Origin of the sequence: Streptomyces violaceusniger Tu 4113, from assembly GCF_000147815.2 — a bacterium.
GTDB lineage: Bacteria > Actinomycetota > Actinomycetes > Streptomycetales > Streptomycetaceae > Streptomyces > Streptomyces violaceusniger_A.
Genome location: NC_015957.1, coordinates 5386557 through 5497669, shown reverse-complemented (window position 1 = coordinate 5497669; position 111113 = coordinate 5386557). Strand labels below are relative to the sequence as shown.

Below are 111113 nucleotides of genomic sequence, written 5' to 3'. Positions count from 1 at the left end.
TCGACGAACGAGGGCATCCAGAAGGTCAGGGCGTACTGGCCCATCACGAAGCAGAAGTAGATGAAGCACATCAGCCACACCCTGGGCTCGCGGAAGGCCTCCCAGACCCGGCCGTCCACCGTCCGGTGCGTGGTGTCGTCGGCGACCGCCCGCTCGACGACGGACTTCTCCTCATCGGTCAGCCACTTCGCGGCGCGCACGTCGTCGTCCAGGTAGAAGAGGGTGACGACACCGACGAGGAGCGCGGGGACGGCCTCCAGCAGGAACATCCACTGCCAGCCCTGCCAGCCGTTCACGCCCTGGAAGTGGTCCATGATCCAGCCGGAGAGCGGATTGCCGAAGATGCCCGCCACCGGGATCGCCGACATGAACATCGCGATCACCCGGGCCCGGCGGTACGAGGGGAACCAGTAGGTGCAGTAGAGGATCACTCCCGGATAGAACCCCGCCTCCGCGGCACCGAGCAGAAACCTGAGCACGTAGAACGTCGCCTCGTTGGTGACGAATATGAACGCCGCCGAGACCAGGCCCCAGCTGATCATGATGCGGGCGATCCAGGTGCGGGCCCCGACGCGTTGCAGCATCAGGTTGGAGGGGACCTCCAGGATGAAGTAGCCGATGAAGAACAGGCCCGCCCCCAGGCCGTACGCCGCCTCGCTGAACCCGAGGTCGTCGGACATCTGCAGCTTCGCGAAGCCGACGTTGACCCGGTCCAGATAGGAGGCCACGTAGCAGAGGATGAGGAAGGGGACGATGCGGCGTACGACCTTGCGGTAGACCGTGTTCTCGCGGGCGAGCGCGGGGGTCTCGGTCGCCACTGCGGGCATGGGCATGACGAATCCTTTGTGCGGCTCAGGGGATTCTGCGAACGGGGAGGGGAGAGACGGGTCACCAAGCGGCGCCGAACGTGGCCCTCAGTTCGTCGATGGCGTCGGTGGTGAGCGGCTCCGGTCGACGGTCGGTCAGGAGCCAGAGACGTGCCGTCTCCTCGAGTTCTTCGAGGACGGCGAGGGCGGCGGCCGCGTCCGGGCCCCAGACCACGGGGCCGAGCCGGTCGAGCAGGACGGCCCTGATCGGTGTGTGGCTCGCCTGGTGGTCGGCGATCCGGGCGGTCACCAGGTCGGCCACGCGCGGGTCGCCGGGCCGGTGGTAGGGGATGAGCGGGACGTGCCCGACCTTCATCACGAAGTAGGGCGTGATCGGCGGGAGCACGTCGTCCTGGCTCCACACACCGGCCAAGGTGAGCGCGACCAGGTGGGTGGAGTGGGTGTGGATGACGTATCGGGCCGTGGGGTCGGCCGCGTAGATGCGTCGATGGAGCGTCAAGGTCTTGCTCGCGCGGTCGCCCGCGATCTGCTCACCCTGGGCGTCGACCAGCGCGAGGCGGTCGCGCTGGAGAAAACCCAGGGCGGCGTCGGTGGGTGTGATCAGGTGGCCGTCGCCGACCCTGGCGCTGATGTTCCCGGCGCTGGCGTGCACATAGCCCCTGTTGAACAGGCTCGTGCCCACCCGGACGATCTCGTCGCGCGCCTCGTCCACGGTGGCGTCGAGGAGCTCGGTCATGAGACCTCCCGGTCGAGCAGGGCGAACGAGTCGGTGAAGAACGCGGGGCCACCGAAGTTGCCGGACTTCAGCGTGATGTGGAGCGTGTCCCCGCCGGGAAGCGGCGCCGCGCACCATGGCACCCCGGGATCGATCTGCGGCCCGATCCGCAGCCCGGTGATGCCGAGCGCCCGGACGACCGCTCCCGAGGTCTCACCGCCCGCGACGACGAGTTGACGGACCCCCCGTTCCACGAGGCCCTGGGCCACGCGGGCCAGGGTCCGCTCCACCAGTTCACCGGCCTCGACGGCGCCGAGCTTGCTCTGGACGGTGCGGACCGCCTCGGGCGCCTCGGTGGAGTAGAAGAGGACAGGACCGTCGGCCAGATGGGATTCGGCCAAGGCGAGGGCCTGGCCGGAGACGTCCTCACCGGCCGCGATACGCAGCGGATCCACGCTGAACGCGGGCCGGCCGGCGCGCAGGAACTCCAGGACCTGGCGGTTGGTGGCGGTGGAGACCGATCCGGAGATGACCGCCCGGTGGCCGCCGGGTGGTGGTAGCTGTGCGGCGGCGTGGGACGGCGTTACCCCCCAGTTCGCGGGCAGCCCGATGGCCAGGCCCGACCCGGCGGTCACCAGCGGCATCCCCTGGACCGCCGCGCCGAGGCGCACCAGGTCGTCGTTGGAGACGGCGTCGGCGATGGCGAGCCCGGCGCCCTGTTCGCGCAGGTCGTCGATCCGGGCCCGGACCGCCTCGGCACCACGGCCGACGACCGTGTGGTCGATCAGGCCGACCGCTCGCGTGGTCTGCGCACCCAGGACCGAAACGAGATTGGGGTCGGTCATCGGGGTGAGCGGATGATGGCGCATACCGCTCTCGCTGAGCAGCACGTCACCGACGAAGAGATGGCCCTTGAAGACCGTGCGCCCGTTGTCGGGGAACGCGGGCGTCGCGATCGTGAAGTCGGTGCCGAGCGCGTCCATCAGGGCCTCGGTGACCGGCCCGATGTTGCCGGCCGGCGTCGAGTCGAAGGTGGAGCAGTACTTGAAGTAGATCTGCTCGGCGCCCGCGGACCGCAGCCAGGCGAGGGCCCGCAGCGATGCCTCGACGGCGTCGGCGGCCGGAACCGTCCGCGACTTGAGCGCGATGACCACGGCGTCCGCGTCCACCGGCTCCTCTGCGCCGCCAGGCGGCACATCGATCAGCTGGACCACGCGCATGCCCGCGCGCACCAGGTTGTTGGCCAGGTCCGTGGCGCCGGTGAAGTCGTCGGCGATGCAGCCGAGTCGGATTCCCATCTCAGGCCCCCTTCGGCCGCGGCAGGTCGATCCCGGGGAAGATCTTGATGACCGCGCTGTCGTCCTCGGCACCCAGGCCCGACGCCGACGCCTGCAGGAACATCTGGTGAGCCGTGGCGGCCAGGGGAAGCGGGAACCGCTCCGGCCGTGCGGAATCGAGGACGAGCCCCAGGTCCTTGACGAAGATGTCGACCGCGGAGAGGGCCGTGTAGTCACCGGCGAGCACATGCGCCATCCGGTTCTCGAACATCCACGAGTTGCCGGCGCTGTGTGTGATGACCTCGTAGAGCGCCTCGGCCGGCACACCGGCCTTCAGGCCGAGCGCCATCGCCTCGGCCGCCGCGGCGATGTGCACACCCGCGAGCAACTGGTTCACGATCTTGATCTTGGAGCCGAGACCGGCCTGCTCACCCAGGCGGTAGACCGTGGCGCTCATGGCCTCGAGCACCGGGTCGGCGATCGCGTACGCCGCGGCGGAGCCCGACGTCATCATGGTCAGCTCTCCGGCCGCGGCGCGCGCGGCACCACCGGAGACGGGGGCGTCCAGGTAGAGCACCTCCCGCTCGGCCAGCCGTTCCCCGAGCTCCGCGGACCAGCCGGGGTCGACCGTGGAGCACATCACGAAGACGGCCCCCGGGCGGAGCCGGGCGGCGGCCCCGTCGGCACCGAACAGCACCGACTCGACCTGCGCCGCGTTGACCACGACACCGACCACGACGTCCACCGCGGCCGCCAGGTCGCCGGGGGAGGCGAACGCCGTCCCGCCATCGCGGGCGAAGCCCTCGGCCACCTCCGGTCGCAGATCGTGGACCCCGACCTCGTAGCCCGCCTTCCGCAGGCTGCGAGCCATGCCGAGTCCCATGGCCCCGAGCCCCACCACGCCCACGCGCGGCCGTGCCGGCCTGTCCTGATCGCTCATGCCCCTCCTCGTCCTTGCCGTGTTCTATGGGGGAGCGCCGCCGCCCTGCTGTGCTGGCCGAAGGCGCAATCGGCCTCCGGCCTTGGCGGCGATCGGGTCATATGATGACCTGAAGACGAGGTTCCCGCATACCGTGACGTCCGTCACATGGCGTGGGGTGGAGTCGGATGGGACGTGGCGAGGCGGGCATGGCGGGCCCTCGCGGCAACCATCAGGTGCACGGCCGGAACGGCGGCCGCGGCCAGTAGGAAGCCGGCATCCTCCTACTGACCGCGGCCGCACGGCATGGTGCTCAGGCGTGCTTCACCGTGACCCCGTAGAGGGCGACCTCGCCGTAGTTCGAGTTGTCGCACGGCGAGGAGTTGTTGCAGTTCGCCTGCGTGTAGTCGCCCGCCTTGAAGTAACCACTGCCGAACTTGGCGGTGACGGTGGCCTGGAGCGTGCCGTTGTAGTAGACGTCGACCTTTCCGTCGTGGGCCACGAACTTGCCCTCGAAGCGGTCGCCCAGCTTGTAGCTGGAGGTCACCAGCTTGTAGTGGGTGGTGTTGTAGGAGGTGACGTAGAGGCTGGTCCCTTCGAGACGGAACGAGGTGACGTCGCTCGACTCGTCGTGGATCTGCCCGGCCATCACGTGCGGCTTGCCCGCGGGGAGATGCGTGATGGCCTCGTCGACGACCATGGTGTGGGTGCCCGTCGTGGACGACCAGCTGGACGTCGCCGACCCATCAGCGGTCATCTCGCGCAACTCCGACCGCGGGTATCCGGTATTGCTGGTGGTGGCGCCGTTGACGGCGGCCCGCAGCAGGATCGCGTCGCAGCCCGAAGTGGCCGTGAACCACGGTGCCTTGTTGTATGTCGACAGGGCCGGCTGCTTGATCTCCTGGGGAGAGCCGGAGCTGTCGGGGGTGGGCAGTTGGAGCTTCCAGCCGGTGCTCAGGCCGATGGCCGCAGCCGGTGCGGGGCAGGCGGCGGCGTCCGCCGGAGCGGCCGACGCACTCTGCACCGAGGCCAGGGCGCCGGCGGCGAGTGCCGGTGCGGCGATGAACACGAGAGCGCGGCGCGGAGTCCTGCGCGCGCCAGGGTTCTTCTGCATGTGCGGCTCCTTCATGTGTGGGGGCATGACAGACCCGTCAAGGGACGGATCCGGAGGAAACCGCCGACCGCTGGGGTCGGCGGAGCGATGAGGCCGTAGGGGCAGCGAACGGCAGCGAAGAGGCACAGCGAGGCGGCGAGGCCGATGTCGGACCTCGCTCAGGCGCTGACCTCCTCAGCGCACGGCGGGCAGGCTGTCAGCCGATGCCGTTCAGAACCATTGCGACTTGTCCACTACGTTGATCAACGGCTGCCCGGCGGCGAACCGCCGCGCGTTGTCCGCGAGCACCTCGAACCGGCGTGCCGCGGCATGCGGTCCGGCCCCCGCGACATGGGGGGTGACCAGTGCTTTGGGGTGACGCCACAGAGGGTGGTCCGGCGGCAGCGGCTCCTGCTCCATGACGTCGAGGGCGGCGCCCCGCAGACGTCCCGTGTCCAAGGCCGTGACCAGGTCGTCGAGCCGGACGGTGGGACCGCGGCCGACGTTGATGAGGCAGGCTCCCTGTTTCATCAACGCGATACGGGCGGCGTCCATCAGCCCTTCCGTCTGCGGAGTGTGCGGCACGGTGAGGATCACGATGTCCGCCTGAGAAAGGACGCGATCCAGGAGGTCGGCGGGCAGAACCCGGTCGAAACCCGGCGGCGCCTCGGTGATCCGGGCATCGACGCCCTCCACGCGGGTTCCGAACGCGGCGAGCAGCCGCCCCGTCTCGGCACCGATCGCACCCGTACCGACGACGAGCGCACGCGCCTCACTGAGCGGAAGGACCCCGCCGTCCGACCAGTCCGGTGCCCAGTTGGCGGCGGCCTGCTCGCGCACATAGTGGGGGAGTTGCCGGGCCAGAGCCAGGACCAACGCCAGGGTGTGCGTGGCCACATGGTCGGTGTACGTGTCCCGCATATTCGTCACCCGCACCGGATGACGCACGAGCGCGGGGTGGTAGAAGCCGGGAGGAGGCCCCGCCTGAGGAGCCTGCAACCATCGCAAGTTCCCTGCCCTGTCGAGGAGTTCGGGAGTGAGCGTGCCGTACGCGGCGTCGGCGCGGCCCAGCGCGGCGCCGACGTCCTCGGGGCTTTCGGGGCAGAGGACCTCGATTCCGGGAACGGCCTCCACGAGCTTGTCGGGCCAGGACCGTGTCTCGTCCGGCAGCGGGGGGACCATGACGAGGGTGAAGGTGGCTGTGGTCATGCTGCTCCCTCTGCTGTCTGTGCCGTGGTTCCCGTCATGGCTATCACCTCTCCCTGCGCGTCGGCCGCGCGCAGCGCCTGGAGCCGGGCAGGCGAGGCCAGGCCCGCGTGGTAGTAGCGAATCCGCTGAGCACCGGCGGCTCGCAGCCGCGCCACCCGTCCGGCGAGGTGGGCGGGGTGCTCCTCCAGCACGGAGACATTGGCGATGACCGGCCGTGCGCTGCTGCGCACCGCCTCCTCGATGCGGGCCACCGCCCGGGCTTCGTCGTCCCAGCATTTGAGGACGAAGGCGGTGGCCCGGCCGTCGAAGTGGCCCAGGTCGAGCCCGCTGTCGGGGCCGGTGGCCTGCGGGTCGCCGTCCGCCATCAGAAGGATCTCCCGGCCGGGCGCCGCCGCCGCGATCCGTAGCGTCAACTCCTCGATGACGGACTGGCGGTGGCGCAGCAGGGCTCGTGCCGCCTGCTCACCCAGCGACTCGGCGAACGCGCTCGGAGCCCGGACACCGTCGCGCATCTCCGCGTCGACGGTGCGGCGCACCGCCCGTGCGACACCGGCGGGGTCCGCCCCGGCGGCCTCGATCCCTGTGCGGCACGCGGCGCACAGGCATATCGACAGCAGATCCCGGCAGCCCGCGCTCAGATCGGCGCCCGCTGTCTTCTCATGCCGGCTGCCGTGCTCGAAGCCCAGCCATCCGCACGCCTCCAGCATGAGCGACGGCACCTCGGCGGCGTCGTAGCGTGCGCAGAAAGCCCGGACCAACTGCACCGCGTACGCCGTCACTTCGGGCTGTGCCGGGCACAGGGCGTACCCGTATCGTTCATCGAACGCGTTGCGCACGGTCAGATCGGGTGCGTGCGCTCCCACCGCCGTGCTGTGCGTGAGCACCAGCCAGGCTTCCACCCGCAGTCCCTGGCTCCGGAGGGCCGAGGCCGCCGTGCCGAACCGGTCCGGGGCGTCGACGGCCCAGCCGGGCGCGGAGGGCCTCAGACGGGTGTCGCGCCACTGGTGTGGGTCGAGCGGGAAGTACGCGGCGGCGTGCGTGGCATGCACGATGCGGTGGGCGGGGTGGTAGGGCGTCATGGCGCGCACTGAGTGGTACGCGGCTTGCAGGACCACTGCGCCCACGCCGAGTGAGGCTAAGCGGTCGGCCGCCGCAGGGTCGCCCACCAGGTCCCAGGTGTAGGCGAAGGTGCCGTTGAGCTCGCAGGAGCCGAGGGGTTCGGTTGTCACGTGGTTCAACTCCTTGGTGGCGCCGGACTGCCCTGTGGCGAACCGCTGCCGAGCGAAGTTGTGGTCGTTGGTCCCGGCCCTGGTGGCCCTCGGGACTGAAGTGCGCATGACGTTAGGGCCATCAACAGTGCTGAGCAAGCGTTTTCACACGCACTTTCTCCGGGTGTCTCGGTGTGATGCCTGAAAAGCGCTCATGACCTGCTGCTTTGTTTGGGTCGTCGATCTTCGGCGGATGTTCGGGATAAGCTGAGGGCGCGCTTTCATAACCGGTCAGAGCGGGAGTGCGGCCCGGGATCGCGGGTGGGACTCGCGGCCGGTGCGCTGGACGACGAACTACCCTGACGGGATACAAGGACAACTCTGGGGGCTGGGTTTGGCTACTCCGAAAGTGCCGGAGATGAGGGAAAGTCCGGGATCATCCGAAGAGCCGGAACCACCCCCTGCGGCCGGGCTGCCCGAAACGTCTGAGAGGCCCGGTGTGGTGAGCGGGTCCGCGGCGAAGAGGGGGGCGCGCCAGCGGCGCGTGACGATCAACGATGTCGGCACGGCGGCAGGAGTGTCCACCTCCACCGTCTCCCGTGTCCTCAATGGCACGGCCCGGGTCGATCCCGAGCTGGCGCGCCGGGTGCAGAGCGCGGTCGCCGAACTGGGCTATCGCCCCAATGCCGCTGCCCAGGGCCTGGCGCGCGGTGAGGCCGGCGCTATCGGCGTGCTCGTGCCCGACCTGTCCAACCCGTACTTTCCGGATGTGCTGAAATCAGTCTCCGCTGTCGCCCGCCGGCACGGGCGTCGGGTGATGGTGATGGAGTCGGACGAGGACGCGGCGAGCGAGTACGAGCTCGCCGAGGATCTGATGCGCTGTTGCGACGGCGTACTGCTGTGTTCTCCCCGCATGGACCGCACCGCGCTCGTCGATCTGGCTCTCCGTGGCCACCCTGTGGTGCTGGTCAACCGGATCGTCCCCGGGCTGAGCATCCCCTCGGTCTCGGCCGATTTCTACGGAGGGATGACCCTCGTCTGCGGTCACCTCACCCAGCTCGGCCATCGCCGGGTGGCCTACCTGAGCGGGCCCGAAGCGTCCTGGGCCAATGCGGAACGCATCCGGGCCTTCGAGGCCGCGGCAGCCTTCGGTATCGACGTCACGGTCATCCCGTGCGGCCACACGGCGCGGCATGGCTACGACGCGGCCGACGCGGTGCGGGATCGCGGTGTCAGCGCTGTGGTCGCGTACAACGACCTGGTGGCATTCGGTGCGATGGCGGCGTTGGAGGAGGCGGGACTGCGGATCCCCGAAGACCTCTCGGTGATCGGCTGCGATGACATCTCCGTTGACGACCTGCCCAGTTCGCGCCGCCTCACCACGGCCTCGATGGCCCGGGACGAACTGGGCAGGCAGGCCGCCCAGCGACTGGAATCGTTGATGGCCGCCGACGGCGACACCGAACCTCGCTCCCTTCCGATGGAGCTTCGCGTACGGCTCACCAGCGCGCCGCCCGCGGCGTCGCCGGGCTGAGGCCGGGGATCTCGCCGTCAGCCGATGTCGATGGAGGTGCCTGCGGGCACCCGGTGGTAGCGGGCCCCGACGCCGGGGCCGTTGTCGCCCAGGAACCCGCCGACCATGGCGGACTCGTCCGTGCGGTGCGGGCCGCCGACACCATGCCCTCCGGTGAAGCCGCTGAAGCCGCCATCCTCGGCCACCTCGACCGCGGCGGCCCGCAGACCACGGCCGACCTCGCGCACCGGCGCGGCGTGACCCACCAGTCGGCCGCCAAGTCCGTCAAAGAGCTGCTCGGCGCCGGCCTGGTGCGCACCGAACCTCATCCCAGCGACGGCCGCAAGCTCCTGCTGGACATCACCGACACCGGCCGCGCTCGACTCCAGCAAGAGCGCGCGCAGCGCGCCACTTGGCTGGGCGCCGCCATCAGCGACGCGCTCAGCCCCGATGAACAGCGGCGGCTGCGCGACTGTGTGCCCCTGCTGACCCGCCTGACCACCCGCATCACTGGAAGGTGATCGTGGCTGGATGAGGATTCAGGACGCGCGTATCCGGACGCGCCTATCCGGACGCGCGTGTCAGGACGCGCGTGTCAGAACGAGCTTGGCCTTGTGGCCGCTGACCGACTGCACCCGGATGCTCAGGCTGTTGAGCCTGACGGTGCCGCCCGGACTGGTGCTGCCGCTCAGGCGCGCGCCACCCGTAGTGGTGGCCGACATCTTCACGGACCGGGAGCTGATGTGGGTGATCCGCAGCTTCCCGAAGCCGAACCGGTGGCTGTCGACCGTGATGTTCGTGGGCCTCGACACGGTGGTCGTGCACCGCCCGTCGTAGCAGGGCCCGTGGGCGGCGGCCTGCGCCACCGGTGTCATCAGGCCGAGTCCCAGCGTGCCCGCGAGAGTCATGGTCGTGGCGGCCGTCGCGGTCGTCCAGCGCATACCGATACCCATCAGTTGGACCTCCTGTGTCGGGGATTCCTGCGCGGCATTTCTAACCCGCGGGCCCTGGGACCGCTCCCGAGGAGGCGCCCGGCTGCCGTCACTCCCTCGGCTGCCACAGCTCGACGGGCGGCTTCAACCCAGCGCGATCCGGGCGGCGATCGGCAGGTGGTCGCTTCCGGTGGCGGGCAGGGTCCGGATGTGGCCGACAGCCGCCGAACGGGCCATGACCTGGTCGATCCGGGCCAGCGGGAAGCTCGCGGGGAAGCTGAAGGCGAAGCCCCGCTCCGCGACGTTCATCCGTGAGGTCAGCGGAGCCAGCCCACGGTCGTCGACCGTGCCATTGAGGTCGCCCAGAAGGATCAGCCGATCCCGCTTCTCGGCGGCGATGGCCTTGCCCAACAGGCCGGCGCTCTCATCACGCCAGGAGGACGCGAGGCCACTCGCCCGTATGCGGACCGACGGCAGATGCGCGACGTACGCCGCGATCTCGCCCCGCGGCGTGTGGACCACGGTCCGCAGTCCGCGACTCCATGCCTCCGTGATCCCCTGGGGTTTGATGTCCAACGGCCGGGCGTCGGTGAGCGGATGCCTCGACCAGAGTCCGACGGTGCCCCGGACGGCGTGGTACGGGTAGTCCGGGGCGAGGGTCTTCTCGTGAACCGGCAGCGCCGCGGGCACCAGCTCCTCCAGCGCGATGAGATCGGGCCCGGCGTCGGCCAGGGCGCGAGCCGTACCCGCCGGGTCGGTGTTCTCGTCGCTGACGTTGTGCTGCACCACGACCAGGTCATGCGGGCCGGGCTTCGCCCCGGGCAGGAGCAATCCGCCGAAGAGGTACGTCCAGGCCGCAACCGGCAGGAGCAGGGCCACCAGCGCGATGGCCGAACGGCGCAGCAGCGCCAGGCCGAGCATCACCACGACCACCAGGCCGAGCCACGGCAGAAACGCTTCCAGCAAACTGCCCAAGTGCCCAACGGAGTTGGGCACCGCCCGGTGGAACGCCAGCAGCCCGGCCGTCAGCACCGCCAATACGGCGAGCACCCGCCCCCGCGTCCAGGGCGACCCGCCCCGAGCCCACCGCGCCACCCAGCGTCCCGCCCGCCGGGGCGCAGCCGCCCGCACCGGCGACGCCGCGCCGCTGTCCACCTGCTCCATCATGGCTTTCCATCCGTTCGATTCCGCACCCCAAGATGGACCGCCAGGCACATCGGTTTCTGGTGCGGGGCGTGAAATTCCGGTGACGTTGGCGCGCACGCTTCCTAGGATCGGATCTTGCGCTCTCCCGTCTCTCCTTCATCAGTGACGAAGCCATCGCGCATGCCGTCGCCGTGCCCACCGGGACCAATGGGTGCCCACCCACGGCGAGCCGCCACGCCGAATTGCGGCAGGTCACCGCGCCAGGGCCGCCCGGGCCACCGTGAGTGCCTGCCCGGCGTAGCCCCGGCCGAACAGCACCGTGTGCACCAGCAGGGGGAAGAGCTGGTGCAGTCCGATCCGGTCGGGCCAGCCCTCGGCGAGCGGCGCCACGTCCTGGTAGCCGTCCAGCACCTGATCGAGATGGGGGCAGCCGAACAGGTGGAGCATCGCCAGATCGGTCTCCCGGTGGCCGCCGTGCGCTGCCGGGTCGATCAGCCACGCCTGCCCGTCGGCGCCCCACAGGACGTTGCCGTTCCATAGGTCGCCGTGCAGCCGGGCGGGTGGCTCGGCGGGTCCGGCCAGCTCGGGCAGCCGCTCGCATGCGCGCTCGATGACCTCGGCCTCGCCGCGGCGCACCGTGCCGTCGTCGACGGCGCGGCGAAGATAAGGCAGCACCCGGTGTTCGGCGTACCAGCGCGGCCACTCGGAGCCCGGGACGTTGCGCATCGGGGCCAGCCCGATGTACGCGTCCGTGGGGCCGTCCGGCGGTGGGGCGCCGAACGCGGGCGCGCCGACCGAGTGCAGGGCGGCCAGGTCGCGGCCGAACCGGGCCGCTGCCCGGACGCTCGGCCGGCCTACCGGCACCTGGTCGGTGACCAGCCAGTCCCGGTCGTGGCCGTGCACCACCGGGACGCGGACCGTGCCCGCGTCGGCCAGCCAGCGCAGCCCCGCCGCTTCGGCCGGTGCCGCGCCGGGACCGTCGCCCCGTTTGACCATCACCGTCTGCCCGCCGTCGAGGGTGACTTCGGTGAGCGTTGCGGACAGTGGCCGCCGACCGGTCACCGGGCGGCCGGTGAGGCGGGCCGCCGCGGCACCGGGGCCCTCGCCCGTCCCCGCCGCCGGACGGGCACTCATGAGCCGAGGCGCTCGCGCACCCAGGCCAGCAGGCCGGGCATCGCGGCTTCGATCATGGCCAGCACCTCGTCGAACCCCTCCGGGCCCCCGTAGTACGGGTCGGGCACGTCCAGATCACCGGTCGCGTCCGGGTCGAAGGATCGCAGCATCCTGACTCGGGACGGATCGTCGACCAGCCGGCGCAACGCCTTCTCGTGGCCGTGGTCCATCGCCAGGAACAGGTCGGCGTCCCTGTGCTCGGCGCCGATCTGGGCCGCGACATGCTCGACCGGGTAGCCGTGCCGTGCCAGCAGTTCGCCGGCGCGTTCATCGATGGGCTCACCGGCGTGCCAGGGGCCGATGCCGGCGCTGCTGACCCGTACCGCGCCGTCGAGTCCGGCCCGGCGCAGATGCTCGGCGAAGACCAGCGCGGCGGACGGCGACCGGCAGATGTTCCCGCTGCAGACAAAGCAGATGTGCACGGCCACCAGCGTAGGGCCTGGCTCCCTGCTGGCGCAGGGGGCGGGCCGGCCGTCCAGAGCGGCCGGACCTGCCCGTTGCACCGGCCGGAGCCCGGCGTCGTACCGGTCCGAGCCCGGCGTCAGGCGCTGTGGTCCGCGAACGGGCCGTCGGCGGCGAAGGCCAGCGCGCCGAAGCGTTCCCCGATACGGCGGTGGGTGGCGGCGTCCGGGTGGAGCTCGTCGGGCAGCGGCAGCTCTTCGGCGTCGGCCTCGCCGTAGAGGTCGAGGCCGTCGAGGTAGTGGAGGTGGGGGTCGTCGGCCGCCCGCTGCTTCACGATCCGGGACAGTTCCTCCCGGATGACGCGCAGCGTCAGCTTCCCCGCGGCGCGTTCGGCGGGGTCGCCGGTGGCCTGGAACCGCAGCTTTCCGGCGCTGAGCGCGCTGACATCGAAGGCCGCGGGGCCGGGCGTGTCCTCGTGGATGGGGCACAGGATGGGCGAGACGACCAGCAGTGGCGTGGTGGGATGCCCCTCGCGGATCGTGTCGAGGAAGCCGTGCACCGCCGGGGTGAAGGCGCGCAGCCGCATCAGATCGGCGTTGACCACGTTGATGCCGATCTTGATGCTGATCAGGTCGGCGGGGGTGTCCCGCATCGCGCGGGCGGTGAACGGGTCGAGCAGGGCGCTGCCGCCCAGGCCCAGGTTGATCAGTTCCACGCCGCCGAGGGAGGCGGCGAGCGCGGGCCAGATGGCGGTGGGGCTCGCGGCGTCGGAGCCGTGGCTGATCGAACTGCCGTGGTGCAGCCACACCTTGCGGCCCTGGTCCGGTACGGGCTCGATGGGCGCGTCGGTGCGCAGCGTGACGAGTTCGGTGGTCTCGTTGTGCGGCAGCCAGATCTCGACGGTCTTGACGCCGTCGGGCAGATCGGTGAAGCGGAGGGTGCCGGCCGGGCCGGGGTGACTCTCGGCGCTCCCGGTGGCCAGGTCGATGGCCAGGGTGTTGCCGCCGGTCACCGCGGACTGCTCGGCCAGGCGGCCGTCGACGAGCAGGTCGTACACGCCGTCCGGGCGGGGCGGGGCGCCCGCGTAGACCCGCTTGGTGGGCAGCGTGTCCAGTTCGACGGCGGTGGCCCGGGTCCGGAAGACCAGCCGTACGCCCGAGGGCTGGGCCTCCGCCATGGCGAGTTGCCCGTCGGTGTTCTGGGCGCGGGCCCAGGCGGGCAGCCGGTGCGGCAGCACTCCGTGCGCGGTGTGCTCCAGGTCGAGGGCGCCCCGCAGGATGTCCGCGGTGATGGGCGTGGTGATCCAGTCGTGCTCGGTGGTGTGCATGGCCCCAGCCTCTTGATCACAAATGTGTGGATGGATGGATGCGGGGGCGGACGGACGGATCGGATGCGCCGATGTGCCGCGAGGCTGATCGCATCCGGCACGCTGCCGCGCCCCTGAGTCAGCGCGCGGGCCAGTTCCGCAGCAGGGCGTCGAGGGCGTCCAGGGTCCGCGACCAGCTTTCCTCGCTGTCGGGGGCGCTGTGGCTGAATCCACCTGCCATCTCGAGGCTGACGTAGCCGTGGAAGACGCTGCCCAGCAGCCGGACCGCATGTGTCTGGTCCGGCTCGGCCAGGTCGTAACCGCGCAGGATCGCCCGCGTCATCTGTGCGTGCCGGCCACCGGCGCTGGCGGCCGCCGCCTCCGGGTCGAGCCTGAGCTGGGCCGCGGCGTAGCGGCCGGGATGCTCGCGGGCGTAGTCGCGGTAGATGTTGGCGAAGGCGGTCAGGGCGTCCTTTCCGGCCCGCCCGGCCAGGGCCTCGGCGGCCCGGTCGGCGAGCTCCTCCAAGGCGAGCAGGGCGATCCTGGTCTTGAGGTCCTGGCCGTTCTTCAGGTGCGAGTAGAGACTCGCGACCTTGACGTCGAACCGTCTGGCCAGCTCCGAGACGGTCACCTGGTCGAAGCCGAGCTCGTCGGCCAGCTCCGCTCCCGCCTGGGTCAGCCGTTCCGTGGTCAGTCCTACTCGTCCCATGCCCTTCCTCTCCGTCGGCAGAACCGATTATGCATTTGCCTAACACCTTTAGGCAAATTAGCCTGCGTTATATGAAGCCGCTGACTGAGCAAGAGATCCGTGCCGCGTTCGTGAACTGCACCAAGGGCGAGGCGAAGCGTCTGTCCATCCCGCGCGACCTGGCCGACCGACCCTGGGATGACCTGGACTACCTCGGCTGGCGAGATCCCCAGGCACCCGACCGCGCCTACCTGGTCACCGAACTGGACGCCCACCCGACCGCCATCGCGCTGCGCTGCCCCGGCCCCGCCTCCTGGCAGGCGCGGCGCAGCATGTGCTCGATGTGCCTGACCGCCCACACGGGCGGCGTCTCCCTGATGGTCGCGCCGAAGGCGGGGAAGGCCAGGCAGCGAGGCAACTCGGTCGGCGCCTACATATGCAGCGACCTCGCCTGCTCGCTGTATGTGCGGGGCAAGAAGGACGCGGGCGCCGGCTCACGGCCTCAGGAGTCGCTCACCCTGGAGGAGAAGATCCAGCGGACCGCGGCGAACGTCGCGGCGTTCCTCGCCAAGGTGACCGCATAGCCCATACCGCCCGGTCGCAGAGCGGTGCCCCGCACGCCATGGCGTGCGGGGCACGGTCGGTGGGTGTGAGTCGCAGGGTGTCAGCCGCAGTTGGTCTCGGCCTTCTCGAAACGCACACCGTCGATCCAGCCCCACCAGTCCACGCAGGTGCCTCGTGCGCTCACGTAGATCGGTCCCGCGTAGGAGCGGTAGTTGCCGCTGTCGTAGATGTCGTGGATCTCCGTGTCGCTCCGCGAGAGGTAGATCGACATCGGAACCGGCTCGCCGGCCACGTTCCGGATCGCGACCAGGCAGTTCTTGCCCGTGGCGGAGCTGTAGGTGAGATACGCCGTGCCCTTGTCCCCGACCTCGGTGGAGTTGACGACCGTATAGCCGGAGCCGCAGGCGCCGTTGTACGCAACGCGCGAGGCGGTCGCGGAGGCCCCGGGCGCGGCTGCCATGAGGGCGGCCGTGCCGGCGCCGGTCACTGCCGCGATGGCCAGGACGCGCTTGAGGTGAGTCATCGGTTCCCCGTGCGTGTGGTGTCGGTGCTGTCGGTGAAGTGCCGCGGGTTGATTTCCCGGTCACTACGACCCGCCACCCGGCGCATGAGTTGTCCCCCGCACCGTTACGGGTCTGTCCGCACTGTCACCAATGCGTAACGGCGGCAGGGTCCCGCGCCGGTGCCAATCCGGGGACGGGAGTGGACTGCTCGTGCAAGAAACGTGAGCCGAAAAGGGGCTGACGGTCACCGAGCGCTCAGTGGAAGGGATTTCGAACTCTTTGGAACCTGTGTCCGTGAAGCGGCGTACCGCGCATACCGCCCGTTCACCTCCCCGCAACTCCTTCTGCCGCTGACGCGAGTAGATCGGGCATGTGGTGTGGTGTTTTGGTGGAGGGGATGGGGGTGTTTTCTGGTGCTTCTTCGGCGCTTTTGCCGGGCGGGCCGTTGTTGCCGGGCGGGGGCGTCCCCGGCGGTTCTGGCGATGGTGCGTCTCTCTTAGACTGTGCCGGTCCCCAAGTTGATCGGAGCACTCCTATGCGTCGCCTTGCCGCCGCCCTTTTGGTAATGACCGCTTTTGCCTCGCTCGCCGGCTGCGCGCAGGATTTCGACCGGGGCCCTGACGGGACGGTCTCCGACAAGGTCAAGGACGGAAAGAAGTTCTACTTGGTCGTCGATCCGGCCAAGGGTGGCGACGAGAAGAAGTTCCGCGTCAGTAAGTACGACTATCACGACTGCAACCGAGGTTCGAAGTACCCCAAGTGTGTTGACGATTAATCAGCTCGTCTTCGCCTCGATCGCAGGGTCGGCCGTGCCTTTCGGCCGACCCGCCATCTCCCCGGCCCGGAACTCGCCGGCCTGAAACTCCCCGGCCCGGAAGGGCCCCCAGCCTCCGCACTCCACCGTGTTCGCGGCGTTCGCGACAGGAGTGATTGAGCGTGCGATGAAGTGTGCGTTGCGGAGAGCGATGAGGATCGCCCAGCACGATCTGCCGGCACCCGCGGAGCGCAAGAGGCTGCGCGAGGCCGCGGGGCTGAGTCAGGCCGGGATCGCCAAGGCGCTGGACATCCGCCGGGAAGCGGTGGGCAACTGGGAATCCGGCAAGACCGAGCCGCGGCAGCCGAAGCGTGCCGCCTACGGCTTCTGAAGGGCCTGGCCGCTCGCTTCCCCGCCCCCGCCGAGGGGACTCCGGAGACAGCGGGCCCGCCCCCGAGCTGTCATCTCCCGCCCAGCCCGCGCCGACGCAGACCCCGCCCCGGGCCAGGGCCATTCCTCCGAGTGGAGTCCTCAGCGGCCCGGGGCGACCGTCGCGCAGAACACGACCCAGCGACTCGCCACGGCCCCGGCGCAGCGGGCCCGCCCGCCCCGGCCGTCCACTTCGCGGCGCCCGGACGCGACGGAGTCGGCCGGCACCACCACCGCCGCCACCTCTGCCGTGGACCCGCGCTTCGCCAACGGCCCGCTGGCGGTCGTGGAGGTCGTGGACGGCCAGGTCTGGGCGTACTGCCCCGGCGGCCTGGTCCTGGACATCCCGGCCAAGTCCCTCCCGTCTCTGGTGGAGTGGACTCTGACCGAGGCGCGGCTGGGCGCGCCCCGGCTGAACCGCAACGGCAGGGACGCCACCACCGGTCGCATCGTCCTCGACACCCGCGCCGGCTTCGGCTACACCGCCGCCCCCGGCACCACCGACGACGCCCGGCTGCGCCACAGCACCCAGGCGCTGCCGCCGCAGTACGCCGCCCGCCACTTCGACGCCCAGGAACAGGGCCGCCGAACAGCAACTCCTCGACATCGCCGCCGAGGGCCTGCAGGAGATCTATTTCAAGGACCGTGGCCGCCGCGCCCAGGGCCTGCTCGTGGAGTTCACCGACATCGACTACATCGAGGTCGACTTGTAAGGAGCGGAATGATGTGCCCGGGCCGGATCGACGTGCTCAGCGGCCGGCGACGATATCCAAGGTGATCTTCAGGCGACGAGCCGCCATACCTTTGGCCTTGCTGACACCGAAGGCGTACCGGTCGATGGTGGTTGTGCCGTTGGCGGTGACGCGCTTACCCTCGCCGACCATGCTGCCGATCGCGACGACTACCGGCTGGGTCACTCCGCAGACGGTCAACTCCCCTCGCAGTGAGACCCCTTGGGCGGATTGATCCAGGCTGTGGCCCCGGAACTGGATCGAGGGGTGTCGCTCCACGTCCAGGAAGTCGGACGACCGGACGTGGTCGTCGCGACGCTGAATGCCGGACGCGAAGCTGGCCGCGTCCATCTCGACGTCCACCGACGACGCTTCCGGCGTCTCGGCAATGGTGATCCGGCCCTCCCTGATGCCGAACGTCCCATGGACCGGGAGCAGCCCCAAGGCCCGCGTGGCGAAGCGCACGGTCGAGGCGGCCGGATCGATTTCGTAGGTGCCCGCTGCTGGTAAGGACAGCTCCGCAGCGCTGGATATCGCCATGTTCGTAGCCTCCGTTTGCTGAAGTCCCTCTCGAGTGGATGAGGATCTCGCACACACGGAGGCTGCACCAGACCCCCTTCAACTACCGCTGCGGCCCAGCAGCTCGGCGACGCGGATGAACCCGTCCGTACCATGGCCCAGCCCGATGGCGCGGCGGGCCATGCCCTCGGCCGCGCGCATCACGCCCGCGTCGATGCCGTGGCCCTCGGAGGTGTGGACGATATGGGACATGGACGAGACCGCCGAGGTGATCGGGTTGCCTTCACCGGAGAAGGTGCCGCGGTCCACTTCCTCGGCGGTCTCTTCGAAGAGCGGCGGGAGGATCGCGCCGATGCCCTTGGCGAAGGGCGCCAGCTCCCGGGCGCTGACCCCCTCCGCTCGGGCCACGGCCAGGGCGTGCGCGTAGCCCGCCATCGCCGTCCAGAAGATGTCGAGCAGCGCGATGTCGTAGGCCGCCGCCCGGCCGATCTCCTCGCCGAGGTGGGTATGGGTACCGCCCAGCGTGTCCAGTACGGGCCGGTGCTCCTCGTAGAGCTTGGCCGGGCCGCTGTGGATGAACACCGCGGCAGGCGTTCCGATGGTGGTGGTCGGCGTCATGATCGCACCGTCGAGGTATCGGATGCCGTGCCCGGCCGCCCAGTCCGAGGTGTCCCGGGCCCGGTCCGGAGTGTCCGCGGTCAGGTTCACGACGGTGTGTCCCTTGAGCGCATCGGTGACCCCGTCGCGCCGCAGGATCGCGTCCGACGCGTCGTAGTCCACCACGCAGACCACGGTCAACTCGCTTGCGGCAATGGCCTCTTCCGCCGATCGCGCGCCGACCGCCCCGCGCTCGATCAGCTCCCGATCCTTGCCCGGCGTCCGGTTCCAGACCGTGGTCGGCAGCCCGGCGTCCAGGAACGCACCGGCCAGGGCGCGGCCCATCGGCCCCAGACCGAGCACGGTGACGGCAGACTGTTCGGAGTGTGTAGACATGAAACTTCAACTCCCATAGGGATATACGCGTAGTAATAACTCAAAGGAAATCGAGCGAAGATGACACGCAGTCGTGCTCAGGACACGAATGTCTGCGGTGTGACCGCCGCGATCGCCGTGATCGACGGCAAGTGGAAGACCGCCCTGCTCTGGGCACTGGAGTCCGGACCGCATCGCCCCGGCGAACTGCGCCGGCGGCTGCCGGGCCTCAGCGAGAAGGTTCTGACTCAGGCGCTCCGTGAGATGGAGACGGACGGGCTGGTGCACCGGGACGTGCACGATGTGCTGCCGCTGAGGACCGTGTACTCCCTGACCGCGTTCGGCCGCGACCTCTCCGAGGCGTTGGCTCCCCTGTCCGATTGGGGCCACCGCCGCCTGGAGAAGCTGGCCGAGGCCCAGTCGGGCCCCTGACGCAACGCCCCCTCCGTCTCATCCGATCCGGCGGCCCTCCGACCGCCCGCAACAAGATTCGCTCCGTCGTCCGTCGCTGCCAAGTACCCACAAAAAAGTGGGTACAGCGGACGGACGGCACCCAGCTGGATGATCGCGTGGCTCCGTCGCTCCGCATATCGGTGGGAGAGGAAATCAGACCTTCAGTCTATGGAGCCGGGTTGTTTCACTGAGGGCATGAGTGTCGAAGCAACTCTGTTGTCGCAGCTCACAGCGCTGGAAGCGGCCGCCGTGTCCGACGCGCTGGACGCGATGTTCCTCTGACCTCGACCGGGCCGACCGGCCGCTACGTGCGGCCCGTTTTCCCTCACATGACCGGCTGGCCGACGCCCAGCAAATTCCCCTCGCTGTCACGGAACCAGGCCCCGCGCTCACCCCGTGCACCCTTGCTGGGGTAATTCCCCTCGACCTCCGCGATCCCCTCCCTCGTCCGGAACCCCGCCACATCGACCTCCTCGAACACCACGCCGCGCCGCCTGAGTTCCCTCACCGCTGTCTCGATGTCGTCGACTTCCCACGCCATCTGAGTGAACGTGCCGGGGGAGGATCCAGTCGACCGGAAGAGCACGAACTCCGCGCCTCCGCAGCGATACAGCAACCCGCCGGGCCGTTCGTCGACCGGCTCCATACCGAGCTGCTCTGAATAGAAACGCCGCGCCCGATCGAGGTCCTGGGCCGGAAGTCTGGTCGCCACGCGTCCGCGGGCCAAAGCGCTTCTGTCGTCTGCGTTCATGCCCCCACTGTGCCGTGAGCGGGGGCCGGAGCAGCGGAGGCTGTGCCGGTCCATGCCGGTCCATGCCGGTCTCGGCCGGAGCGAGACACTCGGCCGAGCAGCAACCACCTGGTGCGACCCGCGGTGAAATTGCGACACGTAGCGTCAGGCATGCTGGTGCGGCGTGCCGAGGGAGCATCCGTTGACGGTGCCGGCAACGATGCTCCGCAGCGTGCGGCAACCGCGGGCGCGTCGCCCCGCCACTACCGGCGTCACCACACAGGTCCACAGAGCTGAGGGATGGATGCGCACGATGCGGAGTAAGAAGGTCGAGTTCGGCGGATCGCAAGGCGCGGCGCTCGCCGCGAGGCTGGAGCTGCCCGAGGGTGAGCCGCGGGCGTACGCCCTCTTCGCGCACTGCTTCACCTGTGGCAAGGACCAGGTCGCGGCCACCCGGATCTCACGGGCGCTGACCGAGTTCGGCATCGCGGTGATGCGCTTCGACTTCACCGGCCTCGGCGGCTCCGGAGGAGACTTCGGCAACACCCACTTCAGCTCCAACGTCGACGATCTGGTGTTCGCCGATGAGTACCTGCGAGCACACTTCGAGGCCCCCACCCTCCTCATCGGACATTCGCTCGGCGGTGCGGCGGTACTCGCCGCACGGCACCGCATTCCCCGGATACGAGCGGTGGCCACGATCGCCGCACCCTTCAGCCCCGATCACGTGCTGCACCTGCTCGGGAGCGACCGGGCGGAGATAGAGCGGCAGGGCGAGGCCGAGGTCTCCCTGGCGGGCCGCAGGTTTCGCATCCAGCGGCAGTTCCTCGACGACATCGGCGCCCAGCCGCAGGCCGACCGCATCGCGCACCTCGACGCCGCGCTGCTGGTGTTCCACTCGCCGTCGGACGAGCTGGTGGGCGTCGACAACGCGCGGCGCATCTTCGACACCGCCCGCCACCCCAAGTCCTTCGTCGCCCTCGACGGAGCCAACCACCTGCTCACCAACCCGGCCGACACGCAGTACGCAGCCACCGTGCTCGCCGCCTGGGCAGGCCGCTACGTGCTCCGCCCGACCCCACTTGGCGAAGGGGCAAATCGGGATTAGCTTGGTTGATGTCAAGCAACCAACTCCCGACGGGAGTGATGCTCGGTGGGTTGGACGACCGAGCGGCGCGGGGCCGGAGCTGAGGGGGCCCCGCCGTCCTACGGCGATGGCGGCCCGGGGCCGCGGTACAAGTGGATCGCCCTGTCCAACACCACGCTGGGCGTCCTCATCGCGACGATCAACATCTCGATCATGCTGATCGCGCTCCCGGACATCTTCCGTGGCATCGGCGTGGATCCGCTGCGCCCCGGGAACACCAGCCTGCTGCTGTGGCTGATCATGAGCTACATGGTGGTCACCGCCGTGCTCGTGGTGAGCTTCGGGCGGCTGGGGGACATGTACGGCCGGGTGCGGATGTACAACCTGGGGTTCGCGGTCTTCACCGTGTTCTCCGTGCTGCTCTCCGTGACCTGGCTGCACGGCACCTCCGGCGCTCTGTGGCTGATCGGGATGCGGGTGCTGCAGGGCGTGGGCGGCGCCATGCTGATGGCCAACTCCAACGCCATCCTCACCGACGCCTTCCCCGCCGATCAGCGCGGTCTCGCCCTGGGGCTGAACCAGGTGGCCGGGATCGCCGGGTCCTTCATCGGACTGATCCTGGGCGGGCTGCTCGGCCCGCTCGACTGGCATCTGGTGTTCCTGGTCTCGGTCCCCATCGGGCTGTTCGGCACGGTCTGGGCGTATCTGAAGCTGCGGGACACCGGTGTGCGCACCCCGGCCCGGCTGGACTGGTGGGGCAATATCACCTTCGCCATCGGCCTGATCGCCGTACTGTCCGGCATCACCTACGGCATCCAGCCCTACGCCGGTCACACCATGGGCTGGGGCAACCCCTGGGTGATCGCCGCGATCACCGGGGGAGTGGCGGTGCTGGGCCTGTTCTGCGTGATCGAGAACCGGGTCGCGCAGCCCATGTTCCACCTGGGTCTGTTCCGTATCCGCGCGTTCACCGCCGGGAACGTGGCCAGTCTGCTGGCGGCGCTGGGACGCGGTGGCCTGATGTTCATCCTGATCATCTGGTTGCAGGGCATCTGGCTGCCCCGCCACGGCTACGGCTTCGAGGAGACCCCGCTGTGGGCGGGCATCTACATGCTGCCGCTGACCATCGGGTTCCTGATCGCGGGACCCTTCTCCGGCTGGGCCTCCGACCGGTTCGGCGCCCGTACCTTCACCACCGGCGGGATGCTGCTGGCCGCCGCCACCTTCGTGGCCCTGGAGGAGCTGCCGGTGGACTTCGGCTATCCGGTGTTCGCCGCGATTCTGCTGGTCAACGGGATCGCCATGGGCCTGTTCAGCTCGCCGAACCGGGCGGCCATCATGAACAGCCTGCCGCCCGACCAGCGTGGGGTGGGCGCCGGGATCAGCACCACCTTCCAGAACTCGGCCACCGTCCTGTCCATCGGCATCTTCTTCTCCTTGATGATCGCCGGGCTCGCCGGTTCGCTTCCCGGCGCCCTCACCCACGGCCTGACCGCGGAAGGAGTCCCGGCCTCCGACGCGGCCCGGGTCGCCGCCCTGCCACCGGTCGGGGTGCTGTTCGCCTCGCTGCTCGGCTACAACCCGGTCAGAACCCTGCTCGGACCGCAGGTGCTCGACCATCTGCCGGCCCACCACGCGGCCTATCTCACCGGGCGCGGCTTCTTCCCGGCGCTGATCTCCCCGCCGTTCTCCCAGGGCCTGTCCGCCGCGTTCGACTTCGCCATCGCGGCCTGTCTGGTGGCCGCCGTGGCATCGCTGATGCGCGGCGGGAGGTATGTGCACAAGCGCGGGCCGAAGTCGGCTGTCCCGGCAGGGGTGGCCGCTGCCCAGGGCAGCACCGAGGACACCGCAGGCGCCGCAGTCACCGCGGGCACCGACGACGTCGCGGATACTTCCCGCCACCCGGCGCCCGCGCCCCGGCAGTCGCCCCCGCCGGAATCCGGGCCACTGCCCCCGCCTCCGTCGTCACCCGGCGGAGGACCGGGCCGACCACCACCCGAGGAGCCGAGATGACCGCGCTCGACCCCACCGCCTCCGACCCCACCGCCTCAGGCCCCACCGCCCCGGGCCCTGCCAGTCCAGGCGCCAACACCCCGGGCACCGCCACACCGGGTGCCGTGGCTGAGGGCTCCGTAGCCCCGAGTCCCGCCGTTCCGGAATCGGGGGAGCTGGCCGAACGGCTCCGTACCGCCCTCCAGCATCTGCTCCCCGGCCTGCGGGGCACCCGGGGCGAACACGGTGATCTCACCCCCAGCCGCCAGGCGGCCCTGGGAGCGCTCGACACCCACGGCCCGATGCGCATCAGCGCCCTCGCGACCCGGCTGGGCATCGCCCTGCCGACCACGTCCCGCATGGTCGATCTGCTCGACGCCGCCGGCTGGATCGAGCGCACCCCCGACCCCGAGGACCGCCGCGCCAGCCTGATCGCCCTCACCGACCCCGGTCGTCAGCTCCTCCACACCGTGCGCCACGAGACCGCCGCCCGGCTCGCCGCGCGGATCGAGACGCTGAGCCCCGAGGAACAGCGGGCGCTGTACACCGCGCTGCCCGCCCTGGAGTCCCTGGCCGACTCCACGAACCCGTCCAGGAACCCATCCACGAACCCGTCCCCGAGCTCGTAGCACCGGACGACGCGGCGAGGCGTCTTGGGCCGCCTCAGCAGTCGGCCTGGGGGGCCAGCGCTTCGCGCTGAGCGGTTTTGGCGACGCGCGTCAGAAGAAGGCGCAGTTGCCGAGCGTCGTGCTCATCGAGATCGGCGAGCAGGCGCGCCTCGGCGATGGACAGGTGGTGCTGGGCTCGCTCGAGGTGGTCGCGCCCCTCTTCGGTGATCAGCACTTGGCGCGCCCGCCGGTCGCGGGGGTCGGGCCTGCGGGTGATCAGCCGACGCGCCTCGAGATCGTCAAGCAGGTACGTCATGACGGTGCGGTCGAGGTTCACCTGCTGGGCGAGAGCGAGCTGGGACGGCGGTTCGCCGGACGCCACGGCGACCAGGACCAGATAGCCCCGTGGCCCACCGGGCAGGTCCGCCACGGAACTGGTGGCCACTCGGCGGAAGGCCGAGGAGACCATGCGGATGGCCCACCCAAGATCCGATTCGAGCCCGGTTTCGCGGGTGGTGCCGCGCGTGGCGGCGTCGGCGCCGCCGTTGGCAGCGGAAGGTGAAGCGCTCACGCCGTCAATGTACCCCATTCGGCGGCGTGGCAGATGTTCTTGTGAACAGAACATCTGTCGCGCATAGTTTCTGTCGAGGGATGCGAACCGCCGCCAGCAGGCCCGTCCTGCCGCGTGCGCACCCTCCTACCTACGTGGACAGTTGGACAGGAAGTGAGATCGTGATGAGTGTCAGCACCCCGCTGCAGGGCAGCACCGCCCTGGTGACCGGAGCCACCTCGGGCATCGGCCGTGCCGTGGCCCAGCGTCTTGCCGGACAGGGCGCGGAGGTCGTCCTCCACGGAAGGGACCGCGCCCGTGGCGAGGCCCTGGTCAAGGAGATCGCGGAGTCGGGCGGATCCGCCCGGTTCATCGCCGCGGACCTGACCAGCGCCGAGGACACGTTGCAGCTCGCCTCGGACGCGGGTGAGGTGGACATCCTGGTGAACAACGCGGGTCTCTACGCCTTCGCACCGACCGCGCAGACCGACGCCGCCGGCTTCGACCGGCATATCGCGGTCAATACCCGAGCCCCGTTCCTCCTGGTCGGCGCACTCGCCCCGGCCATGGCCGGGCGGGGACACGGCGCGGTCATCACGATCGGATCCAGTGCTGCCAGGACCCCCGCGCCGATTGGCGCCGCCTACGGGGCCTCCAAGGCCGGCGTCGAGATCCTCACCCGCTACTGGGCCACGGAGTTCGGTGGCAGCGGGGTGCGGGTCAACACCGTCTCACCCGGCCCGGTGAAGACCGACGGGACCTCCGCCATCTTCGGAGACCAGATCGCCGCGCTGGACCAGGTCAACGCCCGAGGCCGGGTGGGTGAGCCGCATGAGATCGCCGAGATCGTCGCCTTCCTCGCCAGTCCTGCAAGCAGCTACATCAACGGCGCGATCCTCTTCGCCGACGGCGGCGAGATCAGCACACTGCCGGGCTGAGGGGAACCGTCATGGAGATCTTCGTCATCGGCGCCACCGGCTTCGTCGGCGGAGCCGTCACCCGCCACCTGGCGGGCGCGGGGCATCACGTCACCGGCCTGGCCCGCACCGAGGCCGCGGCCGTTGCTCTCAAGGCCCAAGGCATCACCCCGGTTGCGGGCGACCTGGAGACGCGGCGGCCCGAGACGATCAGCGCGGCACGCCTCGCCGACACCGTCATCTACGCGGCCCAGGCAGACCCGGCCCAAGAAACCGCGACCCTCGACGAGCTGATCCAGACCCTGGCCGGCAGCGGAAGGACACTGGTGTTCCTCTCCGGCAGCGGTGTGTTTCTCCAGCGCACCGCGGGCGCCTGGAGCCAGGACAGTTTCGCCGAAGACGATTCCTTCACCGTCGAACCCCTGGCCACCGCGCGCAAAGCCGTCGAGGACAAGGTGCTGGCCGCTGCCTCGCACGGCATGCGGGCGATGGTCATCCGCCCCGGTCTGATCTGGGGGTCCGGGGACCACGGGCATCTGCCGATGGTCTACCGGTCGGTGGCCGCGACGGGCGCGGCGTGCTACGTCGGCGAGGGCCTGAACACCTACAGCCACGTCCATGTCGACGACGTGACCCGCCTGTTCGCGCTGGCCTTCGAGAAGGGAACCTCTGGAGCGCTCTACCACGCAGTGGCGGGTGAGACGCCGAATCGGTGGATCGCGGAGTGGGTGGCCGACGACTTGGGATGCGGCACGCGCAGCGTCGACGAAGGAGAGGCGGCCGCCATCTGGGGGCAGTTCGGCGCCCTGATCATGGCGGCGTCCAGCCGCTGCCGCGCGCCACGTACCCGCCGTCAACTGGGCTGGTATCCACGCCACACCGACATGCTGACCATGGTCGGAGAACCCCGCTTGAGAGAGCTGGCCTCCGCTCGCCCATAACTGCCCGACGCGGGAGGTCCTTGACCCATCGCCCCGCACCGCATCAACACGGCAGCCTCCTGTTGTGGACAGGAGGCTGCCGCGCAACAGGGCTTGGGCGGACGGGTGGGCGCCACGCCGGACGAGTGGTCAACCCCGGCTCAGAGGAGCTCGGCGAAAGCGAGGGCGGTCATGCCGACGACCAGCAGGGAGAAGCCGAGCCGCGTACGGCCGCGACGGCTCAGCTGCCATCGCACCGCTGAGCACACTGGCCGCCAGGAGGATGCCGGTGACCATGGCCGGTTGGTGCTGGGCCACCGCCCTGACCATTTGCACGAGCGTGGCGACGATGAAGAACACGCCCACGAAGACGTAACTGCTCCGGGTCGACTGGGGGCTCTTCCTGTCCTCGCGCATCACGAAAAGGGCAGTCGGCCCAAGGGCGACGCTACTCCCGTAACTCCCGTACCGAGAAAGCGATCGGCCCCACCCGTTCCCCATGCTCAGCTCGGCGGGATGCGGTAGACGGAGACATGAGAGCGCGACTCGGCGGTGAATTCGGCGCCGGACCAGTCCGCATGCCTGGTCTCCAACTCGAATCCGGCGAGCTGAGCCATGAGGTCGAGTTCGGCCGGCCAGATGTACCGGTGCGGACTGCGGGTCAGCCGAGCTTCCTTGCTGTCGTCGAACCGGAAGTGGTGTGAGACGACGTGCTGGCGCAGTACGTCGTAGGTGTCCAACCCGATGTAGCCGGGCTCGGCTTGCCAGACGGTGCCCGTCTGGCCCGGCGGGAGCTTGCGCAGCTCGGGCACCCAGAGTTCGATCACGAACCTGCCACCGGGCTCGAGGTGGCGGGCGGCGTTGCCGAAGCACTCCACCTGCTCGGCTTGGGTGAGCAGGTTGGAGATGGTGTTGTAGACGAGATAGACGAGCGTGTACTCCCCGGGAGCCACGGAAGTCGCCATGTCGCCCACGATCACGGGGATCGTCGCTTCGTCGGCCCTGGTACGCAGTTGACGGATCATCGGAAGCGACAGCTCGATCCCGGTGACCGGGACCCCTCGTCCGGCGAGCGGGACGGCCACCCGGCCGGTGCCGATGGCGAACTCGAGCGCCGCTCCGCCGCCTGCGAGCTCAGCCAGGCGGTCCACGGCCGGCTCCAAGATCTCGGACGCGAACATGCCCGTGCCCGGCGTGTCGTAGCGCTGGGCGGCGTCGACGTCCCAGATCTCCTCCTGGTTCATACCGTCACCATTCACCGCTGGGGGACGCGATGTCCACTGCTTTTGCCCCCGGCGCCCGGGGTTCCCCGGTCCGCGGCTCTGTGCTCCTTGTGCTCCTTGAGTGGGCGAGGAGGCGCCTCAGCCAGCGGGTACGGGCCTCGCGTGCGTCTTTACTGATGGCCGCCTGCGGCGCCAAGCCGTCGAAACCGTGATAGGCGCCGGGCCATACGTGCAGTTCGGCCTGGCCGCCGGCCTGCCAGATCGCGTTCGCGTACGCCACGTCTTCGTCGCGGAACATCTCCGCCGAGCCGACGTCGATGAACGCCGGCGGGAGACCGGACAGGTCCGTGGCGCGGGCAGGAGCCGCGTAGGGAGGCAGGTCCGCCGCGCCGTAGCCGTCACCCAGCAGTGCTTTCCAGGCGGTCTCATGGGAGATGAGATCCCACATCCCGAGGCCCGACATCTGGTGGCTGGAGAACGTGTGCCCGCGGTCGTCGAGCATCGGGCACAGCAGCAACTGCCCGAGGATGCCGGGACCGCCGCGGTCACGGACCAGCAGGGCGAGGGCCGCGGCGAGGCCGCCACCGGCGCTCTTCCCGCCGACGATGACGCGGTCCGCGTCGATGCCCAGTTCGCCCGCGTGCCCGGTGGCCCGGAGAAGCCCCGCGTAGCAGTCCTCCAGCGGTCCGGGGTACCGCGTCCGCGGTGCCAGCCGGTACTCGACCGAGATGACGGCCATGTCCAGCGGGAGGACCCACTCGCGAAGGATCCGCGGCAGCACCGACCATGCGTTGCCCATGATCATCGCGCCGCCGTGCATGTAGTACAGCAGCGGCAGCGGTCCTTTCCGCCCGGCGGGCCGCACACTCACCAGTGTGACATCGGGGCCGTCCCGCAGCCCGGGAACGGTCAGCTCCGCCACCTCGAAACGGCCATCGGCCCGCAGGTCCTCGGCCGTCGGCCTGGGCCGGGTCGCGGCGTCCCGCTCTTGCCGGGCGGCGAGATTCCCGGGAGTGACCGGCTCCCTGGGCCCGTTGCCCAAGGGCTCCAGCGCGGCGCTCAGTTCGGGGTCGAAGGGCGGCACAGCCGTCGGCCTCGGGGCAGAAGCGCCCGTACGGGACAGATCCATACCGCGCATCCAAGCATCCGCCGCTGCCCGGCGGTACCGGCGGGACCTCAGGCGCGTCCGGCGACTCGTACTCCCGTCGCGGTTCACCACTCCTGGTGGTCGCAGCCCCAGGAGTCCGGCGGACGGTAGCATTTCGCCCGCGGGCCGCACCAGGGTCGACCGTGGCCGGGGGGAAACGTGGAGAGCGCCGGGCATCACAGTGATTCGCTTGTCGTGCTGACCGCACTGGACGTGGAGTACGAGGCGGTTCGGGCGCACCTGGTCGATCCCCGGCCGCAACTCCACCCGAGCGGCACCCTGTTCGAGGTGGGACGGCTCGACGGTACGCCGTGGCGGGTGGCGCTTGCCGAACTCGGCGACGGCAACCAGGGCGCGGCCGTGCTGACCGAGCGGGCGATCGCCATGTTCCACCCGCGCGCCGTGGCATTCGTCGGGGTGGCCGGGGCGCTCAAGGGCGATATCGAGCTCGGGGACGTCGTCGTGGCCACGCATGTGTACGCCTACCACGGCGGCAAGGACGAGGACGGCGAGTTCCACTCCCGCCCGAGGGTCTGGCCGGTACGTCAGGAACTCGACCAGCTCGCCCGCTACGCCCGCAGGTCCGGTTCCTGGACCGGGCTGCTGCCGGAACGTTCACCTGGCGCCTCCTGTCCGGCCGTCCACCTCAAGCCCGTGGCCGCCGGGGAGGTCGTCCTCAACTCGGCGGACTCGCCGCTGCGACGGCAACTGCGCCGGAACTACCAGGACGCCGCCGCCATCGAGATGGAGGGCGCGGGCGTGGCGCAGGCGGCCCATCTCAACGCCGCCTTGCCCGCCCTGATCGTCCGCGGAATCAGCGACCGGGCCGACGGGGAGAAGTACGACGCCGATGCCGAGGGCTGGCAGTCCCGCGCGGCGCGCAACGCCGCCGCCTTCGCCTTCTCCGTCCTCCGCGAACTGCCGCCCGGTGGCGGCCCGGCCCTGCCCGGGCCGGGGACTCCCACGGGCCCGGCACCGGAACGATTCCCGGAGGGCCCGTCGGCCCCGGCCCCTGCTCAGCCCTCCGCCCCGTTCCCGCATCCGGATGCGGGAACCCCAGCGGACGACACCGGCCCGGCCGCACACCGCCAGCTCCTCCGCTGGGCCCGGAGGTTCTCGGACGACCTGGACCTCGTGGATTCCCCCCGCCCGGACCGCGGCACCGGCTCCCCGCCGCAGCTCAGCGGCGGACTCTACGTACGGCGCGCCGTCCAGGACCGGGCGGTGGAGGCCCTCTACGACGGTGATCCGAAGGCGGTCCTGGTCACCGGGGACGCCGGAAACGGCAAGAGCAGCCTGTTGTGGGCCTCGCCCGGGATCTGACCGCCCTGGAGGACGCCGAGGTGTTCCTGGTGAACGCCGCCTGGCTGCTGCGCCCCCTGAGCGGCGCCCCCGGGAGGCCCATGCTGACCCCCGCGACAGTGGTGTCCGGGGCGACGCACGCCCGGACGCGGGGGCGTACACCGGTCGTGCTCCTCGACACCGCCGATCTGCTGCTGCACGACGACTACCACGAGATGACGCTGCTCGATCTGTGCGAGGATCTCGCCGCCGCCGGTGTCCGCCTGGTGCTGACCTCGCGGCCGGAGGAGGCGAACCGGCTGCGCACCGGGTTCATCCGGATGTCGCTGGGTCCGTACGACGACAGCGAGATTCCGCACGCCATCCGTGGACACGCCGCGCTCTACTGCCCCGACGCCGTTCCCCGGGATGACGAGGCACGGGTACGGAGGCTGATGGAGCCCGTCGCCCGCGGACTGCCGGTGCGCGAGGTGTGCAGAAGCCCCCTCCAGTTGCGGCTGCTGTTCGAACTCGCCCGGGACGACGGGGCGTTCCCCAGCGCCGAGATCGACGCCACAGGCCTCTACCGCCGCTACTGGGACCATCGGGTCGTCACCGACCGCCGCCATCACGGCAATCAGAGCGCCATGGCGCCGGAGGACCTCTCCTCGATCACCGGCGCGATCGCCGTCGTGCTGATGTCGGCGGGCCGGACCGAGCTGTCGCGCGAGGAGCTGGTCGAGCGGCTCACCTCGGCGCACGGCGGCCCACGCCCCTCGCGGCCGTACGAACCGGCCCGCGTCCGGTCGTCCCTGGAGCTGCTGACCGACCGGGGCGTGCTGGCCAGGGGAGCCTCGGACGGTATCCACTTCTTCCACCAGACCATGTTCGAGTACGCGGCCGCGCGTGGCCTGCTGCTCCGCACCGGGGCGGGAGCGCTGCTGTCGCTGTGCGAGTGGGTCGGGTCCCATCCCCGTGACTTCTTCGTCGGGGCGATCCTCGAACAGTTCCTCATGCTGGCCGCCGGGTCAGAAAGGTATCGCGGCCCGGTACGGGACACCCTGATGCGGATGGCGGCGCACGAGGACGCCGTCATCCTGCACACCGTCGCCGTGGCCGTCGCGGCGCGGAATCCGGCCGTGGGCGTGTCCGTCGGGCCGCTGCTCGCGACGGCGCCGCACGGCGTCGCCCGACGGTACGCGGTCCTGGCCCCGACCGTACGCGACACGGACGTCGACGCCCTCCTCCCGCAGCTCCGCGGGCTGTGGGAGAGGAAGGAGCCCAGCCTGCAGGAGGCCGTGCTCGAAGCGCTGGAACGGCTGGCCGCCCAGAACTCGCTCACCGTCCATGCCGCGCTGGCCGACTGGGGCTGCGTACGGGAACTGACGGGGCGCCGTACGGGCGGCGCGGGCATCGAGGTCCTGCCTCGGCTGCTCGTGCTGACGTCACACGTCGATGTGGCATCCGCCCGGCAGGGCCTCATGGAGATGCTCGACTTCGGCCTGTCCCGGGGGCTGGCGGAGCTGGCGTCCGGGGTCATGACCCTGTGGGCCCGGCACTGGGGGACACTGGGCTCGCCGGAGTGGGCCGCCGCCGTCCAGGAGCGTGTCCAGCGTGTGCGCGTCGCGCCGAAGTCGTACGACCTCGAGCTCTTCCAATCGGCCCTGGCCAGGGTGGTGGCCGCCTCGTGGACCCATGACCACGGACTCCCCGGCGACGGCGCTCACGGCGCCGACGGCGATCCGGCCCCCGGAACCCACCCCTGGACACATCGCCTCGACCATGCGGTGGCGCTACTCGAAGCGGACGACCACGACATCGCGGGCAGCGCCGGACTCATCGCCGCCACAGCGATCCTGGCCACGCTGCCGCACGGCCACTGGGCCATCGAGGCCACCCTCGACCGCTGTCTGGACATCATCGGACAAGGAGCGCTCCACGCACTGCAGCACCGGATGGTCTTTCCCCAACTGCTCAGCGCCGACTGCGCCGCCGCGGAAAGCCTCGTACACCGGCTCGCGGTCATGCTGAAGGCCCTGCCCTGCCCCGAGAACCAGCCGGTCCCGCCCCCGCAGCGGCGAGCGCTGGTCGCCCGCCGGATCCTCGCCAACCGCGACGTTCCCCCGCACCGCGTCCGGCAGGTCCTGGAACACTCCGGCTGGGACGCCGACTCCGACCTGTGGCTGTCCCGGGACGGCCTGGCCACGCTCCTTCTGCCGGCCGCGCTCGGCGGCCACCCCACCGCGGTGAGCAGGATCGAGAAGGCGACCACCGCCCCCGCGGCCGCCCGCAACCTCGTCCGCCGCTCACTCCACCGGGCCGTCACGGACTCCGGTCTGCACACCGAGCGCCACATCGGCCTGCTGGTGAACCTGTCGCTCATGGACGCCGACACCGTGCTCCTTGAAGCCCTCACCACCGGCCGGGCCAAGAAGGGCACCGGCCCGCTGCCACCCCTCGCCCACGAGCGGGTGCTGGGCGCGCTACGCGCCTCGGCCTCCGCCCTCACCGGGCTGATCGCGGACGAAATCGCCGAGGGCCACAGCGGAAAGCGGCAGCGCCAGGCACTCACGCTCTGGGAATGCTCCGTGTCGGCCGGCACTCTCCCCGCACCCGAGCTGACCCAACTCCTGCCGCGGTACGGCACCTTCTCCGACCAGAAGACCCGGGCGGCCTTCCTCGGGCTGGTGGGAACCATCGCCGCGGGCGAACCCGCTCAGTACGCCACGGCACACACCTTCCTCTCGGAGCTGGTGTTCGACGCCACGGGAGACATCGCCCGCCTCGACGACGCATCGGCCAGTACCCGGAACGCCGCCCGCAAGGCCCTGCTCCACGCCGCCTGCAAATCCGGCCCCCTCACCCCATCGGCCCTCACCACGGCCCTCGACCTCGCCTTCGCCCCACCGACCGACGCCGGACTGATCAGCGGGCTCGGCCAACTGGTGCGCCGCCTCAGCACCGCGCACGGCGCGGCACCCGCCGCCGAGCTGCTGATCCGCGTCATCGGCGCGGCCGTGGCCTCCCAGCAGGGCCGCGCCGCGGAGAACCACCTCGCGAAGGCGCTCCGCGGCGCGATGGACAGCATCTTCGACCACGGTTCTGCGGCCGTGTACCGGACGCTGTGGGAGCACTTCAAGGAGCGTGGCCCGGAGGACGACGCCGACCATGTGGTCTTTCCCGAGCGGTATGCGCTGGGGCTGGTGAGCTGCGCGGTCCGCCGGTCGTACGCGGCAACCCGTGAGGATCTGGAAGCACTTGTCGCCCATCCGCGGGTGCCACGGCCCACCAAAAGGTGGATCAGCGATCAGCTCAGCGCCCGGTCGCGGGAACACACCGAGCACGACCTCAGCTGGGTGCTGGACGGCGAGATGCCCGGACGGCCAGTGGCAGGATGTTTGCGGTAGTCGTCATCGAGGTCACGGGTGTGAGCGCAGGCCCGTTCGATCGCGGGAGAGCCGAAGGAGCCCGATGAGCCGGAAGAACCACCATGTCGCGGTGCTCGTGCTCGATGGCGCCAAGCCACTCGACGTCGGCATCCCCGCGCAGGTGTTCTCCAACCGGCCGAGCATGCCCTACGAGGTGCGGGTGTGCGGCGCCGCGCCCGGACTGGTGACCGGTGGCGACGGCCTCTCGTATCACGTGGCCGAGGGGCTCGAGGCGTTCGAGCACGCCGACACCGTCTTCATCCCCGGCTATCGGGACCCGGCGGCCACGGAACCGTCTGCAGCGGTCGTCAGCGCGCTCATGGCCGCCCACGAGCGCGGGACCCGGCTCGCGGCCATCTCGACCGGGGCGTTCGCGTTGGCGGCGACGGGCCTGCTCGACGGCAAGCGGGCGACGACCCACTGGCACTACACCAAGGCTCTCGCCGAGAGACATCCGCTCGTGCGGGTGGACGAGAACGTGCTGTTCGTGGACGAGGGCGATGTGCTCACCTCGGCGGGCGCGGCATCCGGCATCGACCTGTGCCTGCACCTGGTGCGGCGCGACCACGGCGTCGGGCTCTCCAACCACGTGGCCAGACGGCTGGTGGCGGCGCCCTACCGCAGCGGGGGACAGGCGCAGTACGTCCCCCGGAGTGTGCCCGAGCCACTTGGCGACCTGTTCGCGGGCACACGGGAGTGGGCCCTGGCGCATCTCGCCGAACCGCTGACCCTCGAAGCGCTCGCCCGCAACGCGCGGGTGTCGGCGCGCACCTTCTCGCGGCGGTTCGTGGAGGACACCGGCTATACGCCGATGCAGTGGGTGCTCAGGGCGCGGGTGGACCTGGCACGCGAGCTGCTCGAACGCACCGATCTGGGCGTGGAGCAGATCGCCGACCGAGTCGGCCTCGGCACCGGCGCGAACCTGCGTCTGCACTTCCACCGCATTCTCGGCACCTCCCCGACGGAGTACCGCCACACCTTCTCGGCCTGAGCTTCCCGAGCGGTGTGCGTGCATATCGAGGGCTGGCGGGATCCTTGCGTACGGTGGCGTTCAGGCCGCTGTCGGCCCGATATCCGGATGCCGACGATGGGGGCGGAACGAAAGGAACCTCCATGACCCGCATCGCCGTCAATGGATTCGGCCGCATCGGACGCAACACCCTCCGCGCCCTGCTCGAGCGCGACAGCGATCTCGAAGTGGTCGCCGTCAACGACCTCACCGCTCCCGAGTCCCTCGCGCATCTGCTCAAGTACGACAGCGCGCTCGGCCCCCTCGGCCGCTCCGTCGAGGTCGACGGGACCGACCTCGTGGTCGACGGCCGCCGCATCAAGGTGCTCGCCGAGCGCGAGCCCGCCAACTTGCCGTGGGCCGAGCTCGGCGTGGGCCTCGTCCTCGAGTCCACCGGCCGCTTCACCTCGGCGGATGCCGCCCGCGCACACCTGCGTGCCGGTGCCCAACGGGTGCTGGTGAGCGCCCCGTCCGCCGGCGCCGATGTCACGCTCGCCTACGGCGTGAACACCGATGCCTACGACCCGGCCGAGCACGTGATCGTCTCGAACGCCTCGTGCACCACGAACGCCCTGGCCCCGCTGGCGTCCGTACTGGACGACCTGGCCGGTATCGAGCACGGCTTCATGACCACGGTGCACGCCTACACCCAGGAGCAGAACCTCCAGGACGGCCCCCACCGCGATCTGCGCCGCGCCCGCGCCGCCGGGGTGAACATCGTGCCCACCACCACCGGGGCCGCCAAGGCCATCGGCCTGGTGCTGCCGAACCTCGACGGCAAGCTGTCGGGCGACTCGATCCGGGTGCCGGTCCCGGTGGGCTCGATCGTGGAGCTGAACACCGCGGTCTCACGGGAAGTCAGCCGCGACGAGGTGCTCGCGGCCTACCGCGCCGCCGCCGACGGCAAGCTCAAGGGCATCCTGGAGTACTCCGACGAGCCGCTCGTCTCCAGCGACATCACGCGCCGCCCGGCATCGTCGATCTTCGACGCCGCCCTGACCCGAGTCGAGGGCAACCACATCAAGGTGGTGGCCTGGTACGACAACGAGTGGGGCTTCTCGAACCGTGTCATCGACACGCTCGAACTGCTCGCGCGCGACTGAACACGCGGACTGAACTACCGTGAGGGGCCGGCACCGACCGGCCCCTCACCCTTGAGGCGTGTGCCCGGCCACGCGTTCAGGTATGGTCCGCACCGCGCGGGGAGGGCCGGGTGCGTGTCGCGTGGATGGAGCCGAGCAGATGCAGGGCTTCCGCGCTGCTGCTGCCGGGCTCCGCGTGGTAGATGACGAGTTGCTGGCCCGGGGCCTCTCGTACGTCGAATGCCTGGTAGCTGAGGGTGAGAGGGCCGACGTCGGGGTGCTGGAACCGCTTGGCCTCGTGGGTCTTGCCGCGCACGGTGTGGCTTCCCCACAGGCGGGCGAAGTCCGCGCTGTTCTCGGTGAGAGTGTCCACGAGCCCGAGCAGGCGCGGGTTGTCCGGCTCGTAGCCCGCCGCCTGGCGCAGATTCGCCACAGTGGCCTGGGCCGCCCGGTCCCAGTCCTGGTAGAAGGTGCGGCCCGCGGGGTCCGCGAAGGCCATGCGGGCCAGGTTGTCCGTCGGACGGAACGGTGAATAGAGGGCGTCGGCCAGCGCGTTGGTGGCGAGGATGTCCAGGGTCCGGTTGAGCACGAGGGCAGGCGTGTGGGGGTAGCCGTCCATCAGTTGCCGCAACCCGGGGCTGACCTGGTCGGGCACGCGGACGGCGGGGTCGTCGGGCACCGTGCCGGCCAGCCGGTACAGATGGCCCCGGGTGTCGCCGTCGAGGCGCAGTGCACGGCTGAGCGCGTCCAGCACCTGCGCTGAGGGATGGCGCTCCCGGCCTTGTTCCAGGCGGGTGTAGTAGTCGGCGTTGATGCCGGCGAGCACCGCGACCTCCTCGCGGCGCAGCCCGGGAACGCGGCGGGTGCCGTAGCTCGCCATCCCCACCTCTTCGGGCCGTAGCCCCGACCTGCTGCTTCGCAGGAAATCTCCCAGGTCGTTATCAGCCATGACCTCAGGCTACGTGGCGCCTGGACCAGGTGCCTGGGTGTGCCGCACCCAGGCAGAAGGCGTCCTGGTTGACCCGTGGGGCACTGCCCAGACTCGGTGGCGCAGGACAACCCCCACCAACGAGAGGTTTGCCATGACCGCGGATTCGGCCAACGCCCCGGACATCGACGTCGTCGGCATGTGGGTCACCGCAGACGGCCACATCCGCCAGGAGCTGCGTGCGGACAGCCGGTACGACGAGGCACGCGGCAGGCGTGCCAGTGCGTACACCGGCCGCTACTCCGTCACGGGCAGCCATATCGACTACGTCGACGACACCGGCTTCACCGCGACGGGTGATGTACGCAACGGCGTGCTCTACCACGAGCACCTGGTGCTGTACCGCGAGCGGCCCGGCTCTTGACGGACCCGAACCACGGACCCCGAACCACCGAGCCCGGCTCGGGCGACCCCATCGAAAGAGAGAGCAAGAGCATGACACAGGAGGCCAGCGGCCCCCTCTCAGCACAGACCTCACCGGCAGGCGAAGGCCTGACCGGTCTCCGGCCCGCCGGGCCCGCCGGTGCGACGCCCGGCGCGCTCGCCCTGCTGACCCTGTGCGCCGCCCACTTCATGGACGCCATCGACCTGTCCGACGTGGGTGTCGCCCTCCCCGCCATCCAGAACGACCTGGGCATGTCACCGGCGTCCCTGCAGTGGGTGATGTCCGCGTACGCCCTCGGCTACGGCGGGTTCCTGCTGCTGGGCGGCAGGGCGGCCGACCTGCTCGGCCGCCGGCGTACCTTCCTGGCGGCCGTCGGCGTGTTCGCGGTGGTCAGCGTGGCGGGGGCGGTCGCTCCCAGCGGCGGGCTGCTCATCGTGGCCCGGCTGGTCAAGGGCGTGGCCGCCGGGTTCCTCGCCCCGGCGGCACTGTCATTGATCACCACCAACTGGCCGGAGGGCCCCGAGCGCGGCAGAGCCCTGGGCTGGTACGCCACCGCGGGCGCCGGTGGATTCGTCGGCGGCCTGGTGCTCGGCGGTGTGCTCACCGAGGTTTCCTGGCGGCTGGTGTTCGCGCTGCCGGTGCCCATCGCCGTGGCCGCGCTCATCGCGGGAGGCCGTCTGCTGCCGCCGGACCCGCCGCGGGCCGGACGGGGCAGGATCGATGTCGCCGGGGCGCTGACCGTCACCGGCGGGCTTCTCCTGTGTGTCTACGCCATCGCACAGGCGCCGGAGCACGGCTGGACCTCGGTGCGCACCATCGCCCTGTTCGCGGCGACAGCCGTCCTGCTCGCCCTGTTCGTGCGCATCGAGGCCAGGGCCGGCACGCCCCTGGTGCCCCTGTCCTTCCTCACCCGCCGCCAGAGCGTGGGCACCAACCTGACGATCTTCGCGATGTGGGGCGCGTACACCTCCTTCGCGTTCCTCGCCACTCTCTATCTGCAGAATGTGCTGGGCTGGACACCCCTGGAGACGGCCGGTGCCTTTGTCCCCCTCGGCCTGGTCAACGGCGCGGTGGCGCCCTTCGCGGGGCGTCTCGCGGCCCGGTTCGGCACCCACCGCATGATCGCGGCCGGAATGCTGCTGCTGGCCGCGTCGTACGCCATGTTCTTCCGGATCGGACCCGACTCCTCCTTCGTCTCCGTGGTCCTGCCCGTCATGGTCCTCAACGGCCTCGGCACCGCCGCCACGTTCCCCGCCCTGAACATGAGCGCCGTCACCGGTGTACCCGACCGGGACCAGGGCCTCGCCGGGGCGCTGCTCAACACCTCCATGCAGATCGGCGGTGCCGTTGTGCTGGCCGTCGTCACCGCGGTGGCCGACGCCGGTCAGCGGGCGAACGCCACGGATCCGCTGGCCGGATACGTCCCGGCCATCGCGGTCATCGTCGGCTGCGTCCTCGCGGGTCTGGCCGCCACCACGCTCATCCGGAACGCCCGAGCGCACACCACCCTCCCCACCACCGCCGCTTCCCACGGTGGCATCGAAGAAGGACAGCACCATGACGACACCCACTCATCCCACTCATCCCGCTGATTCCTGGGAGTTCACGGGCAGGACCGCCCTGGTCACAGGGGCGGCACGCGGTGTCGGCAAGGAGACCGTCCGGCTTCTGCACAGCCGCGGCGCACGGATCGTCGCCGTCGACCAGCGCCACGAGGTGAGGGAACTGGCCGAGGACTTCCCGGGTGTTCACCCCTTGGTCGGGGACATCACGGAAGAGGCGACCGCCCACCGCGCGGTGCGGGCAGCCGTCGATGCCTTCGGCGGCCTGGACATCCTGGTCAACAACGCCGGGCGCACCCTCAACAAGCCGATCACGGAGACGACGGCGGAGGACTGGGACGCCGTGATGGCGGTCAACGCCAGGGGGTCCTTCCTCGTCTCCCGTGAGGCGTTCCGCGCGATGAGGGAAGGCGGTGGTGGAGCCATCGTGAGCACGGGCTCCTACACATGCACCGTCGCACTGCCCCAGGGCGCCGCGTACAGCGCATCCAAAGGTGCCCTGGCGCAGCTGACCAAGGTCCTGGCCGTCGAAGGCGGGCCGCTGGGCATCCGGGCGAACATCGTGGCCGCGGGAGTGATCGAGACGGACTTCCTCGACACGTTCCGGCCCGACAGCCGTGCGTACCTGGCGTCCTTCGCCGACGCCCAGCCGCTCGGCCGGGTGGCCCAGCCCGAGGAGATCGCCGAAGTGCTCTGTTTCCTCATCTCGCCGCGCTCCAGCTTCATCACGGGCGCGGTGGTCGCGGCGGACGGCGGTTTCACCGCGATCTGAGCGGCGGACCCGCACAGTGGGCGCTTACGCAGCGGCAGCGGCGTAAGCGCCCATCCGCCATTGCGGGGACCGTCCGGTCGGCCCCAATTTCTCTATGTAGTGCTATATGAGGCATGACCGGCATGGTGAATGCGCTCCGCGAACACGAATGGAATGAGCAATTCCGTATAACTCCATTGTGCAACTTGTGACTTGCATCACAAGCTCATCCGCAATGGATCACATTTTCGTATCCCTGTGAAACGATGCATCGGTGCTGGCCTCGACGAAGTAGCCCATCGCGAGACAACACCGATCCACGGGACCGCCCGAATCCAATCGGGTGGCAGTACGGCAAATGACTTCTTCAAGTTTTGGCCAGCCGTAACGGGGAGGCGCCAATGCCAACGATGATTGTTATCGGATATAGACACGATCTCGATCAGGCACTGCGGCGCCGAGACGTGGATCCCTTCTACATCGTCCAGGCGCCCGCGAGCCCGCCGAAGGGCCGGAGGTCCGTTCGGGTCGCCGACATGGAGAACGCCCAGGAGATATTCCGAGCGGCGCTCTCCGCGCGCATTGACGATGTGGCAGGCGTGCTGAGCGTCCATGAAATGGGCGTCTTCGGGGCAACCTATCTGCGGCAGCAGCTGAACCTTCCCGGGAACACGGATTCAAAGACGGCCCTCTACTTCCGGGACAAGTATCTCCAGAAGAGCAAGCTGCCGTCTCGGGTGAAGCGAGCGCGCTGCCGGCATGTGTCCATAGGTACGTCGTTCACCGACCTCGCCGATGACCTGGGAGATGGATTCGTGGTCAAGCCGGCGACCGGAGCCGGCGCTCTCCGTACGAACATCATCCGTTCTCCGGAGGAGTACGCACAGGCCCTGACGCTGTTCTCCGGTCAGTCGGATGTCGAGATCGTCGCCGAGTCCTTCGTGGGCGCCCCCGAGGTCTACCTCGACGGCGTCTGGGAAAACGGAGACCTCGAATGGTCGTCCATGAGCAGCTACCACACCTCACCGCTCACGGCCGCACAGGGCGGGATCCTGTCCGCGTACGTACTGGACAGGAGGCGGCACTCGCCTTTGTTCCAGCAGGCGGAGACGCTCGCGACGGAAGCACTCACCAGCCTGAACGCACCTGATTGCGTATTCCATCTGGAAGCGTTCATGGAAGAAGACGGACTGACCTTCGGCGAGTGCGCCATCCGCCTCCCGGGGGCGCTGTCCCCTCAGGTCAATAAGTTGACCTTCGGCGTCGATCTCTTTGACGTCGAAATCAGTCTCGCGCTGGGGGAGGGGGCGACTGGAGCCCTGCGGGCCCACAGTGCGCCGGAGCGCTTCCACGGATACATTCTGCTGCGCCGCCCCGACGGCTGCAATTTGACCCAAAGGGACTTCGAGCGCAACTTCCTTTTCGATGAGATCGATTACGATTCATCGCCCGATGCGCCGATCGGGCCGTATGGCCGCGTGGGACAGGCCATCTTATCCGACCCGGATGAGCTGAAACTACAGAAGACCATCGAGGACATCGTGCGATTCAACGAGGTCGGCTCCATCTGACCTTCGGGCCAGTCCGGACCGAGCCACCGGCCGGGGGATACCCCGGCACCAACGGAATCGCGTCGTCTCGATCACGCGTGCTGCGGGCGCCCAAGCTCCGCCCGCCCCTGGCCGCGTTCAACCGTGCCCCGCCCAGGATCCGCACCCCCGTCGGCGTCAATGTGCGAACCCGACTCCGGTTGCCTTTCTGCGGCGCTACGCGCCAAAAGCTCCGCTCGCCATGGTTTTCCGTCCCTTCTGATCGGAGGACTTCCCCCATGCCGGATCAACGTCATGCCTCGACACTCCCGCAGCTGCTCGAGCGCGCGGCATCCGACACGACTCGAGGCGTTGTATTCATCGGCGGCCCCTTTCTTTCCTACGCGGAGTTGCGGGAGTGCGCCTGCCGGATTGCGCAGGGGCTGCGCGACCGCGGCACCGCCCCGGGCGACCGGGTACTCATCGCGGCCAACGATCCGGAGCCCTTCTTCCGCGCCTTCTGGGGGTGCGTACTCGCCGGCGCCGTGCCGTGCCCGATCGCACCGCCGGCCGACCCCTCCCGGTGGCACGCTCCGCTGGAGCACCTGCGCACCCTCCTGGGCGACCCCTTGGTGGTCATCTCCAAGACGGCCCACGGAGACCTGCCCGACGTGGGGCTGCGGAGTGTGACGGTCGAGGAGCTGAGTCATGCCGTGGCCGGGCCCGATCAGCATCATGTGGCCGCGCCGGACGATCTCGCCCTGCTGATGCTCACCTCCGGGTCCACCGGATCGAGCAAGGCGGTCAGGCTCACCCACGCCAACCTGCTGGCGGCCCAGGCCGGTAAGGCGGGAGCGCTGGAACTCGGGCCCGACGACACCTCGTTGAACTGGATCTCGGTCGATCACATCGCCGCCATCGAGGCGCATCTGCTGCCGATGTTCAACGGTGCCGGCCAGGTCATGACGACGCCGGCCACGGTGCTGGCGGACCCCGTGGAGTTCCTCCGGCTGCTCACGGCTCATCGGGTGCGCGTGACATTCACCCCCAACTTCCTGTTCGGGCAGATCAACCAGGCCCTCGCCGGGCGGCCCGCCTCGCGGCAGGAGGTGGACCTGTCAGACGTGCGGCACATCATCTCCGGTGGTGAGGCCACCGTGACCGCCACCGTACGGGCGTTCCTGGACATGCTCTCCCGCTATGGGCTGCGCGGAGATGTGATCGTGCCCGCGTTCGGGATGACCGAGACATGTGCGGGCAGCGTGTTCAACCGCGACTTCGCCACCCGTGACCTGGAGACGGAGTTCTCCCCGCTCGGCAGCCCGGTGCGGGGCCTGCGGATTCGCATCACCGACGACGACGGCAAGGTGCTGGCCGCCACCGACCAGCCCGGAACGGCCGAGCCGGGGGAGGTGCAGCTACACGGCCCGATGGTCTCCGACGGCTACTTCGGCAACGACCGGGCCACCGCACACGCGTTCACCCCCGACGGCTGGTTCCGCACCGGAGACCTCGGCCACCTCGACCCCGAGGGCCGGTTGATGCTGGTCGGCCGCACCAAGGACTCCATCATCGTCAGCGGCGTCAACTACTACAGTCACGATCTGGAAGCGGTCCTGGACGAGCTGGACGGGGTGCAGCGCGGACAGGTCGCCGCGTTCCCGATACGCCCCGAGGGGGCCGACACCGAACAGCTCGCCATCGCGTTCGTCCCGGCGGGCGGCACCGTGGACGAGACCGCGGTGTACCGGGCCATCGTGGCGATCCGCAGCTCCACCGTGATGCACTGGGGATTCCGGCCACAGCTCATCCTCCCCGTCACCGAGGACGAGATCCCCCGTGGCAACCTCGGCAAGATCCAGCGGTCGCGGCTGCGCGCGGCCGTCGAGGACGGCAGCCTGGACGAGGCGGCCCGTCGGTCGGACGAGGTGAGCACCCGGTTCCTCGGCGGCCATGTGGCCCCGGAGGGCGACGTCGAGACCGCACTGGCCGCCATCTACGCACGCGTCCTGGACATCAGAACGGTGTCGTCGACCGCCAGCTTCTTCGACCTGGGCGGAACCTCGCTGGACGTGTTGCGGCTCAAGCTGGAGATTCAGACCGCGTTCGGCATCGAGGACGTGCCGATGTCCACGCTCCTGCAGGCCCCGGCCGTACGAGCGCTGGCCGGCCGGCTTACCGCCGGACAGGGTGCCACCGGGGACGCCACCTACGATCCGCTGGTGCCACTGCAGGTCACCGGAGACGGGACGCCCCTCTTCTGCGTCCACCCCGGCCTGGGGGAGGTGCTGGTGTTCGTCAACCTCGCGAAGTACTTCACCGGCGAGCGGCCCTTCTACGCCCTGCGGGCCCGTGGCTTCGGGGAGAGCGAGACCCACTTCGAGTCGTTCGCCGACATGGTCTCCACCTACGTCGAGGCCATCCGGCGGGCGCAGCCCAGCGGCCCGTACGCCGTCGCGGGGTACTCCTACGGCGGGGCGGTGGCGTTCGAGATCGCCAAGCGGTTGGAAGCCGACGGCGACACGGTCGACTTCGTGGGTGTCTTCAACCTGCCGCCGCGGATCTCCGACCGCATGAACGAGATCACCTTCACCGACGGCGCGATCAACCTGGCGCTGTTCCTCGAGCTGATCGACGCCTCCGACATCGAGCGGCTGACCGCCACCCTCCGACCGCTGCCCGAGGCCGATCAACTGGCCTATCTGATCGACCACGCGCCCAAGCGGCGCCTGACCGAACTGGACCTCTCCGTCGAACGGTTCACCGCCTGGGTGCACCTCGCGCAGAGCATGGTGCACCTGGGCCGTACCTACGAACCGTCGGGTTCGGTCGGCCAGGTGAAGGTCTTCTACTGCACCCCGCTGCGCGGCACCAAAGAGGAATGGCTGGAGGGCCAGCTCAGCCACTGGGACGAGTTCACTCGTCGCCCCAACACCTACATCGAGGTCGACGGGGAGCACTACACCCTGATGAGCCCGCAGCATGTGCAGACCTTCCAGGCGACCTTGCGGCAGGAACTGGCCCGGGCGCTCGGCTGAGACGGGCAAAGGCAACCGCTGACACCACCAGGAGCCGCCGATCATGCAAGGCAAGAAGATTCTCATCACCGGTGGGACCGGACAGGTCGCCAGGCCCGTCGCCGAAGCGCTCGCCACCGACAACGAGGTGTGGTGCCTGGGCCGGTTCGGCGACCAAAGCGCCCGCAAGGCCCTCCAGGAACGGGGCGCCCACACCGCCGTCTGGGACATGGCCACCGAGGACCTGGAGGGCTTGCCGCGCGACTTCACCCATGTGCTGCACTCGGCAGTGCACCGGGGCGACGGCAAGGACTTCGAGGAGACCGCGCGCATCAACGCCGTCGGCACCGCACGGTTGATGACACACTGCGCCGCGGCCGAGTCGTTCCTGTACGTCTCGTCCGGGGTGGTCTACAACCGAGCCGATCGGACCCACCGGTACCGGGAGAGCGATCCGCTGGGCGGGGCGGCGCCGTGGCTGCCGACCTACCCCATCGCCAAGATCACCGCCGAAGGGGTGGCGCGCGGTCTGGCCGAAGCACTCGCTCTGCCGACGGTGATAGCCCGCCTCAACATCGCCTACGGCCCGTACGGCCACGGTGGTGTGCCCATGATCCTCTTCAACCAGATGCGCAAGGGGCAGCCCTGCGCGGTGCCCCGCGAGGGGCAGAACTACTGCGACCTGCTGCACACCGATGACGTCGTCCGTCAGGTACCGCTGTTGTGGGACGTGGCGCAGGCGCCCGCGCGGGTCGTGAACTGGGGCGGTGACGAGGCGGTCGGCATGACCGATCTGCTGGAGTACATGTCCGCGCTCACCGGAGTGCCGGTCCAACTGGACCGCGGCGACTACAGCCGGGAAACGGCCACCTTCGACCACGGCGTCCGCCGCGACCTGATCGGGGACTGCTCCGTCGGCTGGAAGACCGGTATCGCCCGCACCGTGGCCGACTTCTTCGAGGAGTACCGCGACCGCATCGATGACTACCTCGACGCGCACGCAGCCGAGACATCCCGGTGACGAAGAGGAGTGGAGAACGAGCATGCGCAGGTCCGCAGATATCGACGCGCTTCAGCAGGTGCTGTCCGCTGCCCTCGGGGCCCGCGAGCCGGTGTGCTCCCTGGCCCAACTAGGCGGGGAAGCGGAGGCGTTCGCCGCCCTGGACCCCGCCGTGCTCGAGCGCCCCACCCTGGTGGGCGGCGGGTCCCCGTACCACCCGACCAGCCCCGCCCCAGCCCCCCACACCCTCGATGAGCTGACCCGCCGCGCCGATGAGCTGAACGTGGCCCAGATCCTGGTGCCCAACGTGCGCCGCAGTGACGACACCGGCGCGCTGCGGGCGGCAGGTCTCGTGCCCCTCGCCACCGAGAGCGAGTGTGTCGTCCGGTTGCCCGGCGAGGTGGACGAGGTCCTACGGGCCCGTGTCGGCGCCGGGCGACTCCACGATCTCCGCCGCCACCACCACGCGGTCTCCTGTGACGTCACCTGGGAGCGGATCCCGCTGACCGAGCTCGGTGGGAATGCGTGGGCGAAAGACGCCTTCGTGGAACTCCACCGGCGCCGGGCGGAGCGCCACGGCGGCCACGACAACCTGTACAACGCCGACGCCCTCGACACCCTCGCACACGGCGCGCTGGCGGACCGCACGGAGATGCTCGTGCGCCGTAGCGAGAAGACCGTCGTCCAGGCCGGACTCATCACCACCTCCCACAACGGCCGGGGGCTCTACTACCTCACCCACGCCATTGACCACGACCATCCCGCCGCGCGGCACAACCTCCACGTCGCGACCTTGTACGAGCTGTACCGCCACGCCCGGAGCTCCGGCCTGGAGTGGGTCCACCTCGGCCGGGGGGATGCCCACCGCATGCGCCCGCTCGGAGCCGATCTGTTCGTCCCCCTCGACCACTGGCTGCGGGCCCCGGGCCTCGCGGCCCCGGCAGCCGAGGGAGCGGAGCAGGCGCTGTCGGAGTTCGCGGCTGCTCCCGTCACGGGCGTACCGGTCCCGGGCCCGGCCCGTTTCCGCCATGTGCCGCGGTTCGACACGATCGACCTGTCCAGCAACACCAGTCCGTTCCTGGGCACCGCGGCCGAGTATCCCCACCTCGATACGGCAGAGCTGGCCGACACCTACCTCACCACGATCTCGACGCTGCCCGGCCACGCCGGTGTCGCTGCGCTGAGCGCGGATCACCTGCTCTTCACCAGCGGCGCGGTCGATGGTGTCATGCTGCTCCTGGCGGCGCTGGCGTCACCCGGCGAGCGCGTCTGCGTCACGCCGCCCACCTTTCCGCTCTACGCCCACTTCGCCCACCTCCTGCGCCTGCCCGTGGTCGACGTGCCGCTGTGCGGTGACGACCTGTCCCGGCTCGACACCGAGCGCATCCTCGCGGCCGATCCACGGGTGACCATCCTGTGCGATCCCAACAACCCCGTGGGGACCAGGCTCGATCCGGAGCAGGTACACGACCTGCTGGTCCGGGGCCGCGGGCTGGTGGTGATCGACGAAGCCTATGTCGAGTTCAGCGAGAAGCCCTCGTACGCCGGGCTGGTCGAGGAACACGGCAACCTCATCGTGCTCAGGACACTCTCCAAGGCATGGGGACTCGCCGCCGCGCGGTGCGGAATCGCCCTGGCCCGGCCCGGCATCGTCGAAGCGCTGCGGCGGGTGCAGGTGCCCTTCGGGTTCACCAACGCCTCCCAGCACGCCGTGCGGGATCGGCTGACCAACGCGCGGCCGGTGCTCGACGGCATTCGGCGCATCCGCGCCGAGCGTGACCGGATGGCCTCGGCGCTCGCCGAACACCCCGCGGTGGACCGGGTGTTCCCTTCCGAGACCAACTTCCTGTTCGTCAGACTGCACAAGCACGAGCGCGTCATGGAGCAGCTTCGGGACGCGGGGATAGTCGTCGCCGACACCGGGCGCGCGATCCCGGACACCTGCCGCATCACCATCGGCGATCGGCGTGCGAACGCCGCCCTGCTCGACGCGCTCTCCTCCGCCGTGTGAGCCACATCGTTTCAGCCGAAAGGATCCGATTCGTGAGTAATGAATCTCGCTCCGGTCTCACCCTGTCGAGCACGGTAGTGGCCGAAGCGTTTGCTCGCTGGAGTCCGGAACTGCGGAAGGAATTCGACAACAATGCCCATAACGGCTGGATCGGCCAGTCGCTGGTGAAGGAGACCGATTCGCTGCGTATCTGGGAGACATCCCTTCAGCCAGGAGAGCGGATTCCCGTCCATCGGCATGTGCTGGACTACTTCTGGATAGCGCTCACAAGCGGCCGGGCCCGCCAGCACTCAGGCGATGGCACCACTCAGGAGATCTCCTATGCCCGAGGACAGTCTCGGCATTTCCGTTGTCCCGATGGGCGATACCACCTTCATGACCTGAAAAACATCGGCGATGAGGTTCTGTCGTTCCTGACCATCGAGACAAAGGGCGGACCGAACGAGCCCATTCAGCTCTGAAAGGCGTAAGGGGTGGTCGGCCCGCGGGAGGGAGTTCCCGCGGGCCGGCCCGCTCAGCTCTGCTTCTTGGTGACCACGAACCGGTCGATGACCAGGCAGTCGATTTCGGTGGCGAGGAAGCACTCCAACGCGTCCCGCGGCGAGCAGACGATGGGCTCACCGGCCACGTTGAACGAGGTGTTGAGGAGGCAGGGCACATCCGTCCGCGCCGTGAAGGCGCGCAACAGCCGAGCGAGCGCGGGATTCTGCCGCTCGTTCACCGTCTGGGCCCGCGCCGTGCCGTCCACGTGACAGGCACCGGGGATCCGCTCCTGGTACTCCTTCCGCACCGGGAAGACGAAGGTCATATAGGGGGACGAGGTCTTCTTGCCCATCTCGAAGACGCGCGGGGCCTCGGATTCGAGGATGACCGGCGCGAACGGGCGGAAGGGCTCTCGGTGTTTCACCCGGAGATTGATGATGTCCTTGATGTCGGGGAAGGATGGATTGGCGAGAATGCTGCGGTTGCCCAGGGCGCGCGGTCCGAACTCCGCCCGGCCCTGGAACCAGCCCACGACGTTCTTCCCGGCCAGCAGCTCCGCCGTCCTGTCGGCGACCGAAGCGGCGTCGGGCTCCTCCTGCCACTCGACGCGGTCCGCGTACTCCGCAAGGGTGTTCAGGACCTGCCGCTCGTCGTACGAAGGCCCCAGGTAGGGGGTGGTGACCGCGTCGGCGGGCCGGTTCCTGAGACCGGCGGCGTACACGGCCGCGCCCATGGCGACCCCCGGGTCGCTGGCACCGAAGCTGACCTCCATACCGGTGAACGGCGACCTCTCCAACATCTTCGTATTGGCCACGCAGTTGAGCGCCAGACCGCCCTCGAAGAGCAGGGTGTCCAGGCTGGAGGCCGCGGTCAGCGTCCGCAGCTGATGAGCGGTGATGGCCTCGACCATGTGCTGGGCGAGCCCGGCGACCTTGACGCGGAAGTCGAACTGCTCACGCTTTTCGCTGTCGCCGCCGAACAGGCTGTCGAACAGCGCGTAGTAGGCCCCCATGTCCCGGGGTGTGGAGATGGTGTACGAGCCGTTCTCGTGCAGCCGCACCACGCGTTCGAGCAGCGGGTTGTGGCGCGGCGGCGGGCCGTACGCCGCCAAGCCCATCACCTTGTACTCGTCGTTGTTCGGTACGAACCCCAGGTAGCGAGTGATCCTCCCGAACGCCACCCCGAGCGAGCTGGTCATGGGGACTGCGCTCTCGTCGAACAGGCGGACCACGCCGTTCCGCAGCTCGCCCATGACGGCGGACAGGGTCTCCGCCCGGCCGTCGCTCACCAGGAAGGCGGCATCACCCCCGCCGGCCAGGTAGGCGCCGCACATGAGATGGGCCAGATGATGGGGCACCAGGGTGAGCTTGTTGGGGTCCAGCTCGTACCCGGTGCGCTGGACGAAGTCGTTGTACACCGCGTCGCGGCCGAGCATGTCGGTGTAGAGCTCGCCTGTGCTGCGCAGCGCGTCGAACTTGGCCGTGACCGGCATGTCGGAGTCGCATATCTCCGAAATCATCTGCTCGGCCACGGTCGGAGAAAACCGCCAGGGGAAAGCGAAAACATCCACCTGGTCGATGTCGACGCCGGCCGAGTTCAGACACCACGCGATTGCTTCCGCCGGAAAATCGGAGGTCTTCTTGACCCGGCTCAGCCGCTCCTCCTCGACCGCCGCAACCAACTCGCCGTCGATCACCAGAGCCGCCGCGGCGTCGTGACCCACCAAGAGATTACGGCCGACACCAGTTGCCCCGTAGAGACGCCCGAAAAGTTCCGCACCTCTGCTGAATCCGTTGTAACCGAGTACGATCACTGGCTCTCAGCCTCCCAAGCACGACAGTCGCGTCAGGAACAACAGGCTACTGGGCCCGCATACTTGAGGGATAGGCGTGATACACAAGCAGATTGCGGATTTCTTTTCCCGGGCCCGACACCCGGGGAGAATTCCCCACCGAATGTCCTGCGGCTCGATATCCGCACAGCGCGCTCTTGGATCTGCGGGGCGGGACTGGCCTGGTTTCCACGTGGTTTGTTCCTCGGGCGCGCCCGGGCCGCGGCTGAACGCGGCCACGGTACGTATGCTTTGGGGCATGTTGAGGTTGGAACGGCTCCGGGCGGACCACGCGCCTGCTCTGCTGGCCTTCGAACGCGAGAACCGCGAGTACTTCGCTCGGTCGATCTCCGACCGCGGGGACGCGTACTTTGCGGAGTTCGCTTCCCTTCTCCGCGCGCGGCTCGCCGAGCAGGACGCCGGAGTGTGTCACTTCCATGTCGTCATGGCCGACCAGGGGGAGTTGGCCGGCCGCGTCAATCTCGTGGACGTCGAGGAAGGCGACGCCGAACTCGGCTACCGGATCGGCGAGCGCGCCGCGGGCCGTGGAGTGGCGACTGCCGCGGTGCAAGAAGTGTGCCGCCTGGCCGCCACGGAGTACCGCCTCGCCACCCTCACCGCGGTCACCACCCTCGACAACGTGGCCTCGAAGACTGTGCTCGAACGTAACGGCTTCACCGCCATGGGGGACGTCACCGTGGCCGGGCGCGCCGGTATGCGCTATCGCCGCAAGCTCGTTGCGGCGCGCTGATTCCACCAGCGGCGCCAGGTGGTGTTGACGAGGAGTCAGGTGGTGGCCAGCAACAGGTCCTCGCCGCTGGACGGACGAAGGCCGTCGGCGCGTTCCGCGAAGTAGCGCTCGGCGAGCGAGGCTCCCGGCACGTGCCGGGCGTCCTGGAAACCGGATTCGCGGGCCAGGGCCAGCATGTCCTGTGGGGTATAGAAGCTGATGAACGGCGTTCCGGCCGCTTGCGCGCCTTCCTTGCTCGCCTTGAGGCCAGGGCGATCGGCGTCATCGAGGAGCTCGGCCGGCAGCATGAAGGTCATGGCGAGTGTCGAGCCGGGTGCGAGTCCGGCGATCTGACGCAGGGTGGCCGCGGTGGCGTCTTCGGTGAGGTACATGGTGACGCCGGTGGAGACGATGACCGCCGGTCGGCCGGAGTCGAAGCCGGCAGCGGTCAGCCGCTCCAGCCAGGACTCGCTCGCCTCGAAGTCGACCGGCACCAGGTGCAGCCAGTCGGGGATGCCGTAGCCGAGCTCGACCAGGCGGTGGCGCTTCCACTCCTGGGGGCCGGGCTGATCGACCTCGAAGAGCTGCAGCCGGGAGGCGACCTCCGGCCTGCGCTGGGCGAAGGTGTCCAGACCGGCTCCCAGGGTGACGTACTGGGTGACGCCGCGGTCGGCCTGCTCGGCGACCAGGTCCTCGATGAAACGGGCGCGGGCCACAATGGCCGCCCGGAACCCGCTGGTGGTGTGCGGATCCATGTCGGGGCGGCGGCGCCAGCCGTCGTCGGGGGCCGCCAGCCGCAGGCCGATCTCGTCGTCGAGCACATGCGGCGGCGGGTCGACCTGGACATGCATCGCCCGCCAGAGAGCGACCCGCACGGCGGTGCTGTCCGGCGCGGTGGTCTGCTCGTCTGCCATGGTCTTCCCTCTCATCCGCTGCCGGCCTCGTTGAATCGCACGATCTCCTCGATCGTCCGCTGCAGCTTCAGCTCATCCTCGTCGGATACGATGGCCTGTCCAACGCGGCCATACGGCCCGACCGGGGCATCAGGTGACGAAGAATACTGGATCTCATCGAAGGTGAAGTGGCGTTCGAAATCTCTCTGCGTCAGATTGCCGCTTTTCGGGCGACGGAGAAGGATGTAGCCGTAGAAGCGATCCGGGTCGCTGCCGTGCAGCGGCTGGGTCACCTCTTCCCCGAGCGCGAGGCTGATTTCGACGTCGAAGAGATCGACGCCGAATGTCAGCTTATTGACCTGAGGGGAGAGCGCACCCGGGAGACGGATGGCGCATTCACCGAAAGTCAGTCCCGAGTCTTCTGTGAACGCTTCCAGGTGGAACACGCAATTCGGTGCGTCGAGGCTTGTGAGTGCCTGCCTGGCGAGCGTCTCCGCTTGCTGGAACAGTGGCGAATACCGCTTTCTGTCCAATATGTGGGCGGCCAGGACGCCGCCCTGTACGGCACTCAGTGGTGATATGTGGTTGCGGCTCATGGACGACCATTGAAGGTCGCCGTTCTTCCAGATGCCGTCTATATAGACTTCCGAGGCGTCTATGAACGACTCGGCGACGATCTCGACATCCGACTGCCCGGAGAACGGCTTCACGGCCTGCGCGTACTCGTACGGGGACCGGACGATGCTCGTGCGAAGGGCGCCGGCGCCGGTCGCCGGCTTGACCACGAAGACGTCCCCCAGATCGTTGGCAAGATCCGTGAAGGACGTACCGATGGGCACATATCGGCAGCGTGCTCGCTTGACCTGCGGCGGCAACTTGCTCTTCTGCAGGTGCTTGTCCCGGAAATAGAGAGTTGCCTTCGAGTCTGTGTTACCGGGAAGGCCCAACTGCTGCCGCAAATAAGCTGCCCCGAAGACGCCCATTTCATGGACGGTCAGCACTCCCGCTACATCGTCAAGATGGGCGGAGAGCACTGCGCGCAATATCTCCTGGGCATTCTCGATGTCGGCAACACACCTGAAGCGTCGGCCCTCTGGTGTGTTCGCCGGAGCCTGCACGATATAGAAGGGGTCCAAGCCTCGGTGCCGCAGCGCCCGGTCCAGACCGTCTCTATGTCCGATGACAATCATCGTCGGCATTCTTGTCTCCCCCGGTTACGGCTGGCCAAAACATTGAAGAAGTGATGCGCCATACCGTCATCCGACGCCAATACGGGTGGCATCATTTCACAGGGGTGCGGAGATGTTACCTGTGAGGTAGATCACAAGTAATCTTTGTGGTGGGTGGCATGGATCGCCCATTTCTTTTCTTCTCACCGGCGAATCATGCGTGGTGTCCGGTGTCCGCCTGGTGCCCGGCGTGGTCCGGGTCGAGACCGGCGTCGGCGGACGCGATGACGGCGCGTTCGGCGTCGATGTCGAGCGAGCGGCACAGCATCAGATAGAGCAGGGACGACACGGCGAGTCCGACCAGCATGGTGACGTCGGCCCCCTTGACCCAGTGCGCGAGCGGCCCCTCCATATCGCCGATCACGGCGAACGGCAGCATCGAGACGAAGCCGACGCCATAGGCGGTGAGCCCGCGCCAGTTCCACCGGCCGTAGATGCCACGGGGGTTGAAGATCTCGCGGATCGAGTAGCGGCCACGCCGCACCACATAGAAGTCGATCAGGTTGACCGCGGTCCACGGTGTGAAGAGGTAGCCGAGGACGATCAGGAAGTCCCCGAAGGTGGTCAGGAAGTCATCGTTGGCACTGAAGGCGAGTGCGGTGGAGACCACGCCGAGGACCACCAGTGTGGCGATACGGGTGCCCAGAGTCAGCGGGATCCGCTTCACCGAGTCGATGCTGGAGAGCAGCGTGAGGCTGCCGCCGTAGAAGTTGAGGGTGCCGATGGTGAACAGCGGAATCACCGACAACAGCAACAGCACGACACCGAAACCGGAAAACAGCTGGTCACCGGCGCTGACCACGGCATCCACCAGGCCCAGCTTCGGGAACAGCCCCGCGGCCACCGCCCCCACCAGCATCATCCACGCGCCACCGAAGCCCGCACCCAGATACGTCCACCAGAACGAGGAGCGCACCCCCACCGTCGGCGGAAGATAGCGGGAGTAGTCCGAGACGTAGATGGACCACGAGAGCTGGTAGACGGCGGCGTGAAAGAGCTGGATCAGAAACGGAGCGAGAGTGAAGGCGCTCAGATCGAGCTGGTCCGCGCTGAAGGGGGCGACCACCACGATGCCCACGGAGAAGACGGCCAGGCCCGCGCCCGTCAGGTAGGTCAGCCACCGGGACGCCTTGTGGATGAAGTCATATCCCACGACGGCGAGCACGATGCCGATCACGGCGTAGGCGATATAGCTGACCGACGGGGGAGTGTCCGCCAAGTGGTCCATCGTCGAGCCGACCAGCACCTGGTTGAAGGCCGTGTAGCCGATGTATGTCACCAATGCCACGATCCACACCAGCAGCGCGCCGACGAACCCGAACTGCGGCCGGGACTGCACCATTTGCGGCAGCCCGAGCTGCGGGCCCTGGGTGGAGTGGAAGGCCATGAAGAAGGTGCCCAGAGCGTTGCCGAGCACGATGGCGATGGCCGTCCAGATCAGGTTGCCGCCGAGCGCCACACCGATCGCGCCGGTGGCGATGGTGGCGAGATGCGCGTCCCCGGCGAACCAGACGGGGAAGAGGTGCCAGACCTTGCCGTGGCGTTCGGCGAGGGGCACGTAGTCGATCGACCGGCTCTCGATGACCGGGCGGTGCCGGGCGCCGCCCGGCACCTCCGGTGCCTCGGTCTCCTTGGTGGTGCTGACTGCCATAACGGGTACTCCTGGGCGCGAGCGTGGATGGGCGTGTGGTTGCGGATCCCCCCTGACGGTCGTGGTCGCGGCGGACCGGTTCAGCCGCTTCGGTTGAGCGCGGCGTACGCGAGCTGCTCCAGCAGCAACGCCGCCTCGCGCGGAGCATCGGTGGCCGCCGTGATCACCTGCTTGGCGACCGAGACGGCGAGCCGCGGCTGCCCGGCCAGCTCCGCGGCGATCTCCACCGCCTTCTCCCGTACGCTGCCCCCTTCCGCGATCTCGCCGATCAGCCCCCAGGCGTACGCCTCCCGCGCCCCGAAGCGGCGGCCGCGCAGCACCAGATCGCGGGTGCGGGCCGGTCCGACCTCCCGCACCAGCCGGGTCACCCCGCCGGAGCTGGGCAGAATGCCGATGCCCACCTCGGGCAGGCCGAAGACCGTGTCCGGGTCGGCCACCCGGATGTCCGCGGCCAGCGCCAGTTCCAGGCCGCCGCCGAGGCAGTAGCCCGACAGGGCCGCCACCGTGGGCTGGGGGAGGGCGGCGAACGACTCGTACACGGCGCCGGACGAGCGGTAGTACTCGGCGATCGTCTCGGGGGTCATCTCGCGCAGCTCGCCGGTGTCCGCCCCGGCCGAGAAGGCGCGGGGCACTCCGGTGACGACCACGGCCCGGCTGGTGCGCACCTCCTGGCTGCGCAGGGCGTCGAGCAGGACGGACTCCAGATGGGTGGAGAGCGCGTTGAGCTTCCGCTCGCGCCGCAGTGTGAGGACGGCGATGTCGTGGTGTTGGCCGGTGCGCTCGATCTCCACGGTGCCGGCGTCGGGGGAGGCGGGGGGTGTTGTGTCGGTGACGGTCATGGCGCTGGTGCTTCTCCTGCCTGGCTGCTTGACGGTCGCTGCCGTGCCACATGTGCGGCGGCGACAGTGGGGTGGTCGGCGGCAGGGGCCGTGGGCGTGGCCGTACGGCCCCTGCCGCCGGATGGTGCCGGTCAGCTCCCGGCGGTGAAGGACAGCAGATCGTCCAGGCCGCGCTTGCCGACCTCGTTGGCGATGACCAGCCGCTGGATCTCGGAGGTGCCCTCCCAGATCCGGTCCACCCGCAGCTCGCGCCAGAGCCGCTCGACCGGCATGTCCCGCATATAGCCGCGGCCGCCGAAGATCTGCACACAGCGGTCGACGATCCGGTTGGACGCCTCGGAGGCGGCGAGCTTGGCGGTGGCGGCCTTGGCGTGCAGGGTCTTGCGGTCGCCACCCTGGTCGAACTCCCAGGCCACCTGGTGGGTGAAGGCGCGGTTGGTGGCGATCTCGGTCACCGAGTCGGCGATCATGCCCTGGATGAGCTGACGGTTCATCAGCACATCCCCGCCCTGCTCACGCTCCTTGGCCCAGTCCACGGCCAGCCGCAGCGCGCGCTCGGCGGCGCCGATGGTGCGGGCGGCGATCATCAGCCGCTCCTCGGTGAACCAGTCGCGGGTCAGGTCGTACCCCTCGCCGATCCTGCCGAGGACGGCGTCCTGGCCGACCCGGACGTCCTGGAAGAGGAACTCGGGGTGTTCGTAGACGAAGGTGTGGGTGTAGCGGGGGGTGCGCTTGACGGAGACGCCGGGAGTGTCCTTGTCGACGAGGAACATCGTCGGCTCGTTGTCCGGCCGCACATAGGCGAGGACGATGAGGAAGTCCGCCGCGTCGCCGACGGTCACAAACCACTTCTCGCCGTTGAGGACATAGCCGTCGCCGTCCCGGGTGGCCGTGGTGCGGATGCCGGAGGGGTCGGAGCCGGCGTGTTCCTCGGTGATGGCCACCGCGTCGCGGCGGCGGCCCTCGATGTCCGGGACGAGGTAGCGCTCGCGCTGCTCGGGAGTGCAGGCGCTGAGGCAGTTGGCGGGACGCCACACCGCGTCCCACAGGGCGTTGGTGAGCTTCCCCAACTCGTCCTGGACGACGACCTGTTCCAGGATGGTGAGGCCCGCGCCGCCCCAGTCGGCGGGCATGTTGATGGCCTGCAGGCCATGGGCGAGCACCTCGTCGCGGATGACGGCGTGGGCTTCGGGCGGCAGACCGTTGTTGGCCTCGCACTCGTCCTCGAACTGCATGATCTTGCCGGTCAGGCTGGCGGCACGCTGCTTCAGCTCGGCCAGACGGGGGCTGAGGGCGAATTCCACGGTGTTCCTCCTGTTGATGTGGCGCGCGCGAGTTGATGTGGCGCGAGCGAGCGCTCTTACGTGTGGGTGTCAGCCGGTGGCTGTCGGCCGTATGGGTGTCAGCCCAGGACGATGCGGGCGTCCAGGCCCTGGCATCCGCGCGGCGTGGCGAGCAGCGGGTTGACTTCCAGCTCGGCGATCTCCGGATGGGCCGCCGCCACTTCGGTGATGACGGCGATGGTGTGGGCGAGTGCGTCGAGGTCGACGGCGGGGCGGCCACGCACGCCGTGCAGCAGGGCCGCGGAGCGCAGCCGGCCCAGGAGTTCACGGGCCTGACCGGGGGTGAGCGGGGCGAGCGCGAAGGCCACATCGCGCAGCACCTCGGTGGTGACCCCGCCGAGGCCGAGCATGGTGACCGGCCCGAACCGGGGGTCGTGCCGGACACCGACGATCAATTCGACACCATCGCGCAGATCCGCCATGGCCTCGACGCAGTACCCCGGCGGAGACAGTCGCTCGGCCATGTCGGCGACGGCACAACGGACCGCCGCATCGCCTTCCAGCCGGAGAGCGACACCACCGGAGTCGGACTTGTGCAGCAGGCCGAGCGCCTTGACCACGACCCTGCCGCCGATCTCGCGGGCCGCCTCCACCGCCTCGTCCACGGTCGTGACCAGGCGCGCCGCCGGGAAGTGCGCACCCGCGGCGCGGATCAGCTCGCGTGCGCTCCAGTAGCCGTCGTCCGCCACCGGCGGCAGCGGGTCGGGCAAGGGCCGCAGCGCGGGGTCGGCGGCGGTGCGCCGGGCCAGCATCCCGAGGCTTCGTGCCGCTTCCTCGATGGCACGGAAGACGGGGACACCGCGTCGCTGCAGTTCCTCGGCGGCGTCGCTGTAGGGATACATGGTGTGAACGGCCACCGGTTTGCAGCGGTCGCGTACCAGCTCGCCCATCTCGGCGGCGGTCTCGATCTCGGCGGCGGCCAGGGCGGCGCTGTACTCGCCGTAGCCGCCGAAGTAGCCGGTGATCAGGACCGAGTCGGTGTCCGGCGCGTCGAGCAGATCGCCCAGCACCCGGGCGAAGGAGGTGACGTCCCGCTCACCCATGCCCGCGAGGTCCACCGGGTTGCCCACCCCCGCCGACGGCGTCAGATGGCCGCGCAGCAGCCGCGACAGCTCGGGATCGAACTCCGGTACGGACAACCCGTACTGCTCGGCCAGGTCACAGGCGACCGAGGCATGGCCGCCGCCGTCGGCGAGCACCGCCACTCTGCGGGCGGGGGCCGCGCCGAACAGATGCAGCGCCTCCAGCAGGCTGGCCATCTGACGGGGGCTGGCCACCCGGTCGATCCCGGCGGCCCGGCAGGCCGCGTCGATCACCGAGCTGTCGCTGACCAGCGCCCCGGTGTGCGACTTGGCCCCGCGTACGGACGCCTCGCTGGCGCCGACGGTGAGCAGCACCACGGGCTTGCCCATCGTGGTGGCCTCGGCAGCCGCCGCCACGAAGTCGCGGCCGTCCCCGAAGTCCTCGCTGTACACCGCGATCAGCTTGGTCTCCGGGTGCACGGTGTACGCACGGATGAGGTCGGCGACGGTGATGTCGGCCTGGTTGCCGAGGGAGGCGAAGCGGGAGAAGCCGAGCCCCCGCTCGGCCAGGATCCGGCTGAGTTCCAGGGCCATGTTGCCGCTCTGCGAGATCAGGCCCACCGGGCCGGGCGGCAGCGGATTGGAGGACAGATACAGTTCGCTGCCGCTGTCCAGGACCCCCAGGCAGTTGGGGCCCAGTAGGACGGCGCCCGCCTCGCGCACCCGCCGGGCCAGCGCCGTCTGCCGCGCCTCACCCTCCGTGCCGAGTTCCGCGAAACCCGCGGTGATGCCGACGATGGCCCGCGCCCCGGCGGCGAGCGCGTCCTCGACAGCCGACTCGAAGCCGGCCGCCGGGACGGCGATCACCGCGAGGTCGGCGCGCTGGGGGAGTGCGGCCATGGAGCGGTAGGCGCGCTCGCCGAGCACCGGTTCACCACGGCGGTTGATCAGGTATACCGGGCGGCGCTGTCGCATGCGCAGGGCCTGCACACTGATCCAGTTGCCCCATTTGGTCTGGTCGTTGCTGGCTCCGACGATGGCGACCGCGTTCGGCGAGAACAGCGGTCCGAGGTCGCGTTCCGGAACGCGCCGCTCAGTGGCCGAGAGGGTCATGGGTGATCCTTAGGGGACGAGTCCGGCGTGGTGAGGTCGGGTTCCGGCGCGGCGAGGGCGGGAACGGGGTGCCCGGCACCCCAGGCGTCCGCTCCGCCGTCGACCACAACGGTGGTGCCGGTGATGTAGGAGCCCTGCGGGGAGGCGAGGAAGGAGATGAGGCCGGAGACGTCCTCGGGCCGGCCGAGCCTGCCCAGCGGCACCGACCTCTCCCAGCGTTCCCGGTCCTGTGGGGTGTAGTGGTCGTCCAGACCCCCAGTGGCGATGGTGCCGGGGGCCACGCACACGGTGCGGATGCCGTACCGGCTCCACTCCAGGCTGAGCCCGGCCGCCAGGTTCTCCACCGCGGCCCGCGCGGAGGCGGCATGGGCGAAGCCGGAAATGCCGCGGCGCGGAGAGAAGGCGAGGAAGAACACGGCGCCGGAGCGCTGCGGAATCATCGACCGGCGGGCGACCTCGCGGGTCATCGCCCAGGTGGCGTCGACGGCGAGCCGGTGCACGGCCCGCCAGCCGCCCGGGCTGATCTCCTCGGCGGGCGCCGAGAACTGCCCGCCCGCGTTGTTGACCAGGACATCGATGCGGCCGAAGGCCTCGAGTGCGTGGCCGACGACCGTGGTGGCGCTGCCCTCCTCGCGGATGTCCGCGGACACCGTGACGCAGGAGCCGCCGAGGGCCTCGATCTCATCGGCCACCTCGGCCAGGGGCTCCGGGCGGCGCCCGCAGATCACGACGCGCGCCCCACCTGCGGCCAGGTCCAGTGCGGTGGCCCGGCCGATGCCGGTGCCTCCGCCGGTCACCAGCGCGACCTTGCCGGTGTGGATATCCGGCCGTAGCCCGCTGCCCGGCGGCACGGGTTGATCAGTCCGCACAGAGCCTCCTCGATCGGCGTGCCAAAGGTTTGACTGATGCGTCAGTTAGCCTTCCGGGCGAGACTGACGTCAAGGGGGTGCGGCGAGAAAATTCCCAGGGAGGGAAGGGAGTTCACCGTGGTCACGGGACTTGCTGAGGAGCTGACGCGTAAGTCAGAATGACCGGACGCTGAGCGTCGTGACCAGACGCTGAGTGCTGGCGCGAACGGGGAGCCAGGCCCGAGGAATGGAGAGACGATGTGAGCACCGGCACGAAGACGGAGCCCAGGAGCGATGAGGACCGCAGGGCGAGGATCCTCGACGCCACGTGGCAGTTGATCGCCGAGCGCGGCTTCCACGCCGTGCGCATTTCCGACATCGCCAAGGTCTGCGGCACCAGCACCGGCACGGTGCACTACTACTTCCCCGGGAAGAACGACGTACTGGCAGAGGCCCTCAAGTACTGCGTCGACCGGGCCTTCGCCCGCCAGTCCACCCAACTGCGCGCCATTCACAACGCACACGAGCGGCTGCTGAAACTGATCGACATGCAGTTGCCACGGGTCGGTCAGGTCCGCGACGAGTGGGCCATCTGGCTCCAGTACTGGGCCGAGGCCACCATCCGCCCCGAGTTCCGCCCGGCCCACAACGAGTACTACGCACGCTGGCAGGAGACCGTCCGCCGGATCGTCCAGCGCGGCCAGCGGCAGGGAATCTTCCACGCGGACGCCGATCCGCACGTCGTAGCGCTGCGGCTGACCGCACTCACCGACGGCGCGGCGATCCAGGTACTGACCGGAGTGCCGGGCATGACCATCGGCACCATGCGCGAACTCCTGGTGGATTTCGTCCACCAGGAGCTGGTGGCCGACGCACGCTGAGCCGGACCCGGCACGACGCCGCGCGGTATCGGCTGCCCTACTGGAAGGTGACCTGGCGATGGCCTTTCCGAGCCTCCTCGCTGTCTTCGCGCACCCGGACGACGAGTCCCTGTCGGCGGGTGGCGTGCTCGCCCAGCACGCGGCCGCGGGAGCGCGAACCGCCGTCGTCACGGCGACCTGGGCAGAGGACACCCAACGCGCCGCGGAGCTGGCCGATGCGCTCCACATCCTCGGCGCCGGCGCGCCACGGATGCTCGGCTACGCCGACGCCCGGGCGCCACAGTCGGCCCCGGGCAGCGTCCGGTTCTGCGACGCGCCGCTCGATGAGTCGGTACGTCGGCTGGTCATCCACATCCGTTCGTTCCGCCCCGACATCGTCGTCACCCATGACGCCTATGGCGGGCTGACCGGCCATCCGGACCATCTCCACACCCACAGGGTGACCACGCTCGCAGTCGAGGCCGCCGGGCTGGACCGGCTCTACCCGGACACCGGTGCCCCCTGGCAGCCGAGCGCCCTCTACTTGGCCACGCACCCACACTCGGCCGCACAGGCGCTGGGCGCACACCTGGTCCGGGAAGGCAGGGCGATGCACAGCGTCCCCGACGAGTGGGTCACCGCGACGGTTGACGTCAGTCCCTGGCTCGAACAGAAGATCGGCGCGGTACTCGCCCACCGCACCGAAGTGGCGCGGGGAGCGCTGCCGGGGCGGCTTGCGGCACTCCCGCCAACCGACCGAGCGAAACTGGTGTCCACTGAGTGGTACATCCGCCGCGACCTCGTCCCCACGGCGGCAACCCAGACTCAATTGACGCCAGGCTGTTGAGCGGTATCAACCGCCTCAACGCTCTTTCGCGCTCAGCTCTGCGGTCGTGCCGGTCGCGCCCCACTCTCCTCCGCCACTGCGTAGCCGGGCACGGACGGCCATCGAACAGTCAGCACCACCGACTCCTCCTCCGCGAACCATGAGTGGTCGACTCCGTGCCCCCACACGACGTAATCACCCTGCTCTTCAAGAAGAACGCTGCGCCCGGGGAGCTCAACGCGGAAACGGCCGCTGATGAGAACCAGGAGAGCCGTGCGTTCCTCTCCTTCCACCCACTGCGATCGCTCGTCGCCACGAGGGTGGACGCCCCATTTGATCTCTACGGCCTCGCTGTGGCGCGGGTCGCCAACGTCCTTGAAGTGCCCGAGGAGCCACCCCCGGTCCAGTGCCGCATCCTTGCCCGCATGGCCCACGTACACACTGTCGTTCACACGCCGGACGCTAGCCGTTGCTCTTGTGGACGCGATCCGCGCCTGATGCGCGCCGGACGGGCCTAGTGTGCTGCCATGCGCGACGACACGCCTGAGGAAACGCGCCGTGTCCACCTGAGCCGGATCTTCGACGAGGACGCGGAGCTGTACGACCGGGCCAGGCCCGGATATCCGCCCGAGCTGTTCGACGACCTCACGGAGATGGCCGGCACCGGCCCCGGCCGTCGTGTCCTCGAGGTAGGGGCAGGCACCGGCAAGGCGACCCTGCCGCTTGCCGAGCGTGGTTGCCGGATCACGGCCGTCGAGCTGGGCGCGGACATGGCCGCCGTCGCCCGGCGCAACCTGGCCGGGTTCGAAACGGTGGAGATCGTGACGGCGGACTTCGAGACGTGGCCGATGCCGGAGGAGCCGTTCGACGCGGTCGTCTCGGCGACGGCGTTCCACTGGATCGACCCGGCGGTGCGGCTGGTAAAGGCCGCCGACGCGCTGCGGCCCGGTGGCGCCCTGGCCGTCGTCGCCACGCAGCATGTGGCGGGCGGTAGCGAAGAGTTCTTCGTCGAGGTCCAGGACTGTTACGAGCGCTTCGATCCGGCCACCCCGCCGGGGCTGCGGCTTCCGGCCGCAGCGGACGTCGACACCTCGGATCACGCGGATGAGGTCGCACGCAGCGGCCGGTTCGGACCTGTCGACTTCCGGCGCTATGAGTGGGACCTGACGTACACCACGGCGGAGTACCTGGCAGTGCTGCGGACCTACTCCGGCCACCGGTCGCTGCCGCCTGAGGCCAGGGAGGGGCTGCTGGAGTGCATCGCCGGGCTGATCGACAGGCGGTACGGCGGCCGGGTCACCAAGCGGTATCTCACGGAGCTGCGGGTGTCACGAACGGCCCCCGCACGTCGGTAGGCGCCGCTCCGGCCGTGCCCACCGCACACACATCTGACACCTCAGCTCGCCCTTCAGGTGATGACTCGGCCGCGCAGAATGATGCGACTGGGGTGGGCCGGAACGGAGCTGTCGAGAGTCGGATCGGTGTCATAGGCGATGAGGTCGGCGGGGCCACCATCGACCAGTCCGGGCAGCCCCAGCCATGCTCTGGCCGCCCACGATGCCGCCCCGAGAGCTGCTTCCGCCGACAGGCCGGCGCGTACCAGCCATTCGACCTCTGATGTGACCCTGCCGCAGGGGAAGCTGTCAGTGCCTGCCAGTACTGTGACGCCGGCTTCGTCTGCGGCCCGGACGTTCGGCAGCATGCCCTCCCAGCCGGCCAGCCACCAGTCGCGCCGTGCGCTCGGCTCCTCGGCGCGCCTCCGGTCGGCTCCGGCGCCGAAGACGCTGAGCGTCGGAACGAACGCGGTGCCCTGGGAAGCCATCTGACCGATCAGGCCAGGGTCCAGGTGCATGCCGTGCTCCAGGCTGTCGACGCCTGCTTGAACGGCACGGCGGCTGCCGTCGGCGGTCTGGCAGTGGGCGGCCACCCGGCCGCCGACCGCGTGTACGGCTTGCACCACGGAGGTGAGGACGTCCTGGGGCAGCGCCGGTTCGTCGTACTTCCAGTCGACGATGACCTTGCACCAGCCCGAGGACGCCTTGGCTTCCTCGACGGCCGCCCGCACCAGATCCGCTTCACTCACATCACGCCCGAAGCCGGGGAAGAAGCGGCCCGGAGTGGCCAGCCACCGTCCGGCCGAGCGCACCCGCGGCATCTCCGGCTCCTCGTCCACCCAGCCCGGTATGCGCGCGGCGGATCCGGGTGTCCGGACCAGCAGTACGCCGGAGTCGCGGTGATCGGTCAGGTGCCGGCGAAGTGTGTCGTCGCTGAACGGGACATCGATGTCCTCGGTGCCCGGGTGCGTATGCACGTCGACCAGGCCAGGCAGCAGCCATCCGCCATCGACGACGAGATCCGCGCCGGGGACGGGTTCGGTCCGTAGCCGGTCCCCGTCAATCCAGAAGGACCGCTCTTCCCGCTCCGGCAACACGACGCCGCGCACCTGGAGTACCACCGGCGAGCGCCTCCTCGTATCCGCACGGGCCGATTCGTCGATCTTACGGAGGTTTTCTCACTGAGGATCACTTCCAGTGGCAGTTGAGAGCGAGGGCGGCTCGGGCTATGTCGCCGATTCGACTGGGGCTCAGGGTGACGCGCTTCAGTGTGCGCCAGCGTTCCTTGAGCTCGGCGGCGGTGCGCTCGCCGAGGGCACGGAGGTCTTCAACACCTCGTGCGGGTCGGGGGCTTGAGCGGCGAGGACGTCGATGGCCTCGTGCAGGTAGCGGTAGCCGGTGGCCTGCGAGACTCCGGCGTCCCTGGCCAGGCAGTGCACGCAGCCGCGGTCACGGAACCAGCGCAGCACCATGACCGCCTGCCGGAATGTGCCCAGGACCCGCGACCCACGGGGCGTGTTGAGGCGCCGGCGATGCGCGGCGAGCAACCGGGAGAGGTGCACCACGATGTGGAGCGGGACATCGAGCACGCTGTCGTACGGCGGCCGGAACCAGCCGCCCAGTGCTCTACCGGCGCTGGTCCGACCGCCATGACCTTATCCGCGCCGCGCCCCTGCCATCGGGCAGGGCGTTGCTCGAGATGGTCTGTTTCAGGATGCCTTTTGGTCGGCGGGCTTCTCGATCTCAGTGGTCACCCGTGCCCCTCGGAAGAGCACCGGGAGCCACAGGAGACATGCCAGCAGGGGGACCGCGGCGTAGGTGGCCATGCCCACACTGGAGCCCAGCCCGTCCATGAGCGCGCCGAGGACGAGATAGCCGATGCCGATGAGCGCCGACTCCACGAATGCGATCATCGACAGCAGGCTCGCCCGGTGGCGCGACGGCACGGCCTCGTTGAACACGTTGTCCACGAGCACGGCGGTGATCTCGGGAATCCCGACCAGGGCCAGGAACGCGGCGATGGTGACCCAGACAAGGCCGAGGCCGCTCAGGCCGAGTGCCGCGGCGAGCGTCAGGAGGGACACCGGGACGATGACCCGATACCCGATGCGCCGGTCCGCGCGGTCCGACAGCAGCGGAGTGAGCCCGCCAGCGAAGAATCCCGCCGATATGACCACGCTGACCAATGCGGTGCCCGCTCCCTGATCGGAGAGGGTCTTCTGGGCAAAGATGATGTACGGCGTCAAAGTCGCATGCATCAATCCGGACACCACGACAAGCGTCACGAGCGCCGGCGTGGCGACCCGAAGCATCGCCCGCCATGCTGTGGCGTCGCCGTGCTCCTCGGCTCCGTCCTGCTCGTCCACCGCGTCCGCGCCGCGGATCTCGGGCACCCCTGACATCAGCTCCACCACGGCTAGGGCGAGGCACGCCGCCGAACCGACGTAGACGACTCCCCAGGAGATCTGCTGCAGTTGGCCGCCGAGGACGATGGCGGCTCCCGAGGTGACCGTCCCGAGCATGGTGAACCGGGACTTGATCTTGACGTAGTTGGCCGTTGCACCACGACGCACGAGCAGGTCGTACAGCAGGGCGGTGTCCGAGCCGGACACACATGCCATGCCCACGCCCTGCCCGATGAACAGCGTCAGGAACACCCAGTAGTTGGAGAACGTCCCCTGGCCGAGCAGACATCCAGCTATCAGCATCTGGCCGATCACGATGCTGGCACGCCTGCCGATTCGGTCGGCGATGACTCCCGTCGGCAACTCCGCAAGTCCGCTGCCCAGGTAGAGCAGTGTCTGCAGTAGGGCCACTTGCCCGGCGGAGAAGCCTCGCTGCTGAAGGAAGAGGACGAATACGCCGCGCTGGAACAGCGTGTTGGCGAGCACGGCGTATACGTAGAACGGGCGCGTGACACTTCGTGCTGCATTGTCAACTGCAGCCGACCCGCCAAGGGCCTCCGTGGTGCCGGTCACGTTGCGGGCTCCCTGGTGACCCCGGTGATCATTAGTGTTGGGCCTCCGCCGCCGACCGGAACCTCCAGTCCATACTTCGCGCAGGATATTGGGCCGTCCATCCGCTCGTCGAGGACGAACCGGGCATCGCCGAGGCGCGCTTCGGCCGTCTTGCCCTGCTCGTCCTTGGGGATCTCAACGGGGTTCTCGACCCGTCCGCCCGGAAACTCCACGGCGGTCTCAAAGCCCTCGCTCTCAACTGCCACTGGAAGTGATCTTCAGTGAGAAAACGTCACTGGCCGACTCATATCAACGCCCCCTGCCCGAATGGCCGTTGGAACAGGCCGCACTTACGGCGCCATGCCCGTCGAGGCAGAAGTCGGCCAGGAAGTCTCATTGTCCGTGGGGCACCTGTGCGATGCGCATTTCCGGCGTGGTGTCCGGCGTACGGGTCTGCTGGCGGAACAAGCCGCGGCTGCCGGCAACCAGCGCCCACGCCAAGAGGGGAAAGGCCGCGACCCGCTCCATGCCTCCCATACCGAGGCCGAGATAGTGGCGGGAGAGAAAGAGCCCGAAGGCCGTGAGCGCGGTGATTCCCAGCAGCCTGGTCCCCCAGCGCAGGGGACCCGGAACATCTTCCGCCAGCCTGGCTCCTGCCAGGAGAAGACCGATGTTGCCCGTTCCCATGATGAGGAGGGCGCCCAGGGCGTGCTGGTTCTCATGGACGTCCGCGGGTGCCAGCCCGGCCAGGACAAAACCCACGCCGGCACCGGCCAACAGAAATCGGGTCACGGCCGAGGCGGCGCCTCGGCACCACAGAGTGGCAGTCAGGGCGGTGCCGAGGACGAGCAGCGTTCCCAGCGCGATGAACGAGGCGTTCATCGCGGCGTGTTCGGGCGAGCAGACATAGCGTGGCTCGGGATCGGACTGCAGAGCGCAGTGAGCGTTTCCCAAGTCGCTGATGTTGTTCCATGCCCAACTGTACGGTCGCGCCCAGGCCGACTCGACGAACAAATGGACCGCGAAGAACTGCACCACACCCGCCACCCACGCGGAATATCCCATTCGAACCTTCACTGTCCGCCTTCTTTCGCACGATGATTGTGCATACAGCGGATCATGCGGCGTGGGCCTGAAACACTCCGGCAAGCCCCCGGGGCGAGGTGGGGCAGCCCCTACCTCTGTCCGCGTCTCAAGGGGTGCACGGAACTGCGGGCAGAGCGGAATTGAGGGTTCATCACCGGCTCCCGGGGGCCGGGAAACGAAAGTGGCCCTCACCGACGGGGGATGCGGTGAGGGCCAACCTCAGTGTGGCACGGCCGCAGCTTGGAAGCACGCGTTCCGCGCGTCACAGTCGCATATATCTACAACCGGAACGCGCCCGCCCGCCCCAGTGCGGCGGTCCCGGCGGCCCTGACCTCCTACGTTGTGTCTCGCGAAGTGGCGGCCCGGGTCTTTCTGCCCACCGTTCCCGGCGACCGCCGACCAGTGATCACCTGGATGCCCAACTGAAGTAGCTGTGGTGCGTCACTCACCGGATGCTGACCTGGGAATCGGCACCTCAGGTGGCACGAGGTCACTGGCCGCCCCACGCTCTCGCGGGAGAAGCGCCATGTCACACGTCAAACGTTCTGCTCTGAGCGCGGCCGCCGGCCTGGCGGCTGCCCTTTGCTGCGCGCCCCTGGCGGTGGCCGCCGCACCGGCCGCAGGCGCCACCGGCCCCCTGCCGCCTCGCCATGGTGAAGAAGTCTTCCTTCTGACGGTGAGGCCCACTCAGACCCACTCCGTCGACGTGGCCCCTCCCGGGAACAGCCAAGGGGACCAACTCATCGTCAGTGGGGACCTCTTGCGTTCCAACGTCACGGTGGGCCGATTCGACGAGGCCTGCACAGTGACCCGCACCGGCCCCATGGATTCGAGTGACCTGCAGTGTCAGATCACTCTTTCGTTGTCCGAGGGCCAGCTCACCGTGCAGGGGGTGTTCGCCATCACCGGCGCCGGCCCCGGTGACATCACCCTGGCCATCACCGGAGGCACGGGGCGCTACCGCACGGCCCACGGCTTCATCCACGCCGTCAACACCAGTGACACCGAAACACAGCTCACCGTCCATCTCATCCGCGGAGCTGGGCCCGTGGTGGCCTGAACCTCCGACAGCGACACTGTCCGGCCGCCCGGCACGCCGATCCAGCCGATCGCCGCCCCCCGGCCGCCCCCAGCCGCCGCGCGTGCCCGCCCGCCCGTACGGCGGCGGAGGTCTCATCCACTTCGTCGCTCTTCGGTGAAGGGTCCGTAGTGGACGAAGCGGTGGAGTTGGCGGGCGAAGATCCGCGCCTCGCCGGGTGGCCAGGAGGCGAGCGAGTCCTCGATATGCGCGGCGAGGCGCTGGCGGGTGGCCTCGATGGCCTGTCGCCCGGTTTCGGTCAGGGCGAGCAGAGTGGCGCGCCGGTCGGCGGGGTCGGGTTCACGGCGTAGCAGGCCGGCCTCCTCCAGGCGGGTCGCGCGGCGGGTGACGCCGGAGCGGTCCAGGCCGATCTCGTCGGCGAGGCCCGCGGCGCTGCGCGGGCCCGTGCGGGCGAGGCCGCTGAGCACGGGGTAGGTGACCTCGTCCACGGCCTCGCCCAGGCCCTCGGTCAGGCGTCGGTAGATCTGCTCACGGGTGCTGCGCCTGAGCAGTGTGCCCAGCGCGTCGGCGATCTCGTGTCCCACATCGGTTGGCATGCCTCAGAGATTAGCGTGCGCTGCGCACGCAATATGCGGTACGGTGCAGATGCGTGCTTGGCGCACGCAGTTTTCCATGCTTCCGCTATCGAAGGGCACCGTCATGGCCGCCGCCGCCACCTTCCGCACCGACATCGCCGCAGCCCTCACCGACCTGCTCTTCACGCCCGGCCTTGACCTGGCCGAGGCCGTGGACCGGCACTTCACCCCCGACTACCGCCAGCGCACCGAGGGCCGCTGGGACGACCGCGGCGAGTTCCTGGCCCACATCGCCCACCTGCGTACGATCGTCGCCGGCGGATCGGTACAGGTCCTCGACGAACTCGTGCAGGGCGACCGCTACGCGGACCGTCACGTCATCGACGTCGCGAAGACCGACGGCTCCACCGTGCGCACGGAGGTCTACCTCTTCGCCGAGTTCGCCCCGGACGGGCGCTTCCGCCGCATCGAGGAGACCACTCTCATGCTGCAGGGCACCGAGGCCGACCGGAACATGGGCAGCGCTCGCTGACACCGCGCGGCGCCGGCGCTCGGGAGCGGTGCCGCGTTCCCGTACGACCCACCGACTACCCTGATCTCCCACTGCGCCCCATGGAGCGCACGTCCTGCGAGAGAATGACCCGAGCCCGACCGAAGGCGTCTCGGCTGGGGCCGCAGAACCTCACACCCGATGCGGGGAAGGGAACTCGGAGATGAGCGCACAGCCCGAACACCCCACCGACCGCAGGATCCCGGCGATCCCGAACACGATCAACGGCATCGGCGATGCGCTGACCGGAGCGAACCGGGCCCACTTCTACGCCGAGGTCCTGGCCGCTGAAGAGGAGACCGTTCCCGGCATCATGCGCAAGTGGTGGAAGGCGGCCATGCTCGACAGCGCTCCCGGCGCCGCGGAGAGCCGTTCCAACGCCGCCGCCGGCACCCGCCTGGTCTCCGTGGAGGACCTCGCCGACCAGCTCGAGGGAATCAGCCGATGACCGCCCAGCCGCGCCGCGGCTGGGCGGTGTGGACCGAGGAGATCCCCGCGCAGACGCTGCTCGACATGCCACCGGACCTTTCCAAGAAGGTGGTGAACTTCCTGAGCGCGTTGGCCCTCGAAGTCGGCGGCGCGATCGACCGCGACCGGCGGCCGCCGGGCGACCCGATGGACGACCTCGGCGCCCGGTACAGCCTGCAGATCGGCGGGGAGCCGATCGTTTTCGAATACGTCGTACTCCCCGAACTCCGCGAGATCCGCGTCCCCGTATTGGTCTGGTTCCGCTGACGTCCCTCATTCGCTGACGTCACGCAACGGGCCGGGGCGGCGTCTTATCGGCCCCCGGCGCGAGGCGGTCAGGAGGCCGGCGCGGCGAAGTAATCGCCATGCTCCAGGTCGTCGAGCAGTGTCGGGCGGGTGGGCGACCAGCCGAGCAGCTCCTGGGTGTACGAGCTGGAGACGGGCGCGTCGATGCCGTAGACGGTGGCCATGAACGGGCTTACGAAGTGCGCGGCAGCCTCGTCCGGGGTCAGCGAGATCGCGGGCAGATCGAGGGCTCGGGCGATCGTCTCCGCGATGCTCTTCAGGGTGACGCCGCTTTCGGCTACTCCGTGCAGCACGCTGCCCGCGGGAGCCTTCTCCAATGCCAGGCGGAACAGGCTCGCCGCGTCGAGCCGATGCACCGCGGGCCACCGGTTGCCGCCGTCGCCGACGTAGGCCGACATGCCGGTCTTTCGTGCGGTGGCGACGAGCATGCCGATAAAGCCGTAGTCCCCGGGGCCGTGGACGGTGGGAGCGAGCCGGACCACGCTCGTGCGTACGCCCTGCGCGGCGAAGCCCAGACACGCTCGCTCGCCCGGGATCCGGAATCCGGCGATCCCGGCCGGGTCGGGCTCGTCCTTCTCGGTGGTTTCCTGGCCGAGGGGCATGACCAGCGTGCCGGAGGTGCTGACGAACGGCTTGCCCGAGTGTTCCAGGGCTCGGCCGAGTGTCTCGATCGCGGTCCGGTCGCGCCGCATCATGTCGTCGGGGTCGGCGAAGTCGCCGCCGAAGGCCATGTGCAGGACGCCGTCGGTGGCTTCGGCACCGCTCCGCAGGCTGTCGAGGTCGTCCAGGGAGCCGCGGTGCGGTGTGGCGCCCAGCGACTCCAGCCGAGCGGCGGCGGCATCCGAGCGCGCCAGACCGGTGACGGTGTGGCCGGCCGCGACGAGCTCGGTGACGATGGCGGGGCCGGTCAGGCCGGAACCGCCGGTAACGAAGACATGCATGAAACGCTCTCCCACTTAATGTCAGTGACTGGCACTACTTAGCGCCAGTCACTGACTCTACGCGTAGTGCCAGTCACTGGCGCAATGTGGTGTCGGTCACTGACACAACGCGATAGACTCGGGGCGTGCCACGGAGCGGATTGGAAGCGCGCCGCCGTCTTCAGCAGGCGGCGCTGGAGCTGTACCGGGAGCGGGGGTTCGACCAGACCACCACGGCTGAGATCGCAGCCCGGGCCGGCGTCAACGAGCGCACGTTCTTCCGGCACTTCCCGGACAAGCGCGAGGTGCTCTTCCATGGCGAAGCCGCCCTGCGCGCCGCGCTGATGCAATCGGTGGCCGAAGCGCCCGATGGTCTGCAGCCCCTTGAGATACTGCTCCGCGCCTTCCGGGAGGCCGGACGGATCCTGGAGGAGAACCGCCCGTTCTCCGAACCGCGGCTGGAAGTCATCGCCAAGACACCAGCGCTCCGCGAACGCGATTTGGCCAAGGCCGCGTCGCTCACCGAAGGCGTGGCGGACGCGCTGCGGCAGCGCGGTGTCGCCGACCGGCCGGCCGGCCTGGCCGCTCACACCGGCTGGGCCGCCTTTCACCAAGCGGCCGGGGCCTGGATCGACGACCCCTCACAGAGCCTGGACGCGCATCTCTCCCGAGCCTTCGACGACCTGCGAGCCCTCTTGACGACCGCCTCACTGATGAAGGCATGCCCCGGAAGCTGATACGGCCCCGCCCGCGGTTACCGATCGTCGTGACTGGACCGCGTCCCGAACGCGACTTCAAGGCACAACGGCCGGACCGCACCCGAGGTCACGCACTCCGAGCACCTGACGGCGTGCCACCCGATGACACTCCGAAACACGACCCTGACCAGCAACGATGAGCGATCTGCAACTGGAGTGCTCACCATGGGTCAGTTGCCATCCAGCGGCCTGGGTGGGTCGAGCCGGTAGCCGTGTCCCCGCAGGGTGGTGAAGGCGGGCAGGGCGACGGGCGCGTGTGCGGCAGAGGCAGCCACCTGCAGTCGGCGGCGCAGCGAGGACATGGTGACGTCCAGCGTCTTGGTCGGCCCGAACCAGTTCTCGTCCCACACCTCCGCCATGAGCAGTTCACGGGAGACCGCCTCCCCCGGATGCCGGACCAGGATGGCGAGGAGGTCGAACTCCTTGGGGCGCAGTTCGACCTCCCTCTCACCGAGGAGACAGCGGCGTGCGGCGATGTCCACGGTCAGATCCCCGATCCGGACCGGTTCGCCCGGCCCCGCCGGGGCGGGCGGGCGGCGGCGGAGATGGGCGCGGAGGCGGGCGAGCAGCACGGTCAGGCTGAAGGGTTTGACCAGGTAGTCGTCGGCGCCCGCGTCCAGGCCCACGATGACGTCGATCTCCTCACTGCGGGCGGTCAGGATGAGGATGAGGACGTCGGGGTGCTCGTCGCGCAGCTGCCGGGCCACGTCGATGCCGTCCATGTCGGGGAGGCCGAGGTCGAGGAGGACGACGTCGATGGGGCTCCGGTCGGCCTCGGCCAGACCGGAGCCGCCGGTCCGGGTCCAGGTCACGGCGTAGCCGTGGGAGCGCAGGCCTGCTTCCACATGCCGCCCGATGACCTCGTCGTCCTCGATGAGCAGTATGGATACCGAGTCCTTGGCCCCTGTCGTCCGCATGCTCAGAAGCGTAGGGCGGGTGGCTGTCCTGGGGCGTGCGGACGGTCCGCTGTCAGAGTTCACGCAGCTCTTCCACGGCCGGCCGGGTGGATCTGCGGACGCCGCTCAGGGCGGCGCCGACGATGGCCGCCAAGGCTGCCGCCAGGGTCAGGGCGAGATACGGCCAGGGCACGGCGATGGTGTCCGGTGGTGGGTCGAACACACCGGTGAGCACCTTGACGAGCATCTGGGTCAGGGCCCAGCCGATGAGCGTGCCTCCGGCCAGCCCCGCCGCGGTGAGTACGGCGGCCTCGCTGAAGACCAGTCCCTTCAGCTGTCGGCGGGTGGCGCCCAGGACGGTGGCGATGGCGAAGGTGCGGCGGCGTTCGGCGAGGCCAAGGGCCAGGACGATGCCGCCCGCGCCGGCTGCCAGCAGGACCGCGAAGCCGAGTTCGATCCGGGTGAGCCCGGACAGGTCCACGGAGGTGAGGCTGGAGCCGACGGCGGAGCGGGCCTGAGTGATGTCGGTGACCTTGGCCGTGGTGCCGAGCTGGTGGCGCATCCGCGCGGCGACGGCCTTCTGGTTTCCGCCTCCGGTGTCGACGAGGAATGTGCCGACCGCGTCGCTGCCGGTGGTCTTGGCGATGTAGCCGGCGTTGGCGACAAAGAAGCTGTCGCGTGGCGCGGTGGGGAATTCCTTGACGATGCCCGCGTAGTGGAACGGAACGGTGTGGAACGTCTTGGTGCGGGCGTCTTGCAGCCGCAGCTTGAGCGTGTCGCCGGGGGCCAGCTGGAAGTCCTTGACGGTCTCTTCGCTGACCAGGAGGGAGTCCGGCCGGGCGGCAAGCTTGGACATCAAGCTCTTGGCGCTGCCACCGCTGAAGTAGGCGTTCTGGAGGGAGGTGGCGGAGGTGATGGTGGACGGCTGGACCCCGTACAGGTCCTGCAGATCCGCTCCGACGTAGGCGAACCGGTGCTGGAGCGGTTCGACGTGGCGCACCCCCGGGATGGCTGCCAGAGGGCTGGCCGCGCTGGGCCCGGCGTGGGAACCCGGTGACTCGGTCACTGTCACATCGGCGCCGTTGGTGAGCCGGGCGTCGACTTCCGCCTGTTGCCGGTAAGTGGAGTTGAACGAGGCGGTGGACACGGCGAAGGAGAGGGCCAGCGCGAGCAGGACGACGGCCCGTGCCAGCGGGCGGCGCTGCCGGGACAGACTCGCCGCGGTGGTTCCGGCCAGGCTGCCGGTCAGCGGCCGGACCAGCCGGGCGAGTGGGCGGCGTCCGTGGGTGAGGGCGAGCGCGACCAGCCGCCACAGCAGCAGGGCGGAGCCGACCCAGAGCAGGGCCGGTCCCAGGAAGGCCCAGTAGGACACGGAGATGGTGGGGACGCCTTCCGGAGCCAGGACCAGGGAGTAGTTGTTGGAGCTGGAGGCGCGGAAGACGAAGTAGGAGACGGCCAGCAGGATGAGGTCCGGGTAGAACTTCATCCAGCGCGGGGTACCGGCCCGGCCCACCACCCGGCGGGCCTCGGTGACGGTGCCCTGCCGCAGGTCGCGCACCGCGGGCACCAGGACGGCCACAGCGGCGATGACCAGCCCCAGCAGCAGGGCGAGCGCGAACCAGCCGACCGCGGAGGTGGCGGTGGAGCCGAAGGACGCCGTGCCGAAGGCGGCCCGGCCCACGCCTGCGGCGATGCCGAGGCCCAGCAGCCCGCCTGTCACGCCGACGGCGGTGGCCTCGGTCACGGCGAGGCCGGCGATCTGACGGAGGCCGAGTCCGCGGGTGCGCAGCAGGGCCTGTTCCCGCCGGCGCCGGCCGGCTCCGGCGCCGGCCACGGCCGCCGTCAGCAGTGCGGCCAGCACTGCCCCGGGCACGCCGAGGAAGAGGAAGAGGATCTGGGCGTAGAGGGCGTCCTGGCGGGCGCTGTCGAGCGCGGCGCCGAGGTTGTCGCCGACCAGCCCGCCGCCGGCGGTGCGTGCCTCGGTGTTGTGGGCGGCGCCGGTCACCGCGGTGTACGCGGCGGCGGGGTCGGCGGGCAGCCGGGCGTCCCGGGCGACATGGATCTGCGTGGCGACCGCGGCCGGGTCGGCGGCCTTGATGGGCGCAGTGGTCCTGGTGAACTGTGCGGCGGGCAGCAGGATGACGTTGTCGGGTGGCGCGGTGGGCTGGGTCTGGGGAGGGGCGCCGACCTTCTGGAAGAGCGAGTCGGCCTGGGGCAGGTCGACCACTCCGGCCACCTTCACATGGGCCGGTCCGCCTCCCGGGCGGCCGATGGTGACGGTGTCCCCGGGGGCGACATGCAGATTGGCCGCGGTCTGCTGGGCGATGAGCACCCCGGAGGCGCTGCCCGTGAGCTGCCGGATCTCGCCGGGGAAGGCGGTGCGGTAGCCGGGTGGCAGACCGAGCACGACCCCCGGGCCGGTGCTCTGAGTGGATCCGCCGGTCCTGGCGTGGAAACCGGTGCTGTGCGCGAATCCGACGGGGAGCGCGGTGCGTGTGCCGGGCGCGGACCGTACGGTGTGCAGCACCGAGGCCGGTTTGGCGCCCGGTTGGACCTGGACCTGCCAGTCGACCGCGACCGAGCGCACCGCGCGGTCGGTCATGGTGGATTTGGAGGCGGTCAGAAAGGAGCCGAGCGCGGCGACCAGCGCCACGGCGAGCGAGATGCCGAGCGCGGCGGCGAGGAGCCGGCCACTGCGGCGCCGGACGAGCCCGGACAGCCAGGTGATGATCACGACGTCTCTCCTTGAGTCGCGTTCGGCCGCGCCCGGGGCGCGGTGCGCGGTCCGGAGGCGGCGGGGGCGGGGCCCGTGGCGGCCAGCCGCCCCTCGTGCATGGGCCAGCGCTCGTTGAGGCGTTCGCCGACGGTGGCATCGTGGGTGGTCACCACGAGCGCGGCGCCCAGTTCGGCCGCCGTGTCCAGCAGGACGTCCACCACAAGGCGTCCGGTGGCGCGGTCGAGCTGTCCGGTGGGTTCGTCGGCGAGGACCACCCTCGGGCGTAGGGCGAGCACCCGGGCCACCGCCACCCGCTGCGCCTGTCCACCGGAGAGTTCCTCGGGCAGCTTGTCGGCGAGGTCCACGACGCCGACGGCGTCGAGGGCGGACAGCGCGCGGCGGCGGGCTTCGGACTCCGAGGCGCCCGACAGGACCAGCGGCAGTGCGGCGTTCTCCATCACGTCGAGGGCCGGGATCAGGCTCGGGGACTGGAAGACCACGCCGATGTCCCGGGCCGTGGCGGGGCGGCCAAGGGCGGGCCAGGCGATCTCTCCGCTGGTGGGCCGCTCCAGTCCGGCCATCAGATGCAGCAGCGTGGACTTGCCGGACCCGGAGGGGCCCATGATGGCGATACGGTCGCCGGCTCGCACCTGGCAGGTGGCGCCGTGCACCGCCACGACGGCGTGCTCGCCCTGGCCATAGGTGCGGGCGGCGTCGCGGCAGTCGATGAGGGTGTCGATGAAGGGGGCGCCGGTGCCGGGGGCGTTCACGGCTGGATCCTTCCGTCGCGCAGGACGAGCACACGGTCGGCGAAGCCGACGACCTCGGTGTTGTGGGTGACGACCAGAACGCCACGGCCGGCGGCGGCCCGGCTCTTGAGCAGGTCGAGTACGCGCTGTTCGGTCCGCCCGTCCAGTTCGCCGGTGGGCTCGTCGGCGAGGAGCACATCGGGGTCGTTGGCCAGGGCGACGGCCAGCCCCGCGCGGGCCAGTTCACCGCCGGCCAGCTGATGCGGCAGGGCGTGGGCCCGACCGCGCAGGGCCACCCCGTCGAGCAGGGCGGCGATATCGGACGCATCGCCACGGCGCCGTCCGGCGGCCGCCTGGGCGAGGCGGATGTTCTCCCGCACGTCCAGGTGGGCGATGAGGTTGCCGGACTGCAGCAGGACACCGATGCGGCGGGCGCGCAGCCGGGCCCGCTGGGCCTCGGGGCGATGGCTGATCCGCTCCCCGCCGACGTGGACATAACCTCCGGCCGGTTCGTCCAGCCCGGCCAGGCACGCCAGCAGGGTGGACTTGCCCGAACCGGAAGGCCCGACGACGGCGACGGTCTCGCCGCGCTGGACATGGAGGGACACCCCGCGCAGCGCGAGGGTCTCCTCCTCGCCGGTGCGGAAGAACCGGTAGAGCTCCCTGGCCTCGAGGGCGGTCGCCCCGTCGGCCCGGGCGGCTGCCGTGGAGGCGGTGGTCATCACTGCCACCGGAGCGAATCGCTGACGATGCGCCAGGGGTCGACGTTGTCGGCGCCGGTCGGGCCGGTCAGCGTCAGAACGACCTGCCGGCCGTTGTGGAAGAACACGTACCGCTCCACCGAGTCCCGCACGCTCTTGCCCGTCACCTGGTTGGGGGCCGAGTCCGTCCGGTAGGTGATCCGGACGGCCTCTCCGGCCTTCCGGTGGACGGTCGTGACGCCGCCCAGGGCGAAGTGCGTGGCCTGCTTGCGGAGGGCGGGGACCATGCCCGCCTTCACCGACTGGACGGTGGGCGCGGTCCCGGTGGAGCTCTGCGCGACCTCGACCTTGTTGAGCTTGTCACTGAAGGTGGTGGTGCCGTGGGTGGAGGAGCGGGCCCAGCCCTCCGGCACCTTGACCGTGAACCCGCCGGCGGGCGGCCGATAGGCGACGTACACCTGGTTGTCGGGGATGTCGCCCGGCGGGTTGGACTCGGCGGGGGCCGGGCCGGTCCGCTGGGTGGACGACGAGCCGGAAGGGGCCTTGGAACCGCTGTGGGAGCCTCCGCCGGAGCCGGAGCAGCCGGCGACCACTCCGGTGGTCAGCGCGACGGCGGCGGGAAGGGCGAAGATGGCCCGCTTGTTCATGGTGTCCTCCACATAGGCGAACCGCTGGTGGTCTCCGACGCTAGGGAGGAGGCGGTAAACGCTCGCGATGACGACGGTTAGACGACGGCAAAACCGGCCGGTGGCATCCCCGCTTCGGCCCCGCCGGGGCGCGCCCGCGCTCATGATGGGCGAATGAGACAGCGTGTGATGCGGGTGGCCGTGGTGGCGGTGCTGGTGGCACTCGTCCTCCTCGCTACGCCGCTGGCGCTCGGGATCCAGACGTCCTTCTTCGCGGACGAGCGCGCTGAGCTGGAACGCGTGGCCCTGGCGGCCGCCATCCATGTGCCCCCGCAGTTCGTGGCGGGCGACCAGGTGGAACTCCCCGCCCATGAGCGGGGAACCGATGTCGGGGTGTACGACCTCTCCGGGCGGCTGCGCGACGGCAGCGGTCCCAGGAAGGCGGACGCGATCGCCCGGGCGGCCCAGGGCGGGTCGGTGGCCCGGGGGCGCGCCGGCCACCAGATCGTGGTGGCCGTGCCCATAGCGACCGGGGAGCAGGTGATCGGTGTGGTCCGCGCCTCGACCGGGACATCTGAGGTCTGGTATCGCGTCATCCTGGCTTGGCTCGGCCTGGCCGGCACCGCCCTGGTGGCGCTGGTCACGGCCGTCGTAGTGGCACACCGGCAGGCGCGCACGCTCACCGCACCGTTGGAGGCGCTCTCGGAGAAGGCCGGAGCGGTGGCGGACGGGGATCTGACCGCGCGCGCCGAAGGCAGCGCGATCGCCGAGATCGACCAGGTGGCGCGTACCCAGAACACCATGGTCGAGCATCTGGCTCAATGGCTCGAGCACGAGCGCCACTTCACCTCCAACGCCTCCCATCAGCTGCGCACCTCGCTGGCCGGTCTGCAGTTGGGTCTGGACGCGGCCGCCGCCGATCCCGACGCGGATCTGCGAGCGGCGGTGACAGAGGCACTGGAGCAGGTCCGGCATCTTCAGCAGACTGTGGACGACGTGCTCCGGCTGGCCAGGGCGTCACACCCCGGCGTTCCCGCGACCGCCCGGCCCACCGCCGAGGTGGTCGAGGGAGTGGAGCGCCGCTGGCACGGCACATTCGCCGCCGAGGGCCGTCGTCTGGACTTCGGTGTCGAGCCCGGCGGGGAAGATCTGTGGATCCCCGACCGCACCGCCGAACAGATCCTGGACGTCCTGCTGGACAACGCCCTGCGCCACGGCCGCGGCGCGGTCGAGGTCACGGTGCGCGAGATGGGCGTCGCGGTCGCCGTGGACGTGTCCGATGAGGGCTCGCTGACGCTCGGCCGGCGGGCCGTCTTCGAGCGGGGGGCGACGACATCGCGAGCCGGCAGTGGCATCGGGCTGACGCTGGCGCGGGAAATGGCCGAGGTGGCCGGAGGGCGGCTCACCCTCGCCCGGACGGCGCCCACCACCTTCACCCTGCTGCTGCCGGTCACGGAGCCACCGCCGCCACCGGAGTGAGCCCTCACAGGGTGAGGCGGGCGGCCGAAGACGACCGCCCGCCTCGGGTGAGGTCCGGGGTTTCTTCCTACTCGTTGCCCTCGGACTCGTGGTTGGTCCGGGAGCCGGAGTCGTTGTGACCGTCGGAGCCGTCCTCCTGGCCGCCCTTCTGCTCGCTCTCGCCCTTCTGCTCGCTCTCGCCCTTCTTCTCGTGCTCGCCCTTCTGCTCGCTCTCGCCGCCGCTCTTCGAGGTGGAGGGGCCCGGAGGGGTGGGCTTCTGCGCCGTGGCGGACGCCGAGGACGAGGGGTGGGACGGCTGCGTGGCCGCCATGGCGGTACCGCCACCGATGACGGTCGTGACGATGGCTACGGCGGACGCGGCGAGTACGGCTGCCTTCTTGCGTGTGTTCATGTTCAACCTTCGCTTTCGGCACCGGACGGACCTTCCATCCGGAATACGCTCATCCTGCGCCGGGGCAGCTGAGAGGAGCCTGAGGTGGAGTGATGGAGGTCACGGAACCTCCGGGGTCTCTCAGCGGGCTCTCAGCTCGCTGCCCCGCAGTCCCTTTACGCTGAAAAGAACATTCGGGACGCAAGGGGAGAGAAAGGCGCAATATGCGTGTCCTCGTCGTCGAAGACCATCCCATGCTGGGGCGCGCCCTGGTCCATGGGCTCACCACCGAGGGATTCGCCGTGGACCTCGCCACCGACGGGGCGGAGGGGCTGTACAGAGTCGGCGAGACCCCCTATGACGCCATCGTGCTGGACATCATGCTGCCGCGGGTCAATGGTTACGACGTGTGCAGGCGGCTCCGGGCCGCCAAGGACTGGACCCCCGTGCTGATGCTCACCGCCAAGGACGGCGAATACGACGAGGCCGACGGGCTGGACATCGGCGCGGACGACTACCTCACCAAACCCTTTTCCTACGTCGTCCTGACCGCCCGGCTGCACGCCCTGATCCGGCGCGGCCACATTCCCAGACCCCCGGTCCTGAGCGTCGGGGACCTCCTCCTGGACCCGGGGGGCCGCACCTGTGTGCGCGCCGGAACTCCCATCGAGCTGACCACCCGGGAGTTCTCGCTGCTCGAATATCTGGTACGCCACGAGGGCCAGGTGGTGAGCAAACAGGAGATCCTCACCCATGTCTGGGCCGAGCACTTTGATCTGGACCCCAATGTCGTCGAGGTCTACATCGGCTATCTGCGACGCAAGATCGACACTCCCTTCAGGGTGCGGTCCATCGAAACCGTCCGCGGGGCGGGATACCGCCTAGCGGCCGACGGCAGGTGACCCATGGAGTCCCCCGCCGTGCCCCTGGCCCTCCGCAGGGTCCCGGCGACATCACGGACGCGCACCTGGCTCCCCCGTTGGCGCGGGTTGGGCCTGCGGATACGGCTGACACTCGCCGCCACGCTCGTCACCGCGCTCGGTCTGTGCCTGGCGGGCGCGCTGCTGGTGATCAGCCAGCACGCCTCGCTCATCCGCAGCCTGGACGACAGCGCCCGGCAGCGTGCGCTGATCATCGCAGCCGCCCTGGACAACGGCCGGGCGGTGCAGCCGCTGCCCGCCTCCGGCACCGGTGACGACGTGACCCAGATCGTCGACCACCGGGGCCGGGTGATCGCGGCGTCCGGGAACGTTACGGGGGAACCCGCGCTGTTCCGGACGCTGAAACCGGGCCTCAGCGGCGAACCGTCGGTGCGCACCGCCCACGGGGTGCCGCTGGGCGACCAGGGGACCTACCGTGTCGCCACCGTGTCGGCCGGGTCGACGCACGCCCCCGAGACCGTGTACGTGGGGCTTGCCACCGCCCAGGCCGACCACAGCGTGGATGAGCTCGTCGCCGAACTGGCCGTGGGCCTTCCGGTACTGACGGCCCTGCTCGCCGCCGCCGGATGGCATATCACCGGGCGGGCGCTGGTGCCGGTGGAGCGGCTGCGCCGCCAGGCCGCCGAGATCACCGCCACCGATCTGCACCGCCGGCTGGATCTGCCACCGGCCGCCGACGAGATGAGGCGGCTGGGGGCCACCCTCAACGATCTGCTGGCCCGGCTCGACGAGGCCACTGCCCATCAGCGGCAGTTCGTGGCCGACGCCGCGCATGAGCTGCGCAGCCCGGTGGCTGCCGTACGGGCCGAACTCGAGACCGCCGCCCGCCACCCCCGCACCGACTTCTCGGCCCGGCTGCCCGATCTGCTGGAGGAGACGGTCCGGCTCGGCCGGCTCATCGACGACCTCGTACGGCTGGCCCGTCTGGACGCCACTCCGGCTACCGCGCTCACGGCCGATGTCGACCTGGACGACCTGGTGCGGGCCGAGGTGCGGCGCCTGCACGTCCGCCCCGGTGTGGCCGTCGTCCGCGGCCGCATCCGCCCCGCCCGTGTCCGCGGGGACGCGGACGCCCTCTCCCGGGCCGTGCGCAATCTGCTCGACAATGCCGTCCGGTATGCCCGCCACCGGGTGGAGGTCACCCTGGACACCGCGCGTGAGGAGGCGGTGCTGAGTGTCCGGGACGACGGCGCCGGTATCGCACCCGCCGACCGAGAGCGGGTCTTCGAACGGTTCACCCGGCTGGATGACGCCCGCAGCCGGGACGCCGGCGGCTCCGGGCTGGGGCTGGCCATCGTGCGGGACGTGACCACTCATCATGGCGGCCGGGTGGCGGTGGAGGGCGACGGCCCGGGGGCCCGGCTGGTCCTGCGGCTGCCACTGGCGATGTAACTCCACCGGCACGTTGTGCCGTCGTCCAACCTCCGTCGCGCTGGGTGTTCACCACCCCCTTCCTGGCGTGGAAGCATCCTCGGGTACTGGCTGTCCGCGGTGCTGTTCGCCCTGACCATCGCCGCCGTCGCTCGCTTGGCCCTCGGTGCCGACGCGGTGTGGAGCTTGTGGATCGCCTTTGTCCTCACCCGGCCGCTGGGTGCCACCGCGGGCGACTTCGGCAACGGCGAGCGGCCTTCCACCGCATCCCAGAACGGGCCGTTCCGTCCGCGCATGACGTCATCTCCCTGGGCGTCTGTCCGGCTGCCGCGCGCCGTCGTCCATCCTTCCCCTCGCGGCCCCCGCAGCTTCGGTCACCCACCTCGGCTCAGCTGAATGGCACCACATGCGGACGCAGGGACCGGTCCGACCGGTCAGCCTTCCCTCGTCCCCGACGAGACCTTGCACGCCCACTCGCCCACTCGCCCACTCGCCCGCTTCGGCGCCTGAGCCTCGTCAGTCGCCGCGGTGCTGGGGCGTCGCGCCGCGACGTGCGGCCACGCTTGCGAACAGGGCCCAGCCGTCCATCTCCCGCCTCGTGGGATCGTCGGGGCGCCACCCCCGGGCCAGCGCCTCGTCGAGCAGGGCCCTGGCCGCTCCGGGCTCGTGCAGGTTCAGGAACTGGCCCTCCGTAGTGCCGACGATCCCGGAGGCCGTCGGGAGGGCAGGCTCGCATCGCCCGCGGACCAAGCGACAACGCCCCGGGGTCAGGCCGAGCGGCCTGCCCCCGGGGCGCCGCCACCGCCGTCAGGTCCGCCGCGCCGCGACGCAGCGGGCGTGGGCCGCGAGGAGGTCCGGCATCGTGAGCCGCGGGCCGTCCGGATCCTTCGCCGCGTCGTCCCAGCGGCGCAGCGCGACCGCGTCCGCGGACAGCGGGTGCGCCGCGAACTCCGCCGCCTCGTGCTCGTCCATCGGGCCGCCCTGGACCTTGAGGGACGCGATCGACGCCGGGCTGAGCAGGGCGTGGTACGCCGGATCGGTCGCCACCAGATAGCGCTTGGCCGGTACGTGCTGGGCGATGACCCACGCCGCCCGTTCGCTGACCCGGCGCCGGGCGAACTCGGCGCCCGCCACCTCGTGCGGCAGCCCCGGGTGTTCGGCCCGGACCGGCCGGGCCCGGCCGATGTCGTGCAGCGCCGCGGCGACCACCAGCTCGTCGTCCGCGCCCGCGTCCCTCGCCAGCCACGCAGTCTGCAGCGCGTGGGTCCGCTGGTCGACGGCCTCCCCGCCGTACGGCAGGCCCGCGAGGCCGTCGACGAGTGCGGTCAGCTCCTCGCCCGTCAGCGGGGCAGCGGGAATTCCGGTGGTCATCGGTCCTCCGTTCCGCGGATGGTCTCCGCCAGTTCCTCCGCGAGCCGCGGGGTCGCCGCCACCACACCCGACCAGCGGCGGGTGAGGTCGGGGTCGATCTCCAGCGGCCGGCCGTGCACATCGATCACCGCGCCGCCCGCCGCGGGGACCGTCACCATCGCGGCCGCCAGGTCCACGATCCGGTGGGTGTCGGAGCCGGCGTCGGCGAACGCGTCCGTCGACCCCTCGGCCACCAGCACCGCTTCCAGGCAACTCGTCGACAGGATGCGGATCCTGGCCGCCCGTGTCGCCACCCGCCACCATGCGTCGGCGATATGCGCCTGCGGCCGCAGCAGACTCACCGCCGCGCCGTCCAGCTCCGTACGGCCGTTTGTGCGGTACGGCGACGGCCGGCCCGCCACCGTGTGCCAGCAGCGCCCGGTGTCCAGCCAGCTGGTCAGCGCCTCCGTCGGCACCCCGTCCACCGCGATGACGCCCGCGAACGCCGACAGGGGGACACCGGAGGCGGCGTTCGCCGTGCCGTCCACCGGGTCGGTGACCAGTGTGACGGCGGAGCCGTTGTCGATGTGGCCCAGTTCCTCGCTGAGCAGATTGATCCGGTGGGCGTTCACGACCTCGGCGATCGCGGTGTCCACCAGGATGTCCAGCCGCATCGTGGGCGTACCGTCCGCGCCGACTTGCACCTTCTCGGCCAGCTCGGCCCGGTCGTACGCCTCGCGCGCGGCGCGGAACGCGTCCGTGGCGGCCCGGGTCGCCGCGGCCAGCGCCGGGTGGACGCCGGAGGGCAGGTGCGGTTCGGGCACCGGCCAGGGGATCCGGCCGCTCATGCCGCGTCACCTCCCGAGGCTCCCCAGGCCGCACGCAGGACGGCCGCGACGACGGGCCAGGGGCGGCCCGGTTCGGCCAGCACCAGATCGGCCCGCAGACCCGGCGCCAGCCGGCCGCGGTCCGGGAGACCGGCCACGTCCGCGGCGCCGCCGGTGACCAGGCCGACCGCCTCGGGCAGCGACGCCAGCCCGTCCTCGGCGAGCAGCAGTGCCGCCGAGAGCAGCCCCGACGGCAGGTAGTCGGAGGCGAGCGCGGTGACCAGGCCGCGGCCGACCAGCTCACGGCCGGACGCGTTGCCGTTGTGCGAGTGGCCGCGCAGGACGTTCGGCGCGCCCATCACGACCGGCATGCCGTGCTCGCGTGCGGCCTTCGCGGCCGCCGTCGTGGTGGGGAACTCCGCGACCGAGCCGCCCCGGTCGCACAGCTCCTCGATCTCCCGCGGCGAGCTGGGGTCGTGGCCGAGCAGCCGGATCCGGCCCGCCCCGGCCTGCTCACCGAGCCACTCCAGCGCCTCCTCGCGGACGTCGAGCCGGCCGTCCCGGTCCTCGATCAGCCGGTCGACGTAGCCGCGGGCCTCCTCCTCGGTGACCCCGCGGGTGCCGACGAGATACCGCTCGTCTGGTGGCACGCCGGACATCTGGGCGAGCATCAAGCTCCTACCCATCGGCGGTGACCATCGCACGGCAAGAAACCACGGCAAGGAACGAGGAGCACTCTTGTTGACGTCCCTGCGGAAACGACACGGCCTGGTCTTCGCCATCGGGGCGGTGTGCATCCTGGTGAACAGACAGGGTCTGGGTCCGCTCTGGTTCGCGGGCGTCATTCTTCTCATGCTCGGCGGGCTGATGCGCTGGCACCTGTGGTGCAAACAGCGCCCGCCACAAGGACAGACACCGGTCCCGGTCGAGGTGCCCGTGACCGGACGCTGGCAGGCCCTCAACGGCCCGGGCACGAAGGTGCCCAGCCACACGCACAGCCATGCGCAGACCTACGCCATCGACCTGACACACCACCCCTCGGCAGAAGCCACGCCACCGTTCCGCCCGCTCTGGCCGCTGGGCCGCCGCCCGCACCATTACCCCGCCTTCGGCAGCTCCGTCCTGGCCCCCGGCGACGGCGTGGTCGTGGCAACCACCGACCGCCAGCGCGATCACTTCTCCCGCACCTCGCTGCCCGGCATCGCCTACCTCTACCTGGAGGGCTTCATACGCAGTCTCGGCCGGCCCCGCCATCTATGGGGCAACTACCTCGTGCTCGAGCTGGACCAGGGCGTGTACGCGGGCTTCGGGCACCTCAGGCGCGGATCTCTCCGTGTGGCCGAGGGCGACCGGGTCACGGTCGGCCAGCAATTGGCCGAGTGCGGCAACTCCGGCAACTCCTCCGAGCCACATCTGCACTTCCAGCTCATGAGCGGACCCGATTCCGAGACCGCCCACGGTCTCCCCTTCGCATGGCGCTACCGCGACGACGACGGCACCGAACATGATGGAGTGCCCAAGGACGGCACCTACTTCACCCCGCCGCAGCCCTCCTCGCCGTCCCAGTGAGAGTTCGAATTGGGGCGTTCTCCGTTTACTCGGCCGTCCAGGCGGTGAGGATGCGCAACGCATCGTGCGACGGGGTGTCGGGCTCGGCGGTGAGGACCATGAGGCGCTGCCCTGAGCCGTCGGGGCTGCTCCAGACGTCGCAGTCCAGCGTGAGGTCACCGACCAGCCGATGCCGGTAGTGCTTGGTGCCGTAGCTGAGGTTGTTGACCCGGTGCTCGGCCCACCAGGTGCGGAAGTCGGCGTCCTGGACGGACAGCTCGCCGACGAGCTGGGCCAGCTCGGGGTCGTCAGGGTCCGCCGCGGCCTCCATGCGCAGCGCGGCGACGGCGTCGCGGGCGTCGTGCTCCCACTCCCGATGCATATCGCGGACGACCGGGTCGGTGAACAGCAGGCGGACGTAGTTGCGCCGCCCTGGTGGCGTCAGCGAGAAGTCGGTGAACAGGGCCGCGGCGGCAACGTTCCAGGCCAGGATGTCCATCCGCTTGCCGAGGACGACGGCGGGGGTCCCCGTGAGCTGGTCGAGCAGGCGCCGCATGGCGGGCCGCATGCGCTGCGCGGGCCCCCGCCGACGGCGCGGCCGCGCGTCGGACCTGCCGGCCAGTTCGTAGAGGTACTTCTGCTGGTCGTCGTCGAGGCGCAGCGCGCGGGCGAGGGTCGCGAGCACCGATTCGGACGCTCGGACGCGGCCCTGTTCCAGTCGGGTGTAGTAGTCGACGCTGATGGCCGCGAGCTGGGCGACCTCTTGGCGGCGCAGTCCCGCGACCTTGCGATGCGAGTCCGTCTCGGGCAGGCCCAGGTCCTGCGGCGCAAGCTGGGCTCGGCGAGCCTTGAGGAAGGCTCCGAGCTCGCGGGGGGCGGGTGCCGGAGTCATGCGTCCCATTCTCGCGTGAGCGGCACAGGTGGTGAGGGGGCAGGTTTCTTCCCAGGCAAGAACGTGCCCCTTTTGCGTGCTCAGGGGCGCGCCGAGGGTGGAGACGTGCCTGGCGATGTGCCGGGCGCGGAGCCCACCGCCTGGGTGCGGCCCCGCCGAGACAGCGCATAGGGAGCATCCCGTGGCGAAGACCAACGTCACCTTCGACAGTGTCGGCGTCCCGCTCGCCGGCCACCTCTACCTTCCCGACACCCCGGCACCGGGCCCGCGCCCGGCGATCGTCGTCGGCCACCCCGGCAGCGGTGTGAAGGAGCAGGCCGCCGGTCTGTACGCGCGGCGCCTGGCCGAGCGGGGCTTTGTCACGCTCGCCTTCGACGCGGCCCACCAGGGCGAGAGCGGCGGCGAGCCACGCGGTCTGGAGGATCCCGCCCACCGCGTCGAGGACCTCAAGGCGGCCGTCTCCTACCTCACCACCCGCGGCGACGTCGACGCAGAGCGCATCGGGGCACTCGGCATCTGCGCCTCCGGCGGCTACGTACTGCCCGCCACCGCGAGCGATCACCGCATCAAGGCCGTCGCCACGGTCAGTGCCGTCGACATCGCCCGCCAGTTCCGCCTGGGAGCCGACGGAACCCAGGACCCGGCCGTCTTCCAGGGCATGCTGGACGCCGCGGCTCAAGCACGCACCACCGAGGCTCGTGGTGAGGCGCCCCCGGTCCTGACCCTGTTCCCCGACACCGCCGAGCAGGCCCGCGCGCTCGGCGGAGAACACGGCGCCGAGGGCTTCGACTACTACCGCACCCCGCGAGCCGGGCACGCCCGCTCGGCGCGTTTCTTCACCTGGACCAGCATCGACAAGATGGCAACCTTCGACGCCTTCGCCCCGATCCCGCTGATCGGGCAACGTCCTCTCCTCATGACCGTCGGCACCCGCGCCGTCACCTCCTGGATGAGCGTCGAAGCGTTCCAGCGGGCCATCGGACCCAAGGAACTCCACTGGATCGACGGCGCAAGCCATGTCGACCTCTATGACAAGAAGCAGTACGTGGACCCCGCCATCGAGAAGCTCGCCGGTTTCTTCAGCGAGCACCTGGGCCAACGGTGAATTCCGTCGACGGCCGATAAGGCGGTCGCGACAATCGGACCCACGGATGACGTGTCGGGGTTGCGGGGGCGGGGGAGAAGGCCGGGTCAGATCACGCGGAAGAGGTCGGCGGCCGCATGGACGTCGGTGAGGTCCTCGATGGAGCGGAGGTTGTCGCACAGGGCCTCCAGGACCGAGCCGGTTTCGGCGGCGGGCGGGGCGCCGATCGCCACGCCGAAGACCCGGAAGCCCAACAGATGCTTGGCGTCGTTCCAGCCGCGCATCCATTCCTCGGTGACGCCGCATTCGTCATCGGTGATCATCACGATGTCGCCGCGCGTGCGGGCGGTGTCGTTGAACTCCTCCTCCAGCAGCTCGCGGGCCGCTGTCAGCGGCGTCTGGTAACTGGTGCCACCGCCGAGGAAGGTCTCTGCGAAGTCGAGGATCCGGGCGATGTCGGCGGGCCGGCCGGACGGGAAGCGGAAGACCTGGATCTTGTCGGCGGCGGAGAACAGGACGCCGACGAAGTCACGCCCCGCATGGCGGGCCTGCTCCAGCAGCGCCAGGGCGCACGCCTTGGCCCACGCCTCCCGGGTGACGCCGCCGGGCCCCGCCTCGTACATGGAGTGCGAGGTGTCCACGCACGCGATGATGGCGCCCTGGCCGGTGGCCTGCTCTCCCTGGCTGTCGTAGAGCATCAGCTCCCCGGCGGCGTAGCGCGCGGCGAACACCGCACGCAGCTCGGGCAGGCCGAGATTGGCCAGCTCGGAGGGGATGACGCGGGAGAGGTCATTGCCGAGCGTGACGCCGACCAGCTCGCCGGTGGCGTTCTCCATCTTGCGGGCGCGCTCACCGCCTGCCATCTGCCGGAAGCGACCGATCAGCTCGGCCCACTGTGCGAGACGGCCGCTGCGCAGCCGCTCGGCGAGCCGGGCGCGCTGGTCGAACGGCATCCGCTCCAGCTCGCCGGGGCCAACACCCCATGCCCGCATCAGCGCGGCCTCCTCCCGCACGGCGCGGGCGGCCTTCGCCGCCGCGTTCCGCGCGGCGGCACGGATGCCGGGGGCCGCCGCGAGGGCCTGCGCGGCGTCCTGGGCGGCCTGCCGCGCAGCGGCGTCGGCGGTCTCGGCGGCCTCGATCGCCTGTTGTACGGCGTCGGCGGCCGGGGTCGGTACGGTGCCGACCCCGTTGGACCAGTCCGCCTCGTCGGTGGCCTGCTGGAGCGCCTTGCTCACGGCGTCCGCCGCGCCTTCGGCGTCCTGCTGGGCCTTCTTCGCCCGCTCGGCCCGCTCCCGGGCCGCCCGGCAGCGCTCCAGCATCCCACGCACCGCGGCGGCCTGGGCGAGCACGGCCATGGCGGCGGCGTAGGGGTCTCCGGCCGTCTCCCGGCGCAGCTCGGTGAACTCCAGTGACTCCACCAGCGAGGTGATGACCTGGTGGTTGACCAGCCGGGAGGGATCCATCTCGGCGCGCTCGCGCAACCGCGGGCCGACTTTGTAGGCGGCCAGGAACACGTCGGTCAGGAGGTCGGCGGTGTAGTGGTAACGCTCGTTCAGCTCCTCGGCCACATCGCGCAGTCCGGCCGACTGCTCGTAGGTGTCGCGCCAGGTGATCCGGTCGAACCGGTCCGCGACCACTGCCGCCGTGTGCCGCTCGGGAGCGGCGGCGGACCGGCCCAGCCACTTCCCGGCCCGGCCCGCCAACTCGTCGAGCCGGCCCAGTGTCCGGCCGGGTGTCTCGCCCGGTGTCTCGCCCATGGTCCTGATCCCCCCCCGTGTTCAGAGCTGGGCCTGCACCGTGCTCGCGTCCATGCCGAGGGCCTCGGTGAGTACGCGGGCGCGGACGGCGCGCTGGCGGCCGGTGACGCGTTCGATGGCGGCGGTGGAGCGGCCCGCGTGCGCCGCGTCCTGGCGCAGCTTCTCCAGCCGCTTCCCCGCCATGGCGAGCGTGTTGTGGGCCTTCTTGATGACCCACTCGCTCAGCGCCTCGCGGGACTGCCCGGCCATGGCGTCGAGTTGGGCCTCCAGCTCCTCGATGGCGTCGGCCAGGTCGAGCGCCTCCTTGGCGTCGGGGTTGACCAGTTGCAGCACCTCGCGCTCGACGGTCGGACGTTGAGCGGGGGAGTCCCACAGCACGTGCGTCAGCACCGACAGGTCGGTCTCGGCGACCGCCGGACGGCCATCGAGGTACGCGGACGCCTGGAGCAGACCCACCGCCTGCCGCCAGCGGCGGTCGGAGGCGATGAGTTCCTTACGGCGCAGGGCGGCCCGCAGCGTACACACCGCGTCCACGATCGCGTCGGGGACGTCCACGGCCGGGACGGCTTCGGTCACGGCGTGCCGTAACGCGGCCAGCTCCACCGTGGTCCGGGCGGGTGCCGCCGGGCGGTTGACGGCGGAGCGGACCAGCGCGGCGAAGTTCGAGGGGTCTTCCAGGTACCCGACCTCGATCCGCACCAGCAGCCGGTCGTAGATCGCGGCCGAATCCTCGCCGCTGGGCAGTTCATTGCTCGCGGTGATGGCCCCGATCAGCGGGCAGCGAATCGGCTCGCCGCCGCTCTCGGGGTGGTAGATCCGCTCGTTGAGGTAGCCCAGCGTCTCGTTCAGCGCCGCCGTGGAGCACTTGAAAATCTCGTCGATGAAGGCGACATGCGCGGTCGTGGCGCGGCCGTCGTAGACCTGGCGGTACTCACCCCGGGCCAGCGCGGCGACGTCGATGGGACCGAACATCCTCGTCGGTGCGGTGAACTTCGACAGCAGGATCTCCCAGTAGGCCGCCCCCTCGATCCGGCCCGTGAGCTCCCGGGCCAGCTCGGACTTCGCCGTTCCGGGCGGGCCGAGCACCAGCGAGTGCTGCCCTGCCAGCAGCGTCACCACCAGCGTCCGCACCACGTCGGCCCGCTCGTAGAAACGGTCCGACAGCTCGTCGCCGATCGCCCGCAGCCGCTTGGCCGTGTCCTGCGCGTCCTGTGCGGTGTCCAACTCAACTCCCTGCCTACGAGGCCCTGTTGGGCTCACGAGACGGCCCTTCCGTGACCTGCGCTCGATACCGCCCCGGTGTCGTGCCGAACTCCCTCTCGAAGGCGTGTGAGAGTGCGTACGGGCTGCCGTAGCCGACCCGGCCGGCGATGGTGGCCAGGGTATCCGCAGTGTCTCGGAGCAGGGTGGCGGCAAGGATCACACGCCACCATGTGAGGTACGTCATCGGAGGGCGGCCGACCAGGGTGGTGAACCGGCGCGCCAGGGTGGGACGGGAGACGCTCGCCTCAGCCGCCAGACGGCTCCACGGCGCGGCCGGGTTGGAGTGCAGAACGGGTCAGCTCTGCGGGACGTCCTTGACGAACATGATGCCGTCAGTGCCGGCCAGGTGGCCCGGGTCAAGCGGGGAGTAGCGGAACCACTTGGATACGCGGGAGAAAGTGGTCAATCGTCTGCGTCGTAAGGGTGTCGGCGTGCTGCAGACGAAGACGCTGATCGTCATCGCCTCCTGGCAACGTGGAACGTCCGTGCCCTGAGACCGAGGTGGCCGACGAGCCGACCGCCTCCGCTAGCACACCGCACACCGCACACGGTGTGCTCGCCACCAGCGAGCACACCGATCCCCTCCCGATCGTCTACGGCAGAGTGGTTGACGTCTCCTCGTCGTCCACGAGCGCGAGCAGCGGCCCCTGTTCGTCCTCGGGGACGTAGCCGGCGTAGTAGTCGTAGAGTGTGCGCCGCGAGATGCGTGCTGCCGCCTGGCCGTCCCGTACCCGGATCGCCTCGAGCACTTCCTGGTGGTGATGGAGCGACTTCCGCATGAGCGCCGTGCCGTTGCGGGCGTGGGCGACCTTGTCCGAGATCAGCGAGAGGACGGCGCCCCGGACCACCTGATTGCACACCTCGATGAGGGAGTTGCGGCTGGCCACGGCCACCGCCTCATGGAATGCGACGTCCGCCTTGCTGAACTCCTCGTAGCCTGCCTCGATCGCGTCCGACATGACGGCGATCGTCCGTTCCATGGCGGACAGCTCCTCCTCGGACCGCAGCCGAGCCGCCAGCAGGCTCGCCGACCCGTCGAGGATCATGCGGAACGAGATCAACTCGGCCATCGAGACGTTGTCGAACTGGACGAGCCGGGTCATCTCCTTGGTCAGGCCGGCCGGTGAGAACGGCAGGATCTCCGGGCCGTTCGGATCACCCGGGCGCGAGCGGACGAGGCCGTTGCTCTCCAGCACGCGCAGGGCCTCCCGAACCGTGGGCCGGCTCGCCCCGAACTGCGTCACCAACTCTCGCTCGCTCGGCAGTCGTTGACCGGGCTTCAGATCACCTCGGGCGATCGCCTGCTCGATCTGCTCGACGATGCGCTGGTAGAGCCGTACCGGTGAGACCTGCCGGAACTGTGCACCGTCACTCACGGCTTCTTCCCTTCGAGCGTGGTACATGTCGACTTCTCCCCGGTGGGTGCACCGGGGGCGCTGTCCGGCCAGTGCGGGACCGCCCCGGCGGGCCGGTTCCGTTCGTACCACGCCGCCGCCCTCAAGACGCCGAGATCGTCGAAGCGGCGGCCCGCGATCTGCACCCCGATGGGCCGACGGTCCGCCGTAAAGCCGCAGTTGACGGTCGCCGCGGGCTGCCCCGACATGTTGTACGGCGCGGTGAAGCCGATGTGGGCCATGGTCTTCGCGTCCCCCGTGAACGGCATCGGCTGCTCGGCGGCAAACGCCGCCACTGGAGCCACCGGCGAGAGCACCAGATCGTACGGTTCCGTCGCCGCCACGGTCCGCGCCTGGATGCTCATGATCTGCTGGTAGCACTGGAGTACCTTCGTGCCCGGTACGTCCGCGCCTCCCTGACACCACCTGATGATGTGGGGGTGGACGCGCAGCCCGGCCTCGGGCGTCAGCGCGCGGAAGTCGTTCCAGGACCGCACCCGCCAGAACAGGTCCAGGTCGTCCAGGAGGTCCTGGCTCATAAACGGCTCGACGGGCTCCACGACGGCTCCGGCCGCCTCGAAGACGGCGGCGGCGCGGTTCACCGCGGCGAGGATCTCGGCGTCGCACGGCTCCCCGCAGCCGGCGTCCAGGTGCACCCCCACCCGCAGTCCGCGCACCTCGCCGGCCGGCGCCGACCAGTCGATGTCCTGCGGCGGCAGGCTTGTCCAGTCCCGGGGATCCGGCCGGCTCAGGACACGCATGAACAGGGCCGCGTCCGCCACGGTGCGCGTCAGGGGACCGGCGGCGCGTCCCAGGTACGGGGCGTCCAGCGGGATCCTCCCGTAGCTGGGCTTGAGCGTGGCGAGGCCCAGCCAGGTGCCCGGCAGCCGGATCGATCCCCCGATGTCGGTGCCCACGTGGAGCGGACCATAGCCCCCGGCGGCCGCGGCCCCCGCACCGGAGCTGGAACCGCCCGTGGTCCAGGCGGCGTTCCAGGGGCTGCGCGAAATGCCGTGCCGGCTGGAGACCCCCGAGGAGAGCATGCCCCAGTCCGGCATCACGGTCGACCCGAGGATCACCCCGCCGGATTCGAGGACCCGCGCGGTGATGGGCGCGTCCGCCTCGGGGACGGCCGGCTCGGTTCCCGCGTTGCCCGAGGGCATGGGGACGCCCCTGCGGGCGACGTTCTCCTTCAGCGTCACGGGCACGCCGTCGATGGGCCCGAGCGGTTCCCCCGCCGCCCATCGGGACTCGCTGGCCTGGGCCGCCTTGCGGGACTCGTCCGGATCCCGCACCCAGAACGCGTTGAGCACACTCTCCCGCACCTCGATGACCGACTGGACGGCGTCGTGGACCTGGACCGGCGACAGCGTGCCGTCGGCGAATCGGGCCACCATCTCGACGGCCGGCATGGTGGCCAGGCCCTGTTCCGTGAGCACCCGCAGTCTCCTTCTCCCCCAGCTACCGCAGGGAGGTGCCGCTGGCGATAGCTGGGAAATTCGAACTCTTGACAAGAGCAATTTAAGTCGTCACGGTACCTGGCAAATGAGCTTACTGGTCAGGCCAGTCACAACGAAAGGTGTCGTCCATGACGCGGGACCCCGAGGTCGTGCGGCTTGCCGTCATACCGGGCGACGGGATCGGCCCTGAGGTCGTCGCGGCGACCGTGCCGACGCTCCGGACCGCGCTGGAGGCCGAAGGCCACCGGCTCGATGTGGCCTCGTACGACTGGGGAGGCGAGCGGTACCTCCGGCAGGGCGCGGCGATGCCGGCCGATGCGGCCGGCCTGGTCAAGAAGGCGGACGCCGTGCTGTTCGGCGCCGTCGGACGTCCCGATGTGCCGGAGCACGAACTGGTCTGGGGCCTGATCATCGGCCTGCGGCAGCAGCTCGACCTCGCCGTGAACCTCCGCCCGGTGCGCGCGTTCCCCGGCGTTCCCACCAAGGTGCGCGACACCGATGGCGTGGACCTGGTGATCGTGCGCGAGAACACCGAGGGCGAGTACGTCGGCGCCGGCGGGGTGGCGCACGCCGGCAGCGGACACGATCTCGGCATCGAGGTCGCCGTGCACTCCCGTCGCGCCATCGAGCGCGCGGCGCACCAGGCGTTCGCCCTGGCCGGCCGACGTTCGGGACATCTGTCTCTGGTGACCAAGTCCAACGCGATGCGATACGGCTATCCGCTGTGGGACCGGGTGGTGCGCGAGGTCGGCGAGCACTATCCGGCGGTGCGGCTGGAAACGGTGCTGGTCGACGCCATGGCCGCCCGCATGATCCAGGCCCCGCGCTCCCTTGACGTGCTGCTCGCGAGCAACCTGTTCGGCGACATCCTGTCCGACCTCGCCGCGGTGCTGGCCGGCGGTATGGGCATGGCGCCCAGCGCCAATGTCCTGCCGGGCGCGGACGTGCCGGGTATCTACGAACCCGTGCACGGCTCCGCACCCGACATCGCCGGGAAGGGCGTCGCGAATCCGGTGGCCTGCATGCTCTCCGGCGCGATGCTGCTCGACGACCTCGGACACACCGGCGCGGCTCGCCGCGTCCGCGACGCGGTGGCGGCCACCCTGCGCGACGTCCGGCACCACACGGCCGACCTCGGCGGCAACGCCACCACGGCGGAGGTGGCATCCGCCGTCCTGCACACCATGGAAAGCCAGGGGTAGTACATATGAGACATACCAGGCGGCTGGTGCGAGGGGCCGGGACCCTCGCGGTCACGCTCGCATGCCTGCTGCTGGCAGGCTGCTCGGCCGGGTCCACGGCATCCGGCGGTACCGGGAAGAACGCCCTGAACATCGGCCTCACCGCCGAGCCGGCCAACTTCGACTTCACCAAGACCGAAGGTGCCGCCATTTCGCAGGCACTGCTCTACAACGTCTACGAGAACCTGGTGAAGCTGGACCAGTCCGGGAAGATACGGCCGCAACTGGCCACGTCCTGGACCCTGTCCAAGGACCGCGAGACGTACACGTTCCACCTGGTGAAGAACGCCAGGTTCAGCAATGGCGCACCCTTCACGGCCGAGGACGCCGCGTTCTCCATCGGACGTGTCAAGTCCGACTGGACGATCGCGCAGAAGGCCCAGATGGACGTCGTCGATACGGCGCGGGCGGTGTCGCCCACCGAACTGAAGGTCACCCTGAAGCGGCCGAGCAACGACTGGCTGTACCGGATGACCACCCGCGTCGGCGCTATGTTCAGCCGGACCGGCGTGGGCAAGCTGGCCACCGAGCCGGTGGGCACCGGCCCGTACGTGGTGAAGAAGTGGAACCGCGGCGACTCGATCACGCTGGCCCGCCGTCATGACTACTGGGGGCGCACACCGCACTTCGCGTCGGTCACCCTCAAGTACTTCAAGGACCCGACGGCCATGAACAACGCGCTGCTCACGGGCACCATCAACGTGATCGGCGTGATGCAGTCCCCGGACTCCCTGTACCGGTTCGAGAACAACCCGAAGTACAAGGTCATCGAGGGCACGACCAACGGTGAGGTGGTCCTCTCCCTCAACAATGGCTCGGGCCCGCTGAAGAACCCGAAGGTCCGCCAGGCAGTCCGCTACGCCATCGACCACAAAGCCCTGATGGACACGTGCTGGGCGGGCCGCGGCAAGCTCATCGGCAGCATGGTCCCGCCGACCGACCCGTGGTACCAGAACCTCACGAACGAGTATCCGTACAACCGAGACAAGGCCAAGAAGCTCCTCGAGGAGTCCGGCCAGGCCGGCCGTACGCTGCGGCTGCGGCTTCCGACGCTGCCCTACGCCACCGCATGCGGCACCGTGGTCAAGAGCCAGCTCGAACAGGCCGGGTTCAAGGTCAAGCTCGACCAACTGGAGTTCCCCGCCGCCTGGCTGACCACCGTGTTCAAGAACGCCGACTACGACATGTCCATCATCAGCCATGTGGAACCCCGCGACATGCAGGCGGTGTTCGGGAGCAAGACCTCCTACACCCGCTACGACAGCCCTGAATTCCGCGCGCTGCTGAAGAAGGCGGACCAGGGCACCCAGCAGGAGCAGATCACCTCCATGCGGGCGGCTGCCCGGCTGCTGTCCAAGGACGCCGCGGCCGACTGGCTGTTCCTGCTCCCGAACCTGATGGTGGCGAACAAGGACATCACCGGTCTGCCGGTGAACACCGTCTCCGAGTCTCTGGATCTCACCGGCCTGGGCCGGTCATGAAAGGCGGCCTCAACCCATGATCGTCCGTCTGGCGCAGCGGATCGCGATCCTCCTGGCCAGCCTTGCCGTGAGCTCCGTCCTGGTGTTCGCGTTCATGGCGGTCCTGCCCGGGGATCCGGCGCGCGTCGTACTCGGCACCAGCGCCTCGGACACCGCGGTGGCGCAACTGCGCGAGCAGTTCGGGCTCAACCGGCCGCTCGTGGAGCAGTACCTGAGCTGGATCCACGGACTGGTGACCTTCGACCCGGGCAACTCCTACATCTCACACGCGCCGATCGGCCCGCAGATCTCCGACCGCCTCCAGGTCACCCTGTGGCTCGTCGGCACCGGGATGGTGATCGCCTGCATCGTGGCCATCCCCATGGGCATGGTCATGGCCGTGCGGCACCGCAGGCCGTCCGGGCTCATCCTCTCGGCCCTGTCCCAGATCGGCGTGGCCGTCCCGGCCTTCCTCGCGGGCATCCTCCTGATCACCGTGTTCGCGGTGGGGCTCGGGTGGCTGCCGGCGAACGGCTGGACACCCCCGGTCGAGGATCCGGTCCTGTTCCTCAAACAGTTGGTGCTGCCCGCGCTGTCCCTCGGCGTGGTGCAGGGGGCAGTGCTCACCCGCTATGTCCGCAGCGCCGTGCTCGATGTCCTCAGGGAGGACTATCTGCGCACCGCTCGCGCCAAGGGACTCCGTCCGACACAGGCGCTGCTGCGGCACGGCCTGCGGAACGCGGCGGTGCCCGTGGTCACCGTCCTGGCGCTGCAACTCGCCACGCTGCTGGTGGGCGCCGTCGTCATCGAACGGGTCTTCGTCATCCCCGGGCTCGGGAGCCTGCTGCTGGACAGCGTCTCCAACCGCGACCTCATCCTGGTGCAGGACGTGGTCATGATCATCGCAACGGCGGTGCTGCTCGTGAACTTCCTGGTGGACATCATCTATCTGCTGATCGACCCGCGGCTGAGGGTGGGTGCGTCATGAGTGCTCCGAACACCGAAGCCGCGGTCGCGTCCGCGGCGCCCGAGGGCCGCCGGCGGCGCCTCCCGGTGCCGGGCAGCCTCCTGGTGGGCGCTCTCATCGTCGTGGCCGTACTCGGCATGGCGCTGCTGTCCTTCGTGTGGACCCCGCACGACCCGACCCTGGTGAACCCCGCGGCGCGGCTGGAGACGCCGTCGTCGGAGTACTGGTTCGGCACGGACAAATTCGGCCGCGACGTGTTCAGCCAGATCATGATGGGCTCGCGCACCACACTCTTCGTCGGCTTCGTGGCGGTGGGGGTCGCCGCCCTGGTCGGAGTGCCCCTCGGCATCGTCGCCGGAATGGCGCCCGGCTGGTTCGGCGAGCTGCTCATGCGCGGCAACGATCTGATTCTCGCCTTCCCGGCGCTCCTGCTGACCATCATGTTCTCCGCCGTGTACGGCGCCGGCACGCTGGTCGCGATGATCGCCATCGGCATCGCGTCCATCCCCCATTTCGCCCGGCTGATCCGCGGCGGCACGCTGCAGGTCATGCGGACCGAATACGTCATCGCCGCGCGCGCGGCGGGCCGCGGGCCGTTCGCGATCGCCGTGCGGCATGTCCTGCCCAATGTCAGCGGTCTCGTCATCGTGCAGGCGTCGGTCGGATTCGCCATCGCCGTACTCGCCGAAGCCGCGCTGTCCTTCCTGGGCTTCGGAACCCCGCCCCCCACACCGTCCTGGGGCCGGATGCTGCAGGAGAGCCAGGAGATGCTGTCGATCGCTCCCCGGCTCGCCGTGTTCCCGGGCATCGCGATCGCGGTGGCGGTGCTCGGGTTCAATCTGCTCGGTGACGGCCTGCGCGACCGCTTCGACCCCAAGATGGAGGACCGCCGATGAATCCGGCACCTGATACGGCACCGGCCTCCGCAGCGGGCTCCGCCGACTCTCCCGACTCTCCCGACGACGTACTGACCGTGCGGAACCTGGACGTCGCGGTGGGCGGCCGCAAGCTCGTCGAAGACGTCGACTTCACCATCCGGGCAGGCGAACGGGTCGGCCTGATCGGCGAGTCGGGGTCGGGCAAGTCGCTGACCGCGCTGAGCGTCATGGGCCTGCTTCCCGAGGAGCTCCGGGCCACGGGTTCGGTGCGGCTCGCCGGAGTCGGCCACGACCTGGTGGGGGCCGACGAGGCGCGGATGTCCCGGGTGCGGGGCAAGGAGATCGCCATGGTCTTCCAGGAGCCCATGACCGCTCTGAACCCCACGATGAAGATCGGGCGGCAGATCGCCGAGGTACTGCTGATCCACCGGACCAGGCCCGACCGCGCGTCCGCTCGCGCCGCCGCCGTGGAACTCCTCGCCCAGGTGGGACTTCCCGACCCCGCGGTCGCCGCCGACGCCTACCCGCACCAGTTCTCCGGAGGCCAGCGGCAGCGCGTGGTGCTGGCCATCGCCCTCGCGAACGACCCCGCGCTGCTGGTCTGCGACGAACCCACCACCGCGCTCGACGTCACGGTGCAGGCACGGGTGCTCGACCTGATCGTGCGGGGCGTAGAGGACCGCAGGTCGGCCATGCTCTTCATCACCCACGACCTGGCCGTGGTGGCCACCGCCTGTGAGCGGGTCATGGTGATGTACGGCGGGCGGGTGGTCGAGTCCGGCCCGGTCCGGGAGGTGTTCACCCGCCCCCGGCACCGCTACACCCAGGGCCTGATCGGCGCCTCGGACCTGACCGTGGTCGACGACCGCGGCCGGCTGGTCACCATCGGCGGGTCGGTTCCGCCCGCGGGACAGTTCCCCGCCGGATGCGTCTTCAGGAACAGATGCGCCCAGGCGACCGAGGTGTGCGCCACCCGGCCGGAATGGGTCGCGACCGGGCCGGAATCCGGCTACGCCTGCTTCCACCCGGTGTCCGAGAGCGGCGCACCCGGGACCGGCACCCCGACGAACCAGGAGGCCGGCCGTGGCTGAGCAGCCGACCAGCGCCCCCCTCGCCCCCGGGCCGCGGACCGGCCCGGCGGATGCCATCAGCGTCCGCGACGTCACCCGCGACTACCGGCGGCCTCGTACCTCGCTGCGCCACCCCAGCCCGCCGGTGCACGCGCTGCGCGGCGTCAGCTTCGCCGTCCCCGCGGGGCAACGGTTCGGCATCGTGGGCGAGTCGGGGTGCGGCAAGTCGACCCTGCTGCGGATCCTGGCCGGGCTCGACCGCCCCACCAGCGGCAGCGTCGCGATCGACGGCCGGGACATCACCGGGCTCCGGGAGAGACAGCTCCGGTTCGTCCGCGAGCGGCTCCAGCTCGTGTTCCAGGACCCGATGAGTTCGCTGGACCCGCGTATGCGCGTCGGCGACATCGTGGCCGAGCCGCTCGTCGCGCAGGGGAGCGGGAACCGCCGGGAGCGGGTGGCCGAGTTGCTCGAGGCCGTCGGCCTGCGAGCCGACGCGGCGGACCGGTATCCGCACCAGTTCTCCGGCGGCCAGCGGCAGCGCATCTCGATCGCGCGCGCTCTGGCCCCCCGTCCGAAGATCATCGTGGCCGATGAGCCGGTGAGCGCCCTGGACGTGTCCGTACGGGCCCAGGTCCTCAACCTCATCGCCGACCTCGTCGACGAGTTGAACCTCACGCTGGTCTTCGTCTCCCACGACCTGTCCGTGGTCCGCCATGTGTGCGACCGGGTCGCGGTCATGCACAACGGGCAGATCGTGGAGACCGGGGCCACCGAGCAGGTGTACGAGGATCCGCAACATTCCTACACACGCAGGCTGATCTCCGCCGTTCCGACTCTGGGCAAGGCACTGTCCGGAGCGTCGGCCGCCGACCTCAACCGGGAGTACCAACCGTGACGACCCACGCCGAACCCGCCGGCGAAAGCCCCGTGGCGAAGGAGTTTCCCGAGGGTCTTCCCATCGGCGACACCTGGGTGGAGGCACCCGCCACCGAGGACGTCCGTTTCCCCTACGACGGGACGCTCGTCGCACGGGCGCCGATCGGGGACACCGCCCTCGCCCGCCACGCCCTCGACGCGGCCCTCGCGGTCCGCGAGCGCGTCGGCCGGCTCCCCTCGCACGTACGCAGGACGGCGCTGCTCGCGACGCACGAGGCGCTCGCCTCCCGGCGCGCGGACTTCGAGCGGCTCCTCGTCCTGGAGAACGGCAAGCCGCTGGTCGACTGCCGGGTCGAGGTCGACCGCACCCTGCTGACCCTCCTGACGGCGGCCGAGGAAGTGGCCCGGCTGCACGGGGAGACGGTGCCGCTGGACCTGCTGCCGTCGGGGGAGGGGCTGCTCGGCTTCTGGACCCGCAAGCCGATTGGCGTGGTGGTGGGCATCGCGGGCTTCAACTACCCGCTGCTGCTCGCCGCGCACAAGATCGCGCCGGCGCTGGCCGCCGGCTGCCCCATCATCGCCAAGCCCGCCCCGCAGACCCCGCTGGCCACCCTGTGGCTGGTGCACCTCCTCCGTGAGGCCCTGCGCGCCGGCGGCGCACCACAGGCCGCGGTGCAACTGGTGACCGGGGGCCCCGAGGTAGGTGTCGCGCTGACCACCGACCGCCGGATCGGAGCGGTGTCCTTCACCGGTTCCGCCGCCGTCGGCCACCAGATCGCCCGGGACGCGGCACCCACCAAGGTGCTGCTCGAACTCGGCTCCAACGCCGCCCTGGTGGTGGCCGCCGACGCCGACCTCGACGCCGCCGCCGACGCGGTGGTGCGCGGCGGGTACTACGCGTCGGGCCAGGCGTGCATCAGCGTGCAGCGGGTCATCGTGGTGGACTCCGTGCGGAAGGAGTTCGTGGCCCGCCTGACGGAGCGAGTGGCCCAGGTGGCCGTGGGCGACCCCCGCGATCCGCAGACGCGCGTCTCGGCACTCATCGACAAGCGGTCGACCGAGCGGGTGCGCGCGTGGCTGGCCGAGGCGGTGGAGGCGGGGGCGTCGCTGGTGGCCGGAGGATCGGTCACCGATGGTGTGATCGAGCCCGCCGTTCTGCTCGATGTGGACCGCGCCCTCGCCGTCTGGGACGAGGAAGTGTTCGGCCCCGTGGTCGCCGTACGGTCCGTCCCCGATCTGGAGACCGCCTTCGACCTGGTCAACGACTCGCGTTACGGACTGCACGCGAGCGTCTACACCAGCGCCCTGGACACCGCGTTCGCCGCTCTGGACCGCCTGGAGGTGGGCGGAGTGGTCGTCAACGAGGTTCCCGGTTTCCGTTCCGACGTCATGCCGTACGGCGGTGTGAAGGACTCCGGGGCCGGACGGGAGGGCCCGAGGTTCGCCATCGAAGAGCTCACCGTGACCCGTATGGCAGTCATCCGCCCGACGACGAAGAAGCCGTGAGGACCATGCAGGAGAACGACCGCACCGATGCGGTGAACAGCTACTCCCGTCTGTTCCGGCTCGACGGCCGCAGGGCCGTCGTGGTGGGCGCCGGCAGCGGCATCGGCCGCGAGAGCGCCCTGGCGCTCGCCGCGCACGGCGCCACCGTGGTGTGCGCCGACCGTGACCTGAAGGCCGCCGAGGAGACGGCGTCGATGGGCCAGGAGACGTCGGCGTACGCCCTCGACGTGCTCGACGGCGAGGCGGTCGCGCGTGCCGCCGAGGAGCTCGGCGGCGTCGACGTCCTCGTCTTCACCGCCGCGACGAACGTGCGCAAGCACCTGCTCGACTACACGTCGGACGAGTTCGACCGGGTCGTGGGGCTCAATCTGCGCGCCTCCTTCGACCTGGTGCGGGCCTTCGGCCGCGGCATGGCCGAACGTGGCCGCGGGAGCATCATCGGCTTCAGCTCGATCCGTTCGGTGGCCGTCGAGCCGGGCCAGGGCGTGTACGCGGCCACGAAGGCCGGCCTCGTCCAGATGCTGCGCACCGCGGCGGCCGAGCTGGGCCCGTCGGGCGTGCGGGTCAACGCCGTCGCTCCGGGCGTCGTCGACACACCGCTGACCGCGCAGATCAGGGCCGTACCGGAGTGGTCGGAGGCCTACGCGTCCAAGAGTGCCCTGGGCCGCTGGTCCCGGCCCGACGAACTGGCGGGCGCCGTGGTCTATTTGGCGTCGGACGCGTCGTCCTTCGTGACGGGCAGCCAGCTCTTCGTGGACGGAGGCTGGACGGCGATCGACGGACGTTATACGCCGCCCAGCTGACCCGGCAAAGACACGAGGGCCCGCCACCGTTCCTTCCGGCGGCGGGCCCTCGCGCGGGAGCGCTCAGTCGACGCGCTCGAAGGGCTCCGTGCCCTCTTCGTCCGGCGCGACGTCGAAGACGACCCTGTCGAGCTTGCCGGCGAACGCGAACTCACCGTCGTAGCTGGGCGAGGAGGGCGACAGGGTGTCCCGGCCGACGTCGAGGCCCTGCCATCCGAAGAAGTGCGGCAGGACCTGCGGCAGGTCCGTCTTACCGGCCGGCATTCCGGACACGTACAGACGACCGACGCCCCGCACGTCACCGGTCTTGATGAAATCGAAGGTCAACTCGGCCGGGCCGAGAGGGAGTTCGTCCTGCGACGTCACCGTGTAGCGGGTGCCGAGGAAGTTGTACTCGTAGACGAGCCGGTTGTCCTTGACGTACAGGACGTAGCCGCTGCTGATGTTGCCCAGGGACACCAGAACGCCCTCGTCCGACGCGGCGGCCCGGTCGACGAACGCGGTGATGCGGTGGGCGCGGTTCATCACCGGTGGCACCGCGGCGCCGGGCAGATGCGCCATGCCCGGGTAGTACGTGAAGGTGGTGCGCCTGCGCGGCGACCCGGGGCGCGGGATCTTCGCGCGGAGGGCGAAGCCGTTGTCGTCCAGCGGCAGCACATCGTATTTCCCGGCCTCCACCCAGAAGCGCGCGACCATCTTCTGCAGTTGCTCGGGCTGCGTCTCCGCCAGGTCGTTGCACTCCGAGAAGTCGGTGTCGTGGTGGTAGAGCTCCCACTGGTCGTCGTCGAACGACGACCCCCGCTGATGGAAGGAGACAGCCTTCCAGCCGTCGTGCCAGATCGCGCGGTGCCCGAACATCTCGAAGTACTGGGCCTCCTTGCGTGTCGGCGCGGTCGGCGCGTCCAACGTGTAGGCCATGCTCGTGCCGTGGATCGGCATCTGCGGGATGCCGTGGTAGACCTCGGGCGCCTGCAGATCGAGCAGTTCGAAGAGGGTCGGCATGATGTCGCTGACATGGTGGAATTGCTGCCGGTTCTCGTCGGTGCGCGACAGCCCGCGGGGCCAGTTCACGATGAGCGGGCAGCGGACGCCACCCTCGTGGGTGTTCTGCTTGTAGCGCTTGAACGGTGTGTTGCCCGCCTGCGCCCAGCCCCAGGGGTAGTTGGCGTGCGCCCGCGTGGTGCCGATCTCGTCGATCCGCGCGAGCATCTCGTCGAAGTCCTCGGAGAGGCCGTTCTGGAACGCGGTGGGGTTGAGGGACCCCTTCTGCCCGCCTTCCTGGCTGGCCCCGTTGTCCGAGAGCAGGATGGTGATGGTGTTCTCCAACTGCCCTATCCGCTCCAGGAATTCCATGAACCGGCCGATGTGGTGGTCGGTGTGGTCGAGCATCGCCGCGTAGGCCTCCTGGAGGCGCACGGACAGCTTCTGCTCGTCGTCCGACAGCTCGTCGAAGGGCTCGACTCCGGGGTTGCGCGGGGCCAGTTCGGTGCCGGGCGGCAGGATGCCCCGTTCGATCTGGCGGGCGTGCCGGGTCTCGCGCTCGACGTCCCAGCCGTGGTCGAACCGGCCCCGGTATTTCTCCAGGTATTCCTGTGGCGCCTGGTGCGGGGCATGCGCCGCACCGAAGGCCATGTACATGAAGAAGGGCTTCTCGGGAGTGACCGACGTCTGGTCCGTGACGAATTCGATCGCCCGGTCCACCAGGTCCTCACTGAGGTGATAGCCCTCTTCCGGGGTCTTCGGCGGCGCCACGGCGTGGTTGTCGTAGAACAGCTCCGGATAGAAGCTGTCCGTCTCGGCTTCCAGGAATCCGTAGTAGCGCTCGAACCCACGGGAGAGCGGCCACTGGGTGTACGGCCCGGACGCGGTGGTCTGCTCCATCGGCGCCAGATGCCACTTGCCCACGGCCATGGTGTTGAAGCCGTTGTCGCGCAGCACCTCGGGCAGCATCGCGGCGGCCTGGGTGACCCGTCCGCGGCCGCTGGGGAAGCCGGTGTCGAAGTTGGACAGCATCCGCATGCCCACCGAGTGGTGGTTCCGGCCGGTCAGCAGGGAGGCCCGGGTCGGCGAACACAGCGTGGTGGTATGGAAGTTGGTGTAGCGCAGGCCGCCGGTGGCGAGGGCGTCCATGGCCGGGGTCTCGATGTCCGAGCCGAAACAGCCGAGGTCGGAGAAGCCGACGTCGTCGAGCACGATGACCACGACATTGGGCGTGTCCTCGGGCGGCGCCGGCTGCTCGGGCCACCACGGAGTCGACTCCTCGTAGGTCGTGCCGATCTTGCCTTGGAAAGTGCCGCTCGCGGACGGCGGATGCGGAGAGGCGTTGGTCATCCAGGACGCTCCTTTGCATGGACATGGGTGCGTTGTGCCGGCGGTCCGTCAGCGCGACGGGGGCAGGTCCGCCGCACAGCGGAACCCCATGTGCCCGGTGCTGCTGTCAGGTGTGTTGGAGGTGCGCGCGGCGACGCGGTAGCGGTTGCAGTACGACGCGTGGCACAGGTAGGACCCCCCGCGGATCACCTTCGCCTCCCCGGCGGGAGGTCCGGCCGGGTCCTGGCGGGTCTCCGGACGGTCGGCCGCGTGCCAGGTGGTGCTCCACCAGTCGGAGCACCATTCCCACACATTGCCCGATGTGTTGTACAGGCCGAAGTTGTTGGCCCGGTAGGACTTGACCGGCGCGGTTCCCAGATACCCATCCTCACCTGTGTTGACCTGCGGGAACTCCCCCTGCCAGATATTGCAGCGGTGCTGCCCCCGGGGCAGGAGCTCATTCCCCCACGGGAAGCGGGCGCGTTCCAGACCGCCACGCGCCGCCATCTCCCACTCCGCCTCCGTGGGCAGGCGCTTGCCCGCCCATGTCGCGTAGGCGGACGCGTCACGCCAGGAGACATGGACGACAGGGTGGTTCGACAGATCGGTCCATGACGACCCCGGCCCGTAGGGGGCCCGCCAGCACGCCCCGTCCACCGCGAGCCACCAGGGTGCCTGTGCCACCGTGCCGTCGCGCACCAGGTGCCGGGCGTCGGGGTGGACGAGTGCGTAGAACACGAAGGACCAGCCGTAGCGCTCGGCGTCGGTACGGTAGCCGCTGCTGCGCACGAACGTCGCGAACTGCCTGTTGGTGACAGCGGTCGCGTCGATCAGGAACGGCGACAGCCGCACCGCCCGGACCGGGCCTTCACCGTCCTCGGGAAACGCGTCGGCGTCATCGCCTCCCATCAGATACGTCCCCGCGGGGATGCGCAGCATGGCGCGCAGCCCCTGCGCCCGGTCCCGATCCGAGGCCCGGAGCCGCACGGCGGACGACTCGGGGATCTCCCGGTCGCCCCCTGATGTGGGGACGCAACAGGCTCCTGACATCGCTCCTCCAACCGTGGCCGCTGTTCCTCGCCCGTCTCAAGGTCTCCTGAGGTAACTGGTCTGGCCAGCATCATATTCTGGCTAGTTGAAAGAGTGTGTTTCGGTCCGAATACTGTTGTCAAGGGATTCATCGAGCCGCGGGGACGGCACGTAGAGCGGTACGTTCGGCTACCCGTAGCGGAACGAACCGGCCAGAAAGGTGGATCGTGTCAGAAGAGCAGTACTTCCAACCGGTGCGTCCGACCCGTGCCTACGAGGCGGTCGTCGAGCAGGTGGAGGAGACGCTCGCGCGCGGCGCCCTGCGCCCCGGCGACCGGCTGCCGAGCGAACGGGACCTGATGAGCCAGTTCTCGGTGAGCCGTTCCACCGTGCGCGAGGCGCTGCGGGTGCTGGAGAGCGCGGGCCTGATCCGCTCACGACCGGGCGATCCGCGCGGCGCCGAGGTGCTGCCGTACTCCACGAAGAACCTGCGCAAGCCGCTTGAACGGCTCGCCAGAAGGGACGGTATTTCGCTGAGCGAACTGATCCAGTTCCGCATGATCCTGGAGGGCTCGGCCAACCGGCTTGCGGCCCGGCTGCGCACCGACGAGCAGGTGGCGGCCCTCGAGGCCGCGCTGGAGCGGATGCGGGAGGCGATCGACGAAGGGTATGCGGCCTTCAGCGCCGCGGATGTCACCTTCCACGATGTGGTGGCGCAGGCCAGCGGGAACAATCTGATCCAGGTCTGCAGTGAGGTGGTGCGTGGCGCGGTCCTCGCGCTCATCGAGGACAAGCTGCAGCGGGCACCCGACAGCGTCGCGCTGATGCGCAAGTCCGTGGCCCACCACGCCGAGGTTTTCGAGGCGGTGCGCCACGCGGACCTCATCCAGGCCGACCGGCTCGCGCGCTGCAACCTCTATGAGTACTACGCCTCCTATGTGACCGAGGAGAGCAAACCCATGCTTCAGGCACTCATCGAGGAGTAGCCGCACCACCGGTTCGCGGCCTGCTCCGCGCTCATCGAAGGGCCGTTGTCCGGGGGATGTGGTCGGTTTCGCGTTGGGCGGCGTACCAGCCCAGCGCCCGCACCATGGCCTTGTGCGGGGTCGGCGGGAGCAGGGGGGCGAGAGCGTCCCAGGTCCTGTCGACGAGTTCGCGGGCCTCGGCCATGCACGCGTCGAGGGCTCCGCTGCGCATCAGCAGGTCGGACGCCTGGAGCGCACCGCTGTCGGAGCACTGCCGGAGGGCGTCGCGCAGGCGTTGGCGGTCGGCGGCGTCGAGGAGGCGGATGGCGTGGGCCACGGGGTAGGTGACCTCGCCGTTGTGGAGGTCTTCGGCGGGTGAGCGGGTGGTGATGCCCTGCCGGTGTTCGTCGGGGGTGCACTGCCCGTACAGGTCGAAGACGTCGTCGGTGATCTGGTAGGCGATTCCGACGGCCTCGAAGTACGCGCAGATCGCGTCGAGCTGTGTCTCGTCGGCGCCGCCGAGGATCGCGGAGACCTCGGCGGTGCTGCGGACGAGCATGCCCGTCTTGAGCCGGTGGGCGGCGCGGATCTGATCGAGGAGGGGGCGGGCGTCACCGGTGGCCACGGCTTGGTCGAATGCGGTGTGGTGCCCGGCGAGGTCGAGGGCCTGACCGGCGTGGGCGGCGCGCAGGTCTCGCAGATAAAGGCGGTAGATGCGCAGCATGGTGCCGTCGTCGGCCTGCGGGACGCGCTGGATGAGGGCGTCGAAGGTGTAGTAGCCGAGGGTGCCCGCGGTGATCGCGGGAGCGGTGCCGAAGATCTCGTGGACGCTCGGGCGGCCGCGCCGGGTGGGCGAGTTGTCCTGGATGTCATCGATGACCAGCGCCGAGACATGAAGGAGTTCGGTGACCGCGGTCAGCGGCCGGTAGGGCTCGGGGTCGGCGCCGAGAAGGCAGAGGACGGCCGCGGCCACGTAGGGGCGCCAGGAGCGTCCGGGGTTGTCCAGCAGGTGCAGAACGGGAGCGGCGACCGCCTGGTGGAGGCGGATCCGGGCGGCGGTGTCCAGGTCCGTTCCGCCACTGGTGCCGGTGAGCAGACCCAGCGCGGTCTCGTCGGTGGCATCGCTGGAATAGAGTGCGGCCGTTTCCGCACGGGCGATGTCATGGGTGCGGCGCATGTAGTGCTCGATATCGCCGATGGTGTTGGTCGGGAGGGTCTGCAGAAATGCCGTCCCGGCCACGGACGTGGTTCCCATGACGCCGCGCACGGTGGCGGGGCTCTCCCAGAAGGCGCGTCCGACGATCAGAGTACGGACCTCGCCCTCCGTCGCCGGAGCGATCACCTCGACATCCAGGCCGAGATCGGGGACGCGCACGCGCACCGCGGTGGGGTAGGTGTTGAGGGTGGCCAGTGAGGTCCAATGGCGCACGGGCTGCCAGTCCACGTCGTGGTAGCCGACACTGCCGTCCGGGGCAACCGCCGTGGCGCGGGTGAATTCCAGCGTGGTGGCGCCCGTGGCGGGATCGGTGTTGCGCGCGTGAATGCAGCTGATCTCCCAGCCGTTGCCGAGCTGGATGCCGGCCCACTCCCAGGTGTGGTCCGGTGTTCCCGGGGTCCGCTCGACGTCGTAGTAGGTGCTGCCCCAGTCCTGCTCGAACCAGGCGTGCCCCTCCACCCGTCTTTGGGTGCCGTCCGCACGACGCAGGGTCCCGTCGACGTGCAGCCGGGGCACGAAGTACGACGTCATCGCGTCCGCGTCGGTCGGAAGCCGCCCCGGATAGCGCCCACGGGCGTCGAACTGCGGGACCGCCGCCTTGGCGGGAGTGAGGAGAAGCTCGAAGCGTTCCCTGTCCTGGAAGGCCAGGCGGTATCCGCCGTCCTCCGCACGGCGCAGCGCGGCCACGTCCCCGAAGGACATGTCCAGCGTTTCGGCCGACTCCACCACCGGCTCGGGCAGCAGCCGGTCGGGCAGCAGCGGGCCCTCGGCGAGGGCCTCCGCCAGCGCCTCGCGGACCCGGTGATCCTGCGCGGTGTCGCCGCGGAGCGCCTCGCGGACCGCGCGGTGCATGGTGGGCGTGAGCCAGGCGCCGTGGGAGACCCCTGCCGGGCCCGAGCACGTGGACACCACGCCGTACCCGGGACCGGCCGCGCGGTCCCGCACGTCGTGGTGTTTCAGTACGCTGATCATCCACGTGTACTCGTCGCCGCTCTCATCCCGCAGATGCCCGTTGAGATACCACCCTTCGGCACCGGCAGAAGGGTGTGGCAGGCCAATGGGCGCTGAGCCGGCGGAGTGCTGCGGTGCGGCCTGCGAAGGGCCCTGCGCCGAGGGACGGGACGCGGAGATGGTCATGCCGGAAACCTAGACGTCCGCACCCCGCTCACCGGGTGCTGTCGTAACGGGCCCACCTCATCGGATGACAACGCGGCCCGGATTTCGGGTCGTCACCGTGCCCTCGACGCCGCCCGCTCGTTATAGCGGAACGCCAAGGGGAGGAGGCCCTCGATGGAGGTGACCGGCGTGTACCACGATTACGGCCGGCGGGCGGTGCTGAGCGGTGTCGACCTGCGACTGCGCCCCGGTGTACTGGCCGGAATAGTCGGGGAGAACGGCGCGGGCAAGACGACCCTGCTGAGGATTCTGTCAGGCGAACTGGCCCCCGATCGCGGCACGGTCCGCCACTACGGCGGTTTCGGGTACTGCCCGCAGGCCGCCGTCCTCAACGACGCGCTCACCGTCCGCCAGCACCTGAAGTACTTCAAGGTCGCTTACGGCCTGAGTGACCTGGTGCGAGCCGAAGAGGTCATGGAGGCACTCCAGTTCAGCGAGTACGCCGACGAACGGGCCGGAGTCCTCAGCGGCGGAACCCGGCAGAAACTGAACCTCACCCTGGCCCTCATGCACAACCCGCGGACACTGCTGCTGGACGAGCCCTACCAGGGCTTCGACTGGGAGACCTACCAGCGGTTCTGGGACCTGGCCACCAGGCTGCGCGAGGACGGCCGATCGGTCCTCGTGGTCTCCCACCTGGCCTACGACGCCGAACGCCTCGACACCTTGTGGCGCCTGGACGGGGGCCGTCTCCACGGGCAGATCGCGGAGCCCACCGCATGACACCTCCCAGAGCCGTACGCCGCAACCGCACCCTTTTCGTGACCGCCGCCCGCTACGCGCTGATCGAGCACCTGCGCAACCGCTTCGCCATGGTCCTCATCGCCCTGTTCATCCCCGTGTGGACCGCGCTGGCGTTCTGGTCCGTACCCAGCACCCCCACCCGCTTCCGGCTGCGTGCCACCGGCCAGTTGCTCACCCCGCACGGCAACCAGCTCACCGAGATCACCGGCGCCCTCAACGCCGTCACCCTGATCGTCGGCTTCATGATGTTCGCTGCCTCTTTCGCGGGCGGCCACTTCGACCGCCGACTGGCCCTGGCCGGCTACCCCCGCGCCCACCTCGTCCTCGCCAAGCTCACCTCCTTGACGCTGGCCTCCGCCGCCGTGGCCGCCTACGCGACCATCCTCACCCGCATCTTCTGGGCACCCGAGCAGCCCACTCTGCTCGCCGCCGCTCTCTTTTGCGCCGGTATCACCTATGGCGCCCTGGGCGTCGCCTTCGGCTCACTGCTGCGCCGTGAAGTGGAGGGCATGTTCGCCATCGTGATGACCAGCGTGATCGACCTCGCCCTGCAAAATCCCCTCTACAGCTCCAGCTCCGACGGCAGCGTGGTGCGCTATCTGCCCTCCTACGGTGCGATGCAGGCCGCCACCGGCGCCGGGTTCTCCAGCACTCCACTTCCGAAGTACCTCGGCATCCAGGCCGGATGGTTCACCGCCGCCGCGCTCATCGCCCTCCTCGCCTTCCACTGCCGCACCCGCAACACCCTCGGCAAGAGCGGACGGCCGCGTGTCGTCCCGCCCCGCCACCCCGAAGCCGCACCGCGGACGGACGACGTCTCGGTCAGCGAGCCTTCCTCCCATCGCACCGGGCGGCCACCGTCACACGGATCGGACCCATCCACGGCAGGGGAGCAGGCACCGCCTCCATAGCGGCGGGCTCGCGGGGTGACGGAGGCCCGAGGGGCTGGGCTCAGGCCGTGGAGATGGCGGCGTTCATCTCCCACATAAGCACCTCGGCGCCGTCGGGGCCGCCGGTGACGCGCTGGCCCTCGGCGCCGGTGACGCGGACCGCGTCGCCGGTGGCCAGTGCTCCCGCGCCCTCCAGCTCGGCGCTGCCGCGCGCGATGAAGAGGTGGACGAAGGGAGCGGTGACGATCTCCAGGGTCTCGGCGGGGCGGATGCGGGCCACGTGCAGGGCGGCGTGCTTCTGCCGGATGCCGATCGCCCGCTGGTTGCTGTGCCCGGGCATGCCGGAGGCGAGAGTGGCCCAGCCGCCGAGAGCGAGTTCGTCGTTGATGTCGAGCTGCTCGTAGCCGGGCCGGATACCGGACTCGTCGGGGATGGTCCACATCTGGATGAAGTGGACGGGGTCATCGTGCTCGGGCTGGCCGGTAAGGGTCCAGGAGTCGTTCTTCTCGCTGTGCAGGATGCCGGTGCCGGCGCTCATCCGCTGGGCGAGGCCGGGGTAGATCACCCCGTTGTGCCCCTCGGAGTCCTGGTGGACGAGGCCGCCGTCGAGGACCCAGGTGATGATCTCCATGTCCTGGTGGGGGTGCGTCTCGAAACCGGTGCCGGGGGCGACGACGTCGTCGTTGGAGACCAGCAGGAGCCCGAAATGGGTGTTCTTGGGGTCCCAGTGGCGCGAGAAGGAGAAGGAGTGGTGGGAGTCGAGCCAGCCGGCTCGGGTGTGGAAACGCTCGTTGGCGCGCCGGATGTCGAGCAGGGAGGCCATGGTGGTGGTGTCCTTTCTGTCCGTGCGGCCGGGGGTGTCGACCCGGTGATGTAGTTGAACGTTATACAACATCGCGCGCCGAATCATTCCCGTTGCCGCCGGGGTGCTGGTTGCCCTCCATATGGTTTACGGTTCAACTAGTGCCCCGGTCGGCGGGCACGGACCACAAGGATGAGATCCGCCATGGGCATCTTCAGCCGCAATCGCACGAACGACTCGAACGGAACGGAGACCACAACCGTGAGCGACCCGATCAAGGTAGCCGTCGTCTACTACTCCTCCACTGGCACGATCGCCGAGATCAGCAAGCAGATAGCCCAGCAAGCGGAGAAGGCCGGTGCCCAGGTCCGCCTGCTCAAGGCGGCCGAACTGGCCCCGCAGGCCGCGATCGACTCCAACCCCGCCTGGGCCGCCAACGCCGCCGCCACCGCCGACATCCTCGACGCCACCCCGGATGACATCGAATGGGCCGACGCCGTGATCTTCGGTTCCCCCACCCGCTTCGGCAACATCGCCTCGCAGCTGAAGCAGTTCATCGACACGCTCGGCGGCCTGTGGGCCGAGGGCAAGCTCGCTGACAAGGTCTACAGCGGCTTCACCTCCTCCTCCACCACCCATGGCGGCCAGGAGTCCACCCTGCTCGCCCTGTACAACTCCTTCCATCACTTCGGCGGCATCATCGTCGCCCCCGGCTACACCGACCCCGCCAAGTTCGCCGACGGCAACCCGTACGGCACCTCCCACGTCGACGGACAGGGCAGCAACCCCGTCGGCCAGACCACCCGTGAGGCCGCCCGCGTCCAGGCCGAGCGCATCGTGCGCCTCACCACCGCCCTCAAGGCCGGCCTCGCCACCGCCTGAGCCCGCCACCCGGCGAACGCCACCCTGGGCCGGTCGGCCGTACGACGTCGTACGGCCGACCGGCCCAGGCACGCCCACACGCGGAATCCCCTCCCCATACAGGCCCCCAGCGAGGACGCGGCGACGGAACGGTTCCTGGAGTTCCAGGAGGCATGGGGCCGTAGGTCGTCCAGTCGGCGGCGAGTTGGTGGGTGATGGTGGAGAGGATCGGCGGGTACCGCTTCCCGGTTCTGCTGTCCACCGCCGGGGCAAGCGCACCGCTGTTCGCGGTGGCCGCCACCTGTGCCCTGGGCTTCCTGATCACCTTTGCCTTCCGGGTCGAGACGCGGGGCCGTTCCCTCGACGAGCTGTCCGGCGCCCAGGTGACCGGGGTAGCCCCTCGCGTCACCCCGCCATGAGCCGGCCCGCGCCCGGCCGGCCGTGGCCCGTTCGGCGGGGCACGTCCGGGGCCCGGTGGCTCGGGGGAGCCACCGGTGACAGCATCGTCACGGGCCCTCGACCATCAGAGATTCTCAACAGGCCAAGCTCAGGCGGTGCCGGTCGGACGGTGCAGGTAGGCGCCGACGGGTGGGCCGACGACCTTGCCCGCCTTAAGGATGTGGTGGCCCCTCAAGAAGGTGTCGGTGACCTGGGCGGTCAGCTCGAAGCCTTCGAAGGGGGTGT

At 70.0% G+C, this 111113-nt stretch carries 108 protein-coding genes and 2 pseudogenes (2 of these 110 cut by a window edge); 51 read left to right on the top strand and 59 right to left on the bottom strand.

What is annotated here, in order from left to right:
• The 7 genes from STRVI_RS22790 to STRVI_RS22760 form a co-directional block, all read right to left on the bottom strand.
• Positions 1-833: the 5' portion of an MFS transporter gene (locus STRVI_RS22790; RefSeq protein ID WP_014057989.1), read on the bottom strand. The gene continues 475 nt to the left of window position 1, outside the view; only the first 833 of its 1308 coding nucleotides appear in the window; the start codon lies at positions 831-833; its stop codon lies beyond the left edge, outside the window.
• 55 nt (positions 834-888) lie between these two features.
• Complete coding sequence (locus STRVI_RS22785) at positions 889-1563, bottom strand: class II aldolase/adducin family protein (RefSeq protein ID WP_014057988.1); 675 nt, start codon at positions 1561-1563, stop codon at positions 889-891.
• On the bottom strand, positions 1560-2840 hold the full coding sequence (otnK, locus tag STRVI_RS22780; RefSeq protein WP_014057987.1) for a 3-oxo-tetronate kinase: 1281 nt from the start codon (positions 2838-2840) through the stop codon (positions 1560-1562). The genes STRVI_RS22785 and otnK overlap by 4 nt, the downstream gene beginning before the upstream one ends.
• A gap of 1 nt (position 2841) precedes the next feature.
• A complete protein-coding gene (gene ltnD, locus STRVI_RS22775) occupies positions 2842-3759 on the bottom strand; it encodes an L-threonate dehydrogenase (protein ID WP_014057986.1) in 918 nt (305 codons plus the stop codon).
• Positions 3760-4051: 292 nt separating this feature from the next.
• Positions 4052-4852: a polysaccharide lyase family 7 protein gene (locus tag STRVI_RS22770; RefSeq protein ID WP_014057985.1), complete on the bottom strand. Its 801-nt coding sequence runs from the start codon at positions 4850-4852 to the stop codon at positions 4052-4054.
• A 210-nt stretch (positions 4853-5062) separates the two neighbouring features.
• The gene (locus STRVI_RS22765) at positions 5063-6040 is read right to left on the bottom strand and encodes a D-2-hydroxyacid dehydrogenase (RefSeq protein ID WP_014057984.1); all 978 of its coding nucleotides are present in this window, start codon (positions 6038-6040) and stop codon (positions 5063-5065) included.
• On the bottom strand, positions 6037-7269 hold the full coding sequence (locus STRVI_RS22760) for a hypothetical protein (RefSeq protein ID WP_208949164.1): 1233 nt from the start codon (positions 7267-7269) through the stop codon (positions 6037-6039). The genes STRVI_RS22765 and STRVI_RS22760 overlap by 4 nt, the downstream gene beginning before the upstream one ends.
• Before the next feature lie 523 nt (positions 7270-7792).
• Here STRVI_RS22760 and STRVI_RS22755 point away from each other — a divergent pair.
• Complete coding sequence (locus STRVI_RS22755; protein ID WP_251982718.1) at positions 7793-8782, top strand: LacI family DNA-binding transcriptional regulator; 990 nt, start codon at positions 7793-7795, stop codon at positions 8780-8782.
• A gap of 17 nt (positions 8783-8799) precedes the next feature.
• On the opposite strand, the gene STRVI_RS52835 is transcribed toward STRVI_RS22755, so the two are convergent.
• Positions 8800-9009, bottom strand: a complete 210-nt coding sequence (locus STRVI_RS52835; protein WP_167543184.1) for a hypothetical protein — start codon at positions 9007-9009, stop codon at positions 8800-8802.
• Here STRVI_RS52835 and STRVI_RS22750 point away from each other — a divergent pair.
• Entirely contained in the window at positions 8926-9282 is a 357-nt protein-coding gene (locus tag STRVI_RS22750) for a MarR family winged helix-turn-helix transcriptional regulator (RefSeq protein WP_078505797.1), read from the top strand. The genes STRVI_RS52835 and STRVI_RS22750 overlap by 84 nt on opposite strands.
• 60 nt (positions 9283-9342) lie before the next feature.
• Here STRVI_RS22750 and STRVI_RS22745 read toward each other — a convergent pair whose 3' ends face one another.
• From STRVI_RS22745 to STRVI_RS22720, 6 genes are all read right to left on the bottom strand, one after another.
• Positions 9343-9714 (bottom strand): hypothetical protein, encoded by a 372-nt coding sequence (locus STRVI_RS22745; protein WP_014057980.1) that lies wholly within the window; start codon positions 9712-9714, stop codon positions 9343-9345.
• A gap of 123 nt (positions 9715-9837) precedes the next feature.
• A complete protein-coding gene (locus tag STRVI_RS22740) occupies positions 9838-10860 on the bottom strand; it encodes an endonuclease/exonuclease/phosphatase family protein (RefSeq protein WP_014057979.1) in 1023 nt (340 codons plus the stop codon).
• Between the two features lie 231 nt (positions 10861-11091).
• A complete protein-coding gene (locus STRVI_RS22735) occupies positions 11092-11973 on the bottom strand; it encodes a fructosamine kinase family protein (protein ID WP_014057978.1) in 882 nt (293 codons plus the stop codon).
• Entirely contained in the window at positions 11970-12434 is a 465-nt protein-coding gene (locus tag STRVI_RS22730; protein ID WP_043239512.1) for a low molecular weight protein-tyrosine-phosphatase, read from the bottom strand. Before STRVI_RS22730 ends, STRVI_RS22735 begins: the two co-directional genes overlap by 4 nt.
• Before the next feature lie 119 nt (positions 12435-12553).
• Positions 12554-13741: a GDSL-type esterase/lipase family protein gene (locus tag STRVI_RS22725; protein ID WP_014057976.1), complete on the bottom strand. Its 1188-nt coding sequence runs from the start codon at positions 13739-13741 to the stop codon at positions 12554-12556.
• 118 nt (positions 13742-13859) lie between these two features.
• Positions 13860-14429: a TetR/AcrR family transcriptional regulator gene (locus STRVI_RS22720; protein WP_014057975.1), complete on the bottom strand. Its 570-nt coding sequence runs from the start codon at positions 14427-14429 to the stop codon at positions 13860-13862.
• Positions 14430-14500: 71 nt separating this feature from the next.
• Between STRVI_RS22720 and STRVI_RS22715 the strand changes: the two genes are divergently transcribed.
• The gene (locus STRVI_RS22715) at positions 14501-14992 is read left to right on the top strand and encodes an FBP domain-containing protein (protein ID WP_043236368.1); all 492 of its coding nucleotides are present in this window, start codon (positions 14501-14503) and stop codon (positions 14990-14992) included.
• 80 nt (positions 14993-15072) lie between these two features.
• Here STRVI_RS22715 and STRVI_RS22710 read toward each other — a convergent pair whose 3' ends face one another.
• Positions 15073-15495: a hypothetical protein gene (locus STRVI_RS22710; RefSeq protein ID WP_014057973.1), complete on the bottom strand. Its 423-nt coding sequence runs from the start codon at positions 15493-15495 to the stop codon at positions 15073-15075.
• A 515-nt stretch (positions 15496-16010) separates the two neighbouring features.
• Here STRVI_RS22710 and STRVI_RS22705 point away from each other — a divergent pair.
• The 3 genes and pseudogenes from STRVI_RS22705 to tpg form a co-directional block, all read left to right on the top strand.
• Entirely contained in the window at positions 16011-16250 is a 240-nt protein-coding gene (locus tag STRVI_RS22705) for a hypothetical protein (protein WP_014057972.1), read from the top strand.
• Between the two features lie 190 nt (positions 16251-16440).
• Entirely contained in the window at positions 16441-16620 is a 180-nt protein-coding gene (locus tag STRVI_RS22700) for a helix-turn-helix transcriptional regulator (RefSeq protein ID WP_043236366.1), read from the top strand.
• 471 nt (positions 16621-17091) lie between these two features.
• Positions 17092-17371 (top strand): annotated as a pseudogene (gene tpg, locus STRVI_RS48370) (telomere-protecting terminal protein Tpg); the annotation flags it as partial.
• A gap of 36 nt (positions 17372-17407) precedes the next feature.
• On the opposite strand, the gene STRVI_RS22690 reads toward tpg, so the two are convergent.
• Entirely contained in the window at positions 17408-17929 is a 522-nt protein-coding gene (locus tag STRVI_RS22690) for a YceI family protein (protein WP_014057971.1), read from the bottom strand.
• Between the two features lie 78 nt (positions 17930-18007).
• A complete protein-coding gene (locus tag STRVI_RS22685; RefSeq protein WP_014057970.1) occupies positions 18008-18901 on the bottom strand; it encodes an NAD(P)-dependent oxidoreductase in 894 nt (297 codons plus the stop codon).
• A gap of 60 nt (positions 18902-18961) precedes the next feature.
• Here STRVI_RS22685 and STRVI_RS22680 point away from each other — a divergent pair, with 60 nt between their 5' ends.
• On the top strand, positions 18962-19312 hold the full coding sequence (locus tag STRVI_RS22680; RefSeq protein ID WP_014057969.1) for a winged helix-turn-helix transcriptional regulator: 351 nt from the start codon (positions 18962-18964) through the stop codon (positions 19310-19312).
• A 346-nt stretch (positions 19313-19658) separates the two neighbouring features.
• Here the strand turns inward: STRVI_RS22680 and STRVI_RS22675 are convergent, their stop codons facing one another.
• Entirely contained in the window at positions 19659-20084 is a 426-nt protein-coding gene (locus STRVI_RS22675) for a VOC family protein (RefSeq protein WP_014057968.1), read from the bottom strand.
• A 292-nt stretch (positions 20085-20376) separates the two neighbouring features.
• Between STRVI_RS22675 and STRVI_RS22670 the strand changes: the two genes are divergently transcribed.
• From STRVI_RS22670 to STRVI_RS22660, 3 genes are read left to right on the top strand one after another with little or no spacing between them, the layout of a single operon-like run.
• A complete protein-coding gene (locus STRVI_RS22670; RefSeq protein WP_050993730.1) occupies positions 20377-21171 on the top strand; it encodes an alpha/beta hydrolase family protein in 795 nt (264 codons plus the stop codon).
• A gap of 45 nt (positions 21172-21216) precedes the next feature.
• Complete coding sequence (locus tag STRVI_RS22665; RefSeq protein WP_014057966.1) at positions 21217-23163, top strand: MFS transporter; 1947 nt, start codon at positions 21217-21219, stop codon at positions 23161-23163.
• Positions 23160-23771, top strand: a complete 612-nt coding sequence (locus STRVI_RS22660; RefSeq protein ID WP_014057965.1) for a MarR family winged helix-turn-helix transcriptional regulator — start codon at positions 23160-23162, stop codon at positions 23769-23771. Before STRVI_RS22665 ends, STRVI_RS22660 begins: the two co-directional genes overlap by 4 nt.
• Positions 23772-23805: 34 nt before the next feature.
• Here the strand turns inward: STRVI_RS22660 and STRVI_RS22655 are convergent, their stop codons facing one another.
• Positions 23806-24321, bottom strand: a complete 516-nt coding sequence (locus STRVI_RS22655; RefSeq protein WP_251982717.1) for a MarR family winged helix-turn-helix transcriptional regulator — start codon at positions 24319-24321, stop codon at positions 23806-23808.
• A gap of 164 nt (positions 24322-24485) precedes the next feature.
• On the opposite strand from STRVI_RS22655, the gene STRVI_RS22650 reads away from it, so the two are divergent.
• Both STRVI_RS22650 and STRVI_RS22645 read left to right on the top strand, forming a co-directional pair.
• Positions 24486-25238: an SDR family NAD(P)-dependent oxidoreductase gene (locus tag STRVI_RS22650; RefSeq protein WP_014057963.1), complete on the top strand. Its 753-nt coding sequence runs from the start codon at positions 24486-24488 to the stop codon at positions 25236-25238.
• Positions 25239-25249: 11 nt separating this feature from the next.
• Positions 25250-26158 (top strand): NAD-dependent epimerase/dehydratase family protein, encoded by a 909-nt coding sequence (locus STRVI_RS22645; protein WP_014057962.1) that lies wholly within the window; start codon positions 25250-25252, stop codon positions 26156-26158.
• A 482-nt stretch (positions 26159-26640) separates the two neighbouring features.
• On the opposite strand, the gene STRVI_RS22635 is transcribed toward STRVI_RS22645, so the two are convergent.
• Positions 26641-27381: a class I SAM-dependent DNA methyltransferase gene (locus tag STRVI_RS22635; protein ID WP_014057961.1), complete on the bottom strand. Its 741-nt coding sequence runs from the start codon at positions 27379-27381 to the stop codon at positions 26641-26643.
• Between the two features lie 4 nt (positions 27382-27385).
• Positions 27386-28498: an alpha/beta hydrolase gene (locus STRVI_RS22630; protein WP_251982716.1), complete on the bottom strand. Its 1113-nt coding sequence runs from the start codon at positions 28496-28498 to the stop codon at positions 27386-27388.
• Positions 28499-28702: 204 nt separating this feature from the next.
• Between STRVI_RS22630 and STRVI_RS46495 the strand changes: the two genes are divergently transcribed.
• From STRVI_RS46495 to gap, 4 genes are all read left to right on the top strand, one after another.
• Entirely contained in the window at positions 28703-29830 is a 1128-nt protein-coding gene (locus tag STRVI_RS46495; RefSeq protein WP_050993729.1) for a 5'-methylthioadenosine/S-adenosylhomocysteine nucleosidase, read from the top strand.
• The gene (locus STRVI_RS22620) at positions 29809-33195 is read left to right on the top strand and encodes a hypothetical protein (protein ID WP_014057958.1); all 3387 of its coding nucleotides are present in this window, start codon (positions 29809-29811) and stop codon (positions 33193-33195) included. The genes STRVI_RS46495 and STRVI_RS22620 overlap by 22 nt, the downstream gene beginning before the upstream one ends.
• A gap of 64 nt (positions 33196-33259) precedes the next feature.
• Positions 33260-34207, top strand: a complete 948-nt coding sequence (locus STRVI_RS22615; RefSeq protein ID WP_014057957.1) for a GlxA family transcriptional regulator — start codon at positions 33260-33262, stop codon at positions 34205-34207.
• A gap of 122 nt (positions 34208-34329) precedes the next feature.
• On the top strand, positions 34330-35328 hold the full coding sequence (gene gap / locus STRVI_RS22610) for a type I glyceraldehyde-3-phosphate dehydrogenase (protein WP_014057956.1): 999 nt from the start codon (positions 34330-34332) through the stop codon (positions 35326-35328).
• A gap of 76 nt (positions 35329-35404) precedes the next feature.
• On the opposite strand, the gene STRVI_RS22605 is transcribed toward gap, so the two are convergent.
• Positions 35405-36256 (bottom strand): helix-turn-helix transcriptional regulator, encoded by an 852-nt coding sequence (locus STRVI_RS22605; RefSeq protein ID WP_014057955.1) that lies wholly within the window; start codon positions 36254-36256, stop codon positions 35405-35407.
• A 133-nt stretch (positions 36257-36389) separates the two neighbouring features.
• Between STRVI_RS22605 and STRVI_RS22600 the strand changes: the two genes are divergently transcribed.
• From STRVI_RS22600 to STRVI_RS48365, 8 genes are all read left to right on the top strand, one after another.
• Positions 36390-36659: an Atu4866 domain-containing protein gene (locus tag STRVI_RS22600; RefSeq protein WP_014057954.1), complete on the top strand. Its 270-nt coding sequence runs from the start codon at positions 36390-36392 to the stop codon at positions 36657-36659.
• A 71-nt stretch (positions 36660-36730) separates the two neighbouring features.
• On the top strand, positions 36731-38272 hold the full coding sequence (locus tag STRVI_RS22595) for an MFS transporter (protein ID WP_106685702.1): 1542 nt from the start codon (positions 36731-36733) through the stop codon (positions 38270-38272).
• Positions 38238-39014, top strand: a complete 777-nt coding sequence (locus STRVI_RS22590) for an SDR family NAD(P)-dependent oxidoreductase (protein WP_014057952.1) — start codon at positions 38238-38240, stop codon at positions 39012-39014. Before STRVI_RS22595 ends, STRVI_RS22590 begins: the two co-directional genes overlap by 35 nt.
• A 380-nt stretch (positions 39015-39394) precedes the next feature.
• The gene (locus STRVI_RS22585) at positions 39395-40564 is read left to right on the top strand and encodes an ATP-grasp domain-containing protein (protein ID WP_014057951.1); all 1170 of its coding nucleotides are present in this window, start codon (positions 39395-39397) and stop codon (positions 40562-40564) included.
• Between the two features lie 257 nt (positions 40565-40821).
• Positions 40822-43560, top strand: a complete 2739-nt coding sequence (locus STRVI_RS22580) for a non-ribosomal peptide synthetase (protein WP_014057950.1) — start codon at positions 40822-40824, stop codon at positions 43558-43560.
• A 43-nt stretch (positions 43561-43603) separates the two neighbouring features.
• The gene (locus STRVI_RS22575; RefSeq protein WP_014057949.1) at positions 43604-44560 is read left to right on the top strand and encodes an NAD-dependent epimerase/dehydratase family protein; all 957 of its coding nucleotides are present in this window, start codon (positions 43604-43606) and stop codon (positions 44558-44560) included.
• Positions 44561-44582: 22 nt separating this feature from the next.
• On the top strand, positions 44583-46550 hold the full coding sequence (locus STRVI_RS22570; protein WP_014057948.1) for an aminotransferase class I/II-fold pyridoxal phosphate-dependent enzyme: 1968 nt from the start codon (positions 44583-44585) through the stop codon (positions 46548-46550).
• A gap of 32 nt (positions 46551-46582) precedes the next feature.
• Positions 46583-47011, top strand: coding sequence for a hypothetical protein (locus tag STRVI_RS48365; protein WP_014057947.1), 429 nt, complete (start codon positions 46583-46585; stop codon positions 47009-47011).
• Positions 47012-47064: 53 nt separating this feature from the next.
• Here the strand turns inward: STRVI_RS48365 and STRVI_RS22565 are convergent, their stop codons facing one another.
• Positions 47065-48846 carry a carbamoyltransferase family protein gene (locus STRVI_RS22565; RefSeq protein WP_014057946.1) on the bottom strand — a complete coding sequence of 594 codons (1782 nt, stop codon included), beginning with the start codon at positions 48844-48846 and terminating at the stop codon, positions 47065-47067.
• A gap of 277 nt (positions 48847-49123) precedes the next feature.
• On the opposite strand from STRVI_RS22565, the gene STRVI_RS22560 reads away from it, so the two are divergent.
• Positions 49124-49615 carry a GNAT family N-acetyltransferase gene (locus tag STRVI_RS22560; protein ID WP_043236357.1) on the top strand — a complete coding sequence of 164 codons (492 nt, stop codon included), beginning with the start codon at positions 49124-49126 and terminating at the stop codon, positions 49613-49615.
• A 35-nt stretch (positions 49616-49650) separates the two neighbouring features.
• Here the strand turns inward: STRVI_RS22560 and STRVI_RS22555 are convergent, their stop codons facing one another.
• The 7 genes from STRVI_RS22555 to STRVI_RS22525 all read right to left on the bottom strand — a co-directional run bounded on the left by STRVI_RS22555 (position 49651) and on the right by STRVI_RS22525 (position 58553).
• The gene (locus STRVI_RS22555; RefSeq protein ID WP_014057944.1) at positions 49651-50508 is read right to left on the bottom strand and encodes a class I SAM-dependent methyltransferase; all 858 of its coding nucleotides are present in this window, start codon (positions 50506-50508) and stop codon (positions 49651-49653) included.
• A gap of 11 nt (positions 50509-50519) precedes the next feature.
• Entirely contained in the window at positions 50520-51686 is a 1167-nt protein-coding gene (locus STRVI_RS22550) for an ATP-grasp domain-containing protein (protein ID WP_014057943.1), read from the bottom strand.
• Positions 51687-51870: 184 nt separating this feature from the next.
• Complete coding sequence (locus STRVI_RS22545) at positions 51871-53367, bottom strand: purine-cytosine permease family protein (protein ID WP_014057942.1); 1497 nt, start codon at positions 53365-53367, stop codon at positions 51871-51873.
• Between the two features lie 80 nt (positions 53368-53447).
• Positions 53448-54206, bottom strand: a complete 759-nt coding sequence (locus STRVI_RS22540) for an enoyl-CoA hydratase/isomerase family protein (RefSeq protein ID WP_014057941.1) — start codon at positions 54204-54206, stop codon at positions 53448-53450.
• Between the two features lie 131 nt (positions 54207-54337).
• The gene (locus STRVI_RS22535; protein ID WP_014057940.1) at positions 54338-55510 is read right to left on the bottom strand and encodes an acyl-CoA dehydrogenase family protein; all 1173 of its coding nucleotides are present in this window, start codon (positions 55508-55510) and stop codon (positions 54338-54340) included.
• Positions 55511-55608: 98 nt separating this feature from the next.
• On the bottom strand, positions 55609-57684 hold the full coding sequence (locus tag STRVI_RS22530) for an acetate--CoA ligase family protein (RefSeq protein WP_014057939.1): 2076 nt from the start codon (positions 57682-57684) through the stop codon (positions 55609-55611).
• Positions 57681-58553 carry an SDR family NAD(P)-dependent oxidoreductase gene (locus tag STRVI_RS22525; protein ID WP_014057938.1) on the bottom strand — a complete coding sequence of 291 codons (873 nt, stop codon included), beginning with the start codon at positions 58551-58553 and terminating at the stop codon, positions 57681-57683. The genes STRVI_RS22530 and STRVI_RS22525 overlap by 4 nt, the downstream gene beginning before the upstream one ends.
• A 239-nt stretch (positions 58554-58792) precedes the next feature.
• On the opposite strand from STRVI_RS22525, the gene STRVI_RS22520 reads away from it, so the two are divergent.
• A complete protein-coding gene (locus STRVI_RS22520; protein WP_014057937.1) occupies positions 58793-59413 on the top strand; it encodes a TetR/AcrR family transcriptional regulator in 621 nt (206 codons plus the stop codon).
• 58 nt (positions 59414-59471) lie between these two features.
• The gene (locus tag STRVI_RS22515; protein WP_014057936.1) at positions 59472-60239 is read left to right on the top strand and encodes a PIG-L family deacetylase; all 768 of its coding nucleotides are present in this window, start codon (positions 59472-59474) and stop codon (positions 60237-60239) included.
• 32 nt (positions 60240-60271) lie between these two features.
• On the opposite strand, the gene STRVI_RS22510 is transcribed toward STRVI_RS22515, so the two are convergent.
• Positions 60272-60670, bottom strand: a complete 399-nt coding sequence (locus STRVI_RS22510) for a hypothetical protein (protein ID WP_014057935.1) — start codon at positions 60668-60670, stop codon at positions 60272-60274.
• Positions 60671-60745: 75 nt separating this feature from the next.
• Between STRVI_RS22510 and STRVI_RS22505 the strand changes: the two genes are divergently transcribed.
• Positions 60746-61573, top strand: a complete 828-nt coding sequence (locus STRVI_RS22505; protein ID WP_014057934.1) for a class I SAM-dependent methyltransferase — start codon at positions 60746-60748, stop codon at positions 61571-61573.
• 53 nt (positions 61574-61626) lie between these two features.
• On the opposite strand, the gene STRVI_RS22500 is transcribed toward STRVI_RS22505, so the two are convergent.
• The 5 genes from STRVI_RS22500 to STRVI_RS22480 form a co-directional block, all read right to left on the bottom strand.
• Positions 61627-62673: an amidohydrolase family protein gene (locus tag STRVI_RS22500; RefSeq protein WP_014057933.1), complete on the bottom strand. Its 1047-nt coding sequence runs from the start codon at positions 62671-62673 to the stop codon at positions 61627-61629.
• Positions 62674-62817: 144 nt separating this feature from the next.
• Positions 62818-63141 carry an IS5 family transposase gene (locus tag STRVI_RS22495; RefSeq protein ID WP_014057932.1) on the bottom strand — a complete coding sequence of 108 codons (324 nt, stop codon included), beginning with the start codon at positions 63139-63141 and terminating at the stop codon, positions 62818-62820.
• 120 nt (positions 63142-63261) lie between these two features.
• Entirely contained in the window at positions 63262-64530 is a 1269-nt protein-coding gene (locus STRVI_RS22490) for an MFS transporter (RefSeq protein ID WP_014057931.1), read from the bottom strand.
• Positions 64527-64775, bottom strand: a complete 249-nt coding sequence (locus STRVI_RS22485; RefSeq protein ID WP_043236351.1) for a hypothetical protein — start codon at positions 64773-64775, stop codon at positions 64527-64529. Before STRVI_RS22485 ends, STRVI_RS22490 begins: the two co-directional genes overlap by 4 nt.
• Positions 64776-64902: 127 nt before the next feature.
• Complete coding sequence (locus tag STRVI_RS22480) at positions 64903-65586, bottom strand: DUF998 domain-containing protein (RefSeq protein ID WP_150112908.1); 684 nt, start codon at positions 65584-65586, stop codon at positions 64903-64905.
• Positions 65587-66121: 535 nt separating this feature from the next.
• Between STRVI_RS22480 and STRVI_RS22475 the strand changes: the two genes are divergently transcribed.
• A complete protein-coding gene (locus STRVI_RS22475) occupies positions 66122-66655 on the top strand; it encodes an allene oxide cyclase barrel-like domain-containing protein (protein ID WP_014057927.1) in 534 nt (177 codons plus the stop codon).
• 113 nt (positions 66656-66768) lie between these two features.
• Here the strand turns inward: STRVI_RS22475 and STRVI_RS22470 are convergent, their stop codons facing one another.
• On the bottom strand, positions 66769-67230 hold the full coding sequence (locus STRVI_RS22470; RefSeq protein ID WP_014057926.1) for a MarR family winged helix-turn-helix transcriptional regulator: 462 nt from the start codon (positions 67228-67230) through the stop codon (positions 66769-66771).
• A gap of 76 nt (positions 67231-67306) precedes the next feature.
• On the opposite strand from STRVI_RS22470, the gene STRVI_RS22465 reads away from it, so the two are divergent.
• The 3 genes from STRVI_RS22465 to STRVI_RS22455 all read left to right on the top strand — a co-directional run bounded on the left by STRVI_RS22465 (position 67307) and on the right by STRVI_RS22455 (position 68494).
• Positions 67307-67741, top strand: coding sequence for a nuclear transport factor 2 family protein (locus STRVI_RS22465; protein ID WP_251982715.1), 435 nt, complete (start codon positions 67307-67309; stop codon positions 67739-67741).
• 181 nt (positions 67742-67922) lie between these two features.
• Positions 67923-68207, top strand: coding sequence for a hypothetical protein (locus STRVI_RS22460; RefSeq protein WP_014057924.1), 285 nt, complete (start codon positions 67923-67925; stop codon positions 68205-68207).
• Positions 68204-68494 carry a hypothetical protein gene (locus tag STRVI_RS22455; RefSeq protein WP_014057923.1) on the top strand — a complete coding sequence of 97 codons (291 nt, stop codon included), beginning with the start codon at positions 68204-68206 and terminating at the stop codon, positions 68492-68494. Before STRVI_RS22460 ends, STRVI_RS22455 begins: the two co-directional genes overlap by 4 nt.
• Positions 68495-68562: 68 nt before the next feature.
• On the opposite strand, the gene STRVI_RS22450 is transcribed toward STRVI_RS22455, so the two are convergent.
• Positions 68563-69474, bottom strand: coding sequence for an SDR family oxidoreductase (locus tag STRVI_RS22450; RefSeq protein ID WP_014057922.1), 912 nt, complete (start codon positions 69472-69474; stop codon positions 68563-68565).
• Positions 69475-69599: 125 nt separating this feature from the next.
• On the opposite strand from STRVI_RS22450, the gene STRVI_RS22445 reads away from it, so the two are divergent.
• Positions 69600-70190 carry a TetR family transcriptional regulator gene (locus STRVI_RS22445; RefSeq protein ID WP_043236348.1) on the top strand — a complete coding sequence of 197 codons (591 nt, stop codon included), beginning with the start codon at positions 69600-69602 and terminating at the stop codon, positions 70188-70190.
• Positions 70191-70381: 191 nt separating this feature from the next.
• Here the strand turns inward: STRVI_RS22445 and STRVI_RS22440 are convergent, their stop codons facing one another.
• From STRVI_RS22440 to STRVI_RS22420, 5 genes are read right to left on the bottom strand one after another with little or no spacing between them, the layout of a single operon-like run.
• Complete coding sequence (locus tag STRVI_RS22440; protein ID WP_014057920.1) at positions 70382-71128, bottom strand: response regulator transcription factor; 747 nt, start codon at positions 71126-71128, stop codon at positions 70382-70384.
• A gap of 52 nt (positions 71129-71180) precedes the next feature.
• Positions 71181-73841, bottom strand: a complete 2661-nt coding sequence (locus tag STRVI_RS22435; protein WP_014057919.1) for an FtsX-like permease family protein — start codon at positions 73839-73841, stop codon at positions 71181-71183.
• Positions 73838-74593: an ABC transporter ATP-binding protein gene (locus tag STRVI_RS22430; RefSeq protein WP_014057918.1), complete on the bottom strand. Its 756-nt coding sequence runs from the start codon at positions 74591-74593 to the stop codon at positions 73838-73840. The genes STRVI_RS22435 and STRVI_RS22430 overlap by 4 nt, the downstream gene beginning before the upstream one ends.
• The gene (locus STRVI_RS22425) at positions 74590-75294 is read right to left on the bottom strand and encodes an ABC transporter ATP-binding protein (RefSeq protein ID WP_014057917.1); all 705 of its coding nucleotides are present in this window, start codon (positions 75292-75294) and stop codon (positions 74590-74592) included. Before STRVI_RS22425 ends, STRVI_RS22430 begins: the two co-directional genes overlap by 4 nt.
• Positions 75294-75920, bottom strand: coding sequence for a hypothetical protein (locus STRVI_RS22420; RefSeq protein WP_014057916.1), 627 nt, complete (start codon positions 75918-75920; stop codon positions 75294-75296). The genes STRVI_RS22425 and STRVI_RS22420 overlap by 1 nt, the downstream gene beginning before the upstream one ends.
• Positions 75921-76073: 153 nt before the next feature.
• On the opposite strand from STRVI_RS22420, the gene STRVI_RS22415 reads away from it, so the two are divergent.
• Positions 76074-77378, top strand: a complete 1305-nt coding sequence (locus STRVI_RS22415) for a sensor histidine kinase (protein WP_043236345.1) — start codon at positions 76074-76076, stop codon at positions 77376-77378.
• A gap of 67 nt (positions 77379-77445) precedes the next feature.
• On the opposite strand, the gene STRVI_RS22410 is transcribed toward STRVI_RS22415, so the two are convergent.
• The gene (locus STRVI_RS22410) at positions 77446-77769 is read right to left on the bottom strand and encodes a hypothetical protein (RefSeq protein ID WP_014057914.1); all 324 of its coding nucleotides are present in this window, start codon (positions 77767-77769) and stop codon (positions 77446-77448) included.
• Between the two features lie 203 nt (positions 77770-77972).
• On the opposite strand from STRVI_RS22410, the gene STRVI_RS22405 reads away from it, so the two are divergent.
• Together STRVI_RS22405 and STRVI_RS22400 are read left to right on the top strand one after the other, a co-directional pair.
• Positions 77973-78650 carry a response regulator transcription factor gene (locus tag STRVI_RS22405; protein ID WP_014057913.1) on the top strand — a complete coding sequence of 226 codons (678 nt, stop codon included), beginning with the start codon at positions 77973-77975 and terminating at the stop codon, positions 78648-78650.
• Positions 78651-78653: 3 nt separating this feature from the next.
• The gene (locus tag STRVI_RS22400; protein ID WP_014057912.1) at positions 78654-80081 is read left to right on the top strand and encodes a sensor histidine kinase; all 1428 of its coding nucleotides are present in this window, start codon (positions 78654-78656) and stop codon (positions 80079-80081) included.
• 495 nt (positions 80082-80576) lie between these two features.
• Here STRVI_RS22400 and STRVI_RS22390 read toward each other — a convergent pair whose 3' ends face one another.
• The 4 genes from STRVI_RS22390 to STRVI_RS22375 are packed head-to-tail and all read right to left on the bottom strand — an operon-like array spanning position 80577 to position 82923.
• Positions 80577-80810, bottom strand: a complete 234-nt coding sequence (locus tag STRVI_RS22390) for a hypothetical protein (protein WP_050993727.1) — start codon at positions 80808-80810, stop codon at positions 80577-80579.
• A 57-nt stretch (positions 80811-80867) separates the two neighbouring features.
• Entirely contained in the window at positions 80868-81431 is a 564-nt protein-coding gene (locus STRVI_RS22385) for an HD domain-containing protein (RefSeq protein ID WP_014057911.1), read from the bottom strand.
• Entirely contained in the window at positions 81428-82258 is an 831-nt protein-coding gene (locus STRVI_RS22380) for an inositol monophosphatase family protein (RefSeq protein WP_014057910.1), read from the bottom strand. Before STRVI_RS22380 ends, STRVI_RS22385 begins: the two co-directional genes overlap by 4 nt.
• Positions 82255-82923 carry an amidohydrolase family protein gene (locus STRVI_RS22375; RefSeq protein ID WP_208949163.1) on the bottom strand — a complete coding sequence of 223 codons (669 nt, stop codon included), beginning with the start codon at positions 82921-82923 and terminating at the stop codon, positions 82255-82257. The genes STRVI_RS22380 and STRVI_RS22375 overlap by 4 nt, the downstream gene beginning before the upstream one ends.
• Positions 82924-82975: 52 nt before the next feature.
• Here STRVI_RS22375 and STRVI_RS22370 point away from each other — a divergent pair, with 52 nt between their 5' ends.
• Entirely contained in the window at positions 82976-83806 is an 831-nt protein-coding gene (locus tag STRVI_RS22370; RefSeq protein WP_014057909.1) for a M23 family metallopeptidase, read from the top strand.
• A 25-nt stretch (positions 83807-83831) separates the two neighbouring features.
• Here STRVI_RS22370 and STRVI_RS22365 read toward each other — a convergent pair whose 3' ends face one another.
• A complete protein-coding gene (locus tag STRVI_RS22365; RefSeq protein ID WP_014057908.1) occupies positions 83832-84677 on the bottom strand; it encodes a helix-turn-helix domain-containing protein in 846 nt (281 codons plus the stop codon).
• 115 nt (positions 84678-84792) lie between these two features.
• Here STRVI_RS22365 and STRVI_RS22360 point away from each other — a divergent pair, with 115 nt between their 5' ends.
• Positions 84793-85782 (top strand): alpha/beta hydrolase, encoded by a 990-nt coding sequence (locus STRVI_RS22360; RefSeq protein ID WP_435532620.1) that lies wholly within the window; start codon positions 84793-84795, stop codon positions 85780-85782.
• Between the two features lie 86 nt (positions 85783-85868).
• Here the strand turns inward: STRVI_RS22360 and STRVI_RS22355 are convergent, their stop codons facing one another.
• The 5 genes and pseudogenes from STRVI_RS22355 to STRVI_RS22340 form a co-directional block, all read right to left on the bottom strand.
• Complete coding sequence (locus STRVI_RS22355) at positions 85869-87518, bottom strand: vWA domain-containing protein (protein ID WP_014057906.1); 1650 nt, start codon at positions 87516-87518, stop codon at positions 85869-85871.
• Between the two features lie 21 nt (positions 87519-87539).
• Complete coding sequence (locus STRVI_RS22350) at positions 87540-88742, bottom strand: AAA family ATPase (RefSeq protein WP_014057905.1); 1203 nt, start codon at positions 88740-88742, stop codon at positions 87540-87542.
• Positions 88743-88755: 13 nt separating this feature from the next.
• Positions 88756-89070, bottom strand: a pseudogene (locus STRVI_RS48360) (helix-turn-helix domain-containing protein); the annotation flags it as partial.
• A 304-nt stretch (positions 89071-89374) separates the two neighbouring features.
• Positions 89375-90157: a FadR/GntR family transcriptional regulator gene (locus STRVI_RS22345; RefSeq protein WP_043236336.1), complete on the bottom strand. Its 783-nt coding sequence runs from the start codon at positions 90155-90157 to the stop codon at positions 89375-89377.
• The gene (locus STRVI_RS22340) at positions 90154-91614 is read right to left on the bottom strand and encodes an amidase (protein ID WP_014057903.1); all 1461 of its coding nucleotides are present in this window, start codon (positions 91612-91614) and stop codon (positions 90154-90156) included. The genes STRVI_RS22345 and STRVI_RS22340 overlap by 4 nt, the downstream gene beginning before the upstream one ends.
• 149 nt (positions 91615-91763) lie before the next feature.
• Between STRVI_RS22340 and STRVI_RS22335 the strand changes: the two genes are divergently transcribed.
• Genes STRVI_RS22335 through STRVI_RS22300 form a run of 8 tightly spaced genes read left to right on the top strand, consistent with a single transcriptional unit; the run spans position 91764 to position 100436 of the window.
• Entirely contained in the window at positions 91764-92837 is a 1074-nt protein-coding gene (locus STRVI_RS22335; protein ID WP_014057902.1) for an isocitrate/isopropylmalate dehydrogenase family protein, read from the top strand.
• A 5-nt stretch (positions 92838-92842) separates the two neighbouring features.
• Entirely contained in the window at positions 92843-94357 is a 1515-nt protein-coding gene (locus STRVI_RS22330; RefSeq protein WP_014057901.1) for an ABC transporter substrate-binding protein, read from the top strand.
• 16 nt (positions 94358-94373) lie between these two features.
• Complete coding sequence (locus STRVI_RS22325; RefSeq protein ID WP_014057900.1) at positions 94374-95324, top strand: ABC transporter permease; 951 nt, start codon at positions 94374-94376, stop codon at positions 95322-95324.
• Positions 95321-96199, top strand: coding sequence for an ABC transporter permease (locus STRVI_RS22320; protein WP_014057899.1), 879 nt, complete (start codon positions 95321-95323; stop codon positions 96197-96199). Before STRVI_RS22325 ends, STRVI_RS22320 begins: the two co-directional genes overlap by 4 nt.
• A complete protein-coding gene (locus STRVI_RS22315) occupies positions 96196-97272 on the top strand; it encodes an ABC transporter ATP-binding protein (protein ID WP_014057898.1) in 1077 nt (358 codons plus the stop codon). The genes STRVI_RS22320 and STRVI_RS22315 overlap by 4 nt, the downstream gene beginning before the upstream one ends.
• On the top strand, positions 97265-98146 hold the full coding sequence (locus STRVI_RS22310) for an ATP-binding cassette domain-containing protein (RefSeq protein WP_014057897.1): 882 nt from the start codon (positions 97265-97267) through the stop codon (positions 98144-98146). Before STRVI_RS22315 ends, STRVI_RS22310 begins: the two co-directional genes overlap by 8 nt.
• The gene (locus STRVI_RS22305; RefSeq protein WP_014057896.1) at positions 98143-99633 is read left to right on the top strand and encodes an aldehyde dehydrogenase family protein; all 1491 of its coding nucleotides are present in this window, start codon (positions 98143-98145) and stop codon (positions 99631-99633) included. Before STRVI_RS22310 ends, STRVI_RS22305 begins: the two co-directional genes overlap by 4 nt.
• Before the next feature lie 5 nt (positions 99634-99638).
• Positions 99639-100436 carry an SDR family NAD(P)-dependent oxidoreductase gene (locus STRVI_RS22300; protein ID WP_014057895.1) on the top strand — a complete coding sequence of 266 codons (798 nt, stop codon included), beginning with the start codon at positions 99639-99641 and terminating at the stop codon, positions 100434-100436.
• Between the two features lie 63 nt (positions 100437-100499).
• On the opposite strand, the gene STRVI_RS22295 is transcribed toward STRVI_RS22300, so the two are convergent.
• Both STRVI_RS22295 and STRVI_RS22290 read right to left on the bottom strand, forming a co-directional pair.
• Positions 100500-102767, bottom strand: a complete 2268-nt coding sequence (locus tag STRVI_RS22295; RefSeq protein WP_014057894.1) for an arylsulfatase — start codon at positions 102765-102767, stop codon at positions 100500-100502.
• Between the two features lie 48 nt (positions 102768-102815).
• Positions 102816-103796 carry a formylglycine-generating enzyme family protein gene (locus STRVI_RS22290; protein ID WP_014057893.1) on the bottom strand — a complete coding sequence of 327 codons (981 nt, stop codon included), beginning with the start codon at positions 103794-103796 and terminating at the stop codon, positions 102816-102818.
• Positions 103797-104002: 206 nt separating this feature from the next.
• Here STRVI_RS22290 and STRVI_RS22285 point away from each other — a divergent pair, with 206 nt between their 5' ends.
• A complete protein-coding gene (locus STRVI_RS22285) occupies positions 104003-104761 on the top strand; it encodes a FadR/GntR family transcriptional regulator (RefSeq protein WP_014057892.1) in 759 nt (252 codons plus the stop codon).
• A gap of 31 nt (positions 104762-104792) precedes the next feature.
• Here STRVI_RS22285 and STRVI_RS22280 read toward each other — a convergent pair whose 3' ends face one another.
• Complete coding sequence (locus STRVI_RS22280; protein ID WP_014057891.1) at positions 104793-107093, bottom strand: polyprenyl synthetase family protein; 2301 nt, start codon at positions 107091-107093, stop codon at positions 104793-104795.
• A gap of 153 nt (positions 107094-107246) precedes the next feature.
• On the opposite strand from STRVI_RS22280, the gene STRVI_RS22275 reads away from it, so the two are divergent.
• A complete protein-coding gene (locus STRVI_RS22275; protein ID WP_014057890.1) occupies positions 107247-107855 on the top strand; it encodes an ABC transporter ATP-binding protein in 609 nt (202 codons plus the stop codon).
• Positions 107852-108787 (top strand): hypothetical protein, encoded by a 936-nt coding sequence (locus STRVI_RS22270; protein WP_014057889.1) that lies wholly within the window; start codon positions 107852-107854, stop codon positions 108785-108787. Before STRVI_RS22275 ends, STRVI_RS22270 begins: the two co-directional genes overlap by 4 nt.
• Before the next feature lie 40 nt (positions 108788-108827).
• Here the strand turns inward: STRVI_RS22270 and STRVI_RS22265 are convergent, their stop codons facing one another.
• The gene (locus STRVI_RS22265) at positions 108828-109589 is read right to left on the bottom strand and encodes a pirin family protein (RefSeq protein WP_014057888.1); all 762 of its coding nucleotides are present in this window, start codon (positions 109587-109589) and stop codon (positions 108828-108830) included.
• Between the two features lie 240 nt (positions 109590-109829).
• Between STRVI_RS22265 and wrbA the strand changes: the two genes are divergently transcribed.
• Both wrbA and STRVI_RS22255 read left to right on the top strand, forming a co-directional pair.
• Complete coding sequence (gene wrbA / locus STRVI_RS22260; RefSeq protein ID WP_043239479.1) at positions 109830-110450, top strand: NAD(P)H:quinone oxidoreductase; 621 nt, start codon at positions 109830-109832, stop codon at positions 110448-110450.
• Between the two features lie 194 nt (positions 110451-110644).
• Positions 110645-110848: a hypothetical protein gene (locus STRVI_RS22255; protein ID WP_043236332.1), complete on the top strand. Its 204-nt coding sequence runs from the start codon at positions 110645-110647 to the stop codon at positions 110846-110848.
• A gap of 128 nt (positions 110849-110976) precedes the next feature.
• Here STRVI_RS22255 and STRVI_RS22250 read toward each other — a convergent pair whose 3' ends face one another.
• A protein-coding gene (locus STRVI_RS22250) for a dihydroorotase (protein WP_014057886.1) crosses the window boundary here: on the bottom strand, positions 110977-111113 show its end. The gene runs 1333 nt beyond the window's last position; the window shows 137 of its 1470 coding nt (coding positions 1334-1470); the start codon falls outside the window, past its right edge; its stop codon occupies positions 110977-110979.

Excerpts from the sequence above, each read along its gene's own strand:
- STRVI_RS22785 (WP_014057988.1), bottom strand. The coding sequence starts at position 1,563 with ATGACCGAGCTCCTCGACGCCACCGTGGACGAGGCGCGCGACGAGATC.
- otnK (WP_014057987.1), bottom strand. The coding sequence starts at position 2,840 with ATGGGAATCCGACTCGGCTGCATCGCCGACGACTTCACCGGCGCCACG.
- ltnD (WP_014057986.1), bottom strand. The coding sequence starts at position 3,759 with ATGAGCGATCAGGACAGGCCGGCACGGCCGCGCGTGGGCGTGGTGGGG.
- STRVI_RS22770 (WP_014057985.1), bottom strand. The coding sequence starts at position 4,852 with ATGCAGAAGAACCCTGGCGCGCGCAGGACTCCGCGCCGCGCTCTCGTG.
- STRVI_RS22765 (WP_014057984.1), bottom strand. The coding sequence starts at position 6,040 with ATGACCACAGCCACCTTCACCCTCGTCATGGTCCCCCCGCTGCCGGAC.
- STRVI_RS22750 (WP_078505797.1), top strand. The coding sequence starts at position 8,926 with ATGCCCTCCGGTGAAGCCGCTGAAGCCGCCATCCTCGGCCACCTCGAC.
- STRVI_RS22745 (WP_014057980.1), bottom strand. The coding sequence starts at position 9,714 with ATGGGTATCGGTATGCGCTGGACGACCGCGACGGCCGCCACGACCATG.
- STRVI_RS22740 (WP_014057979.1), bottom strand. The coding sequence starts at position 10,860 with ATGATGGAGCAGGTGGACAGCGGCGCGGCGTCGCCGGTGCGGGCGGCT.
- STRVI_RS22735 (WP_014057978.1), bottom strand. The coding sequence starts at position 11,973 with ATGAGTGCCCGTCCGGCGGCGGGGACGGGCGAGGGCCCCGGTGCCGCG.
- STRVI_RS22725 (WP_014057976.1), bottom strand. The coding sequence starts at position 13,741 with ATGCACACCACCGAGCACGACTGGATCACCACGCCCATCACCGCGGAC.
- STRVI_RS22720 (WP_014057975.1), bottom strand. The coding sequence starts at position 14,429 with ATGGGACGAGTAGGACTGACCACGGAACGGCTGACCCAGGCGGGAGCG.
- STRVI_RS22715 (WP_043236368.1), top strand. The coding sequence starts at position 14,501 with ATGAAGCCGCTGACTGAGCAAGAGATCCGTGCCGCGTTCGTGAACTGC.
- STRVI_RS22710 (WP_014057973.1), bottom strand. The coding sequence starts at position 15,495 with ATGACTCACCTCAAGCGCGTCCTGGCCATCGCGGCAGTGACCGGCGCC.
- STRVI_RS22705 (WP_014057972.1), top strand. The coding sequence starts at position 16,011 with ATGCGTCGCCTTGCCGCCGCCCTTTTGGTAATGACCGCTTTTGCCTCG.
- STRVI_RS22700 (WP_043236366.1), top strand. The coding sequence starts at position 16,441 with ATGAGGATCGCCCAGCACGATCTGCCGGCACCCGCGGAGCGCAAGAGG.
- STRVI_RS22690 (WP_014057971.1), bottom strand. The coding sequence starts at position 17,929 with ATGGCGATATCCAGCGCTGCGGAGCTGTCCTTACCAGCAGCGGGCACC.
- STRVI_RS22685 (WP_014057970.1), bottom strand. The coding sequence starts at position 18,901 with ATGTCTACACACTCCGAACAGTCTGCCGTCACCGTGCTCGGTCTGGGG.
- STRVI_RS22680 (WP_014057969.1), top strand. The coding sequence starts at position 18,962 with ATGACACGCAGTCGTGCTCAGGACACGAATGTCTGCGGTGTGACCGCC.
- STRVI_RS22675 (WP_014057968.1), bottom strand. The coding sequence starts at position 20,084 with ATGAACGCAGACGACAGAAGCGCTTTGGCCCGCGGACGCGTGGCGACC.
- STRVI_RS22670 (WP_050993730.1), top strand. The coding sequence starts at position 20,377 with ATGCGGAGTAAGAAGGTCGAGTTCGGCGGATCGCAAGGCGCGGCGCTC.
- STRVI_RS22660 (WP_014057965.1), top strand. The coding sequence starts at position 23,160 with ATGACCGCGCTCGACCCCACCGCCTCCGACCCCACCGCCTCAGGCCCC.
- STRVI_RS22650 (WP_014057963.1), top strand. The coding sequence starts at position 24,486 with ATGAGTGTCAGCACCCCGCTGCAGGGCAGCACCGCCCTGGTGACCGGA.
- STRVI_RS22645 (WP_014057962.1), top strand. The coding sequence starts at position 25,250 with ATGGAGATCTTCGTCATCGGCGCCACCGGCTTCGTCGGCGGAGCCGTC.
- STRVI_RS22635 (WP_014057961.1), bottom strand. The coding sequence starts at position 27,381 with ATGAACCAGGAGGAGATCTGGGACGTCGACGCCGCCCAGCGCTACGAC.
- STRVI_RS22630 (WP_251982716.1), bottom strand. The coding sequence starts at position 28,498 with ATGCGCGGTATGGATCTGTCCCGTACGGGCGCTTCTGCCCCGAGGCCG.
- STRVI_RS22615 (WP_014057957.1), top strand. The coding sequence starts at position 33,260 with ATGAGCCGGAAGAACCACCATGTCGCGGTGCTCGTGCTCGATGGCGCC.
- gap (WP_014057956.1), top strand. The coding sequence starts at position 34,330 with ATGACCCGCATCGCCGTCAATGGATTCGGCCGCATCGGACGCAACACC.
- STRVI_RS22605 (WP_014057955.1), bottom strand. The coding sequence starts at position 36,256 with ATGGCTGATAACGACCTGGGAGATTTCCTGCGAAGCAGCAGGTCGGGG.
- STRVI_RS22600 (WP_014057954.1), top strand. The coding sequence starts at position 36,390 with ATGACCGCGGATTCGGCCAACGCCCCGGACATCGACGTCGTCGGCATG.
- STRVI_RS22595 (WP_106685702.1), top strand. The coding sequence starts at position 36,731 with ATGACACAGGAGGCCAGCGGCCCCCTCTCAGCACAGACCTCACCGGCA.
- STRVI_RS22590 (WP_014057952.1), top strand. The coding sequence starts at position 38,238 with ATGACGACACCCACTCATCCCACTCATCCCGCTGATTCCTGGGAGTTC.
- STRVI_RS22585 (WP_014057951.1), top strand. The coding sequence starts at position 39,395 with ATGCCAACGATGATTGTTATCGGATATAGACACGATCTCGATCAGGCA.
- STRVI_RS22580 (WP_014057950.1), top strand. The coding sequence starts at position 40,822 with ATGCCGGATCAACGTCATGCCTCGACACTCCCGCAGCTGCTCGAGCGC.
- STRVI_RS22575 (WP_014057949.1), top strand. The coding sequence starts at position 43,604 with ATGCAAGGCAAGAAGATTCTCATCACCGGTGGGACCGGACAGGTCGCC.
- STRVI_RS22570 (WP_014057948.1), top strand. The coding sequence starts at position 44,583 with ATGCGCAGGTCCGCAGATATCGACGCGCTTCAGCAGGTGCTGTCCGCT.
- STRVI_RS22560 (WP_043236357.1), top strand. The coding sequence starts at position 49,124 with ATGTTGAGGTTGGAACGGCTCCGGGCGGACCACGCGCCTGCTCTGCTG.
- STRVI_RS22555 (WP_014057944.1), bottom strand. The coding sequence starts at position 50,508 with ATGGCAGACGAGCAGACCACCGCGCCGGACAGCACCGCCGTGCGGGTC.
- STRVI_RS22550 (WP_014057943.1), bottom strand. The coding sequence starts at position 51,686 with ATGCCGACGATGATTGTCATCGGACATAGAGACGGTCTGGACCGGGCG.
- STRVI_RS22545 (WP_014057942.1), bottom strand. The coding sequence starts at position 53,367 with ATGGCAGTCAGCACCACCAAGGAGACCGAGGCACCGGAGGTGCCGGGC.
- STRVI_RS22540 (WP_014057941.1), bottom strand. The coding sequence starts at position 54,206 with ATGACCGTCACCGACACAACACCCCCCGCCTCCCCCGACGCCGGCACC.
- STRVI_RS22530 (WP_014057939.1), bottom strand. The coding sequence starts at position 57,684 with ATGACCCTCTCGGCCACTGAGCGGCGCGTTCCGGAACGCGACCTCGGA.
- STRVI_RS22515 (WP_014057936.1), top strand. The coding sequence starts at position 59,472 with ATGGCCTTTCCGAGCCTCCTCGCTGTCTTCGCGCACCCGGACGACGAG.
- STRVI_RS22505 (WP_014057934.1), top strand. The coding sequence starts at position 60,746 with ATGCGCGACGACACGCCTGAGGAAACGCGCCGTGTCCACCTGAGCCGG.
- STRVI_RS22475 (WP_014057927.1), top strand. The coding sequence starts at position 66,122 with ATGTCACACGTCAAACGTTCTGCTCTGAGCGCGGCCGCCGGCCTGGCG.
- STRVI_RS22470 (WP_014057926.1), bottom strand. The coding sequence starts at position 67,230 with ATGCCAACCGATGTGGGACACGAGATCGCCGACGCGCTGGGCACACTG.
- STRVI_RS22465 (WP_251982715.1), top strand. The coding sequence starts at position 67,307 with ATGCTTCCGCTATCGAAGGGCACCGTCATGGCCGCCGCCGCCACCTTC.
- STRVI_RS22460 (WP_014057924.1), top strand. The coding sequence starts at position 67,923 with ATGAGCGCACAGCCCGAACACCCCACCGACCGCAGGATCCCGGCGATC.
- STRVI_RS22455 (WP_014057923.1), top strand. The coding sequence starts at position 68,204 with ATGACCGCCCAGCCGCGCCGCGGCTGGGCGGTGTGGACCGAGGAGATC.
- STRVI_RS22450 (WP_014057922.1), bottom strand. The coding sequence starts at position 69,474 with ATGCATGTCTTCGTTACCGGCGGTTCCGGCCTGACCGGCCCCGCCATC.
- STRVI_RS22440 (WP_014057920.1), bottom strand. The coding sequence starts at position 71,128 with ATGCGGACGACAGGGGCCAAGGACTCGGTATCCATACTGCTCATCGAG.
- STRVI_RS22425 (WP_014057917.1), bottom strand. The coding sequence starts at position 75,294 with ATGACCACCGCCTCCACGGCAGCCGCCCGGGCCGACGGGGCGACCGCC.
- STRVI_RS22420 (WP_014057916.1), bottom strand. The coding sequence starts at position 75,920 with ATGAACAAGCGGGCCATCTTCGCCCTTCCCGCCGCCGTCGCGCTGACC.
- STRVI_RS22415 (WP_043236345.1), top strand. The coding sequence starts at position 76,074 with ATGAGACAGCGTGTGATGCGGGTGGCCGTGGTGGCGGTGCTGGTGGCA.
- STRVI_RS22410 (WP_014057914.1), bottom strand. The coding sequence starts at position 77,769 with ATGAACACACGCAAGAAGGCAGCCGTACTCGCCGCGTCCGCCGTAGCC.
- STRVI_RS22405 (WP_014057913.1), top strand. The coding sequence starts at position 77,973 with ATGCGTGTCCTCGTCGTCGAAGACCATCCCATGCTGGGGCGCGCCCTG.
- STRVI_RS22400 (WP_014057912.1), top strand. The coding sequence starts at position 78,654 with ATGGAGTCCCCCGCCGTGCCCCTGGCCCTCCGCAGGGTCCCGGCGACA.
- STRVI_RS22385 (WP_014057911.1), bottom strand. The coding sequence starts at position 81,431 with ATGACCACCGGAATTCCCGCTGCCCCGCTGACGGGCGAGGAGCTGACC.
- STRVI_RS22380 (WP_014057910.1), bottom strand. The coding sequence starts at position 82,258 with ATGAGCGGCCGGATCCCCTGGCCGGTGCCCGAACCGCACCTGCCCTCC.
- STRVI_RS22375 (WP_208949163.1), bottom strand. The coding sequence starts at position 82,923 with ATGGGTAGGAGCTTGATGCTCGCCCAGATGTCCGGCGTGCCACCAGAC.
- STRVI_RS22365 (WP_014057908.1), bottom strand. The coding sequence starts at position 84,677 with ATGACTCCGGCACCCGCCCCCCGCGAGCTCGGAGCCTTCCTCAAGGCT.
- STRVI_RS22360 (WP_435532620.1), top strand. The coding sequence starts at position 84,793 with ATGTGCCGGGCGCGGAGCCCACCGCCTGGGTGCGGCCCCGCCGAGACA.
- STRVI_RS22355 (WP_014057906.1), bottom strand. The coding sequence starts at position 87,518 with ATGGGCGAGACACCGGGCGAGACACCCGGCCGGACACTGGGCCGGCTC.
- STRVI_RS22335 (WP_014057902.1), top strand. The coding sequence starts at position 91,764 with ATGACGCGGGACCCCGAGGTCGTGCGGCTTGCCGTCATACCGGGCGAC.
- STRVI_RS22330 (WP_014057901.1), top strand. The coding sequence starts at position 92,843 with ATGAGACATACCAGGCGGCTGGTGCGAGGGGCCGGGACCCTCGCGGTC.
- STRVI_RS22325 (WP_014057900.1), top strand. The coding sequence starts at position 94,374 with ATGATCGTCCGTCTGGCGCAGCGGATCGCGATCCTCCTGGCCAGCCTT.
- STRVI_RS22320 (WP_014057899.1), top strand. The coding sequence starts at position 95,321 with ATGAGTGCTCCGAACACCGAAGCCGCGGTCGCGTCCGCGGCGCCCGAG.
- STRVI_RS22315 (WP_014057898.1), top strand. The coding sequence starts at position 96,196 with ATGAATCCGGCACCTGATACGGCACCGGCCTCCGCAGCGGGCTCCGCC.
- STRVI_RS22300 (WP_014057895.1), top strand. The coding sequence starts at position 99,639 with ATGCAGGAGAACGACCGCACCGATGCGGTGAACAGCTACTCCCGTCTG.
- STRVI_RS22295 (WP_014057894.1), bottom strand. The coding sequence starts at position 102,767 with ATGACCAACGCCTCTCCGCATCCGCCGTCCGCGAGCGGCACTTTCCAA.
- STRVI_RS22290 (WP_014057893.1), bottom strand. The coding sequence starts at position 103,796 with ATGTCAGGAGCCTGTTGCGTCCCCACATCAGGGGGCGACCGGGAGATC.
- STRVI_RS22280 (WP_014057891.1), bottom strand. The coding sequence starts at position 107,093 with ATGACCATCTCCGCGTCCCGTCCCTCGGCGCAGGGCCCTTCGCAGGCC.
- STRVI_RS22275 (WP_014057890.1), top strand. The coding sequence starts at position 107,247 with ATGGAGGTGACCGGCGTGTACCACGATTACGGCCGGCGGGCGGTGCTG.
- STRVI_RS22270 (WP_014057889.1), top strand. The coding sequence starts at position 107,852 with ATGACACCTCCCAGAGCCGTACGCCGCAACCGCACCCTTTTCGTGACC.
- STRVI_RS22265 (WP_014057888.1), bottom strand. The coding sequence starts at position 109,589 with ATGGCCTCCCTGCTCGACATCCGGCGCGCCAACGAGCGTTTCCACACC.
- STRVI_RS22255 (WP_043236332.1), top strand. The coding sequence starts at position 110,645 with ATGGTGGAGAGGATCGGCGGGTACCGCTTCCCGGTTCTGCTGTCCACC.